The 111,802-nt window shown below is 62.3% G+C and carries 114 protein-coding genes and 2 tRNA genes (2 of these 116 cut by a window edge); 72 read left to right on the top strand and 44 right to left on the bottom strand.

The genetic code is table 11. The features are described from left to right. A protein-coding gene (locus AB4Y97_RS03495) for a 6-pyruvoyl trahydropterin synthase family protein (protein WP_441997612.1) crosses the window boundary here: on the bottom strand, positions 1-386 show its 5' portion. 118 nt of this gene lie to the left of the window's left edge; the window shows 386 of its 504 coding nt (coding positions 1-386); the start codon lies at positions 384-386; the stop codon falls past the left edge of the window. Positions 387-421: 35 nt separating this feature from the next. Then, on the bottom strand, positions 422-1,096 hold the full coding sequence (gene folE, locus AB4Y97_RS03490; RefSeq protein WP_441997611.1) for a GTP cyclohydrolase I: 675 nt from the start codon (positions 1,094-1,096) through the stop codon (positions 422-424). A 215-nt stretch (positions 1,097-1,311) separates the two neighbouring features. Here folE and AB4Y97_RS03485 point away from each other — a divergent pair, with 215 nt between their 5' ends. Beyond that, positions 1,312-1,821, top strand: a complete 510-nt coding sequence (locus AB4Y97_RS03485) for a molybdopterin-dependent oxidoreductase (protein WP_441997610.1) — start codon at positions 1,312-1,314, stop codon at positions 1,819-1,821. 21 nt (positions 1,822-1,842) lie between these two features. Continuing rightward, positions 1,843-4,302 (top strand): putative bifunctional diguanylate cyclase/phosphodiesterase, encoded by a 2,460-nt coding sequence (locus AB4Y97_RS03480; protein ID WP_441997609.1) that lies wholly within the window; start codon positions 1,843-1,845, stop codon positions 4,300-4,302. Between the two features lie 27 nt (positions 4,303-4,329). Here the strand turns inward: AB4Y97_RS03480 and AB4Y97_RS03475 are convergent, their stop codons facing one another. Next, positions 4,330-5,214, bottom strand: coding sequence for an NAD(P)-dependent oxidoreductase (locus AB4Y97_RS03475; RefSeq protein WP_441997608.1), 885 nt, complete (start codon positions 5,212-5,214; stop codon positions 4,330-4,332). Positions 5,215-5,401: 187 nt separating this feature from the next. Here AB4Y97_RS03475 and AB4Y97_RS03470 point away from each other — a divergent pair, with 187 nt between their 5' ends. Beyond that, the gene (locus tag AB4Y97_RS03470) at positions 5,402-6,499 is read left to right on the top strand and encodes an NADH:flavin oxidoreductase (protein WP_441997607.1); all 1,098 of its coding nucleotides are present in this window, start codon (positions 5,402-5,404) and stop codon (positions 6,497-6,499) included. A 59-nt stretch (positions 6,500-6,558) separates the two neighbouring features. Here the strand turns inward: AB4Y97_RS03470 and folK are convergent, their stop codons facing one another. Genes folK through folP form a run of 3 tightly spaced genes read right to left on the bottom strand, consistent with a single transcriptional unit; the run spans position 6,559 to position 8,202 of the window. Beyond that, positions 6,559-7,029: a 2-amino-4-hydroxy-6-hydroxymethyldihydropteridine diphosphokinase gene (gene folK, locus AB4Y97_RS03465; RefSeq protein WP_441997606.1), complete on the bottom strand. Its 471-nt coding sequence runs from the start codon at positions 7,027-7,029 to the stop codon at positions 6,559-6,561. Further along, positions 7,022-7,390 (bottom strand): dihydroneopterin aldolase, encoded by a 369-nt coding sequence (folB, locus tag AB4Y97_RS03460; RefSeq protein ID WP_441997605.1) that lies wholly within the window; start codon positions 7,388-7,390, stop codon positions 7,022-7,024. The genes folK and folB overlap by 8 nt, the downstream gene beginning before the upstream one ends. Further along, on the bottom strand, positions 7,387-8,202 hold the full coding sequence (gene folP, locus AB4Y97_RS03455) for a dihydropteroate synthase (RefSeq protein ID WP_441997604.1): 816 nt from the start codon (positions 8,200-8,202) through the stop codon (positions 7,387-7,389). The genes folB and folP overlap by 4 nt, the downstream gene beginning before the upstream one ends. Positions 8,203-8,486: 284 nt before the next feature. Between folP and AB4Y97_RS03450 the strand changes: the two genes are divergently transcribed. From AB4Y97_RS03450 to AB4Y97_RS03440, 3 genes are read left to right on the top strand one after another with little or no spacing between them, the layout of a single operon-like run. Further along, complete coding sequence (locus AB4Y97_RS03450; RefSeq protein WP_441997603.1) at positions 8,487-8,894, top strand: ArsR/SmtB family transcription factor; 408 nt, start codon at positions 8,487-8,489, stop codon at positions 8,892-8,894. A gap of 2 nt (positions 8,895-8,896) precedes the next feature. Continuing rightward, positions 8,897-9,604 (top strand): DUF899 domain-containing protein, encoded by a 708-nt coding sequence (locus AB4Y97_RS03445; protein ID WP_441997602.1) that lies wholly within the window; start codon positions 8,897-8,899, stop codon positions 9,602-9,604. An 18-nt stretch (positions 9,605-9,622) separates the two neighbouring features. After that, a complete protein-coding gene (locus tag AB4Y97_RS03440; RefSeq protein ID WP_441997601.1) occupies positions 9,623-10,195 on the top strand; it encodes a DUF899 family protein in 573 nt (190 codons plus the stop codon). Positions 10,196-10,303: 108 nt separating this feature from the next. Here the strand turns inward: AB4Y97_RS03440 and AB4Y97_RS03435 are convergent, their stop codons facing one another. Beyond that, positions 10,304-11,386 carry a lysine-2,3-aminomutase-like protein gene (locus tag AB4Y97_RS03435; protein ID WP_441997600.1) on the bottom strand — a complete coding sequence of 361 codons (1,083 nt, stop codon included), beginning with the start codon at positions 11,384-11,386 and terminating at the stop codon, positions 10,304-10,306. Continuing rightward, positions 11,383-12,435 (bottom strand): EF-P lysine aminoacylase EpmA, encoded by a 1,053-nt coding sequence (epmA, locus tag AB4Y97_RS03430; protein ID WP_441997599.1) that lies wholly within the window; start codon positions 12,433-12,435, stop codon positions 11,383-11,385. Before epmA ends, AB4Y97_RS03435 begins: the two co-directional genes overlap by 4 nt. 164 nt (positions 12,436-12,599) lie before the next feature. On the opposite strand from epmA, the gene efp reads away from it, so the two are divergent. The 6 genes from efp (at position 12,600) to AB4Y97_RS03400 (ending at position 18,158) form a co-directional block, all read left to right on the top strand. Beyond that, entirely contained in the window at positions 12,600-13,166 is a 567-nt protein-coding gene (gene efp, locus AB4Y97_RS03425; protein WP_441997598.1) for an elongation factor P, read from the top strand. Between the two features lie 127 nt (positions 13,167-13,293). Next, a complete protein-coding gene (locus AB4Y97_RS03420) occupies positions 13,294-14,478 on the top strand; it encodes an aminotransferase (RefSeq protein WP_441997597.1) in 1,185 nt (394 codons plus the stop codon). 108 nt (positions 14,479-14,586) lie between these two features. After that, positions 14,587-15,708: a Ppx/GppA phosphatase family protein gene (locus AB4Y97_RS03415; RefSeq protein WP_441997596.1), complete on the top strand. Its 1,122-nt coding sequence runs from the start codon at positions 14,587-14,589 to the stop codon at positions 15,706-15,708. Further along, a complete protein-coding gene (locus tag AB4Y97_RS03410) occupies positions 15,705-16,406 on the top strand; it encodes an RlmE family RNA methyltransferase (protein ID WP_441997595.1) in 702 nt (233 codons plus the stop codon). Before AB4Y97_RS03415 ends, AB4Y97_RS03410 begins: the two co-directional genes overlap by 4 nt. 42 nt (positions 16,407-16,448) lie before the next feature. Next, positions 16,449-17,387, top strand: a complete 939-nt coding sequence (locus AB4Y97_RS03405; RefSeq protein ID WP_441997594.1) for a Gfo/Idh/MocA family protein — start codon at positions 16,449-16,451, stop codon at positions 17,385-17,387. 273 nt (positions 17,388-17,660) lie between these two features. Continuing rightward, a complete protein-coding gene (locus tag AB4Y97_RS03400; RefSeq protein WP_441997593.1) occupies positions 17,661-18,158 on the top strand; it encodes a hypothetical protein in 498 nt (165 codons plus the stop codon). Positions 18,159-18,222: 64 nt separating this feature from the next. Here AB4Y97_RS03400 and AB4Y97_RS03395 read toward each other — a convergent pair whose 3' ends face one another. Together AB4Y97_RS03395 and AB4Y97_RS03390 are read right to left on the bottom strand one after the other, a co-directional pair. Beyond that, entirely contained in the window at positions 18,223-19,077 is an 855-nt protein-coding gene (locus AB4Y97_RS03395; protein WP_441997592.1) for a dienelactone hydrolase family protein, read from the bottom strand. Positions 19,078-19,118: 41 nt separating this feature from the next. Continuing rightward, a complete protein-coding gene (locus tag AB4Y97_RS03390; protein WP_441997591.1) occupies positions 19,119-20,555 on the bottom strand; it encodes a DHA2 family efflux MFS transporter permease subunit in 1,437 nt (478 codons plus the stop codon). A 289-nt stretch (positions 20,556-20,844) separates the two neighbouring features. Between AB4Y97_RS03390 and guaB the strand changes: the two genes are divergently transcribed. Then, a complete protein-coding gene (gene guaB / locus AB4Y97_RS03385; RefSeq protein ID WP_441997590.1) occupies positions 20,845-22,335 on the top strand; it encodes an IMP dehydrogenase in 1,491 nt (496 codons plus the stop codon). A 17-nt stretch (positions 22,336-22,352) separates the two neighbouring features. Next, entirely contained in the window at positions 22,353-22,784 is a 432-nt protein-coding gene (locus AB4Y97_RS03380; RefSeq protein WP_441997589.1) for an MAPEG family protein, read from the top strand. A gap of 64 nt (positions 22,785-22,848) precedes the next feature. On the opposite strand, the gene AB4Y97_RS03375 is transcribed toward AB4Y97_RS03380, so the two are convergent. Beyond that, complete coding sequence (locus tag AB4Y97_RS03375; RefSeq protein WP_441997588.1) at positions 22,849-23,001, bottom strand: hypothetical protein; 153 nt, start codon at positions 22,999-23,001, stop codon at positions 22,849-22,851. A 123-nt stretch (positions 23,002-23,124) separates the two neighbouring features. Here AB4Y97_RS03375 and AB4Y97_RS03370 point away from each other — a divergent pair, with 123 nt between their 5' ends. Next, positions 23,125-24,423 (top strand): RsmB/NOP family class I SAM-dependent RNA methyltransferase, encoded by a 1,299-nt coding sequence (locus tag AB4Y97_RS03370; RefSeq protein ID WP_441997587.1) that lies wholly within the window; start codon positions 23,125-23,127, stop codon positions 24,421-24,423. 54 nt (positions 24,424-24,477) lie between these two features. Then, a complete protein-coding gene (guaA, locus tag AB4Y97_RS03365) occupies positions 24,478-26,034 on the top strand; it encodes a glutamine-hydrolyzing GMP synthase (protein WP_441997586.1) in 1,557 nt (518 codons plus the stop codon). Between the two features lie 467 nt (positions 26,035-26,501). On the opposite strand, the gene AB4Y97_RS03360 is transcribed toward guaA, so the two are convergent. After that, positions 26,502-27,173, bottom strand: a complete 672-nt coding sequence (locus AB4Y97_RS03360) for a hypothetical protein (RefSeq protein ID WP_441997585.1) — start codon at positions 27,171-27,173, stop codon at positions 26,502-26,504. Positions 27,174-27,412: 239 nt separating this feature from the next. On the opposite strand from AB4Y97_RS03360, the gene AB4Y97_RS03355 reads away from it, so the two are divergent. Then, complete coding sequence (locus tag AB4Y97_RS03355; protein ID WP_441997584.1) at positions 27,413-27,772, top strand: ArsC family reductase; 360 nt, start codon at positions 27,413-27,415, stop codon at positions 27,770-27,772. 281 nt (positions 27,773-28,053) lie between these two features. Here the strand turns inward: AB4Y97_RS03355 and AB4Y97_RS03350 are convergent, their stop codons facing one another. Next, positions 28,054-29,937, bottom strand: a complete 1,884-nt coding sequence (locus tag AB4Y97_RS03350) for a TRAP transporter large permease (RefSeq protein WP_441997583.1) — start codon at positions 29,935-29,937, stop codon at positions 28,054-28,056. Positions 29,938-29,978: 41 nt separating this feature from the next. Then, entirely contained in the window at positions 29,979-30,599 is a 621-nt protein-coding gene (locus tag AB4Y97_RS03345; protein ID WP_441997582.1) for a TRAP transporter small permease subunit, read from the bottom strand. Between the two features lie 309 nt (positions 30,600-30,908). On the opposite strand from AB4Y97_RS03345, the gene AB4Y97_RS03340 reads away from it, so the two are divergent. The 3 genes from AB4Y97_RS03340 (at position 30,909) to der (ending at position 33,644) form a co-directional block, all read left to right on the top strand. Then, the gene (locus AB4Y97_RS03340) at positions 30,909-31,502 is read left to right on the top strand and encodes an NnrU family protein (protein WP_441997581.1); all 594 of its coding nucleotides are present in this window, start codon (positions 30,909-30,911) and stop codon (positions 31,500-31,502) included. A gap of 103 nt (positions 31,503-31,605) precedes the next feature. Beyond that, positions 31,606-32,277 (top strand): tetratricopeptide repeat protein, encoded by a 672-nt coding sequence (locus AB4Y97_RS03335; RefSeq protein WP_441997580.1) that lies wholly within the window; start codon positions 31,606-31,608, stop codon positions 32,275-32,277. 20 nt (positions 32,278-32,297) lie between these two features. Further along, positions 32,298-33,644, top strand: coding sequence for a ribosome biogenesis GTPase Der (der, locus tag AB4Y97_RS03330; RefSeq protein ID WP_441997579.1), 1,347 nt, complete (start codon positions 32,298-32,300; stop codon positions 33,642-33,644). A gap of 214 nt (positions 33,645-33,858) precedes the next feature. Here der and AB4Y97_RS03325 read toward each other — a convergent pair whose 3' ends face one another. The 11 genes from AB4Y97_RS03325 to rpsF form a co-directional block, all read right to left on the bottom strand. Further along, positions 33,859-34,602, bottom strand: coding sequence for an SDR family NAD(P)-dependent oxidoreductase (locus tag AB4Y97_RS03325; RefSeq protein WP_441997578.1), 744 nt, complete (start codon positions 34,600-34,602; stop codon positions 33,859-33,861). 6 nt (positions 34,603-34,608) lie between these two features. Then, positions 34,609-36,096, bottom strand: coding sequence for an amidophosphoribosyltransferase (gene purF / locus AB4Y97_RS03320; protein WP_441997757.1), 1,488 nt, complete (start codon positions 36,094-36,096; stop codon positions 34,609-34,611). Between the two features lie 115 nt (positions 36,097-36,211). After that, positions 36,212-36,835 carry a CvpA family protein gene (locus tag AB4Y97_RS03315; RefSeq protein WP_441997577.1) on the bottom strand — a complete coding sequence of 208 codons (624 nt, stop codon included), beginning with the start codon at positions 36,833-36,835 and terminating at the stop codon, positions 36,212-36,214. A gap of 266 nt (positions 36,836-37,101) precedes the next feature. Next, positions 37,102-38,289 (bottom strand): cadherin domain-containing protein, encoded by a 1,188-nt coding sequence (locus tag AB4Y97_RS03310; RefSeq protein WP_441997576.1) that lies wholly within the window; start codon positions 38,287-38,289, stop codon positions 37,102-37,104. Between the two features lie 162 nt (positions 38,290-38,451). Beyond that, positions 38,452-39,846 (bottom strand): DNA repair protein RadA, encoded by a 1,395-nt coding sequence (gene radA, locus AB4Y97_RS03305; RefSeq protein ID WP_441997575.1) that lies wholly within the window; start codon positions 39,844-39,846, stop codon positions 38,452-38,454. Further along, entirely contained in the window at positions 39,846-40,997 is a 1,152-nt protein-coding gene (alr, locus tag AB4Y97_RS03300) for an alanine racemase (protein WP_441997756.1), read from the bottom strand. Before alr ends, radA begins: the two co-directional genes overlap by 1 nt. Before the next feature lie 11 nt (positions 40,998-41,008). Beyond that, on the bottom strand, positions 41,009-42,502 hold the full coding sequence (locus tag AB4Y97_RS03295; RefSeq protein WP_441997574.1) for a replicative DNA helicase: 1,494 nt from the start codon (positions 42,500-42,502) through the stop codon (positions 41,009-41,011). 284 nt (positions 42,503-42,786) lie between these two features. Continuing rightward, entirely contained in the window at positions 42,787-43,350 is a 564-nt protein-coding gene (gene rplI, locus AB4Y97_RS03290) for a 50S ribosomal protein L9 (RefSeq protein ID WP_441997573.1), read from the bottom strand. Between the two features lie 12 nt (positions 43,351-43,362). Next, positions 43,363-44,352 (bottom strand): DUF2232 domain-containing protein, encoded by a 990-nt coding sequence (locus AB4Y97_RS03285; protein WP_441997572.1) that lies wholly within the window; start codon positions 44,350-44,352, stop codon positions 43,363-43,365. Positions 44,353-44,584: 232 nt separating this feature from the next. Beyond that, on the bottom strand, positions 44,585-44,845 hold the full coding sequence (rpsR, locus tag AB4Y97_RS03280) for a 30S ribosomal protein S18 (protein WP_441997571.1): 261 nt from the start codon (positions 44,843-44,845) through the stop codon (positions 44,585-44,587). Positions 44,846-44,847: 2 nt separating this feature from the next. Further along, positions 44,848-45,252 (bottom strand): 30S ribosomal protein S6, encoded by a 405-nt coding sequence (gene rpsF / locus AB4Y97_RS03275; RefSeq protein WP_441997570.1) that lies wholly within the window; start codon positions 45,250-45,252, stop codon positions 44,848-44,850. Between the two features lie 548 nt (positions 45,253-45,800). Between rpsF and AB4Y97_RS03270 the strand changes: the two genes are divergently transcribed. The 5 genes from AB4Y97_RS03270 to era all read left to right on the top strand — a co-directional run bounded on the left by AB4Y97_RS03270 (position 45,801) and on the right by era (position 49,480). Then, complete coding sequence (locus tag AB4Y97_RS03270; protein WP_441997569.1) at positions 45,801-46,556, top strand: pyridoxine 5'-phosphate synthase; 756 nt, start codon at positions 45,801-45,803, stop codon at positions 46,554-46,556. Between the two features lie 31 nt (positions 46,557-46,587). After that, a complete protein-coding gene (gene acpS / locus AB4Y97_RS03265; protein WP_441997568.1) occupies positions 46,588-46,989 on the top strand; it encodes a holo-ACP synthase in 402 nt (133 codons plus the stop codon). A gap of 122 nt (positions 46,990-47,111) precedes the next feature. After that, positions 47,112-47,864, top strand: a complete 753-nt coding sequence (gene lepB, locus AB4Y97_RS03260; RefSeq protein ID WP_441997755.1) for a signal peptidase I — start codon at positions 47,112-47,114, stop codon at positions 47,862-47,864. 4 nt (positions 47,865-47,868) lie between these two features. Continuing rightward, entirely contained in the window at positions 47,869-48,579 is a 711-nt protein-coding gene (gene rnc / locus AB4Y97_RS03255; protein ID WP_441997567.1) for a ribonuclease III, read from the top strand. Continuing rightward, on the top strand, positions 48,566-49,480 hold the full coding sequence (gene era, locus AB4Y97_RS03250; protein ID WP_441997566.1) for a GTPase Era: 915 nt from the start codon (positions 48,566-48,568) through the stop codon (positions 49,478-49,480). Before rnc ends, era begins: the two co-directional genes overlap by 14 nt. A gap of 190 nt (positions 49,481-49,670) precedes the next feature. Here era and AB4Y97_RS03245 read toward each other — a convergent pair whose 3' ends face one another. Beyond that, positions 49,671-50,669, bottom strand: a complete 999-nt coding sequence (locus AB4Y97_RS03245; protein WP_441997565.1) for an OmpA family protein — start codon at positions 50,667-50,669, stop codon at positions 49,671-49,673. Between the two features lie 1,067 nt (positions 50,670-51,736). Here AB4Y97_RS03245 and recO point away from each other — a divergent pair. After that, positions 51,737-52,468: a DNA repair protein RecO gene (gene recO, locus AB4Y97_RS03240; protein ID WP_441997564.1), complete on the top strand. Its 732-nt coding sequence runs from the start codon at positions 51,737-51,739 to the stop codon at positions 52,466-52,468. Between the two features lie 65 nt (positions 52,469-52,533). Continuing rightward, complete coding sequence (parC, locus tag AB4Y97_RS03235; RefSeq protein ID WP_441997563.1) at positions 52,534-54,777, top strand: DNA topoisomerase IV subunit A; 2,244 nt, start codon at positions 52,534-52,536, stop codon at positions 54,775-54,777. Between the two features lie 179 nt (positions 54,778-54,956). On the opposite strand, the gene AB4Y97_RS03230 is transcribed toward parC, so the two are convergent. The 6 genes from AB4Y97_RS03230 to hemB all read right to left on the bottom strand — a co-directional run bounded on the left by AB4Y97_RS03230 (position 54,957) and on the right by hemB (position 61,358). Further along, positions 54,957-56,198 carry an MFS transporter gene (locus tag AB4Y97_RS03230; protein WP_441997562.1) on the bottom strand — a complete coding sequence of 414 codons (1,242 nt, stop codon included), beginning with the start codon at positions 56,196-56,198 and terminating at the stop codon, positions 54,957-54,959. A gap of 117 nt (positions 56,199-56,315) precedes the next feature. Beyond that, the gene (locus AB4Y97_RS03225; RefSeq protein ID WP_441997561.1) at positions 56,316-57,062 is read right to left on the bottom strand and encodes an arginyltransferase; all 747 of its coding nucleotides are present in this window, start codon (positions 57,060-57,062) and stop codon (positions 56,316-56,318) included. Between the two features lie 119 nt (positions 57,063-57,181). After that, on the bottom strand, positions 57,182-57,664 hold the full coding sequence (locus tag AB4Y97_RS03220; protein WP_441997560.1) for an RDD family protein: 483 nt from the start codon (positions 57,662-57,664) through the stop codon (positions 57,182-57,184). 12 nt (positions 57,665-57,676) lie between these two features. After that, positions 57,677-58,918 (bottom strand): threonine ammonia-lyase, encoded by a 1,242-nt coding sequence (locus AB4Y97_RS03215; protein ID WP_441997559.1) that lies wholly within the window; start codon positions 58,916-58,918, stop codon positions 57,677-57,679. 27 nt (positions 58,919-58,945) lie between these two features. Then, positions 58,946-60,262: a branched-chain amino acid ABC transporter permease gene (locus AB4Y97_RS03210; RefSeq protein ID WP_441997558.1), complete on the bottom strand. Its 1,317-nt coding sequence runs from the start codon at positions 60,260-60,262 to the stop codon at positions 58,946-58,948. 52 nt (positions 60,263-60,314) lie between these two features. Next, positions 60,315-61,358 (bottom strand): porphobilinogen synthase, encoded by a 1,044-nt coding sequence (gene hemB / locus AB4Y97_RS03205; RefSeq protein ID WP_441997557.1) that lies wholly within the window; start codon positions 61,356-61,358, stop codon positions 60,315-60,317. 186 nt (positions 61,359-61,544) lie between these two features. Here hemB and AB4Y97_RS03200 point away from each other — a divergent pair, with 186 nt between their 5' ends. The 14 genes from AB4Y97_RS03200 to AB4Y97_RS03135 all read left to right on the top strand — a co-directional run bounded on the left by AB4Y97_RS03200 (position 61,545) and on the right by AB4Y97_RS03135 (position 75,808). Continuing rightward, positions 61,545-62,597 carry an enoyl-CoA hydratase/isomerase family protein gene (locus AB4Y97_RS03200; RefSeq protein WP_441997556.1) on the top strand — a complete coding sequence of 351 codons (1,053 nt, stop codon included), beginning with the start codon at positions 61,545-61,547 and terminating at the stop codon, positions 62,595-62,597. Continuing rightward, the gene (locus tag AB4Y97_RS03195) at positions 62,597-63,055 is read left to right on the top strand and encodes a hypothetical protein (protein ID WP_441997555.1); all 459 of its coding nucleotides are present in this window, start codon (positions 62,597-62,599) and stop codon (positions 63,053-63,055) included. Before AB4Y97_RS03200 ends, AB4Y97_RS03195 begins: the two co-directional genes overlap by 1 nt. Positions 63,056-63,377: 322 nt before the next feature. Further along, positions 63,378-64,643, top strand: coding sequence for a L,D-transpeptidase family protein (locus tag AB4Y97_RS03190; protein ID WP_441997554.1), 1,266 nt, complete (start codon positions 63,378-63,380; stop codon positions 64,641-64,643). 204 nt (positions 64,644-64,847) lie between these two features. Next, positions 64,848-66,152, top strand: coding sequence for a serine hydroxymethyltransferase (gene glyA / locus AB4Y97_RS03185; protein ID WP_441997553.1), 1,305 nt, complete (start codon positions 64,848-64,850; stop codon positions 66,150-66,152). 21 nt (positions 66,153-66,173) lie between these two features. Further along, positions 66,174-66,602 (top strand): hypothetical protein, encoded by a 429-nt coding sequence (locus AB4Y97_RS03180; RefSeq protein ID WP_441997552.1) that lies wholly within the window; start codon positions 66,174-66,176, stop codon positions 66,600-66,602. Then, positions 66,602-67,108, top strand: a complete 507-nt coding sequence (gene nrdR, locus AB4Y97_RS03175; RefSeq protein WP_441997551.1) for a transcriptional regulator NrdR — start codon at positions 66,602-66,604, stop codon at positions 67,106-67,108. The genes AB4Y97_RS03180 and nrdR overlap by 1 nt, the downstream gene beginning before the upstream one ends. Further along, entirely contained in the window at positions 67,108-68,250 is a 1,143-nt protein-coding gene (gene ribD / locus AB4Y97_RS03170; RefSeq protein ID WP_441997550.1) for a bifunctional diaminohydroxyphosphoribosylaminopyrimidine deaminase/5-amino-6-(5-phosphoribosylamino)uracil reductase RibD, read from the top strand. The genes nrdR and ribD overlap by 1 nt, the downstream gene beginning before the upstream one ends. Further along, positions 68,250-68,885, top strand: a complete 636-nt coding sequence (locus AB4Y97_RS03165; protein ID WP_441997549.1) for a riboflavin synthase — start codon at positions 68,250-68,252, stop codon at positions 68,883-68,885. The genes ribD and AB4Y97_RS03165 overlap by 1 nt, the downstream gene beginning before the upstream one ends. 116 nt (positions 68,886-69,001) lie before the next feature. Continuing rightward, complete coding sequence (gene ribH, locus AB4Y97_RS03160) at positions 69,002-69,493, top strand: 6,7-dimethyl-8-ribityllumazine synthase (protein WP_441997754.1); 492 nt, start codon at positions 69,002-69,004, stop codon at positions 69,491-69,493. Between the two features lie 2 nt (positions 69,494-69,495). Next, the gene (gene nusB / locus AB4Y97_RS03155) at positions 69,496-69,978 is read left to right on the top strand and encodes a transcription antitermination factor NusB (protein WP_441997548.1); all 483 of its coding nucleotides are present in this window, start codon (positions 69,496-69,498) and stop codon (positions 69,976-69,978) included. Positions 69,979-70,005: 27 nt separating this feature from the next. After that, positions 70,006-70,995 (top strand): thiamine-phosphate kinase, encoded by a 990-nt coding sequence (thiL, locus tag AB4Y97_RS03150; RefSeq protein WP_441997547.1) that lies wholly within the window; start codon positions 70,006-70,008, stop codon positions 70,993-70,995. Next, a complete protein-coding gene (locus tag AB4Y97_RS03145) occupies positions 70,970-72,202 on the top strand; it encodes an MFS transporter (protein ID WP_441997753.1) in 1,233 nt (410 codons plus the stop codon). The genes thiL and AB4Y97_RS03145 overlap by 26 nt, the downstream gene beginning before the upstream one ends. 149 nt (positions 72,203-72,351) lie before the next feature. Next, the gene (locus AB4Y97_RS03140; RefSeq protein WP_441997546.1) at positions 72,352-74,475 is read left to right on the top strand and encodes a sodium-translocating pyrophosphatase; all 2,124 of its coding nucleotides are present in this window, start codon (positions 72,352-72,354) and stop codon (positions 74,473-74,475) included. A gap of 772 nt (positions 74,476-75,247) precedes the next feature. Next, positions 75,248-75,808 (top strand): DUF2087 domain-containing protein, encoded by a 561-nt coding sequence (locus AB4Y97_RS03135; RefSeq protein ID WP_441997545.1) that lies wholly within the window; start codon positions 75,248-75,250, stop codon positions 75,806-75,808. Positions 75,809-75,902: 94 nt separating this feature from the next. Here AB4Y97_RS03135 and AB4Y97_RS03130 read toward each other — a convergent pair whose 3' ends face one another. Next, a complete protein-coding gene (locus AB4Y97_RS03130) occupies positions 75,903-76,358 on the bottom strand; it encodes an outer membrane protein assembly factor BamE (RefSeq protein WP_441997544.1) in 456 nt (151 codons plus the stop codon). Between the two features lie 103 nt (positions 76,359-76,461). Here AB4Y97_RS03130 and AB4Y97_RS03125 point away from each other — a divergent pair, with 103 nt between their 5' ends. The 7 genes from AB4Y97_RS03125 (at position 76,462) to AB4Y97_RS03095 (ending at position 80,780) form a co-directional block, all read left to right on the top strand. After that, complete coding sequence (locus tag AB4Y97_RS03125; protein ID WP_441997543.1) at positions 76,462-77,007, top strand: ubiquinol-cytochrome C chaperone family protein; 546 nt, start codon at positions 76,462-76,464, stop codon at positions 77,005-77,007. After that, a complete protein-coding gene (locus AB4Y97_RS03120; protein WP_441997542.1) occupies positions 77,004-77,519 on the top strand; it encodes a YceD family protein in 516 nt (171 codons plus the stop codon). The genes AB4Y97_RS03125 and AB4Y97_RS03120 overlap by 4 nt, the downstream gene beginning before the upstream one ends. A gap of 158 nt (positions 77,520-77,677) precedes the next feature. Further along, complete coding sequence (gene plsX, locus AB4Y97_RS03115) at positions 77,678-78,712, top strand: phosphate acyltransferase PlsX (RefSeq protein WP_441997541.1); 1,035 nt, start codon at positions 77,678-77,680, stop codon at positions 78,710-78,712. A 12-nt stretch (positions 78,713-78,724) separates the two neighbouring features. After that, positions 78,725-79,702 (top strand): beta-ketoacyl-ACP synthase III, encoded by a 978-nt coding sequence (locus AB4Y97_RS03110; protein WP_441997540.1) that lies wholly within the window; start codon positions 78,725-78,727, stop codon positions 79,700-79,702. 109 nt (positions 79,703-79,811) lie between these two features. Further along, the gene (locus AB4Y97_RS03105) at positions 79,812-80,123 is read left to right on the top strand and encodes an integration host factor subunit alpha (protein WP_441997539.1); all 312 of its coding nucleotides are present in this window, start codon (positions 79,812-79,814) and stop codon (positions 80,121-80,123) included. 23 nt (positions 80,124-80,146) lie between these two features. Next, positions 80,147-80,638 carry a MerR family transcriptional regulator gene (locus AB4Y97_RS03100; protein WP_441997752.1) on the top strand — a complete coding sequence of 164 codons (492 nt, stop codon included), beginning with the start codon at positions 80,147-80,149 and terminating at the stop codon, positions 80,636-80,638. A gap of 64 nt (positions 80,639-80,702) precedes the next feature. Next, positions 80,703-80,780 (top strand) — tRNA-Pro (locus AB4Y97_RS03095). A gap of 730 nt (positions 80,781-81,510) precedes the next feature. On the opposite strand, the gene rnk is transcribed toward AB4Y97_RS03095, so the two are convergent. Then, a complete protein-coding gene (rnk, locus tag AB4Y97_RS03090; RefSeq protein ID WP_441997538.1) occupies positions 81,511-81,939 on the bottom strand; it encodes a nucleoside diphosphate kinase regulator in 429 nt (142 codons plus the stop codon). A 333-nt stretch (positions 81,940-82,272) separates the two neighbouring features. Between rnk and AB4Y97_RS03085 the strand changes: the two genes are divergently transcribed. Further along, a complete protein-coding gene (locus AB4Y97_RS03085) occupies positions 82,273-82,581 on the top strand; it encodes a PsiF family protein (RefSeq protein WP_441997537.1) in 309 nt (102 codons plus the stop codon). A gap of 53 nt (positions 82,582-82,634) precedes the next feature. On the opposite strand, the gene AB4Y97_RS03080 is transcribed toward AB4Y97_RS03085, so the two are convergent. After that, positions 82,635-83,054, bottom strand: coding sequence for a BA14K family protein (locus AB4Y97_RS03080; RefSeq protein WP_441997536.1), 420 nt, complete (start codon positions 83,052-83,054; stop codon positions 82,635-82,637). A gap of 931 nt (positions 83,055-83,985) precedes the next feature. On the opposite strand from AB4Y97_RS03080, the gene AB4Y97_RS03075 reads away from it, so the two are divergent. The 6 genes from AB4Y97_RS03075 to AB4Y97_RS03050 all read left to right on the top strand — a co-directional run bounded on the left by AB4Y97_RS03075 (position 83,986) and on the right by AB4Y97_RS03050 (position 89,402). Beyond that, a complete protein-coding gene (locus AB4Y97_RS03075; RefSeq protein WP_441997535.1) occupies positions 83,986-84,474 on the top strand; it encodes a hypothetical protein in 489 nt (162 codons plus the stop codon). Between the two features lie 332 nt (positions 84,475-84,806). Then, complete coding sequence (locus tag AB4Y97_RS03070; protein WP_441997534.1) at positions 84,807-85,313, top strand: oxidoreductase; 507 nt, start codon at positions 84,807-84,809, stop codon at positions 85,311-85,313. A gap of 2 nt (positions 85,314-85,315) precedes the next feature. Next, the gene (locus AB4Y97_RS03065) at positions 85,316-87,460 is read left to right on the top strand and encodes a PAS domain-containing sensor histidine kinase (protein WP_441997533.1); all 2,145 of its coding nucleotides are present in this window, start codon (positions 85,316-85,318) and stop codon (positions 87,458-87,460) included. A gap of 16 nt (positions 87,461-87,476) precedes the next feature. Next, positions 87,477-88,520, top strand: coding sequence for a response regulator (locus AB4Y97_RS03060; protein WP_441997532.1), 1,044 nt, complete (start codon positions 87,477-87,479; stop codon positions 88,518-88,520). 170 nt (positions 88,521-88,690) lie between these two features. Beyond that, positions 88,691-89,044, top strand: coding sequence for a hypothetical protein (locus tag AB4Y97_RS03055; RefSeq protein ID WP_441997531.1), 354 nt, complete (start codon positions 88,691-88,693; stop codon positions 89,042-89,044). A 163-nt stretch (positions 89,045-89,207) separates the two neighbouring features. After that, positions 89,208-89,402, top strand: coding sequence for a hypothetical protein (locus AB4Y97_RS03050; protein ID WP_441997530.1), 195 nt, complete (start codon positions 89,208-89,210; stop codon positions 89,400-89,402). A gap of 9 nt (positions 89,403-89,411) precedes the next feature. On the opposite strand, the gene AB4Y97_RS03045 is transcribed toward AB4Y97_RS03050, so the two are convergent. Further along, positions 89,412-89,621: a DUF2842 domain-containing protein gene (locus tag AB4Y97_RS03045; RefSeq protein ID WP_441997529.1), complete on the bottom strand. Its 210-nt coding sequence runs from the start codon at positions 89,619-89,621 to the stop codon at positions 89,412-89,414. A 131-nt stretch (positions 89,622-89,752) separates the two neighbouring features. Here AB4Y97_RS03045 and AB4Y97_RS03040 point away from each other — a divergent pair, with 131 nt between their 5' ends. Next, positions 89,753-90,832, top strand: coding sequence for a COX15/CtaA family protein (locus tag AB4Y97_RS03040; RefSeq protein WP_441997528.1), 1,080 nt, complete (start codon positions 89,753-89,755; stop codon positions 90,830-90,832). A gap of 57 nt (positions 90,833-90,889) precedes the next feature. Here AB4Y97_RS03040 and AB4Y97_RS03035 read toward each other — a convergent pair whose 3' ends face one another. After that, complete coding sequence (locus AB4Y97_RS03035) at positions 90,890-91,306, bottom strand: DUF1236 domain-containing protein (protein WP_441997527.1); 417 nt, start codon at positions 91,304-91,306, stop codon at positions 90,890-90,892. Between the two features lie 307 nt (positions 91,307-91,613). Between AB4Y97_RS03035 and AB4Y97_RS03030 the strand changes: the two genes are divergently transcribed. Continuing rightward, entirely contained in the window at positions 91,614-92,291 is a 678-nt protein-coding gene (locus AB4Y97_RS03030; RefSeq protein ID WP_441997526.1) for an AAA family ATPase, read from the top strand. 168 nt (positions 92,292-92,459) lie between these two features. Here the strand turns inward: AB4Y97_RS03030 and AB4Y97_RS03025 are convergent, their stop codons facing one another. Beyond that, complete coding sequence (locus AB4Y97_RS03025; RefSeq protein ID WP_441997525.1) at positions 92,460-93,743, bottom strand: O-acetylhomoserine aminocarboxypropyltransferase; 1,284 nt, start codon at positions 93,741-93,743, stop codon at positions 92,460-92,462. A 160-nt stretch (positions 93,744-93,903) separates the two neighbouring features. Then, positions 93,904-94,431 (bottom strand): CoA-binding protein, encoded by a 528-nt coding sequence (locus tag AB4Y97_RS03020; RefSeq protein WP_441997524.1) that lies wholly within the window; start codon positions 94,429-94,431, stop codon positions 93,904-93,906. A gap of 51 nt (positions 94,432-94,482) precedes the next feature. On the opposite strand from AB4Y97_RS03020, the gene AB4Y97_RS03015 reads away from it, so the two are divergent. After that, a complete protein-coding gene (locus tag AB4Y97_RS03015) occupies positions 94,483-94,917 on the top strand; it encodes a PaaI family thioesterase (protein WP_441997523.1) in 435 nt (144 codons plus the stop codon). A gap of 51 nt (positions 94,918-94,968) precedes the next feature. On the opposite strand, the gene AB4Y97_RS03010 is transcribed toward AB4Y97_RS03015, so the two are convergent. Beyond that, the gene (locus AB4Y97_RS03010; protein ID WP_441997522.1) at positions 94,969-95,601 is read right to left on the bottom strand and encodes a glutathione S-transferase family protein; all 633 of its coding nucleotides are present in this window, start codon (positions 95,599-95,601) and stop codon (positions 94,969-94,971) included. Positions 95,602-95,884: 283 nt separating this feature from the next. On the opposite strand from AB4Y97_RS03010, the gene rplM reads away from it, so the two are divergent. The 3 genes from rplM (at position 95,885) to argC (ending at position 98,187) form a co-directional block, all read left to right on the top strand. Further along, positions 95,885-96,346: a 50S ribosomal protein L13 gene (gene rplM, locus AB4Y97_RS03005; protein WP_441997521.1), complete on the top strand. Its 462-nt coding sequence runs from the start codon at positions 95,885-95,887 to the stop codon at positions 96,344-96,346. A 3-nt stretch (positions 96,347-96,349) separates the two neighbouring features. Next, positions 96,350-96,826, top strand: coding sequence for a 30S ribosomal protein S9 (rpsI, locus tag AB4Y97_RS03000; RefSeq protein ID WP_441997520.1), 477 nt, complete (start codon positions 96,350-96,352; stop codon positions 96,824-96,826). A gap of 392 nt (positions 96,827-97,218) precedes the next feature. Continuing rightward, the gene (argC, locus tag AB4Y97_RS02995; protein WP_441997519.1) at positions 97,219-98,187 is read left to right on the top strand and encodes an N-acetyl-gamma-glutamyl-phosphate reductase; all 969 of its coding nucleotides are present in this window, start codon (positions 97,219-97,221) and stop codon (positions 98,185-98,187) included. A gap of 99 nt (positions 98,188-98,286) precedes the next feature. Here argC and AB4Y97_RS02990 read toward each other — a convergent pair whose 3' ends face one another. Next, a complete protein-coding gene (locus AB4Y97_RS02990) occupies positions 98,287-99,177 on the bottom strand; it encodes a fumarylacetoacetate hydrolase family protein (RefSeq protein WP_441997518.1) in 891 nt (296 codons plus the stop codon). 397 nt (positions 99,178-99,574) lie between these two features. Here AB4Y97_RS02990 and AB4Y97_RS02985 point away from each other — a divergent pair, with 397 nt between their 5' ends. Further along, positions 99,575-100,891, top strand: coding sequence for an OmpP1/FadL family transporter (locus AB4Y97_RS02985; protein WP_441997517.1), 1,317 nt, complete (start codon positions 99,575-99,577; stop codon positions 100,889-100,891). A gap of 71 nt (positions 100,892-100,962) precedes the next feature. Here the strand turns inward: AB4Y97_RS02985 and AB4Y97_RS02980 are convergent, their stop codons facing one another. Then, on the bottom strand, positions 100,963-102,768 hold the full coding sequence (locus AB4Y97_RS02980; RefSeq protein WP_441997516.1) for a PHA/PHB synthase family protein: 1,806 nt from the start codon (positions 102,766-102,768) through the stop codon (positions 100,963-100,965). 113 nt (positions 102,769-102,881) lie between these two features. Here AB4Y97_RS02980 and AB4Y97_RS02975 point away from each other — a divergent pair, with 113 nt between their 5' ends. From AB4Y97_RS02975 to AB4Y97_RS02940, 8 genes are all read left to right on the top strand, one after another. Next, positions 102,882-103,268, top strand: a complete 387-nt coding sequence (locus AB4Y97_RS02975; RefSeq protein WP_441997515.1) for a hypothetical protein — start codon at positions 102,882-102,884, stop codon at positions 103,266-103,268. 41 nt (positions 103,269-103,309) lie between these two features. Continuing rightward, positions 103,310-104,530 carry an LL-diaminopimelate aminotransferase gene (locus AB4Y97_RS02970; RefSeq protein ID WP_441997514.1) on the top strand — a complete coding sequence of 407 codons (1,221 nt, stop codon included), beginning with the start codon at positions 103,310-103,312 and terminating at the stop codon, positions 104,528-104,530. A gap of 114 nt (positions 104,531-104,644) precedes the next feature. Beyond that, entirely contained in the window at positions 104,645-105,967 is a 1,323-nt protein-coding gene (locus AB4Y97_RS02965) for a homoserine dehydrogenase (protein ID WP_441997513.1), read from the top strand. Positions 105,968-106,020: 53 nt separating this feature from the next. Further along, on the top strand, positions 106,021-107,019 hold the full coding sequence (gene glpX / locus AB4Y97_RS02960) for a class II fructose-bisphosphatase (protein WP_441997512.1): 999 nt from the start codon (positions 106,021-106,023) through the stop codon (positions 107,017-107,019). 77 nt (positions 107,020-107,096) lie between these two features. Beyond that, positions 107,097-107,558, top strand: coding sequence for a GNAT family N-acetyltransferase (locus tag AB4Y97_RS02955; RefSeq protein ID WP_441997511.1), 462 nt, complete (start codon positions 107,097-107,099; stop codon positions 107,556-107,558). 89 nt (positions 107,559-107,647) lie between these two features. After that, positions 107,648-109,459 (top strand): single-stranded-DNA-specific exonuclease RecJ, encoded by a 1,812-nt coding sequence (gene recJ / locus AB4Y97_RS02950; protein WP_441997510.1) that lies wholly within the window; start codon positions 107,648-107,650, stop codon positions 109,457-109,459. Between the two features lie 84 nt (positions 109,460-109,543). Next, positions 109,544-109,618 (top strand) — tRNA-Glu (locus tag AB4Y97_RS02945). A 117-nt stretch (positions 109,619-109,735) separates the two neighbouring features. Next, positions 109,736-109,966: a DUF6894 family protein gene (locus AB4Y97_RS02940; RefSeq protein ID WP_441997509.1), complete on the top strand. Its 231-nt coding sequence runs from the start codon at positions 109,736-109,738 to the stop codon at positions 109,964-109,966. Positions 109,967-109,981: 15 nt separating this feature from the next. On the opposite strand, the gene AB4Y97_RS02935 is transcribed toward AB4Y97_RS02940, so the two are convergent. Further along, positions 109,982-110,554: a helix-turn-helix transcriptional regulator gene (locus AB4Y97_RS02935; protein WP_441997508.1), complete on the bottom strand. Its 573-nt coding sequence runs from the start codon at positions 110,552-110,554 to the stop codon at positions 109,982-109,984. A 213-nt stretch (positions 110,555-110,767) separates the two neighbouring features. On the opposite strand from AB4Y97_RS02935, the gene AB4Y97_RS02930 reads away from it, so the two are divergent. Next, complete coding sequence (locus AB4Y97_RS02930) at positions 110,768-111,055, top strand: hypothetical protein (protein WP_441997507.1); 288 nt, start codon at positions 110,768-110,770, stop codon at positions 111,053-111,055. 10 nt (positions 111,056-111,065) lie between these two features. Further along, positions 111,066-111,314: a DUF6894 family protein gene (locus AB4Y97_RS02925; RefSeq protein ID WP_441997506.1), complete on the top strand. Its 249-nt coding sequence runs from the start codon at positions 111,066-111,068 to the stop codon at positions 111,312-111,314. Between the two features lie 79 nt (positions 111,315-111,393). Here the strand turns inward: AB4Y97_RS02925 and AB4Y97_RS02920 are convergent, their stop codons facing one another. Beyond that, a protein-coding gene (locus tag AB4Y97_RS02920; RefSeq protein ID WP_441997505.1) for an MBL fold metallo-hydrolase crosses the window boundary here: on the bottom strand, positions 111,394-111,802 show its end. The gene runs 587 nt beyond the window's last position; the window shows 409 of its 996 coding nt (coding positions 588-996); its start codon lies beyond the right edge, outside the window; it ends in the stop codon at positions 111,394-111,396.

Here is a 111,802-nt window from a genome sequence, read left to right as displayed (position 1 = left end):
GCGGTCGCTTCGCATCCCACCGATGGCAGCACGCGCAGATCGACCAGGCCGTCACGGTGCATGGTTTCGAACCGCGTCAGCTCGGGATCGTCCTCGGCCACGAGCATCGTGTGGTCGAACATATACTTCAGCCATTCCTTCACCGGCTTCAGCCCGCCGAAATCGAAGCACCAGTTGCGCTCGTCGAGCTCGTGCGTGGCGAACACGAATCTGAAGGCCAGGGCGTAGCCATGGATCAGGCGGCAATGGGAGTGAGTGGCGCGCCATTGCCGGAAGCAGCAGGACAGGCCCTCGTTGTGATCGTAGGTCTTTGTCGATCGATAAATTTCGCGAACCATAGGTTCAGCGCCAGGGTCGAGGGTGGTCATGGCAACGGGCATGTTCATTTGCGCTGATTCCTGGTTCTGTCCTGGCTCAGGGCCTATTCCGCATTTCCGCGATCAAGTGCGACGCACTCGTCCAGGAATTCGCGCTTCATCTCCGCATTTTCCGCCATGTCGCCCCAGTAATAGGTGTTGACCATGCGGCTGCGGCGGCTCGCGCGCACGCCCCTTTGCGTCTTGCACATATGCACGGCGCTGATCCGCACGGCGAGGCCACGCGGCTTGGTCATGTCGACGATGTACTGGCCGATCTGCTTGACCAGTTCCTCCTGGATCTGAAGGCGGGAGGCGAAATGCTCGACGATCCGGTCGTATTTCGACAGCCCGATGATCTTCCCGTCGGCGGCGGGGAGGATTCCGATATAGGCAGCGCCGTAGATCGGCATGAGATGATGCGCGCACATGGAGCGCAGCTCGATCGGCCCGGTTACGATCAGCTGGTCGTAGGCCTGGGCGTTATCGAATTCGGTGATGCGCGGCGGAGCCGTATAACGACCTTCGAGAATCTCCTCGACATACATCTTCGCGACGCGCATCGGCGTCTCGCGGGTGTTGTGATCGTTCTCATGGTCAATGCAAAGAATATCGAACAGCTCCTCCACCTTCTGGGCGGCGGCGGCAATCATGGCGGCCTTTTCGGCCTCATCGAGGGGTTCGCTCAGGGCTTCGTTGCAAAGCCGGGAAAGCTTCACCTCTCGCGTATGGAAGTTCATGATTTGCCTACTATTTTTGTTTTTCAGTTGCCGTCCTATCTCCTAACGTAGCATCAAATATTACGTAGTCGACACAAGACGCTTAGATCTGGATATAACCTGTTTTTGTTGATATTAAAATTAACATTGAACCATTGTTAGGATTTTTAAGTAAAATTATAGGGTCGCATATCTGGTTCCAAGACAGAAACGGAGAAAAAATGTCCATAAGAAGAATGAAACAAAATTTCGTGGGGGCTTTCGTCGTTCTGTTCGGCCTCGTGTCGGCAAGCGTTGCGCACGCCGATCCGCTTCCGGTTCCGACCGAGAAGCCGATTCTGACGATTTCGGGCAAGATCAGCACGACCAACAAGGACGGCGAGGCCCAGTTCGACCGCCCGATGCTGGAAGCGCTCGGGCTGGTGACCGTCGAAACCACCACGCCGTGGTATACCGGCCCGGTCAAGTTCGAGGGCGTCTTACTCGACAAGCTGATGAAACTGGTCGGTGCTTCGGGAGAGCGTGTGGGCGTCGTTGCGCTGAACGACTACAGCAGTGAGATTCCGATGGAGGATTTCGCAAAATACAACGTCATTCTCGCGCTCAAGCGCAATGGCGAGTACATGCCGGTGAAGGACAAGGGGCCGCTTTTCGTCATCTACCCCTTTGACAGCAATCCCACGTTGAAGAGTCAGACCTTCTATGGCCGTGCCGTCTGGCAGGTTGCCAAGATCGTCGTGAAGTAAAAAGGCGGGCGAGCACTACCGATGAGCTCCGACGGATCGTCATTGTCGCTGCGCATCCTCAAGTTGGCGCTCGCCGTCGTCATCGGCTGCTTCCTTCTTTCGGCTGCCTATATTTCAAGCCTCGTCGTCGAGCGTCAGGAGGCTTTGAAACTGGTCTCCCGCTACAATACCTCCTGGCTCGCGAGCCAGGCGGTATCCGAATTCACGCGGCTCGAACAGCGTTTGAGCGCATTCAGCGTGCCGAGAAGCGGTGTCGACAAGAATGAGGTCGAGCTGCGTTTCGATATTCTGCTCAGCCGGGTGAAGCTTCTGAACGACGGAGAATTTCAGGACTTCGTCAGGCGCGATCCTGAGCGCCAGAACACCGTTCGGCTCCTGACCGGGGTGCTGGCGGCGGCAGGGCCTCTGGTCCAGCAACTCGATCAACCGGGCAATGCCGAGAGAACGCTTGCGCTTCTCAAGCCGCTCGAAACCAAGATCACGGGGCTTGCCTCCGCCGCGAACCATTACGGGGCGGAGCGCGTCACGCAGGACCAGCATGAGTTGATCCGCCTGCATTGGCTCTTCTCGAGCGTGGCGGCCGGCCTCGTCATCTGCGGCTTCATCCTGCTCGGCCTTCTCGGCTGGCATAACCGCCTGCTCACCCGCGCGCATCACGAGCTGCGTTTCCTTGCCGAGAACCTGCAGCGGACCTCCGACGAGCTAAAGCATGCCAACAAGGCGCTCAACAATGCCTATGTAGAGCTTCAGCATCAGAACGAGGTGCTGCAGATCCAGGAACTCGAGCTCCGCACCCAGAACGAGCGGTTCGATACCGCCCTCAACAACATGTCCCATGGTCTGTGCATGGTGGATTCCGCCGGACGGATCATCGTGTTCAACGCGCGCTTCGCGCAACTCTTCGAGCTGGAGAGGACGGTTCAGCCGGGTGCCACGTTGGGCGAGCTCATCAGCCATGCGGATGCGCGAGGCCGGGAGGGCGCGGCTGCCTTGCGGCAGATCTGCGCCGAGCAGCAGGAGTTGATCCACAACCGACGCAGCGCCACGTTCATCCAGGGGCAACCCGGCGGGCGCACGATCGCCGTCTCGCATCAACCCATGAGCAGCGGCGGCTGGGTCGCTACCTACGAGGACATCACGGAGCGGCGCCAGGCGGAATCTCAGATCGCCTACATGGCCCATCACGATGCCCTGACGGATCTCGCCAACAGGGTGCTGTTTCGAGAGCAAATGGAGCGGGCCCTGGCCCATGCCCAACGCAGCGATGCCAGCCTTGCGGTACTCTGCCTCGATCTCGATCGTTTCAAGGATGTGAACGATACCCTGGGCCACGAGACCGGCGATTCGCTTCTGAAGGTTGTCGCCCAACGGCTTCGGGCCTGCGTGCGCGAGGGCGATGTGGTGGCGCGTCTTGGCGGGGATGAATTCGCGGTGCTGCAGGTGGCGGTCAGCGAGCCGCATGATTGTGCGGTGCTCGCCATGCGCATCGTCGAATCACTCGGGGCGCCTTACGAAATCGATGGGCAGGAGATCGTCATCGGCACCAGCGTCGGCATCGCGCTCGCACCGGAAGGCAGCATGACGCCGGACCAGCTCCTCAAGCATGCGGATCTGGCACTTTACCGGGCCAAAGCCGTCGGACGCGGCACGTTCCGATTCTTCGAGCCGGAAATGGATGCGGAGCTGCAGGCGAGGCGTGTTCTCGAAGTCGATTTGCGCAAGGCCCTCGTGAACCGCGAGTTCGAGCTTTTCTATCAGCCGCAGGTCGACATTCGCAAAGAGCAGATCAGCGGCTATGAGGCGCTTTTGCGCTGGCGTCATCCCGAGCGGGGTATCGTCTCTCCGGGGGAGTTCATCCCGGTGGCCGAGGATATCGGGCTGATCTCGCCGCTCGGCGAATGGGTGATCGAGGAGGCCTGCAGGGAGGCGGCGAAGTGGCCGGCTTCCGTCAAGGTCGCGGTCAATCTCTCGCCGGTGCAGTTCAGGAACAAGGGCCTCGTGCAATGCGTGAGACAGGCTCTCGCGCGCTCGGGCCTGTCTCCCATACGGTTGGAGCTGGAAATCACCGAGTCGGTTTTGCTCCAGGACAACGATACGACTCTGGCTACGCTTCATCAGCTGCGTCATCTCGGCGTGCGCATCGCCATGGACGATTTCGGCACGGGCTATTCTTCCCTGAGCTATCTGCGCAGCTTTCCGTTCGACAAGATCAAGATCGACCAGTCCTTCGTACAGGGATTGTCCTCGCGGGCAGATTGCCTTGCGATCGTTCAATCGATCACGAGCCTTGGCGCAAGCCTCGGAATGATCACCGTTGCCGAGGGCGTGGAAACGGAAGACCAGTTCCAGCAGCTCCGTGCTGCCGGCTGCAATGAAGTCCAGGGCTATTATTTCGGACGTCCCAAGCCGGCGAAGGAACTTGTTCACTCGCTCGACATCGCCGAGAAAACCACGGCCGAGAAGGCCAAAGTCGCCGTTTGAACCCGCTTCCCCGCGATGGGGTTGCGCTCAGGCGGGCTCGTCCTGTCTGGCGCGTCGGGCGGCGACGCGGGCGAGGGCAGCCAGATCCTTGTCGCCGTCGCCATATGCGAGAGCTTCGAGCAGGCTGTCATGCAGGACGCTCGCCGTCGGCAGCGGAACCCGCGCATCGTCTCCGGCCGCCAGGACAAGGCGAATATCCTTGGCCCCGAGCGCGAGCTTGAATCCTGGCGGCTCGTAACGGTTTTCGGAGATCAGGCCGCCATAGCCCTTGTAGACCGGTGAGGCGAACAATGTGTTGGTCAGGATGTTCAGCAGATCGGACGCCTCGACCCCATAGGCTCGGACCAGGGCCGAGGCTTCTCCCATGGCCTCGATGGCGGCGGCGAGCATGAAATTGCCCGCAAGTTTCACCGCATTCGCCTGATGCGGTTCCCGGCCCACCGGCCATATCCTTTGCCCCAGAACGTCGAGCAGCGGCCGGACCTGCGCGGTGGCAGCTTCCTCGCCCGCGCAGACGATCTGGAGCTGGCCCGCCGCAGCGACATCGGGACGTCCGAAGACGGGAGCGGATAGGAAGGCGATCCCGGCCCTGGCATGGGCCTCCGCCAGTTCCCGGGCGAAGGCGACAGAAATGGTCGCCATGCTGACATGAACCGCAGGCTTGACGCTTCTCGTCAGCAATCCCCCATCGGTCAGGACGGCGCGCAAGGCGGCATCGTCCGCAAGCATGGAGATGACCGCGTCGCCTTGGAACGCCTCGCCGGGGTCATTAGCCGCAACGGCTCCCTGTGCGACCAGGGCTTCGATCGGTGGGCGGGAGCGGTTCCAGACGCGCACCCGGTGTCCCGCTTTGACCAGGTTCGCCGCCATGGCCCGGCCCATATGGCCAAGCCCAAGAAAGCCGATATCCATGCCCGTTGTTCCCGATAAAGCACTACCAGCTATGGCGGGCTTCGCCTCTGCCAAGGGGCTCCACAAGAGCCAGGTGCCCTGCAACCTGATCCGCATCAGATCGTTTCCATCGCGGATGTATTAGTTTCCCTGGCGCTTCGAGAGCTTTCTCCGGCTTTATCCGCCACGCGATGAATGGACGAGACCCATGAATGTGGACATCCTTTTCCGCCCCTTCAGCCTGAAATCTCTGAATCTGAAGAACCGCATCGTCATGGCCCCCATGACGCGATCGTTCTCGCCGGGAGGCGTGCCGACACCCGAGGTTGCCGCCTATTACCGCCGTCGCGCGCGTCAGGTCGGCCTGATCGTCTCGGAAGGAACGGTCGTGGACCGGCCTGCCTCGTCGAATGATCCGAATGTCCCGCATTTCTACGGTGACAAGGCACTCGAGGGCTGGAAGAGGGTGATCGACGAGGTGCATGCGGATGGCGGAGCGATGGCGCCGCAGCTCTGGCATATGGGCGTCATGCACAAGCACGATTCCGGCTGGACGCCGCCGGCGCCTTTCGAGGGCCCGTCCGGTCTCGTCGTGCCGGGTGAGAAGGGCGGCGTGGAAATGACGGAGAGCGACATCGCCGACACGATCGCCGCCTTCGCGCGCGCGGCGGGCGATGCGAAACGCCTCGGCTTCGACGCGGTCGAGCTTCACGGGGCGCATGGCTACCTGATCGACCAGTTCTTCTGGGCAGGCACCAACAAGCGAACCGACAAGTTCGGCGGCGCAACCTTGCCCGAGCGCAGCCGCTTCGCCGCCGAGATCGTCAAGGCGGTGCGCGCCGCAATCGGTGGGGATTTCCCGATCATCCTGAGATTGTCGCAGTGGAAACAGCAGGATTTCGCCGTCAAGCTCGCCAAGACTCCCGAGGAGATGGAGGCTTGGCTGAAGCCGTTGGCCGAAGCTGGCGTGGATATTTTCCATTGCTCCCAGCGGCGCTTCTGGCAGCCGGAATTCGAAGGCTCGGACCTGAACTTCGCCGGCTGGGCGAAGAAGCTGACCGGCAAGGCGACCATCACCGTCGGCTCCGTCGGTCTGTCGGGGGAATTCATCGCCGCCTTCCAGGGCGAAAGCTCCCATCCGAGTTCCCTCGATGAATTGCTGCGTCGGATGGACCGCGGCGATTTCGATCTCGTCGCCGTGGGCCGTGCGGTCCTCTCTGATCCCGAATGGGCCACGAAGATTCGCCAGAACCGCCCCGAGCAACTGCGCGACTTCACGCGCGAGGCGCTAGCAACGCTCTACTAGGATCGAAGCCTGGCCTCTCTCATCGGGATCGTGCAACAGCCGGCCGTGGCTTCGCCTCGCTAAAGACGGGAGATACCTTCTTGGTTCAAGGCAGCGAGGGCCCGCGCAATCGGCTGTCCGCCCACGCTCAACCAGGGCGCGATCTCGGCCAGGGGCACAAGGACAAAAGCCCGCTCCAGCATATGAGGATGCGGGATCGTCAGCGGAGGGCCGTTCACCTCACAATCGCCGTAGGTCAGAATATCGATGTCGATGATCCGCGGTCCCCACCGGACCTCGCGCGTGCGCCCCAGTTCCCGTTCCACGTCCAGGCAGAGGGAAAGCAAGGCCTCCGGTGCGAGTTCGGTTTCCGCCAATACGCAGGCATTCACGAACCAATCCTGCGCAACCGGTCCCCACGGTTCGCTCCGGTAATCGGCCGAACGCGCGAGGATCATGACACCGCGTTCCGCAAGAATCGCGATGGCGCGCGCAAGATTGGCCTGCTTGTCGCCGACATTGCTGCCGAGGCTCAGGCTGACTTCAGGCATCCCGGAGCCGCGTGATCTCGACCGCCACGCCATCCATGATGAAGGGAACGGGCGCTTCTGGTTTCTCCACCCGCACGGTCACCGCCGTGACGAGCTTGAACTTTTCAAGCACGCCGGCAGCAATGGCCTCGGCCAGCCCCTCGATGATGCGAAAGCGCCTCGTCGTCGCGATCTCGTTCACCAGCTCGGCCAGGCTCCCGTAGCAGACCGACAGGCCGTAATCGTCGCTGAGCCCGGCCGGCCTGAGATCGAGCGAGCAATGCAGCGTCACGTAAAAACGCTGCCCCAGTCGTTCCTCTTCCGCATGCACGCCATGATGAGCGTAGACCGCCAGGCGGGAGATGATGATCGTATCTGTCATGGCATTCCTCGCACCAGGGCGTCCGCCACCCGGCATGCTTCCACATGAGCCTTGACATCGTGGACGCGGATGATGTCGGTGCCCTTGCCGATGGCAATGACATGCGCGGCAAGGGAACCGAACAATCGCTCGCGCGGGGGCACCGGCGGATCGTAGAAGCGGCCGAGAAACGATTTGCGGGATGCCCCGACGAGCACCGGAAAGCCGAGTGCCTTTACCTCTTCCAGACGGCGCAGAACATCCATGTTCTGCTCGGCCGTCTTGCCGAAGCCGATACCCGGATCGAGGATGACATGCCGATCCGGGACGCCCGCCTCTCGCGCCAGCGACAACGAGCGTTCGAAGAACCGTTGCATGTCCACGACGATATCGAGGTTGGGGTCGACCTGCGTGCGGTTGTGCATCACGACCACCGGAACGGAAAACTCGGCAACGACCGCGGCCATGTCGGGATCGTGCTGCAGGCCCCAGATGTCGTTTACGATGGCGGCCCCGGCCAGGATTGCGGCGCGCGCCGTCGCTGCCCGGTAGGTATCGATGGAGAGTGGGACGTCGACTTTGGACGCAACCTCGCGGATGATCGGGATGACCCGCCTCTGTTCTTCCTCGGGGCTTACCGGCGTGTAGCCGGGGCGCGTGGATTCGCCTCCGATATCGATGATGTCGGCTCCCGCCTGCACCATGTCGCAGGCATGCCGAACAGCCTCTTCCGGGTCGGCGAAGAGTCCTCCATCCGAGAAAGAGTCCGGCGTGACGTTCAGAACGCCCATGACGAGGGTGCGCGTGCCGAGGTCGATCAGAGGTCCAGTCATTCGCTTGGTCAGGGCTCCGGAAATTCCCCCTTCTTCAGCAATTCGGCGGCCGAGTCGACACAAAATGCGGAGGGAGAGCGCCTATCGGAAATCGCTCGTTTCCCCTTTTGCCACTTGGCGCACGACCGCGCACGCCGCCGATTGTCTCAGGCCGCTTGACCGATAGTCAACGATATGGTTGATTATCAACGAATCTGTTGAATGATGGTCGCATCCACATGGGTAATCCGTCGCAACTTCGTGTCGTCGGGCAAGCGTCATCCGCCGATGACGAAGAGCAGGCATTGGACTTGGTTTTTGCCGCGCTCTCGGACCCGGTGCGGCGCGAAATTCTCGACCGGCTCGATGGACACGATCTGCTCGTTTCGGAGGTTGCTGCGCATTTCGATATCTCGTTGCAGGCCGTCTCGCGCCACATCCAAGTTCTGGTCCGTGCCGGATTGGTCACTCAGGAGCGCACGGGCCGTATCAGCCGTTGCCGGCTCGATGCCGGGCCGATCTACAGCGCCGCCATCTGGCTCAATCGCTACAGCAAATACTGGCAAGCTCAGTTCGATCTGCTGGCGGTCACGCTGGAGGAAATCGAGCGGGAGAATTCCGCAAAGGCGGAGAAGGCAAGTCGCGGCAAGCGGGCAGGGACGTCGTCTGCCCGCGGAAGAAAGCAAACGGTCAAGCCACGATCGGAGAAATGAGCATGACCCATCATCAAGTCGTCACGCCCGAACAATGGATGGAGCAGCGCAGGCAGCTCCTCGCCAAGGAAAAGGAATTCACGAGGCTGCGGGACGAGCTCAGCCAGGCGCGCCGCGATCTGCCTTGGACACGCGTGACCAAGGACTACGTGTTCGACGGTTCCGCAGGGAAACAGACGCTTGCCGAGCTGTTCGAAGGGCGTTCCCAGCTCGTCGTCTACCATTTCATGTTCGCTCCCGAGTGGCAGGCGGGCTGCAAAAGCTGCTCGTTCTGGGCCGACAACTTCAACGGCATCGTGCCGCATCTCAACCAGCGCGACGTGACTCTCGTCGCCGTCTCGCGCGCGCCGGTATCGAAGCTTCAGGAGTTCGCAGGGCGTCAGGGGTGGAGCTTCAAATGGCTGTCGTCTTCCGGCAGCGATTTCAGCTACGACTACAATGCATCCTTCAGGCCGGAGGACCTCGCCAGCGGCAAGGCCATCGACAACTATGCGCAGAACAAGGCGAACATGTCGGACCTGCCGGGGATCAGCGTATTCTTCAAGGATACCGACGGGCAGGTCTTCCACACCTATTCCTGCTACCGGCGCGGCATCGACATGATGAACACCGCCTATCACTACCTCGATCTCGTGCCCAAGGGGCGCGACGAGGCGGATCTACCCTATCCGATGGCCTGGGTGGCCCTTCGCGACCAGTATGGCATTTGAACAAAGGCAGGATGAGCGATGAAGTACAGGGACGCCGCCGAGAAGCTGGCCGGGTATCGAAGCCAGATCGCCGATATTCGCGAGAAAATGCGGAACACTCAGGCTTCGATCGAGCCCGAGGAGGTCGAGGATTATGAATTCGCGACGGCACGGGGCAGGGCGCGAATGTCATCCTTGTTCGGCGACAAGGACACGCTGCTCGTCATCCACAACATGGGCACCGGTTGTGCAAGTTGCACGATGTGGGCTGACGGCTTCAACGGCGTGTACGAGCATTTGCGCGACCGTGCCGCCTTCGTGGTGTCGTCGCCGGATGCCCCCGAGCGTCAGCAGAGCTTCGCGGCCGGTCGTGGCTGGAAATTTCCCATGATCTCGAACCAGGGCACGACATTTGCCGAAGACATGGGATATCGCCCGAATGGCCGCGCGATGCCGGGCGTTTCGGTCTTCAGGCGCAAGGGTGGCAAGATTTTGCGGGTGGCCGATACGGGGTTTGCGCATGGGGACGATTTCTGCAGCGTCTGGCACCTCTTCGATCTCATTCCGGAAGGCAAGGCAGGGTGGCTGCCGAAATTCAGCTATGCGAGCTGAGCGAGAATTAAAGAGTGGCAACGGCACCGGCCGAGGTGCCGTTGCACGGAAGGGGAACGCACTCGTTCGAAAGGCCTGGCGTCCATCCTGTGCGGACGTTCGGAGGAATCAGGCTGTTGGGATTCCGGCTTCATCGGCCAAGCCTTCCGGCGGATAGATGTGATCCCGGCCCTTGAAATCGGAGATGGAATAGCTCCCTTTACCGTCACCCCTGATGGCGCTTGTCCCAATGACGGCTTTGCCGTGGCCTCCCGGGATGTCGAGGATATAGGTCGGCTGACACAGGCCGGAGATCCGCCCGCGCAGGCCTGCTACGAGCGCCTGACCTTCCTCGATCGACAGACGGAAATGGCTCGTGCCGGGGGCAAGGTCAGGGTGGTGGAGATAGTAAGGCTTGATCCGTGCCTCCACGAAGGCACGCATGAGCACCGCCAATGTTTCCGGGTCGTCGTTGATTCCCCGCAGAAGCACGGTCTGGCTGAGCATGACGATGCCCGCATCGACGAGACGGGCGCAGGCCGCGCGCGCCGCGTCGGTCAATTCGCGCGGATGGTTGGCGTGGAGCGCTACATAAGTGGTCTTGCCGCTCGCTTTCAGCGCCGCAATCAGCCACGCATCGATCCGGTCCGGCTCGACCACGGGAATGCGGGTGTGAAAGCGGACAATCTTTACGTGCTCGATCTTCGCCATCCGCTCCATGATCTCGGCGAGGCGGCGCGGGGAGAGGACCAGTGGATCGCCGCCGGTCAGGATCACCTCCCAGATTTCGGGATGGTCGGCGATATAGGCGAAAGCCTTGTCCATGGCCTCGGGCGAGAGAGTGCCGAGGCCCTGCGGCCCCACCATCTCGCGCCGGAAGCAGAAGCGGCAATAGACCGGGCAGACATGGACCGCCTTGAGCAGGACCCGGTCGGGATAGCGATGGACGATGCCCTCGACCGGGCTGTGCGCGAGATCGCCGATGGGATCGTCGCGTTCTTGCCGAGTCGTGACGAGTTCCGCCGCATCGGGCACAAACTGGCGGGCAATCGGATCGTTCGGGTCGTTCCGGTCGATCAATGCGGCCATGGCGGGGGTGATCGCGATGGCGTAGCGCTCCGCCACGCGGCCGATATCGCCAAGGTGCTCGGCCTCGACGAGACCGGCCTCGGCCAGATCCTTGGGGGTCTTGAGCACGCGGGCGGCTGTCATCGGGCCGCCTCCGGGACCGGAGCCCACAGGACCTGATCGATGCGGGAAGCACCCGTCGCCAGCATCACGAGGCGGTCGAAGCCGAGCGCAATGCCACTTGCCTCCGGCATGAGGGCGAGAGCCGCCAGGAAGTCTTCATCCACAGGATAGCTTTCGCCGTAAACCCGCATCTTCTCCGTCATTTCTCCCTCGAACCGACGGCGCTGCTCCACTGTGTCGGTCAATTCGCCGAAGGCATTGGCCAATTCGACGCCGCAGGCATAGAGCTCGAACCGTTCCGCCACGCGCGGATCGCGGGCCGTCGGGCGGGCGAGGGCCGCCTCCGCGACGGGGTATTCGTCCAGGATCGTGGCGCGTCCATGGCCGAGATGGGGCTCTACCCGCTCGACGATGACGCGGCTGAAGAGATCGGACCACGTATCGTCCTCGGCCACCCGCATGCCCGCCTGCTTCAAGGACGAGGCCAGATGCCCCCGATCCGTCGCACCCGTCCGGTCGATGGAGGCAAGGAGGTCGATGCCCGCGAAACGCTCGAACGCTTCCGCGACGCTCAGCCGTTCCGGCTCCTTGAAGGGATCGACCTCGCTGCCGCGGAAGGTGAGGGTGCCGGTTTCGGCTTTTTCCGCCGCAAGTCCAAGGATCTTGGCGGAATCCCGCATCAGGGCCTCATAGGATTCCCCGACGCGATACCATTCCAGCATCGTGAATTCCGGGTGGTGCAGGGGGCCGCGCTCGCGGTTGCGGTAGACATGGGCGAAGCAGGCAATACGCCTCTCGCCCGCCGCCAGGAGTTTCTTGCAGGCGAATTCCGGGGACGTGTGCAGGTAAAGCGGCGTCTTGTCGCCGCCCATCCCGACCGCTTCGGTGGCGAAGGCATGGAGATGCGCCTCGTTGCCGGGCGAGACCTGAAGCGTGGCGGTATCGACCTCGACGAAATCCCGTTCCGCGAAGAACTCCCGCAAGGATGCCTGGATTCGATTGCGGCTCAGGAGAAACGGGCGGCGGTCGGCATGGACATGCGGCGTCCACCAGGGGGAGGGGGCGGGCATGGCTGCTTTCCGTTCCAAAGGGTTAACCGGGGTTTTATGCGGTCAGGCTGGCGATTTGCGCGAAGATAGGCTAGTGCGGCATCGAAAACGTTTTTTGAGCGTCTCCGGGGGCTGGACGGCCCGACCCTCACGACGCGCCCTATTTGTCACAAGGAAAGCTTCCCGTGAAGGTCATCGCCTCTACGCTCCGCAAAGGCAATGTCGTCGATATGGACGGCCGGCTCTATGTGGTTCTCACCGCCCAGAACATCCACCCCGGCAAGGGTACGCCTGTCACCCAGCTCGACATGCGCCGTATTTCGGATGGCGTGAAGGTGTCCGAGCGCTACCGCACCACCGAGCAGGTCGAGCGCGCCTTCGTGGAGGACCGTGAGCACACCTTCCTCTACGAGGACGGCGAGGGCTTCCATTTCATGAACCCGGAAACCTACGATCAGGTGGCCGTGCCGCTGGATATCATCGGCGACCAGAAGCCCTATCTTCAGGAAGGCATGGCCGTGATGCTCTCGACCCATAACGGCGTGCCGATCGCCATCGAACTGCCCGCCCGCGTGACGCTCGAGATCACCGAGACCGAGCCGGTCGTGAAGGGCCAGACGGCCTCGTCCTCCTACAAGCCCGCGATGCTCTCGAACGGCGTACGCACCCTGGTGCCCCCGCATATCCAGGCCGGCACCCGCGTCGTCATCATGACGGAAGACGGTTCCTACGTGGAGCGTGCGAAGGACTAAGCAGTTCTTCGCTTCGAGTCTTGCATCCTGACGTTTTCGTCAGGGATTCGATCTTGAAGGATGGGACGTTTCGGTGAACCTTTGCCGGAACTCCCATCCTTCCTCTTTTTCAAGGCTGAACGATTCCATGGCGAGCGGCGTCCCGAACTCCATCAATCCCCTCGTCGCGGATGTCGGAAGCCCGCCTATTCCCGAAGCGCAGAGCTGGACGAAGCGTTACGATGGCGCCTTCGGCCCGCTCATCAACCTGTCTCAGGCCGTGCCGGGCAATGCGCCCCACGCCGGCATGCTCGAGCGGCTCGCCGCCACGGCCGGTTCGGCCTCCGGCGCGCAATATGGCCCGATCAATGGCGATGCGGGTCTGAGGCAGGCTTACGCCACCGAGCTGTCCCGCATCTACGAGGGCCGGATCGAGCCCGGGGATACGGCGGTCACCGCGGGCTGTAATCTCGCTTTCTTCGCCACGATGATGCTGCTCGCCCGCCATGGCGACGCGGTTCTTCTGCCGACGCCGTGGTATTTCAACCACCAGATGAGCCTCGACATGCTGGGCATCGAGCCGCGTCCTCTGCCCTGCCGTCCGGAGGCTGGATTCGTTCCGCGCATCGAGGATGCCGAGGCGCTGATCGATGAGAAAGTGAAGGCCATCGTTCTCGTCACGCCCAACAACCCGACCGGCGCGGTCTATCCGGCACACGTGATCGAAGGCTTTGCGGAACTCTGCCGCAGGCGTGGGATTCATCTCGTCATTGACGAGACTTATCGGGATTTCCTGCCAAAGGGCGTGAACCGGGCTCACGGTCTTTTCACGTCCGAGGAGTGGCGCGGGCCGGTGATCCAGCTCTATTCGTTCTCGAAATCCTATGCGATTCCCGGGCACCGCATGGGCGCGATCACGGCGGATGCCGGGCTGATCGAGCAGGTCGCCAAGATTCTCGACTGCATCCAGATCTGCGCACCCCGGACCGCGCAGGCGGTCCTGCCTTGGGCCATTGATTCCTTGCGCGACTGGCGCGAGGAAAACCGCGCCGAGATCAACCGGCGCGCTGAAGTGTTCCGGCAGGCACTTGCGCCTCTTCCGGAGTGGCGCATCGAATCCGTCGGCGCCTATTTCGCCTATCTCAGCCACCCATTCCCGGAAAAGTCCGCTCAGGCGGTTGCGGAGAGGCTCGCCACCGAGCGCGGCGTCCTGTGCCTGCCGGGAAGCTATTTCGGGCCGGGGCAGGAAGGACATCTGCGGGTGGCTTTCGCCAATGTGGGAGCCGATGTGCTGGCCGGCCTGACGGAGCGCCTGCGCGGTCTCTCGCTCTGAGCCCCCGGCGCTCACCCCAAAACTTCTCGCCCGCCCTTGGCAGAAGCATGGGGCGGTTGGTACTCTCGGTTCCAAACAGGCATCCATTCCGATGCCAGGGATATCGTTTTGACTGTTAAGTACGATGCGATTGCCGAAGCAGAGGAGGGCCGATCGATTCCGCTCGCGGGATCCGATGCGGGCTCGCCCTGTCGCGCGGATCGCTCCGATGAGGCAGCGAGGCGGCAAAGCGGGCGGCGCCGTTCGGCGCGCAGCTACGCGGCGCTCGATCTCGGCACCAATAATTGCCGCCTGCTGATCGCCGAGCCGGCGCATTTCGGCTTTCGCGTGATCGACGCCTTTTCCCGAATCGTGCGCTTGGGCGAGGGCCTCGGTTTCGGCAATCACCTGAGCGAGGACGCCATCGAGCGGACGATCGACGCCCTTCGCGTCTGCCGGGACAAGATGGCAGCCAAGGACGTCCTGCGCGCCCGCCTCGTCGCCACGGAGGCGTGCCGCCTTGCCGCCAACGGCCAAGCTTTCATCGAGCGCGTGCGCAGCGATCTTGAACTCGAACTCGAAGTCGTCGACCGCAAGACCGAGGCTTATCTCGCCGTTACCGGCTGCGCCTCCCTCGTCGACCCGCAGGCGCAATCCGTGATCGTGTTCGATATCGGGGGCGGCTCGACCGAGATTGCCTGGCTCGACGGTCTTGCGCCGCATATGTTCGCCGATCCCTGCAAGCGGATCCGGGCCTGGGATTCGCTCCCCGTCGGGGTCGTGACCCTGGCCGAGCGCCATGGCGGCGTCCATGTGGCCCGCGAGACCTTCGAGGGCATGGTCGAGGAAGTGTCGGAGCTTCTGCTCGATTTTTCCCTTGTCGCCGCCGAGGCCGGGCGGGCGCCGAGTTTCCATCTTCTGGGTACCTCCGGCACGGTCACGACCGTTGGGGGAATTCATCTAGGTCTGGCACGCTACGACCGCCGCCGGGTCGACGGGATGTGGATGCACGGCGAGGACATCTCCGCCGTGGTCGAGCGATTGTTGAACTCGGATTTCGACGAGCGTGCCGCCAACCCTTGCATCGGCAAGGAGCGCGCCGATCTGGTGCTGGCGGGCTGCGCGATCCTGGAAGCGATCCGTCGGGCGTTCCCCTCGGATCGCCTGCGCATCGCCGATCGCGGGCTCCGCGAAGGAATTTTGATGAACATGATGCGTGAAGACAGCGTGTGGCGAGGGGGGCATCGGTGAGCACCAGCAAATCCGGCTCCGGAACCCGCAACCTCAAGCAGCGGGTGAAGACGGCGCATAAGCGCACGCTCTCGTCCCAGAAATGGCTCGAGAGGCAGCTCAACGATCCCTATGTGGCGCGCGCCAAGCGTGAAGGCTATCGCTCGCGCGCGGCGTTCAAGCTGCTTGAGATCGACGAGAAGTTTCATGTGCTGAAATCCGGCCAGCGCGTGGTCGATCTCGGTGCTGCGCCCGGCGGCTGGTCGCAGATCGCGGCCCGCAAGGTCGGACCGAAGGGCAAGGTCGTCGGCATCGACCTTCTGCCGATCGATCCCCTGCCGGGAGTCGAGTTCATCCAGCTCGACTTCCTCGATGAAAGCGCTCCGGGCAAGCTCATCGAGATGCTGGGCGGGCCGGCGGATGTCGTCATGTCCGACATGGCCGCCAACACCACCGGTCACAAGAAGACCGATCACCTGCGCATCATGGGGCTCGCTGAGGCCGCCATCTATTTCGCCCGCGAGATCCTGGCGCCGGGCGGTGCCTTCATCGCGAAGGTTTTCCAGGGCGGCACCGAGAGCCAGCTCCTGGCCGACCTCAAACGTGACTTTTCGGTAGTACGCCACGTCAAACCGGCGGCAAGCCGGGCGGACTCGGCGGAACTCTATGTGATGGCAACCGGTTTTCGGGGTACGGCAGGCGAAGCGCCGTCATCCTGACATGCGCCGCCATGCCCTGGTGTCGCAAAGGGGGCAGGGCGCATGGCAGCGCACAGGATCGGGATCATCGGTTTCGGCAAGATCGCGCAGGACCAGCATTTTCCGGCCATCCGGGCCAATCCGAATTTCGAGCTGATTGCGGTTGCGAGTCAGCGCGGGCTGGCCCCCAACGGGATCAAGCACATCTTTCGCGATTACCGCGAGATGCTGACGAGCGTGCCGGATTTGCAAGCGGTTGCGATCTGCACGCCGCCCCAGGTGCGCCACGACATTGCCCGCGATGTGCTGATCGCCGGAAAAAGCGCCCTTCTGGAAAAACCGCCCGCCGCGACGTTGAGCGAGCTGGAGGATTTGCGGCAGATCGCGGCGGAAATGCGCAGAGTTCTCTTCACCACCTGGCATGCGCAATACAACCGGGGCGTCGAGATGGCCCGGAACACCCTTATAGGCCGGACCGTCAGGCGCATGCTGGTGACCTGGAAGGAGGATGTACGGCATTGGCATCCGGGCCAGCAATGGATCTGGCAGCCGGGCGGCTTCGGGGTCTTCGACCCCGGCATCAACGCGCTTTCGATCGTGACCCGGATCATGCCGGAGCCGGTCTTCATCCAGCAGTCCGAGCTGCAATTCCCCTCGAACCGAGACGCGCCAATCGCCGCCGACCTTCGCTTCACGAACGGAGAGGGGGGAGCCGATCTCAAGGCCGTCTTCGACTGGCGCCAGACGGGTCCGCAGACCTGGGATATCGAGGTGGAGCCCGAGGGCGGTCCTATCCTGAAGCTCTCCCAGGGCGGCTGCCGGCTCGAAATCGACGGTGAGATCGTCGTGGACGAGAAGCCCGATGAATATCCGGCGATCTACAGGCAGTTCGACACGTTGCTGACGGAAGGCCGCTCGGAGATCGACGAGGCCCCGTTCCGCCTCGTGGCCGATGCCTTCATGGTCGGGCGGCGAGTGCAGGTGGAGCCATTTGCGGATTAGAGCATTTTCCGACGAAGTGGATCCGGTTCGTCGTAGAAAATGCGGCAATAAAGCTGGAGCTGTTTCCACGTGCGAGTGGAGGCAACTCTAGGCAAAAGCACGCAGAGAGGGAACATTTCCCGCCGGTTTGGCATAGTTTACGCACTCGCTTGCTGCGAAGGAATCGAGAGTGCTGCGGCTATTCGCGGGCCTCCGACCCAATTGCCGCCGCCGTCCTTGCGGCGCAGCCTTCCGCCAGGATTTGACGAGTGCGAACTTGAGAGAGGTTCGACCATGCAACGGCATCTTGTCCTATCTGCCATTCTGACCTGCGCCACGGGATTGGCCGCCCTGACGCTTTCCTCCCCGGCATCCGCCCTGACGATGAAGGAATGCAGCGCCAAGTATAAGGCGGCCCAGACATCCGGAACGCTCGGCACGATGAAGTGGAACGATTTCCGTAAGGCGCAATGCGGATCGACGGCATCCGCCGCTCCTGCCGTGGCTCCCTCAGCCGCGCCGGCAACGACAGGATCGACAGCCGCGCCTCAAAAACTCCCCAATGCGGCAACGGCACAGCCCTCGGCTCCGATGGTGAGGGGCAATGCGACGTTCCCGTCAGCCGTTTCGTCGAAATACACGAGCGAATCCGCCGGAAAAGCCCGGATGCATACCTGCCTCGACCAATACAACGCCAATAAGCAAGCGGGCGGGACCGGCAATGGCGGCTTGAAATGGATCGAGAAGGGCGGCGGCTACTATTCGCAGTGCAACGCCCGTCTCAAGGGCTGATCGAAACGCCGTTCGGCCGTGCGGCGTGTCATGAGCCGCGCGGCCGAACGTTCGTGAACTTGCCTCAGGCCAAGTTTTTCTTGAGGAAGGCTACTGTGCGGCCCCAAGCGAGCGTGGCCGCGTCCTTGTCGTAGCGGGCTGCATTGGTGTCGTTGTTGAAGGCGTGGTTGGCACCGTCGTAGATATAGATTTCAAAGGTCTTACCGGATTTCTTCAGGGCCTCTTCATAGGCCGGGATGCCGGCGTTGATACGGTCGTCCAGGCCCGCATAATGGAGCAGCATGGCCGCGTGGATCTTCGGCACGTCCTCGGCTTTCGGCTGTCCGCCGTAATAGGCGACGCCCGCCGACAGGTTCGGCTCCGCGACCGCGAGGCTGTTCACCGCGCCGCCGCCCCAGCAGAAGCCGACCGCGCCGACCTTGCCGTTCCCGCCCGACAGACTCTTCAGATAAGCCACCGCCGCCTTTCCATAGGCGACCACGTCCGGCTGCTTCAGCTGGCCGATCATGTCGCGACCCTTATCCTCGTCGTCCGGGGTGCCGCCCATGGGAGAGAGGTAGTCGAGGCCGAGCGCAATGAAGCCCTCGGTGGCCATGCGGCGGGTCACGTCCTTGATATGCGGGTTGAGGCCCCGGTTCTCGTGAATGACGAGAACGGTCGGAAGCTTGTCGCCGGTCTTCGGCTTGGCAAGGTAGCCCTTGAGGCCGGGCACGCCCGGAATGTCGACCGTTTCCGTGGTGATGCGCGGATCGTTTTCCTGCACCGTCTGGGCCTGGGCGTAGTTGTTCTGAAGAACCGTCATCAGAGCCGTGGCGGCGGCCGTGCTGCCGGCCAAGGCCGCCAGACGGTCGATGAAGCTCCGGCGGCTCATACCGCCATGGGTGAAATCGTCATAGAGGTCGATAATGCGCTGATCCAAGGAGGCCTCCCGATTTTCGAGGGCCCAAACATAGCGCAATCTCAGGGCGCTTCCATCCCGTCGCCCATGCCGGTCGAGGGCGTCTGACGCTTCAAGGCACGGTGGCCGGACATTTCCGCCCCGGCATCGGGTGGCAGGCGCGTGAATGCGAAGGTGGAAAAAGCGGCGATCACGGCCACGATCCAGAAGGCCGGCCCGAAATCCTTCGCCGTGATTGTCGGCGAGCCGTGGAACTGGGACGCGGTTTCGAGCGCGAAGGCCCCGAGAGCCACGCCGACGCTCAGCGCGAGCTGCTGCGCCACGCTCGATAGGCTCGTGGCCGAGCTCATGTCGCGGTTCGAGACATCGGCATAGGCGATGGCGTTGAGGCTCGTGAACTGGAGCGAGCGGAAGCACCCGCCGATCAGAAGAATGATCATGATCAGCCAATGGGGTGTCGACGGCGTGAAGAACCCGTTCGCGGCGATGAAGGAGGCTCCGATGACCGCGTTGACCGTCAAAAGACGCCGGAAGCCGACAAGCTCGAGAATGCGCTTCGCCATGGTCTTCATGAAGAGCGCGCCGACCGCCGCGATGAAGGTGAGCGATCCCGAGGCGAGGGGAGATAGGCCGAATCCGATCTGGAACATCAGCGGTAGCAGGAAGGGAATGGCGCCCACGCCGATCCGGAAGAACGAGCCGCCGGTGACGCTGATGCGAAAGGTCGGGATTTTCAGGAGGCCGAGCTGCAGAACCGGATGCGGCGTCCGCCGGGCGTGCAGGATGAACAGGACCACGCTGATCGCGCCGATCACGACGCAGCCGACCGAGATTTCCGCCGGAATGAGATGGCGCCCGCCCGAGGCGAAGCCGAGCATCAGCAGGGCAAAGCCGGTACCCGCGAGCAGGAAGCCGACGAAATCGAAGGGCGGCGTATGCTCTTCCTTGATATTGGGGATGTAGATCGTAGCCAGAATGATCCCCAGAATTCCGATGGGGATATTGATGAAGAAGATCCAGCGCCAGTTGAAATAGGTGGTGATGAAGCCGCCCAAGGGAGGCCCCGCGATGGGGCCGATGAGGGCCGGGATCGTCAGGGTCGCCAGGGCCTGCACGACCTCGTGGCGGGGCACGCTCCGCAGGAGGACGAGGCGTCCCACCGGCACCATCATGGCGCCGCCCATGCCCTGGATGAAGCGGGCGAACACGAAGCCTTCGAGGGACCCCGCCGCCGCGCAGGCGAGCGACCCCACCATGAAAACGCCGATCGCCGCCCGGAAAATCGTCTTCGATCCGAACTTGTCCGCCATCCAGCCCGAGATCGGGATGAAGATGGCGAGGCCGACGAGATAGGAGGTCAGGGCCAGCTTGAGCGCGATGGGGTCCTCACCGATATCCTGCGCGATCATCGGCAGAGATGTCGCGATCACGGTGGAATCCGTGTTCTCCATGAAGAGGGCTGTCGCGATGATGAGAGGCAGAAGGCGGGATTGGCGCATGACTTTTGGGACTTAGCGCCAAGCCGCGGCCTTGCAAAGTGATTCTAGAGCCTCGGGCCCAAAAGTGGTCCCCACTTTTGGGATCAGTCCGATGCTCTCTCCTTGAATGAGCGCATCGTTGGGCGCGGAAAACCGCGTCCACTTTTCCGCACGATGCGCTATGGCACGGCAGATCTTCTTGCCGCACAGGGTTTTACCGCTTTGCGAAAGCACCGGCCCATGCTACGGACCCTCGCCAACTCAACGCCGCTGCAAAGCTCGGCCTCATCACATATTCAAGGAGTTGGCTATGGCTTCAATCGCCGATCGTCTCATCGAGGGCCTGACTTTCGACGACGTCTTGCTCAGGCCCGGCCGCTCCGAGGTCCTGCCGGGCGAAGTCGATGTCGGGACGCAGCTGACCCAATCCATCCGCCTCAATCTCCCGATCATCGCCTCGGCCATGGACACGGTGACGGAGGGGCGCATGGGCATCGCCATGGCCCAGGCCGGCGGCATCGGCGTTATCCACCGCAATCTCGAACCCGAGGCCCAGGCCGAGCAGGTCCGTCTCGTGAAGCGTTACGAATCGGGGATGGTGATGAACCCGATCACCATCCATCCGGACGAGACCTTGGCCGATGCCCTGGCCATGATGAAGCACCACGGCATCTCCGGCATTCCGGTGGTCGAGCGCGGACCTGGTGGGTCCAAGGGCAAGCTTGTCGGCATCCTCACCAACCGGGACGTGCGCTTCGCCAACAACCCGGCCCAGCCCGTTTCCGAGCTGATGACGAAGGACCGCCTGATCACCGTCCGTGAGGGCGTGAATCAGGACGAGGCGCGCCGTCTCCTCCACCAGTTCCGCATCGAGAAGCTTCTGGTGGTCGACGATCATTACCGCTGCATCGGCCTGATCACGGTGAAGGACATCGAGAAGCAGGTCGCCCATCCGCATGCGGCCAAGGACGAGCAGGGCCGCCTGCGCGTCGCCGCCGCCACGACGACGGGCGAGCAGGGATTCGAGCGCTCCGAGCGCCTGATCGATGCGGGCGTCGATGTGATCGTGGTCGATACGGCCCATGGCCATTCGGTGCGCGTGCTCGATAGCGTGAGCCGCGTGAAGAAACTCTCCAACGCCGTGCAGGTCATCGCGGGCAACGTGGCGACGCGGGAAGGGGCCCAGGCCCTCATCGATGCGGGCGCGGACGCGGTGAAGGTCGGCATCGGCCCCGGTTCCATCTGCACTACCCGCATCGTCGCAGGCGTCGGCGTGCCCCAGCTCACCGCCATCATGGAGGCTGTCGAAGCGGCATCCGCAGCCGGCATCCCGGTCATCGCCGATGGCGGCATCAAGGTCTCGGGCGATCTCGCCAAGGCCCTCGCGGCTGGCGCCTCCACCGCCATGGTCGGCTCGCTTCTCGCCGGTACGGACGAGACCCCCGGCGAGGTGTTTCTCTATCAGGGCCGCTCCTACAAGTCCTATCGCGGCATGGGCTCCGTCGGCGCCATGGCCCGCGGCTCGGCGGACCGCTATTTCCAGGCGGAAGTGCGCGACACGCTCAAGCTCGTGCCGGAAGGCGTCGAGGGGCAGGTCGCCTATAAGGGGCCCGTCTCGGCCGTGTTGCACCAGCTCGCGGGCGGCCTTCGCGCCTCCATGGGCTATGTGGGCGCCAGGACGCTGCCGGAATTCCGCGAGAAGGCCCAGTTCATCCGCATTACCAATGCGGGCCTGCGCGAGAGCCATGTCCATGACGTGACGATCACGCGGGAAAGCCCTAATTATCCGACCCGCAGCTGAGCCTTAAAGGGGCGTCCATGAGCATCACCGCCGTTCTTCTTCCGGTCTTCGTCCAGGTGGGCTTGACCTGCTTCCTGCTGTTCCTGATGGGGCGGTCGCGGATCGCGACCATTCGGAGCGGCGACGTGAAGATCAGGGATATCGCGCTGGGGGAGCGCAACTGGCCGGCGCGGGTGCAGCAGAACGCGAACGCCTACCACAACCAGTTCGAGCTGCCGGTGCTGTTTTATGCCATCGTGGCCCTGGCGCTCATCACGAAGAAGGCTGACCTGATCTTCGTCGTGATGTCCTGGCTCTTCGTGGTGGCCCGCCTCGTCCATGCGGGGATCTTCATCACGTCAAACCGGGTGTCGCAGCGTTTCACGGCGTTTCTAGTCGGCGCGCTGATCCTGATGCTGATGTGGATCATCTTCGCCTTGCGGATCTTCTCGTCTGAGGTCGGACTCTGATCCGGCCCGTGGGCGGCATAAATCATGTGGGCGGGATGGGCTTTGGTCCATCCCGCCATCGTTTTCAGTACTTTCGCCCGCTCTCAAGCTGCGTCTTGGCATCATAGGCCTTGCGCGGCGGCGGGGTGAGATCCGCGGCGGGCGGAGGCGTGGTGGCGCAGGCGGCGATGGCAAGGGTAAGACCGACGGCAAGGATGCGAGTCAGTTTGATCGACATAGACAAAAGCTCCAAGAAGGCAGTGTGCGACATGCACCCGCTCGTTTTCATTCGAGTCGGATTGCGGTCGAAGCTTAGCAATATTGTGGCAAATTTTCTTACTCCTTGGAGCGTTGTTTTCCTATGACACCAGCCGCCCGCATCTCGGCCGCAATCGAGGTTCTCAGCGATATCGAGGTGCGCCGACGCCCAGCGACCGACGCGCTCAAGGATTGGGGACTGTCCCACCGCTTTGCGGGTTCGAAGGACCGGGCGGCGATCGCAAGCCTCGTCTATGACGCCCTGCGCCGCAGGGCATCGGCGGGCTGGATCATGGGGGAAAGTACGCCCCGCGCCGTCATGCTCGGCATGCTGAAGCTTCAGCGCGGGCTCGATGCGGCTGCGATCGCGAACCTGTTCTCCGGCGAGCGTTTCGCGCCGCAGCCTCTGACGGATTCCGAGCGCGACAGGCTCAGCGCCGCAGCTCTCGACGGTGCTCCGGCTCCGGTCGCCGGTGATTTTCCGGACTGGATCGAGCCCCCCTTGCAGCGCCTCTTCGGCGATGACCTCGTAGCGGAAATGCAGGCGCTTACCTCCCGCGCGCCGCTCGATTTGCGGGTGAACACCCTGAAGGTCTCCTCCCGCGACGAGGCGCACGATGCCCTGCCGCATCTCGGAGCCGTCGAGACTCCACTCTCGCCCCTGGGGCTGCGCATCGCCCCCGGCGAGGATGGGCGCGGTCCCGCGGTTCAGTCGGAACCGGAATTCATCAAGGGCTGGATCGAGATACAGGACGAAGGTTCGCAGCTCGCGGCTCTGCTCTCGGGGGCGAAGCCGGGTGAGCAGGTGGTCGATCTCTGCGCGGGCGGTGGCGGCAAGACATTGGCGCTCGCCGCCATGATGGAAAACCACGGCCAGATCTACGCCACCGACGCGGATGCCCGACGCCTCGCGCCGATCCATGACCGCTTGACGAGGGCAGGGGCCCGCAATGTCCAGGTCCGCACCCCGCGCGGCGGCGCTGACGCGATACCCGATCTCGACGGCAAGGTCGATTGCGTTCTCGTGGACGCGCCCTGCACCGGAATCGGCACATGGCGGCGCAACCCGGATGCCAAATGGCGCTTGCGCCCTGGCAGCCTGGACGTGAGACGCAAGGAACAGGCGGCGGTGCTGGACCGGGCCGGGAAACTCGTGAAGCCCGGTGGCCGGATCGTCTACATCACCTGCTCGATCCTGCCGGAAGAGAACGATGATGCGGTCTCCGCCTTCCTCGAGCGCAGCCGTGGGTTTCAGCTGGTGCCGGTCACCAAGGTTCTCGAAAGCGCGGGTTTCGCAGCCCTTGAAAGCTCCCTGCGTCCGACCGCTCACGGACTTCAATTCACACCGCTCAGGACCGGAACGGACGGCTTCTACGTTGCCGTTCTCGCCCGGAATCCATAAGTGAGCGCCATGTTTCTTTTGCCGTCCCAGTCTCCAAGGCCATAAGACCTCCCCATGACCCAGACCCACGACAAGATCCTCATCGTCGATTTTGGCTCCCAGGTGACCCAGCTCATCGCGCGCAGGGTGCGCGAAGACGGGGTCTATTCGGAGGTCGTACCGTTCCAGAAGGCCGCCGAGGCTTTCCGGGAGATGAAGCCGAAGGGCGTGATCCTCTCGGGCGGGCCTGAATCGGTGACGACGGATGCCTCGCCCCGCGCCCCTCAGGAGCTCTTCGATTCCGGCGTTCCGGTCTTCGGCATCTGCTACGGCCAGCAGACCATGGCGGCGCAGCTCGGCGGCGAGGTCGAGGGCGGCCATCATTCGGAATTCGGCCGGGCCGAGATCGAGGTTCTGACGGAGAGCCCGCTCTATCAGGGTGTCTGGCAGGTCGGGAAAAAGTACCCGGTTTGGATGAGCCATGGCGACCGTGTCACGAAGCTGCCCGAAGGGTTCGAGCCTCTCGCGTCATCACCCAATGCGCCCTTTGCCATCACGGCCGACGAGGATCGCAAGTTTTACGCGGTGCAGTTCCATCCGGAGGTGGTCCATACGCCCCAGGGCGAACTCCTGATCCGCAACTTCGTGCGCGACATCGCCGGCTGCCAGGGCGACTGGACCATGAAGGCCTTCCGCGAGGAGGCGATCGAGCGCATCCGCGCCCAGGTCGGCACGGGCCGGGTGATCTGCGGCCTGTCGGGCGGCGTCGACTCGGCGGTGGCCGCTGTCCTGATTCACGAGGCCATCGGCGATCAGCTCACCTGCGTGTTCGTCGATCACGGCCTGCTGCGCGCGGGCGAGGCCGACTGGGTCGTCCGCCTGTTCCGCGATTCCTACAACATCCCGCTCGTTCACGTTCAGGCGCAGGACCTGTTCATCGGCGCGCTGGAGGGCGTGTCGGATCCGGAGGTCAAGCGCAAGACCATCGGCAAGCTCTTCATCGATGTGTTCGACGAGGAGGCCAAGAAGATCGGCGGAGCCGATTTCCTGGCGCAGGGAACGCTCTATCCGGACGTGATCGAGAGCGTGTCCTTCACCGGCGGGCCGTCCGTTACCATCAAGAGCCACCACAATGTGGGCGGCCTGCCTGAGCGCATGAAGATGAAGCTCGTCGAGCCCCTGCGCGAATTGTTCAAGGACGAGGTGAGGGTGCTCGGCCGCGAGCTCGGCCTGCCCGAGGCCTTCGTCGGCCGCCACCCCTTCCCAGGCCCCGGCCTCGCCATCCGCGTCCCCGGCACGATCACCCGCGAGAAGCTCGAAATCCTGCGCAAGGCCGATGCGATCTATCTCGACGAGATCCGCAAGGCCGGCCTCTACGATAAGATCTGGCAGGCCTTCGCCGTGTTGCTGCCGGTGAAGACGGTCGGCGTCATGGGTGACGGGCGCACCTACGATCATGTCTGCGCGCTGCGCGCCGTGACCTCGGTCGACGGCATGACGGCGGATTTCTACCCCTTCGAGATGTCCTTCCTCGGCAATGTCGCGACCCGCATCATCAACGAGGTCAAGGGCATCAACCGCGTCACCTACGACATCACCTCGAAGCCGCCCGGCACCATCGAGTGGGAATGAGGTTAATATTCCTAAAAATGCTTAGGAAGCCTCGTTATCGAAGCATGTATTAAGAGCTAAGCCCACGGTTTCGTTGGCTTTTTCTTGTCGAAGACGTTAGATTTATGATGGTGAAGCGTGAAACTAAAACCCAGTAAAACTCGAAGAAGCGCGAGTTTTTCTTGGTACTTCTGAGGGTACGGGACTCAGCTATTCATCAGGCATGCTCCGACACCATAGGCCATTAAAGTATTAACATCATGGTATCGCAGCAGAGCAATGTCTTTAGACTCAACAGGTTAAGCCGGTTTTTCGCGTCGTTTTTGTTCATGGTATCGAGGCGAATCTGTATTCCTGAGGAAAACTGGAATAGCCCAGGCCCTGTAGGTGCTTAGGACGATTTTTGAGCTTTGCTTACATTGATGATGTGGCCGCATCAGTAGGCGGAAGCTCGGCGCACGTCTCAAACGCACGATTAGACGTTGGCGCTATCCAGCGTATGCGAAGTAAACTTTCCCTCTGATAGGGTCTATGATTGTGACGCTTCCGCCTCGACCGTATGAATAGAACGAACCCTCCGATTGGATTGATTGGTCGGCGTCTGCGTCGCGCCCTTTTTCAATAGGTATCGCGAAGCCATATTTCTCAAGATACTCAGCAATCGTAGGGGGATGTTGCTCAGCTCGATTGGCTGACATCATCTGCGGGTCATGGTCATAGGGATGCCATTTGTAGTCGCCGGCGTTTCCAACAGGCGTCGGATGCCATTTAGATGCGCTGCCCGGGAGCATATCTCCGAGCCGGCTCCCCTGATTGCGCGCCCATTCTGCGCTTGCATCGCTGAGACGGTAGACGACAAAACCCGTCTCGTTGTCGCCGGGCATGAAACCTACACCCCACGATTCCTCGAGTTGATATTCCACAGAAGCGACTTCAAGCGGCGTGGGAACGCGGGCGAGCAGAAATTGATGTTCGTAATGTTGGACAAGAATATAAGGAACACCCACTAGAAGCAGGCTAACTATGGCGATGATCGTTCGCCTGACGGCTCTGCCCGGCTGAGGCTTTCGCCAAAGCCTGTAGGTGAAGCGTAGAAGGAATATAGCAAGCCAAACCAGCAGTAGGGCCAGTAGAGCAAGTACCGCAAGTATCGTCAGCAATGGCGGAGATTTCCCTGTGATACAGATTAAACGTTATTACACTGGAGATGGGCTTGCCGCCAAGCATCGAATTGTGATGATTAAAAAAGTTATTGATCTGCATTACGCCTGCCTGGAAGGCCTTAGAAGGCGTACTCATGCCATGGCATAACTCATGGTATCGTATCCACAGGCATCTTTAAGTGTTGCATAACTTGAGCTTTTTCTCGCAAGAAACAATTGAGTGGGAATGAGGGGAGATGACGTCCAAGCGGGCCGTTACGCTCTACGGCATCAAGAATTGCGACACGATGAAGAAGGCGCGCGCTTGGCTCGATGCCAATGGCGTCGGCTACACGTTCCACGACTACAAGGCCCAGGGTATCGATCAGGCACGGCTTGAAACATGGGCTCGTGCCGTTGGTTGGGAGGCGCTTCTCAACCGTGCCGGAACCACTTTCCGCAAGCTCGCGGAGGCCGACAAGGCCGGTCTCGACGAGCGAAAGGCTCTCGCGCTCATGCTCGACCAGCCTTCCATGATCAAGCGCCCGGTGCTCGACCTCGACGGCCGCCTCATCGTCGGCTTCAAGGCGGAGCAATACGAGGAGGCGGTTCCGTAGAATCTTCCCTTGCTGTTCACGTCATGCCCGGCCTTGCGCCGGGCATTTTCGTTTGCATCCCCAGTCTTCCCGAGGTGCGTCAGCGGAACCCGGGATCCATAGGCGCCGGCGGTGCAGAATGCGGCGCGTGGACCACAGCGTTTTTCTTCGTGTCGTGGTTGTGAAGCCCGCCTTCGCAGGGATGACAGCGGGAGCGTTACCGAAGAGAGAGCGGAGCTCCTTGACCCAAAAGAAAAGGCGGGCCGTTCAAGCCCGCCTTTTTCGTCTGTCGTGCCATTGCCTTACTGGATCTTCGGCGGCTCGTTGAAGTTCAGATCCGGCAGGCTGCCGCCTCCGGGGAGGCCGGGCACGAGCAGCTCGTCGAGCTTCTTCTGCACGGCGGCCGGATCGACTTTCGCACCGGTGCCTTTGTAGTGCATCACGATCTGCGGGAAGATCACGACGATCGCGACCATGATGAGCTGGATCACGACGAAGGGAATTGCGCCCCAATAGATTTGGCCCGTGGTGATCGGCTCCATCTTCTTGCCCGTGACGCGATCGATATAAGGCACCTTCGGGGCTACGGACCGGAGGAAGAAGAGCGAGAAGCCGAAGGGCGGGTGCATGAACGACGTCTGCATGTTCACGCCCAGCATGACGCCGAACCAAATCAGGTCGATACCGAGCTTCTCCGCCGCTGGTCCCAGGAGCGGGATGATGATGAAGGCCAGCTCGAAGAAGTCGAGAAAGAAGGCCAGCAGGAAGACCAGGATGTTGACGAAGACCAGGAAGCCGGCCTGACCGCCGGGCAACGATGTCAGCAGATGCTCGACCCAGATATGCCCGTTGACCCCATAGAAAGTGAGTGAGAACACACGCGCGCCGATCAGGATGAAGAGCACGAAGGCAGAAAGCTTCGCGGTTGCTTCCGTCGCCTGTCGGACGAGGGTGAGGTTGAAGCGGTTGGGGTTGTTATCGAGCCTGCGCTTGATCGCCGCCAGGATGAGCGAGCCGAGCGCACCCATCGCACCGCCTTCCGTCGGAGTAGCGAGGCCGATGAAGATGGTGCCGAGCACCAGGAATATCAGCAGGAGCGGAGGCACCATGACGAAGGTGACCTGTTCCGCCATACGCGACATAAGCCGGAATCCGGTGAAGCGTTCGACGATGCCGACGACAAGAGCGTAGATCGCTCCGGCGGCGACCATTTCCATTGCCAGCGCCCGGGCCCCGTCGCCATGCTGATGCAGATAGACATAGAGGCCGAGCAGAACAGCGGTCAGCACGGCGGAGATGACGACGCGCTTGGCGCCGAGCATCCTGTTCATAAAAGCGCAGATCAGAGCGACGACCGTCGCGATGCAAATCGTGAGGATCACGAAATCCGCGCCGGCCTTGGTGTTGGTCTGCGACAGGACGTAGTAGCCGACGAGCCCGGAGAACAACACGAGAATGCCGAGCTGCCAGACGCCGCGTCCGCCATTGGGTTCGCGGAAGCCGATCGCTTCCAGCGGGAGGCCCGGCGCAGCCTTCGGGTTGATGACCGAGATCAGGAGCACGTAGCTGGCATAAAGGCCCGACAGGATCAGGCCCGGAAGAAACGCGCCTTCATACATGTCGCCCACCGAGCGGCCGAGCTGGTCGGCCATGACGATGAGCACGAGGGAGGGAGGGATGATCTGCGCCAGCGTGCCGGATGCAGCGATGACGCCCGACGCCAGGCGCCGGTCGTAACCGTAGCGAAGCATGATGGGTAGCGAAATCAGGCCCATCGAGATCACTGAAGCGGCCACGACGCCTGTCGTAGCGGCGAGCAGCGCGCCGACGAAGATGACCGCATAGGCGAGGCCGCCGCGCACGGGTCCGAAGAGCTGCCCGATCGTGTCGAGCAGGTCTTCCGCCATCCCCGATCGTTCGAGGATCAGCCCCATGAAAGTGAAGAACGGGATGGCGAGCAGCACCTCGTTCGACATGGTGCCGTAGACGCGGTCCGGAAGTGCCTGGAGAAGAGGCCAGGACAGAGTGATGGTCTGGGGCGCGAGCGGAGCGAGCTCGACGGCGATGAAGAAGAACAGAAGGCCGTTGGCGGCCAGCGAGAAGGCGACGGGGTAGCCAAGGAGCAGAAAGATGACGAGCGCCGCGAACATGATCGGCGCGAGGTTCTGGGCAATCAACTCAGCCATGGACGAAAACTCCGGAAAATAAAGACAAGGCGCGGATCGGCTCAGCGAATGACGTCGCCGGGAGGTTCGCCGCCTGTCGTGGTGTTCGGGTCGCCCAATTCGGTCAGGAGGCGCTCCGCCTCAGCTTCCACGCTGTGGGTTGGGACAGCCTCATCCTCAAGATCGCCGCGGATGATGGCGATGCGCTTGATGATTTCGCTCAGCCATTGAAGGCCGAGGAAAATGAACCCGAGGAGGATGAGCCCCTTCGCCGGCCAGATCAGAAGGCCGCCGGCATTCGAGGATACTTCGCCCGAGAGGAAGGATTTCCAGAAATAGGGGATGCTCAGCCAGATCATGATGGCGACGAACGGCAACAGGAAGAAGAGGTGCCCGAAGACGTCGATCCGATCCCGCGTCCGCTTCGAGAGCATGTTCGAGATGATGTCGATCCGGATGTGCTCGTTCGCCTTCAGCGTCCAGGGGGAGCAGAGCATGAACACGCCACCGAAGAGATACCATTGCAGCTCGAGCCACGCATTCGAGGAGACCCCGAACACACGCCGGATGATGGCGTTGATCGCGGAGACCAGGATGGCCACCACGATTGCCCAGGCTACGGTCTTCCCGATGCGCTCGTTCAAGATATCGATCGCGCGGGACAGCTTGAGGAGTGCTGTCATCCGTTTCTTCCCCTGATCATCTCATCAGTTAGCTTTGTCAGGGTGTTAGCTATCGAAGTTGAAAGCGCTCCGCTAGAGCCCGGGCACCCTGACCATACTCGACTTAAGGTGAGTATCCGTTACGCATTCTTGTCACAAGGGTCCCCATTCTTGAAAGTTATGGGTTGTGAAAGGCATCCGCCGAGCAATGAAAGCATGGTCCGAGGGCGGGAAGTCATATGTTCGAGGACTTTATTCTGGTCTTCATCTCGCCGATAGTGACATGGCCCGCGGATTGCTATGATCTCGCGGGATTGAGGGAGCGAAATCGTGACTTTGCTGGTCCTGGGCCTGATCCTTTTCCTTGGTACGCATGCCTTCAGCATGGCGCGAAATCCGCGGGCCGCGATCATCATGAAGATCGGGGAGGGACCCTATAAGGGACTCTATTCTCTCCTGTCGCTTGCCGGCATCGTCCTGATCGCCATCGGTTTCGGCCGATACCGGCAGGCCGGGTACATCCCGGTCTGGGATCCGCCGACCTGGACGCGGCATCTGGCCCTTGTCCTGGTCTGGTTCGCCTTCGTCGCCGTCACAGCGGCCTATCTGCCGGGGCGGATCAAGCGGGGACTGAAGCATCCCATGCTGGCAGGCGTGAAGATCTGGGCCTTCGCCCATCTCATCGCCAATGGCGATCTCGGCTCCATTCTGCTTTTCGGGTCGTTCCTGGTCTGGGCGGTATTGGCCCGGATCAGTGCCAAGAACCGCGACGTGGCGGCCGAGCACGGTGCGCCGACGAACGCGCCGTCCGACTTCCGCAACGATGCCCTTGCTGTGGTGATCGGCACGGCGGCCTATCTCGTCTTCCTGATCTGGCTTCATCCCCTCCTGATCGGCGTTTCCGTTCTTCCGGGGCGGGTTTAAGCGGAGAAACGGCCTGCGACGTGATCAGCCTCTCGCCTTCATCGGGGGGGTGTGCTAGGCGACCAACTTCGATGAAGGAGGCGGCTTTCGCCGCAGAATGCTAATGGCTCCGAACGACGAGTTCATCCGCGAGGTCGACGAGGAATATCGCCGCGATCAGGTCGCCCAGATCTGGAAGCGCTATAACGGTGTCATCATTGGCGCCGTGATTCTCGTCGTGGCCGCCGTCGGCGGCTGGCGCTATTGGGAATATTCCCAGGAAACCCGCTCGCAGGCCGACGCCATTCGCTATGAAGATGCCTTGAAGCTCTCCCGCGAGGAGAAGAGCAAGGAATCCGAGGCGGCTCTGGAAGTCCTCGCCAAGGAAGGCGACAGTAGTTACGGCCTTCTCGCCCGTTTCCGCCTGGCCGCCGAATTGGGGCGCCAAAATTCTGAGAACGGCGCCTCGGCCTATGACGCCCTGGCGAAAGACGGCAATCTGAGTGCTCTCTGGCAGGATCTGGCGCGCCTTCGCGCCGCCTGGCTGCGGATCGACGCGGACGATCCGGCGAAGATTCGTCCGGATCTCGAGAAGCTGGCCGTTCCGGCCAATCCCTGGCGGCATTCCGCGCGGGAACTTCTGGGCCTCTCCGGCCTTAAGGCCGGCGATATGGATTATGCCGGCCGCTGGTTCGATCAGATCGCCGCCGATCGCGATACGCCGCCTGCCCTGAAACAGCGGCTTGCTGTGTATACTGCGCTCGTGGCGGGCGGTCCCGTCCCTGTGACCCAATAAAGAGGAAGGCGAGGCAAGACATGACGTCTACCGTCGCCATTGTCGGGCGGCCGAATGTCGGCAAATCGACCCTGTTCAACCGTCTCGTCGGCAAGAAGCTGGCGCTTGTGGATGATCGCCCCGGCGTGACCCGCGACCGGCGGGAGGGCGAGGCGCGCCTCGGCGATCTCGAATTCCGCATCGTCGATACGGCGGGTTTGGAAGAAGCCACGGAAGAATCGCTTCTCGGCCGCATGCGCGCCCAGACGGAGGCCGCCATCGGCGATGCCGACGTCATCCTGTTCGTGATCGATGCCCGCGTCGGCATTCTTCCCGCCGACCGGCCTTTCGCCGAGATGGTCCGCCGCTCCGGCAAACCCGTGATCCTCATCGCCAACAAGGCGGAAGGCGGCGCGGGCATGGCGGGCGCCTACGAGGCCTTCTCGCTCGGCCTTGGCGACCCGGTGCCCCTCTCCGCCGAGCACGGGGAGGGCATGGCCGACCTCTTCGAGGCCCTGATGCCTCACTTCCCGGATCCGAACGCGGAACCGGAGGAAGAGGAGGATCCTAACAAGCCACTTCAGGTCGCCATCGTCGGGCGGCCGAATGCGGGCAAATCGACCCTCATCAACCGGATGGTGGGCGAGGATCGTCTGCTCACCGGGCCCGAGGCTGGCATCACACGTGATTCCATCTCGCTCGATTGGGAATGGCGTGGTCGCCCGATCAAGCTGTTCGACACGGCGGGTCTGCGCAAGCGCGCCCGGGTCGAGGACAAGCTCGAAAAGCTCTCGGTTGCCGACGCCCTGCGCGCAGTGCGCTTCGCGGAGGTGGTGGTCGTGCTCCTCGATGCCACGATCCCATTCGAGAAGCAGGACCTGTCCATCGTCGATCTGGTGGAACAGGAAGGCCGCGCCCTCGTGATCGGCCTCAACAAATGGGACCTCGTCGCCGATCAGCAGGGACTCCTGAAGGAACTCAAGGAGAAGGCCACCCGCCTTTTGCCGCAGGTGCGGGGCGCGCCGATCGTGCCGCTGTCGGGCCTTGCAGGAAGCGGCATCGATCCGCTGATGAAGGCGATCTTCCAGGTCTACGAAACCTGGAACCGCCGCATCTCGACCGCGAAGTTGAACCAGTGGCTCGCCGAAGCGCTCGAAGCCAATCCGCCGCCGGCTGTGTCGGGCCGGCGCATCAAGATCCGCTACATGACGCAGATCAAAGCCCGCCCGCCGCATTTCGCAGTGTTCGGCAACCAGCTCGACGCCCTACCGAAGAGCTATTCGCGCTACCTGGTCAACGGACTGCGTGAGGCTTTCGAACTGCCGGGCGTGCCGATCCGCGTGTCGCTGCGCATGGGGCAGAACCCGTTCGACAAGGGGCGGAAATAAAATCACGCTGCTGTAACTTCACCTCTCACGGGAGAGGGAAGAGCGCGCGCCTGTCATTCCCTGCCGGAGCGCAGCGGAGGGGAAGGGAATCCACAGCGCCACGCTGGAAATGGATCCCCCTCCCGCGCCTGCGGCGCGCCGGGGATAACCGGCCCTTCAAACGAAAATGGCCGGGACAAACCCGGCCATCATCTCATGCAAACATGCGCGCCGATCAAACCGGCATCTGCGGCGTCAGCACTTTCCCATCCTGCGTGAAATCGTAGATCTTGCCGGTTTCGGTCCAGGCGGGCAGGGCGAGCTTCACGATGTGAGGGGCCAGTTCCTCCGGCGTCTTCAGGGTCATCTGGTCTTCGCCCGGCATGGCGGTGCGGCGCATGGCCGTGCGTAGGGGGCCAGGATTGAGGAGCATCGCCTTGACCGGCGTCGTCACCGTCTCGGCCGCATAGGTCCGCACCAGCGCGTCGAGGGCGGCCTTGGAGACCGAATAGACGCCCCAATAGGCCGTGCATTTCTGGGCTGCGCCCGATGTCACGAAAATCGCGCGGCCGGCGTCGGAGGCGCGCAGCAGCGGATCGAGGGAGCGGATCAGGCGGTAATTGGCGGTGACATTGATTGCCATCACCTCGTCCCAGACCGGCTGGTCGATATGGGTGATGGGAGCGATTTCGCCGAGGATTCCCGCATTGCCGAGGAGAATGTCGAGCTTGCCCCAGCGCTCGTAGATCGCGGCGCCGAGCCGGTCGAGAGCGTCGAAATCCTTCAGGTTCACCGGAACGAGGGTGGCGGAGGAGCCCTTTGCGCGGATCTCGTCATCGAGGGATTCGAGCGCGCCCTGCGTGCGGGCGACCGCGATAATGTGCGCGCCGGCTTCCGCAAGGGCGAGCGCCGCGGCGCGGCCGATGCCGCGCGACGCGCCGGTGACGACCGCGACGCGGTTTAGGAGAGGCTTGTCCATGGATCCTCAGTCAGCTTCGGCGAGAAGGGAGAGGCGGCGCGGGGTCGCCACCGTCAGGTCGGTCAGCGGCGTCGGGTAGTCGCCGGTGAAGCAATGGTCGGTGAATTGCGGCTGCGCGGAGTTGCGGCCCTTCTCGCCCATGGCCCGGTAGATGCCCTCGATGGAGAGGAAGGCGAGCGAATCCGCGCCGATATACTCCCGCATCTGTTCGAGGCTGTGGGTGGCGGCGAGCAGCTTTTCCTTCTCCGGCGTATCGATGCCGTAGAAATCGGGATGGGTGATCGGCGGGCTGGCGATACGGAAGTGAACTTCCTTCGCACCGGCCTCGCGCATCATGCGCACGATCTTCACCGAGGTGGTGCCGCGCACCAGGCTGTCGTCCACCAGCACGATCCGCTTGCCTTCGATGGCGGAGCGGTTGGCCGAATGCTTCATGCGCACGCCGAGTTCGCGCACCGATTGGGTCGGCTGGATGAAGGTGCGGCCCACGTAATGGTTGCGGATGATGCCGAGCTCATAAGGCAGGCCGCAGCTCTGGGCGAAGCCCAGGGCCGCCGGAACGCCGGAATCCGGCACGGGGATCACCACATCCGCATTGGCGGGCGCTTCCCGGGCGAGTTCCCGGCCCATGCCCTTGCGGACTTCATAGACGCTGCGGCCGTTCACGATGGAATCGGGGCGCGCGAAATAGATGTATTCGAAGATGCAGGGACGGGCAGGCTGCTCGGGCGCGAAGCGGAAGGATTCGATGCCTTCCTCCGAAATGACGACCACTTCGCCGTTCTCGATGTCGCGCACGAAGCGGGCGCCGATGATGTCTAGGGCACAGGTCTCGGAGGTGAGGATGTAGCGGCCATCGAGTTCGCCGAGCACCAGCGGGCGAATCCCAAAGGGGTCGCGCGCGCCGATCAGCTTCTTGTTGGTCAGGGCGACGAGCGAATAGGCGCCCTCGATCTGCTTGATCGCTTCGAGGAACCGATCGATGACCCGGCCGTGGCGGCTGCGGGCGACGAGGTGGACGATCACCTCCGTATCCGTCGTGGACTGGCAGATCGCGCCGTCGCGGATGAGATTGCGGCGCAGGGTCAGGCCGTTGGTCAGGTTGCCGTTATGCGCTACCGCAAGGCCGCCGCCGTCGAGTTCGGCGAAAAGCGGCTGCACGTTGCGCAGGATCGTTTCGCCGGTCGTCGAATAGCGGACATGGCCGATGGCGGAGAGACCCTCCAGGCGCTCGATCACCGAACGGTCGGAGAAACCGTCCCCGACGAGGCCGAGCTTGCGTTCCAGGTGAAAGACATGGCCGTCGAAGGAGACGATGCCGGCTGCCTCCTGTCCGCGATGCTGCAGGGCGTGGAGACCAAGCGCGGTGATGGCGGCGGAATCCGGGTGTCCGTAAATGCCGAAAACGCCGCATTCCTCTCGCAACGTATCGCCGTCGAGGTCTAGATCCACCACTTTGGGCTGGACCTGCCACGTCTCAGACAGGGAAGACATCATCTTTTCCTTGGGGTGGGCACCGTACGGACGGCGCTAGAGCTCTATTTAATAAGCCGCGCGCCAATCGCCAATGCCTATTCCTGTCGCTGCCCGATGGCGCGAGCGGCACGAGCTAGCCGCGCGGCTGGGCCGGACGGGCCACAGGGGCTGCCGGCGCGGCGGGGGCCGCTCCGTTGCGCTGCGGATCGGGCTCGGCCGGCTCGGAGGGCTCGCTCTCCGGCGATGTTCCCTTTTCGCGCAGCCGCTGGATCAGTGCCTCGGCGTTGTCGGGCAGCATTGCGATGATGCTGTCGCGGGTGTTTTCCATGGCGGGGCGCGTGCGCGAGGTCGCCGCCCATTCGGGGTTCTTGCCCTGGAGCAGCCAGCCCAGGAAGGCCCAGCCGATCACGCAGATCAGGAAGCCGCGCAGGGCGCCGAAGAACAGGCCGAGCGTCCGGTCGAGCGCGCCGATGCGCGAATCGAGGATCAGATCGGAGATCTGGACCGTGATGATCGACACGATGATCAGCGTGACGACGAAGATACCGCCGATGGCCGCAACAAGCGCAACCGTGTGATTGTGAATATATTGCTGGGCGAGGGGCAGGACGGCCGGGTGGAGATACCAGGCCACGGCGGCCGCGGCGACCCAGGCCACGATCGCGAGCACCTCGCGCGTGAAGCCGCGCACCGCAGCCAAGAGACCCGAAATCAGCACGATGCCGATCACGACGAGATCCAGAATTGAAAAAGGCATGGGCCAAGCCTAACGCAGAAACGGGGTGAGAGAGCCTCAATCGCGGGTAAGGCGACGGGTGTATAACCGCAAGAAACGCATCCGTCACCCTTGGAATGGATCGGGGGCGCCGCGAGTTCAGACGCACATATAAGCCCTATTGCCCAGCCGGCAATAAATCCTCAGGTGGTAGGAACCGGATGGGACCAATTATTCCTGCCATGAACACGAAAAGAAAAACCCCGGCAGGGAGGTGCCGGGGCCAATCCTGAGCGTTGATCGGGTGCTCAGACGAAGTGAAAATCGTCCGCAGTCAGCTTGAGGTGGGGTTTCAGCTTGAAGATTGCTATCCCCTTGTTGTGGCCTGAGCCGTCGCTGTCGAAATAAACGAAACCGTTCTTCGGGTTGTAATAGATGTAGTCGTTCTGGTCTTTGGCATGGTCGCCGACCGTGAAGAACTTCTTCTTCAGGTGGCCGTTCTTGTCTAGCCCGGCGCCGATCCCGTGCTTGCCGTTACCGTGGCTGTTCCCGTGGCCGCCATGGGACCCTTTCCCCTTTACGCTCAGGGCCTGCACGGACGAGAGGCTGAACTCGAGCGTGTCGTCCACGGATTTGAAGTCCATGACCATGTCGAACTGCCCCTTCTTGGGCAGCGTGTCGAAGCGGAAGGTGTCCTTGCCGGCGCCACCGTAGAGGATGTCCTTGCCGGCTCCGCCGTTGAGGGTGTCGTCGCCACCCAGGCCGTAGAGCTTGTCGTTACCGGCACCGCCGTTGAGCACATCATTCCCGCTCGTGCCGATGAGCTTGTCGTTGCGCTTCGTGCCGGTGATGGTATCGACCGTGTCGGTCACACCGATGGTCAGAACCTTATCGAAGGTCAGGCCGCCCGCGTCCGTGACTTGTACCTTGATCTGGTAGGAGGCGCCCTTCTCATACTGGATCCTGGAACCGTCCGCGACAAGGAGCTTTTGCCCGGTCGAGTCGACCATGAAGCGGCCGCCTGCACTGTCGAGCAGGGAGAACTTGAAGGTGTCGCCCGCATCCGGATCGAGAGCCGCAAAGGCGCCGATCTCGGTGCCATTGGCGGCACGTTCCATGACAGTCGGTGCCGACAATGTAAGAAGCGTAAGGTCGGTGGGCTTCTCGTTCACATTCGTCACATCGATCGTGAAGTCGGTGGCGGCGACCGTCGTTCCCTTGTCGCCCGTCGCGGTCACGGAAATCGCGAAGTCGTTGAGATCCTTGTTCTCGAAGTCGAACAGGCTGAGGCCGTCGTGCACGCCGTTCTTCACGACTAGATCGTAGCCGCCGCCTTTATTGGCGACGATCCCGAAGCGGTCGCCGATGCTGTCGGCAAGCGTATAGGTGAATGCTTCGCCGCTGGCGCCTCCTGAAACGGTAAGAGAGCCGATGACAGTTCCGATTTCGGGATTCTCGACGACGGTCGTAGCCGAAAGAAGGAGAGTTGCAGCCATGTTATTCCTTTGTTGCTCTAAGAGAAACTTAGGCCATTTGTCGTCCCGAACCCATCTCTGCCGGAAGGTAAGACAAGGGCATGAACAACGTCATGTTAAATGATACAACATAACGAAAAACCGTCAATTCAAACAAATGGCCTAAGACCGTAGCGAGGCGGACTACGACGCCTTCCGCTTCCGGGCGGCGATTCCTGCCACGAGATCCGTGATATGGCCGATGGAGGAGGCGGCCAGGGGCAGCTTTTCCTTTTTCTCCGTACGGGAGACAGGCGAGACGGCGTTGGAAAATCCGAGTTTCGCCGCTTCCTTCAGCCGCGCCGGCGCCTGGGCCACCGGCCGGATGGCACCGGACAGGCCCATTTCGCCGAAATAGACCGTATCGGGCGGCAGTGGCGAACCCGAGAGGGACGATACCAGCGCCGCGGCGGCGGCAAGGTCGGCGGCGGGCTCGGTGATGCGCAGGCCACCTGCGACGTTCAAGTAAACGTCGTGCATGCCAAGCCGAAGCCCGCCATGGGCTTCCAGCACGGCGAGCACCATGGAGAGGCGATTCTGATCCCAGCCGACCACGGCGCGGCGGGGATTGCCGAGCGATGTGGGCGCGACAAGCGCCTGGATTTCCACGAGAAGCGGACGCGTACCCTCCATGCCGGCGAACACCGCCGTTCCCGGAGTCGCGAGATCGCGCCCTGCCAGGAAAAGCTCGGACGGGTTCGGAACCTCCCGCAAGCCCTGATCCGACATCTCGAACACGCCGATCTCGTCGGTGGGGCCGAAGCGGTTCTTCACGGCGCGCAGGATCCGGAAATGGTGACCGGTATCGCCCTCGAAGGAGACGACTGCATCGACCATGTGCTCGACCACCCGGGGGCCTGCGATCTGCCCATCCTTCGTCACGTGGCCGACGAGGATCACTGCCGTGCCCGTTGTCTTCGCGAAGCGGATGAGGGCCTGGGCGCTGCCGCGCACCTGGGTCACTGTGCCGGGCGCCGATTCCACGGTTTCGGTCCACATGGTCTGGATCGAGTCGATGATGGCGAGCGCCGGCGGACGCCCTTGCGTCAGGGTCGCGACGATATCCTCCACATTGGTCTCGGAGGCGAGTTCCACCGGGGCCTGTCCGAGGCCGAGCCGCTCGGCCCGCAGGCGCACTTGCGCCACCGCCTCCTCGCCCGAGATATAGGCGACGCGATGGCCTTGCTTCGCCAAGGCGGCGGAAGCCTGCATCAGAAGTGTGGACTTGCCGATGCCGGGATCGCCGCCGAGCAGGATGACGGAGCCGTGCACGAAACCGCCGCCCGTCACCCGGTCGAACTCGTCGATGCCGGAGGGTGTGCGCGGCGCTTCCTTGGCCTCGCCCGAAAGCCCTTCGAGCGGAAAGATCCGCCCCTTGGCGCGCGAGGGGCGCGTGGCGACGGGGCCGACCATCGGGTTGGCGGAGCCGGTTTCCTCGACGATGGTGTTCCAGCCGCCGCAGGCCTCGCACTTGCCCTTCCAGCGGTTATAGACCGCGCCGCAGCTCTGGCATGCGAAGGAGGGTTGGCGTTTCGCCATCAGCTCTTGGCCTCCCGATAGGTGCGCAGGTAGCGCGAGTCCAGATTGGTCAGGATTTCGTAGCCGATGGTGCCCGCGCGGCGGCCGACCTCGTCCACATTCAACGCGCCGCCGATCAGTGTCACCGTATCTCCGCGCGCGATCTCACCTTCCGGCACCTCGGTGACGTCGATGGCGATCAGATCCATTGAGACATTGCCGGCGAAGGGGCAAAGGCGGCCCGCCACAATCGCCATGCCTGAAAGGGGCGTCTCGCCGCTTGGGCCACGGGCGCTGGCCGCACGCGGATAGCCATCCGCATAGCCGACCGAAATCGTGGCGACCCGCCGCCTGTTCTGCGCCGTCCAGCGGCCATTATAGCCAACGGTCTCGCCGGGTTCGATCCAGCGCAGCTGGACGATGCGGCCCTCCAGCTCGACCACCGGGCGCATGGGGTTCGCATCATCCGGCGTGGGATTACCGCCATAGAGGGCGTAGCCCGGCCGGACGAGGTCGAAATGCGGCTTCTCCTTCAGGAAGATGCCGGAGGAATTCGCCAGCGATGCGGGAATGCCGGGCAGGGTGTTCCGCACAGCCTTGAAGGCTTCGATCTGCTGGACGTTGAGCGGATCGTCCTTCTCTTCGGCGCTGACGAAATGGCTCATCAGGAGAGCAGGCTCGAAATCCTCGAGCGTTGCGCTCTCCTTGAGCATGAGGCCTTCGCTCACCGTCAGGCCGAGGCGGTTCATGCCCGTATCCACATGGATCGCCGCCTTGAAGCGCCGCCCTTGAGCCCGGCAGAACGCCGCCCATTCCTCGATCTCCGAGAGAGAGCCGAGAACGGGCCGGACGTCATGATCGGCGAAGAAGGCGCAGGATCCCGGCAGCAGGCCGTTCAGCACGTAGATCGTGGCATCCGGCGCGACGGCGCGGGCGCGGACCGCTTCGCTGGCATGGGCGACGAAGAAAGTGCGGCAGCCGGCCTTGAGAAGGGCGGGGACCGCCTTCTCGATGCCCGTGCCGTAGGCATTCGCCTTGACGACAGCGGCGGCTTCCGCACCGCCCGCGTGATCGCGCAGGCTGCGCCAGTTCGAGGCCAGAGCGTCGAGATCGATGTGAAGAAGCCCGCCAGCCGCGCTCTCGGGGATGCGGTTCTGTGCGGAGCTTTGCATGGAGATCTTGTTCAATCGCCCATCCGTTCAGGAAGTTTGTCTTCGTCCGCGAGGTTGGTGAAGCGGGTGATGTCGGCCTGGAAGGCGAGCTGCACCGTGCCCGTGGGGCCGTGACGCTGCTTGCCGATGATGACTTCCGCCTTGCCGTGGACCTGATCCATCTCCGCCTGCCACTTGAAGTATTCCTCGGTGCCGGGTTTCGGCTCCTTGTTCTTCAGATAATACTCTTCGCGATAAACGAACATCACCACGTCGGCGTCCTGCTCGATCGAGCCCGATTCACGCAGGTCGGAGAGTTGGGGCCGCTTGTCGTCGCGCGATTCCACCTGACGGGAGAGCTGGGAGAGGGCGATGAGCGGAACCGAGAGTTCCTTGGCCAGCGCCTTCAGGCCGGTGGTGATTTCGGTCAGCTCCTGCACGCGGTTTTCGCCCTTCTTGGATGAACCGGAGAGAAGCTGAAGGTAGTCGACGACGAGCACGTCGAGGCCACGCTGCCGCTTGAGGCGGCGCGCGCGCGCCGCGAGCTGGGCAATCGAGATGCCGCCGGTCTGGTCGATGTAGAACGGAATCGACTGCATTTCCCGGGCGGCTTCGGTGATCTTGTAGAAATCGTCCTCCCGCATGTCGCCGCGGCGAATCTTGTAGGATGCGACACCCGATTGTTCGGCGATGATACGGGTGGCGAGCTGTTCGGACGACATTTCGAGCGAGAAGAACCCGACGATGCCGCCATTGACCGTCTTCATGCTGCCGTCGGGCTGCTTCTCGGCCTGATAGGCCTTGGCGATGTTGAACGCGATGTTCGTCACCAGCGAGGTCTTACCCATCGCCGGACGTCCCGCGAGGATCACGAGGTCGGAAGGCTGAAGCCCGCCGAGCGTGCGATCCATGTCGATGAGGCCGGTCGAGATGCCCGATAGCTTGCCCTCGCGCTTATAGGCGGCGGCGGCCATGTCGATGGCCTGGGTCAGGGCGTCCGAGAAGCGCTGGAAGCCACCATCGTAGCGGCCAGTTTCCGCAAGCTCGTAGAGACGCCGCTCCGATTCCTCGATCTGGTCGCGGGGCGAGGTTTCGACCGGCGCGTCATAGGCGACGTTCACCATGTCCTCGCCGATGGTGATCAGGTTTCGGCGGATCGCGAGATCGTAGATCGTGCGGCCGTAATCCTCGGCATTGATCACGGTCGTCGCCTCGGCGGCAAGGCGGGCGAGATACTGGGAGACGGTGATGCCGCCGAGATCCTGGTCCCCCAGGAAGGTCTTCATGGTGATGGGCGTCGCGACCTTGCCCGCCTTGATCAGGCTCGTCGCCACCTCGTAGACGCGCCGGTGCAGGTCCTCGAAGAAATGTGACGCCTCCAGAAAGTCCGAGACCCGGTAATACGCATCGTTGTTGACGAGAATCGCGCCCAGAAGCGCCTGCTCGGCGTCGAGATTGCTCGGCGCGGCGCGATATTGCGGCTCGGCGGCCTCAATGCGGGCGATCAGGGCATTGGCGGTGGCCATCTGGCGCTCCGAAAACGAGGGAAGGGATCACCCGACCCATAAACCAGAATCGGCCGCCAAAGGTGGCCGCACGGACACAGATTGAGACTCCATCCGCAATGGTGCGGATTGTCCTCGTTGTCCTCGATTCCCACATCGCGCCCTTCGTTGAAAGGCGGCTCCGCTTGACTCGCGGTCAGACTCGTCCCGCCAACGAAAAAGCGCTTCCCGTCGAATCGACGGAAAGCGCTATTTTGGAACAAAAAGTGAACAAGAGCAAGCGCTCTCGCTTAGAGCCCTACCGCTTAGAGCTCCACGTCGCCGGCTTCGGCGAGCGCAGCGCCGACCTCGAGGCCGAGATCGTCGAGGTTCGTCTCTTCACGGGTCGAGACCGACTCGCCGCGAGCCTGACGCTCGGCTTCCTCGGGGCTGCGGGCGACGTTGATCGTCACCTCGGCCTCGACCTCCGGGTGGAGGGCAACCGGCACCGCGTGCAGGCCGAGGGTCTTGATCGGGGCGTTGAGGACGATCTGGTTGCGGTCGACCGTGAAGCCGCCTTCCGTCATCTTCTCGGCGAGGTCGCGGGTCGAGACCGAACCGTAGAGCACGCCCGTCTCGCCAGCCTGACGGATGATGGTGAAGCTCTGGCCGTTCAGCTTCTCGCCGACGGTCTCAGCTTCCTTGCGGCGCTCGAGGTTGCGGGCCTCAAGCTGGGCGCGCTGGTTCTCGAAATGCTCCTTGTTGGCCTTGGTGGCGCGCAGCGCCTTGCCGCGGGCCAGGAGGTAGTTGCGCGCATAGCCGTCGCGCACCTTCACGGTTTCGCCCATCTGGCCGAGCTTGGCGACGCGCTCGAGAAGGATCACTTCCATTGGTTTTCTCCTTTAAGGTTTGTGATCGGGTGGAAAGGGTCGGGAATTGTTCGGCCGCAGGCTGCGAGCCCTGAGGCGGCGGCGAAGATCGAAGGCCGAGTCGGCGATGCCGAAAAGCGACAGGGCGATCATCAGGATGCCCTGCGTGATCACAGCCACGACATAGACGGTCGTAAGGATGAGGCCGCGAATGGCGTTGCCGCGTGTGCGGTCATGAATGGCGGCAAGTCCCTGAAGGGCGAATGCCATGAACAGGGCACCCGCCAGGGCGGCGGCGAACACGCCGACGAAATTGTCCAGGCCAAGGAATGCAACGGCCGTAGAGGCGCTCAGGAGCAGGACGACCGCGCGCGGCATCATGAGCCCGGGGACATCCGGCCAAGGTCGCGGCAGGCGCTTCGACATTGCTACGATCTTGGCCGCAGCCCAGAGGTAGAGCGCAAGAACCACGGTGAAGCCCTGGGCCGAGAGGAAGGGCGTGGCCCGGGCGAAGAGGTCGATCAGCTCGTTGCGCGTTTCCGCATCGATGCCGTTCTGCTGCGTCGGCGGGAATTGCATGGTCACGAACGCTTCGGCGATCTCCCGGGCATTCGAATGGAACGCATCGTAATTTCCGCCGGTCGAGATGACCCCCGCGGCCACGATGGTCAGCGCCGCCGTTCCGGCGACCCAGGCCAGCAGGCGGCCCACCGGATACCATTCGATGGCGCCGTTCTCGGCCGGGCGGCCGAGCAGGGCCAGATAGGCCAGCCACCAGGCCGGCAGGGCGGTGACGATGGCAAAGCCGAGCCCGCTCAGGGGCGAAATGAACAGGGCGATCGCAAGGCCGCCGACGACCGCGGCGACGAGACCGGAACGGTGATTCCAGCCCAATGAGACGATGAGAACGGGAATGGGAGACAGGAGATACAGCACGGCCGCAAGCGCCGTCGCCTTGACGACGACCGCCGTGAGAAGGGCCGAAACGAGGCCCGCACCTATGCCTGTCAGAATAAAGTTCATGGGTCTCGCTGTCCCGCTGCTCTTCGCAGGGTTAGGGGCCTTTGCCCCAACTGACCCGGCGGATTTTCACCGCCGGGCGACTTGGCTTGAAAACGGGCCGCGAGAAGCGGCCCGGTCGATCTTAGCGCATCGTGCGCAAAAGGGACTCGGTTTTGCAGCCGCGCGATGCTCTCACCAGAAGAGAAAGCATCGGATGATCCTAAAAGTGGAAGCCACTTTTAGGTCCGAGGCTTTAGCGGATCACGTAGGGCAGCAGGCCCATGAAGCGGGCGCGCTTGATCGCCTGGGCGAGTTCACGCTGCTTCTTGGCCGACACGGCCGTGATGCGCGAAGGCACGATCTTGCCGCGCTCGGAAATGTAGCGCGAAAGAAGCTTCGTGTCCTTGTAATCGATCTTCGGAGCGTTGGGGCCCGAGAAGGGGCAGGTCTTGCGCCGACGGAAGAAAGGACGACGGCCACCACCGCCACCGCCACCAGTAGCACCAAATGCCATGATTAAGCCTCCTCGCCTTCGTTAGACCCGAAACCGCCATCGCCGTCGCGCTCGCGGCGTTCGCGATCCTTGCGCTCATCGCGGTCGCGCTTCTGCATCATCACGGAAGGCTCGGTCTCGAGTTCTTCCACGCGGATGGTCATGAAGCGGAGGATGTCTTCGCTGATGCGCATCTGACGCTCCATCTCGGCGACCGCCGGGGCGGGAGCGTCGAGGTTGAACATCGTGAAATGCGCCTTGCGGTTCTTCTTGATACGGTAGGCGAGGGACTTCACGCCCCACATTTCGGTCTTCTCGACCTTGCCGCCGTTCTGCTCGATGACGGACTTGTAGGTCTCGACCATCGCTTCGACCTGCTGGGACGTGACGTCCTGGCGAGCCAAAAAGATATGCTCGTAGAGAGGCATAGTGGGCCTTTCTCAGGTTTGAGTTCAAGCCTTGGCACTGTTTTGAGTGTCTTGGCCGGTTCGCGCGTCCGATCGGCGCCAAGCCCTTCGAGCCTGCAAGGCCCGAGCGGTTGTCGAAGGCGGAGACACGGGACGACGGGACTTTTAAAAGACCCTACATGGAAACCATGCCGTCCGTTCAGCCCCCGGCCGGAGCGAACGCGAAGCGGGGTGCATAATCGGTTTGGGACGGAAAGGCAAGTTCGCTTCAGACTTGTCATTCCGGGGCCGCGCCAGCGGAGCCCAGAACCCATAAACGCTGGTAGTTACGAATAAGATGCGGCGGCAATCGCATCCCTTAGTTCTTCAATCTTAGCGGCTATGGGTTTCCCCGCCTCGCGTGGCCCTTCGGGTCGGGCTCTCGCTACGCTCGCCCCGGAATGACAAGGTGGGTATCATCCTCGTCACCGAGTGCCAAAGAGAAGTGAGCCGCCCTTTAGCAGTTGATAGAGATTCAAGGCTCGCCATGCGGCTCTAGCCAAAAATCGGCTCTAGGCTAAAACAGGCTCATGAAAGCTCCTCCTCTTCGCCTTGGCGTCAATATCGACCACGTTGCAACCGTCCGTAATGCCCGCGGCGGGCATCATCCTGATCCGATCCGGGCGGCGCATCTGGCCGTTCTGGCGGGGGCGGATGGGATTACGGCCCATCTGCGGGAGGACAGGCGGCATATCCGCGATCAGGATATGGAGCGCCTGAAGCGCCAGCTTTTCGTGCCGTTGAATTTCGAGATGGCGGCGACGTCGGAGATGATCGGTCTCGCAACCCAATTGCGCCCGCATGCCTCCTGCCTCGTGCCCGAAAAGCGCGAGGAGCGCACGACGGAGGGCGGGCTCGACATCATCGGCGGGCAAGCCCATCTGCGCCCGGCAATCCAGGAACTCAAGGGGGCCGGAATACGGGTCTCCCTATTCGTCGAGCCCGAGATCGAGGTCATGGAGGCCGCCTGTGAGCTTGGAGCGCCGGTGGTCGAGCTCCATACGGGAACCTATTGCGAGGCCGTCGACGACGGCGACGAAGCCCGGATCGGGCATGAACTCGAGCGCCTTCGCCGTGCTGCCGAGCATGGGACCGGAATAGGCCTCGAAATCCATGCCGGACATGGCCTTGCTCTCAATTCCGTTCGTCCGGTGGCCGCGATTCCGCAGATCGTCGAGCTGAATATCGGCCATTTTCTCATCGGCGAGGCCATCTTCCTGGGGTTGGACGAAGCGGTTCGCGCCATGCGGGCCGCCATGGACGAGGGACGGGCGCAGGTTCGCTGAACCTCGGGCCCGTACCGGACAAGGACATGTCATGATCGTCGGAATCGGTTCCGATCTCTGCGATATCCGCCGCATCGAGGGTTCCCTCGAGCGTTTCGGAGACCGCTTCACGCACCGCATCTTCACCGAAGGCGAGAGGGCGAAGAGCGACCGGCGGGCCGCACGCGCGCCGTCCTATGCGCGCCGGTTCGCCGCCAAGGAAGCCTGCGCCAAGGCGTTGGGGACGGGCATGAACCATGGCGTCTTCTGGCGGGACATGGAGGTGGTCAACCTGCCCGGGGGAAAGCCGACGCTTCGCCTCACCGGCGGGGCGCTGGAGCGGCTTAAAATGCTGCTCCCGGAGGGACATGAGGCGGTGGTTCACGTCTCTCTCACGGACGATCCGCCGCTGGCCCAGGCCTTCGTTATCATCGAGGCAATCCCCATAAAGTAAATCAGCCGCGTTGCGACAAGACGCGCCTTGAGCTAGACCCCCGCGACGACTTGAGACCGCCAAAGGCCGCCGCACTCCTCAAGCATGGATCGACAGACGTGAGCGAAAACGCCAAGAAATACATGGGCGACACCGTCAAGAAGGACGAAAGCGGCCTCTGGGAGACCGTCAAGGTCATCATTCAGGCGCTGCTGATCGCCGTGGTTGTCCGCACTGTCCTGTTTCAGCCGTTCAACATTCCATCCGGGTCTCTCATCCCGACGCTGCTGATCGGCGATTACCTGTTCGTCTCGAAATACGCCTACGGCTATTCGCGCTACTCGATTCCCTTCGGTCCGCCGCTCTTCTCTGGCCGTATCTTCGGTTCCGAACCGAAGCGCGGGGATATCGCGGTGTTCAAGCTGCCCAAGGATAATTCGACCGATTACATCAAGCGCGTGGTCGGGTTGCCGGGCGACAAGATCCAGGTGATCGGCGGCGTGCTGCATATCAACGGCAAGCCTGTCCAGCGCGAGCGGGTCGAGGATTACAAGACCAGCGATCTCTACGGCCGCACCGTGTCGGTGCCCCAGTACAAGGAGACCTTTCCGGAGGGCACGTCCCATTACGTGATCGAGCGGGACGGCGACCGGGGCTATTGGGACAACACGGAAGTCTACACCGTACTGCCGGGTCATTATTTCATGATGGGCGACAACCGGGACAACTCGACCGACTCGCGCGACGAAGCCAACGTGGGCGAGGTGCCGGCCGAAAATCTCGTGGGCCGCGCAGAAATCATCTTCTTCTCGATCGATGAGGGCGCGTCCCTGTGGCGTCCCTGGGAGTGGCCGAGCCACATCCGCTGGAACCGCATGTTCGAGCGGATCCGCTAAGACAGTGGCCCGCCGCACGTCGCATCCGGAAAAGTTGCAGGACAAGCTCGGCTATAGCTTCGAGCGTTCAGAGTTGTTGGTGGAGGCATTGACCCATGTCAGCGCTCCCGGCGCCGGCGGACAAAGCTATCAGAGGCTCGAATTTCTCGGCGACCGGGTGCTGGGGCTTGTCATCGCCGAAATGCTCTATGCCGTTTTTCCCCGCGCACCCGAGGGCGAACTGTCCCGGCGGCTGGCGGAACTCGTGCGCCGCGAAAGCTGCGCCGAGGTCGCCATCTCCTGGGATGTCGGCCCCTATCTCAAGCTCGGTTCGGGCGAGGCGCAGTCGGGCGAGCGCCGGAACGAGGCCATCCTGGCGGATGTCTGCGAGGCGATCATCGGCGCGGTTTTCCTCGATGGCGGTTACGAGCCGGCGAAGGCCCTGATCGAGCGTTCCTTCAAGGAATTGCTGAACGCTCCCCGACGTCCGCTGCGCGATCCGAAGAGCGCCCTGCAGGAATGGGCGCAGGGACGGGGGCTGTCGCCTCCGACCTATACGGTGGTCGAGCAGACCGGTCCCGATCACGCGCCCAAATTCCGGGTGATGGTGAAGGTGAAGGGCACGGAAAGCGAATTCGGACTTGGCGCATCGAAGCGCGTCGCGGAACAGGCGGCGGCGCGAAGCCTTCTTCTTCGTGAGGGCGTATGGACACAGGAAGAGCATGGCAATGTCTGAGCAGACTCAAACGAAAGCGGGCTTTGTCGCTCTCATCGGCGCACCGAATGCGGGCAAATCGACCCTTTTGAACTCCCTCGTCGGGTCCAAGGTTTCCATCGTCTCGCGCAAGGTGCAGACGACCCGGGCCCTGGTGCGCGGCATCGCCATCGAGGGCGAGGCGCAGATCGTGTTCGTCGACACGCCCGGCATCTTCAAGCCGAAGCGCCGTCTCGATCGCGCCATGGTGACGTCGGCCTGGGGCGGGGCTGCCGATGCGGACGCGGTGGCCCTCCTGATCGATGCCAGGAAGGGTATCGACGAGGAGGCCGAGGCCATTCTCGAGAAGCTGCCCGAGCTGAAGAGGCCCAAGATCCTGATCCTCAACAAGATCGACCTGATCGAGCGCTCAAGGCTCTTGGAGCTTGCCGCGAGGCTGAACGAGAAGGTGCCGTTCGCCCATACCTTCATGATCTCGGCCCTGAAGGGCGACGGCATCGAGACCTTGAAGCGCCAACTCGCAAGCTTGATGCCGGAGGGGCCCTGGCTCTACCCGGAAGACCAGATCTCGGACGCGCCGCTGCGCATGCTCGCCGCCGAGATCACCCGCGAGAAAATCTACGAGCGCCTGCACGAGGAGCTGCCCTATCAATCCACGGTCGAGACCGACCAGTGGCAGCAGCGGCCGGACGGCTCGATCCGCATCGAGCAGACGGTTTTCGTCGAGCGCGACAGCCAGCGCAAGATCGTGCTCGGCAAGGGCGGGCAGACCATCAAGGCCATCGGCCAGGCTGCGCGCAAGGAAATCGCCGAGATAGCCGAGGCGCCGGTTCATCTCTTCATCTTCGTGAAGGTGCGTGAGAATTGGAGCGACGATCCGGAACGCTACCGCGAAATGGGACTGGAATTCCCGCGTGGGTGAGTAAGTGTCATTCCGGGGCGAGCGAATGCGAGAGCCCGACTCGAAGGGCCACGCGAGGCGGGGAAACCCAGAGCCGCTGAGTTCTCAAGAAAATTTGCTGCGTCGACCGCTGCATTCTTATCCTGAAACCATTGCGATTATGGATTCCGGGCGCCGCTGTGCGGCCCCGGAATGACATGAAGCGCTAGTATTACCGCCGTTCACCCTGCAGGAGCGGCGTGATCCTCCGGATCGTCACGCGGCGGTTCCGGCGTTCGGGACCTTGCGTGTTCACCTTGAGATATTGCTCGCCGTAGCCCTGCGTGGTGAGGTTTTCCGCGGGGATGTTGAAGCGTTGGGTCAGGATGGTGGCCACCGTTTCCGCGCGCCGGTCCGACAGGGTGAGATTGTCCTCGTCCGAGCCGACGGCATCGGTGTAGCCCTCAACGAGGAAAATCTCGTTCGGGTTCTGCGTCAGAACGCGCTGTATCGCGGTTCCGATCCCGGTCAGTGCGCCCCATTGCTCGGGCGAGAGCGCCCAGGAGCCTGTATCGAACGTCACCGTATCCACGTCGACGCGCCGGACGCGCTCGCGCAGCATCTGGCTCTGGCGGATCTCGTCAAGCGTGTAGGCGCGTGTGATCGGCATCACGGGCGGCGCGGAGAATGCCTCGTACAGATCGTCCTGCGATGCGCTTTCGACGTCGACGATATAGCGCTCGCGCGGAATGGCGATGACCGGGGGCGGCAGATCCATCACGTCCCGAGGCAGGTAGCCATAGGGGAAACGGGGGCGGCCCGGCATTTCGTTCTGGATCAGGATCACCTCATGGCCGGAGGGGTCGCGGCGGATGCGGCGGACGAGATTTCCGTTCGCATCCCGCTCGGTCACGATTTCCTCGCCGTTCGGCTGGCGGATGATGGTGACCTGATTGGCACCGCGCTGCTGCACGCGGATATCCGCGCCGCCGTAACTGCGGCGGAAACGATCGGTCTCGTCGTGACGGATGATGACCCGATTGCCCTCGCGGATGATGGTGCGGTCGCCCGGCTCCTCGATGATGACCCTTCGCCCGCCTTCTTCCGTCCGTTCACGGCGCTGGTTGCGCAGGTCGTCGATGCGGCCCTGCTGGAAAGCATCGAAGTTCTGGAAGTTCCGGTCGGGCGCGCGGCGGGCTTCGCCCAGGCCACCCGGGATCGGAGCCTGCACGGCAGGCTGTCCCTGCGGCCCAGGGAGCGGTACCGGAGGCTGCGGCCGGGCGCTCGGCTGCACCGGTATGGGGGACGTAGCGGGACGCGGCGGTGCGGCCTCGCTCGGACGCGGCGGCTGCGGTGCTGCTGCGGGAGGCGTCGGGGCAGGGGCCGTCCGAGGGGGCGGAGCAGACTCCACTGCGGGCGCAGACGGCGCCGGGGAAGCGGGACGCGAAGCAGGCGGTTGAGCGGGGCTCGGCGGCGCGGTCCGTGGAGCCGGAGGCGTTCCCTCCTGCGACGGCTGACGGCGCGGCTCGACGGAGGGGGGCGCTTCGCGAGCGCGATCCGGCCGGGACGGCTGCTGCGCTTGAGGGCGCTCCTGAGGCCTCTCTGGGGGCCTCTCTTGGGGCCGCTGCGGTGCGGCGCGCTCGGGAGCGGGCCTTTCCTCAAAGTTTCCTTGGGGTTTTCCTTGAGGACGTTCCTGGGGTTGGCGTTCCTGGGGCTGGACGGGGCGTCCCGGCTGCGGGGCGGGCCTTTCCATGGAAGGGTTGGCTTCCCGGGGGGGACGCGGCGCTTGGGGCACTTCACCCGGAGGAGCGGCGCGCGACGGACCATGGCCCTCACGCTCCTGCGGCGGCCGTTGCCGCTCCTCGCCGCGAGGGCCGGGACCCCGCTCATGCCCAGGGGGGCCGCGGCGCTGGGGGCCGGCTTCCTCGGAATCGGATTGACCCTGTCCCGAACGGGCACGGGGAGGAAGTTCGGCCGGGGCGGCTTGGGCCACAACGAAAGGTGACGCGGACGGTTGCTGAAGGGGCGAGGCGGTCGATGAAAAAGCGATGAATGGAAGCGCTGTGCCGGCAAGAAGCAAAGAAGAAAGTTTCATGATCCCGTTTCGTCATTTGTTATGGGAAAAGTGATTATCCAAAAGATCAAGCTAGGCGATTGGTTCCATTTTATGGCGAAGCCGAGCTTTCGCGAAACTTGGGAAAATAGGTCTTGATGTCATTGAAAAACGTGGCAAATCGGCTCGTGCGTTATTACATTAGAACTCGTAGGATTCCCGGCTTTCAGAAGTAGTTTCAGCCCATGCAATGGACCGATCAGGGCATCGTGCTCGGCGTCCGCAAACACGGTGAATCGAGCGTCATCCTCGAATTGATGACGCATGAGCACGGCCGCCATCTCGGCCTTGTTCACGGCGGGCGATCCAGATCCATGCAGCCGGTCCTGCAACCAGGAAACGGGGTGCAGGCGACTTGGCGCGCGCGCCTCGACGAGCATCTCGGAATCTATCACGTCGAGGCGCTGGAGATGCGGGCGGCCCATTTCATCGGCTCGCCGCTGGCGCTCTATGGTCTGGCGACCCTGGCCAACCTGCTGCGATACCTGCCCGAGCGCGATCCTCATCCCGCGCTTTACGAGACCCTGACCGTCCTCGTCGACCATCTGGACGATCCGGATCTCGCGCCCGCGCTTTTCGTCCGCTTCGAGCTGGCGATGTTGGCCGAACTCGGCTTCGGCCTGGATCTCGGCTCCTGCGCCGCAACCGGGACCCGCGAAAATCTCGCCTTTGTCTCGCCGAAAAGCGGCCGGGCGGTGAGCGCTGCGGCGGGCGAGGCCTATAAGAACCGGCTGCTCAAGCTGCCCGGATTCCTGATCGGCCAGACCAGGGCCAACAGGCCGCGCAGCGCCGAGGTCCGGGAAGGATTTGCACTCACCGATTTCTTCCTGCATCAGAACGTCTTCGATCCCCGGGGTCAGGCGGCACCGGAGGAGAGGGCGCGTTTCGTCGCATTGGCGACAGCGGAAGAAGACTAGGTTTGTTTCTGTTATGTTCTCGTCTACAACCATAAGAACCGATTCGCTTTTGGGGATTTTCAGCCATGGGTAAGCCTGTCACCCCGCCTTCAGGCGGCGAGATTGAAGATATCAATCTCAAGGACGCGCTGGAGGAACGCTATCTCGCCTATGCGCTCTCCACCATCATGCACCGGGCTCTGCCGGATGCTCGGGACGGGTTGAAGCCTGTCCACCGCCGCATCCTCCATGCCATGCGCCTTTTGCGCCTCGATCCGAAATCGGCGCCGAAGAAATGCGCCCGCATCGTCGGCGACGTGATGGGCCAGTATCACCCGCATGGCGACCAATCGATCTACGATGCCCTCGTGCGCATGGCGCAGGATTTCGCGCAGCGCTACCCGCTTGCGGAAGGCCAGGGCAATTTCGGCAATATCGACGGCGATAACGCCGCCGCCATGCGCTACACCGAGGCCCGCCTGACGGAAGTGGCGCGGCTTCTGCTCGAAGGCATCGACGAGGACGCCGTCGATTTCCGTGAGACCTACGATCAGGCGAACGAGGAGCCGGTCGTGCTCCCGGCCGCCTTCCCGAACCTGTTGGCCAACGGCTCCCAGGGCATCGCGGTCGGCATGGCGACCTCGATTCCGCCGCACAACGCGGCGGAATTGTGCGATGCGGCGCTCCATCTCATCGGTCATCCCAAGGCGGCATCCGAAGATCTGCTTGCCTTCGTGCAAGGCCCGGATCTGCCGACCGGCGGCATCATCGTCGATACGCCATCCTCCATGGCCGAGACCTATCGGACCGGCCGCGGTTCGTTCCGCGTGCGCGCCCGCTGGCACAAGGAGGATGCGGGCCGGGGATTGTGGAACATCGTCGTCACCGAGATTCCCTATTCGGTGCCGAAGTCGCGCCTGATCGAGAAGATCGCCGAGCTGCTGCAGGAGAAAAAGCTGCCGCTTCTTGCCGATGTCCGCGACGAGTCGGCGGAGGACATCCGCGTCGTGCTGGAACCGCGCGCCAAGACGGTCGACCCGATCATCCTCATGGAATCTCTCTTCAAGCTGACCGAGCTTGAAAGCCGCGTTCCGATGAACGTGAACGTTCTCGCCGGCGGCAAGGTACCGAAAGTGCTCGGCCTCGCCGAATGCCTGCGCGAATGGGTCGACCATCGCCGCGAGGTCCTGATCCGTCGCTCGGGCTTCCGTCTCGCCGCCATCGACAAGCGCCTTGAGATTTTGGGCGGCCTGCTCATCGTCTATCTCGATCTCGACCGGGTGATCAAAATCATCCGTGAAGATGACGAGCCGAGGCAGGAGCTGATGCGCGTCTTCAAGCTTTCCGAGATTCAGGCCAATGCCATCCTCGACACGCGCCTGCGCTCCTTGCGCAAGCTCGAAGAGATGGAGCTCAAGCGCGAGCAGAAGAGCCTGCAGGAGGAGAAGGCGAAGATCGAGAACCTCCTCGGCTCCGAGAAAGTGCAGTGGAAAACGGTCACCTCCGAGATCCGCGAGGTCCGCAAGACCTTCGGACCGGAGACGGAACTAGGCAAACGCCGCACCACCTTCGCGGAAGCGCCGGACACCTCCGACATCGATTTCGCGGAGGCCATGGTCGAGCGCGAGCCGATCACGGTCATCGTGTCCGAGAAGGGCTGGATCCGCGCCATGAAGGGTCATCAGGCGGATCTGTCCGGCGTGCAGTTCAAGGGCGACGACAGCCTCAAGACGGCTTTCTTCGCGGAGACTACGTCGAAGATCATCGTCGTGGCGACGAACGGGCGCTTCTTCACGCTCGAAGCCTCCAAGCTTCCGGGCGGACGCGGCTTCGGCGATCCGATCCGGCTCATGGTCGACCTAGAGGAGGGGGCCGATTTCATCGCCGCTTTCCCCTACAAGCCCGGCTCGAAGCTTCTGCTCGTCGGATCCGACGGCCGCGGCTTCGTGGCGCCTGCGGACGACGTCACGGCCAATACCCGCAAGGGCAAGCAGATCCTCAATCTCGACGCGCCTGCGCAGGCGGTGGTGTGCACGGAGGCCGAGGGCGATCACATCGCCATCGTCGGCGAGAACCGCAAGCTCCTGATCTTCCCGATCAAGCAGGTTCCGGAAATGACCCGCGGCAAGGGTGTGCGTCTTCAGCGCTACAAGGACGGCGGCGTCTCCGACGCCAAGACCTTCAAGCTGAAGGAAGGCCTGACCTGGAAGGATACCGCGGGCCGCACCTGGACCGTGGCGAAGGAGGATCTGCGGGACTGGGTCGCCAACCGCGCCGAAGCAGGCCGCCTGCCGCCGAAGGGTTTCCCGAAGAGCAACCGGTTCGGATAGAGCATGATCCGGACAAGTGGGAACGGTTGTCCGTCAAGATCATGCAAAGACAAGGAAACTGGAGTCTGAGCATGTTTCAAACCGACATGATCAGACTCTAGAGCATCGTGCGCAAAAGTGGACCCGGTTTTGCGCTTAGAACGATGCTCTCATCCGATGCTTTAGAGCCGGTTGCCGGTTCAGGGCTTTGCGGGTTCGGGAGTGCCAGCGCCGAAGTGAACGCCCTTCGCTTCGAACCCGAACCCCGCCAGCAGGACGACGAGGATCGCGACAATTCCTGCCACGAGCGCGAGCGCGAAGGCGAAATCGCCGCCATAGAGCGAAGCGATATAGGCCTGGATCGTGGCATTCGCTGAGGCGAGCAGGTTGCCTATCTGGTAGACGAAGCCGGGGAAGGTGCCGCGCACCTCATTCGGCGACAGCTCGTTCAGATGGACGGGAACCACGCCCCATGCGCCCTGAACGAAGAATTGCATCAGGAACGCGCCGACCGCGAGGGTAACGGCGCTTGTGCCATAGGCCCAGAACCAGATCATCGGCAGCGAGAGCAGGGCCGCGATGACGATGGCCTGCTTGCGGCCGATGCGCTCCGACAGCGTGCCGAAAGTGATGCCGCCGATGATCGCGCCGATATTGTAGGTAATGGCGATCAGTCCAACCTCGTGGGTCGAGAGCTTGCGCTGGACCTCGAGAAAGGTCGGGTAAAGGTCCTGGGTGCCGTGGCTGAAGAAATTGAACGCGGTCATGAGCAGCACGGACCAGACGAACATGCCCGCATTGCTCCGGACCACCTGCCAGATATTCGGCTGCTTCTCCAGCTTCTGGCGTGCCACGAAAACGGGCGATTCCTCCACATGCCGCCGGATGTAGAGGACCAGAAGGGCCGGGGCGGCACCGACGAAGAACATTCCGCGCCATCCGATGGTCGAATAGAGCAGGAAGAACACGAGCGAGGAGAGCAGGTATCCGGTCGGATACCCGGCTTGCAGGAGACCCGAGACGACACCGCGCGCCCTCGGCGGAATCGATTCCATGGTCAGCGACGCGCCGACGCCCCATTCGCCGCCCATCGCGATGCCATAGATCGCGCGCAGGATGATCAGAACCGCGAGATTGGGCGCAAGGCCCGAGGCGAACTCGACGATGGAATAGAGGAGCACGTCCGCCATCAGTGTGGGCCGTCGCCCCCATCGATCCGCCGCCAAGCCGAAGATGAGCGCTCCGATCGGCCGCATGGCGAGCGTGACGAGGATGGCAACCGTGACCGTCGTGATGCTGGCCGAGAATTCCTGCGCGATATCCTTAATGACGAAGACCAGGATGAAGAAATCGAACGCATCCAGGGTCCAGCCCAGGAAAGCGGCGGTGACGACCTTGCGTTGCGATGGGGTAAGTTCTTCGAGAACGCGCAGAAAGGACATGGTTTTCTCCATCGAAAACCTGAACTGCTCCCCGCTCGTCTTTTGTCGAAATAACCGAGGCTAACAGCCTCGGCAGGCTCTGTGTTCCTGAATCACGCAAACATGATGGCCGATAGCTCAGTCGACCCGCACCCATCCCGGTGCCAGAAGCCGCTCCTGCGGCTTGAAGCGCGCCTTGTAGCCCATCTTCTTCGACCCTTCGACCCAATAGCCGAGATAGAGGTAGGGCAGGCCCATCGCCTTGGCCCTGGCGATATGGTCGAGAATGACGAAGGTGCCGAGGCTGCGATCCCGCATCTCCGGGTCGTAGAAGGAATAGACCATCGACAGGCCGTCGCTCATCTCGTCCATCAGGCAGACGGCGATGAGATCCCCGGTGCCCTTGCCGGTAATGCCGCTGTCGATGCCGCGGCGGCGATATTCGATCACCCGCGTTTCTACGTGGCTGTCCTCGATCATCATCGAATAGTCGAGCACGGTCATGTCAGCCATGCCGCCATCGGCGTGGCGCGCGTCGAGATAGCGCCGGAACAGGGAATATTGCTCGGAGGAGGGGCGGTTTGGCAGAAGGTTGCCGATCAGGTCGCCATTGGCCTTGATGATGCGCTTCAGGTTTCCGGACGGCTTGAATTCGTCCACGATGACGCGGACCGACACGCAGGCGCGACAGGTATCGCAGGCCGGACGGTAGGCGATGGTCTGCGAGCGGCGGAAGCCCCCCTGGGTCAGGATCTCGTTCAGCTCCCGTCCGCGCCGCCCGACGATATGCGTGAATACTTTCCGCTCCTCCTTGCCGGGCAGATAGGGGCACGCGGAGGGCGAGGTGAGATAGAATTGCGGTGCGTCGCGGGGGTGGCTCGTCACGCTGGAAGCCTCATCAAAGAACCTTGAGCGCAGACTCAACACTCAAGCATAACATTGGTGCCTGGAGCGTCCATCAAAAGTCGGCCGTTCGGAATGGACCGCAATGCCGCACTATCCGCTTACGGAGAGCGCACGACCATGATCTCCGTCAGGAGGTCGCGCAGGAAGCGGCGATCGTCGCGCACGAAACCGAACAAGACGTCGCAGGCCCATAGCAGGAAAGTGGAGATCGCCACGTAGAAGAGCAGGGCGTGCACGGCCGCCGCAAGCATCGAAACCGGGCCTCCCGTATCCGGATTGACGACCCGAAGACCCATGGCGCGCATGCCGACCGTGGCCTGAGACACTCCGCCGATGGTCACGGCATTGTAGATGATGAAGGTCATGGCAGTGAGGGGGAGGAGAAAGAACAATCCCCATCCGAGCCCGAGGGTCATCAGCCCGAACACAAAGATGCCGACGGAGACCAGCACGATCCAGAACGCGATGACGATCAGGTCGATCAGATAGGCCCAGAAACGCCGGCTGATGACGCCTTCGGTCACATACTGCTCGACCGCATAGGCGCTCCGATTCACCATCGGCATAGGCTGAATGGCCATCGGCAACTCCTCTCAGTAGGCGGATTCAGACAGACAATGTGAATCGATCCGTTTCGGAGCGAGTCCGTCCGCCGCCAGGGCTTCGAATACCTCCAATGTATGTTTCCTGTCGCGGGTTTCGATAGTGATGTCGATGGAAACGCCCTTGGCCGGGACGTCGAGGAAGAGACGGCCGTGGGAAACCTCGAGAATATTCGCGCCGAGCTCGCCGAGACGGCTGGCCACGCGACCGAGGAGACCCGGCCTGTCGTTCGATGTGATGCGGAAGGAGGCGATGCGGTCATCCCGTTCGAGTTCGCGCACCATGACCGAGGCCAGGATCCGCGCGTCGATATTGCCGCCGCAGAGCACGAGCCCGACGCGCTTGCCGCGGAACCGCTCCGGCTGGGAGAGCATGGCGGCAAGGCCGGCTGCGCCCGCACCTTCGGCCATCGTCCGTTGCAAGGTGGCATAGGCATTGACCGCGCGCTCGATCAGCGGCTCCTCGACCAGGATGATGTCGGAGACGAGTTCCTTGACGATGGGCAGCGGGAGCTGTCCCACGGCCTTCACCGCGATGCCTTCCGCCAGGGTCGCCCCGCCGATGGGACGATCCTCGTGCCTGATGACATTCTGGAACGACGGATAAAGCGCCGCTTCCACGCCGATGATCTCGATCGAAGGCTTCAAGGCCTTGGCCGCAACCGCGATGCCGGAAATCAGGCCGCCGCCGCCGATGGGGACAATGATCTGGTCGAGTTCCGGCGCATCCTCCAGCATCTCGACGGCGATGGTGCCTTGACCGGACATGACCTTCGGGTCGTCGTAGGGATGGACGAAGACGAGGCCTTCCTCCGCCGCGATCTGGCGGGCACGGTCAGCAGATTCGTAGAGCGTTTCGCCATGGAGGATCACGCGGGCGCCATAGGCGCGGGTGTTTTCAGCCTTCACCAGGGGCGCGCTTTCCGGCATCACGATGGTCGCCGGAATGCCGAGGCGTCGCGCGTGATAGGCCACGGCCTGGGCATGGTTGCCCGCCGACATGGCGATGACGCCGCGCTTGCGCTCATCGGGCGTCAGGCTTTCGAGCTTCACGACCGCCCCGCGCTCCTTGAACGAGCCGGTCGGCTGCATATTCTCGTGCTTGACGCAGACGGTGGCGCCCGTGAGCTGCGACAGGCGCGGCGAGGGGACGAGGGGCGTGCGCAGAACCTGGCCCCGGATTATCGCTGCGGCACGATTCACGTCGTCGATGGTGATGGCAAAATCTGCCAAGGCTTCCTCCGGTTTTATGGTTATCCGTCAGACGGAGCGGGGGGTTATATCCTTAATGCCAAGGAACCCGCCCGGACGAAAGATCAGAAATACGACCAGGGCGACGTAGAGCGCCATGTCGCGGCCCTCGATGGGTAGATAAGCCGACCAGGCCGTCTCGAACAATCCTACCGCAACGCCACCCAGCATCGCTCCCGGGATCGAGCCGATCCCGCCGATGACGGCGGCGATCAGGGCCTTCAATCCGTATTGAAAGCCGCCCGCAAAGCCCAGGCCACCATATTGCGCCACGATCAGCATGCCTGAGAGCGCAGCCATGGCTCCCGCGAGCGCCAGGGTCTGGATCAGGAGGCGTCCACCATCGACACCGAACAGCGCCGCAGCGCGCTGATCGTCCGCATAGGCCCGCCAGGACAGGCCGAATCCCGTGGCCTTCATGAGCCAGAGCAGGGTCAAGGCCGCCACGAGGCCGATGCCCGACGTGATGAGGGAAATGGGTGTCAGCGCCACCAGAAAGTTCCCGGCGCGGGCGACGGGCCATTGCTCGGACCAGATAGGCGGCAGCCAGACGGTGACCGGGCTTTGCACGAGCCGTAGGTATTCCATCAGGAAAAGCGAAAGCCCCACCGTCGCGATGAGGCTCGGCTGGTTGCTGACGGTTCGTATGCGCCCGATAGTGAAATACCCGCCGACGGCGCTGTGGATCGCGCCGGCGAACAGCGCGGCGAGCAGGCCTGCCGCCAGCCCGAGGACGGGAGAACTCACTCCGGATGCGATGGCGATGGAGGCGCCCGCGATGGTTGCCGCCGAGCCGATTGCCGCCAGCTCTCCGAAGGCGAGGTTGATGCGGCCGCTCAGGCCGAAGACCAGGGCATAGGCGACGGCAAGGAGCGCGTAGATGGCCGTGCGCGGCAGGCTGGTTGCGAATTGCTGCAGAAAATAGGCGAGCGAATCGGGAACCTCGGCGACCTCCGTGCTCGCCGGGCTGCCCGGATCTCCTGCGATCCCCTCCGGGGAATCGATGTAGTAATGCTTGAGAAGATAGAGGCTGGCGCCTGAAATCGGGCCTTCCTCCGTCGCAAGGCCCGTCAGTTCCGCCTTGTTGGGGGAAAGCCCTTCGGCGGCGAACTGGCAGATGGCGAACCGGTCGAGGAGCGGCCGGCCAGGATATTCTGCCGAATAGAGGATGCGCAGGCTTTGCGGCGTCGCGCCCTTCTCGACCCGCTGAACGGTGATCCGCGCCCCCGGATTGAGGGCGGGCAGGGTGATCCGGCAAACTCGCGTCTGTTCCGCGTCGGTGGAAAAGGAGCATCCGGCCAGGAGGCCCAGGCCCAAGGCAAGCACGGCGAACCGCCATGCCCTGGTCAAGCCTGCACGCATCACGGGGGCCCGGACGTCAGGCTTGCGCCTTCAGCTTCTCGGCAACCCGTGGGGCGAAATAGGTAAGAATGCCGTCGGCCCCGGCGCGCTTGAAGGCGAGCAGGCTTTCCATCATCGCCTTTTCGCCGTCGATCCAGCCGTTGCGGGCGGCGGCCTCGATCATCGCGTATTCGCCGGAGACCTGATAGGCGAAGGTCGGGACCGCGAAGGTTTCCTTCACCCGATGGACGACATCGAGATAGGGCAGGCCCGGCTTGACCATGATCATGTCCGCGCCCTCATCGAGATCGAGGGCGACCTCGCGCAGGGCTTCGTCGGTATTGGCCGGATCCATCTGATAGGTCCGCTTGTCGCCGACGAGGGTGGCGTTGGTGCCGATGGCGTCGCGGAACGGGCCGTAGAAAGCGGAGGCGTATTTCGCCGCATAGGCCATGATCTGCACATCCTGAAAGCCCGCCTCGTCGAGGGCCTGACGGATGGCGCCAACGCGCCCATCCATCATGTCCGACGGAGCAATGATGTCGGCGCCGGCCTCGGCCTGGAGCAAGGCCTGGCGGGCCAGCAGCGCCACGGTCTCGTCGTTGAGAATGCGGTCGTCCTGCATCACGCCGTCATGGCCGTGGCTCGTATAGGGATCGAGCGCCGCATCGGTGATGACGCCGATCTCCGGCACTGCGCGTTTGATCTCGCGCACGGCGCGACAGACGAGGTTGCGGCTGTTCAGCGCCTCCGACCCGGTCGGGTCGCGCAAGGACGGATCGGTGTTGGGGAACAGCGCGATAGCCGGAATGCGAAGCTCTGCCGCCCGCTCGGCCTCGCGCACGGCCTCGGCAACCGTCAGGCGCTCGACGCCGGGCATGGAGGACACCGCATGGCGCCCGCTCGCTCCTTCGATGAGGAAGACCGGCCAGATCAGATCGTCCGCCGTCAGCACGTTCTCGCGCACCAGCCGTCGCGACCACTCGGCCTTGCGGTTGCGTCGCGGGCGGTGGGCCAGAGACAGGGACGACGCGGAGGCTTCTTGTGCGGCTGGGCGGGGAAAGGAAGACAGCTTCGACATGGATCCTGATCCGGGGCCGGCCTCGATCCGCCGGCTGATGTCAAAGGGTTAGCACATTTTAAGAACTCTAAAAAAGGGTCCGGCGTCGCATGAGAGGGTTGCAGTGGAGAAAGCTGCCGGCCAGGCTTGCATTGACCTTCGCCGCCCCCCTTGATTAAGCCGCGATGAGCAATGAAGGAGGCCCGCATGGACGAGAATGCCGAAATCCTCTGCGAGAAGCGGGGACAGGCGGGCCTGATCACGCTCAACCGACCGCGCGCGCTCAACGCGCTCACCTTGGGCATGGTGCGCGAGATGCGCCGGGCACTCGACGCCTGGGCCACCGATCCGGCAGTGACACGGATCGTCGTGACGGGCGCGGGCGAAAAAGCCTTCTGCGCCGGTGGTGACATTCGCCGCCTCAGCGAGTTCGGCCGTGTGGGCGAGAAGGAGGAGGCTTTGGCCTTCTGGCGCGAGGAGTATCAGCTCAACGCGCTGATCAAGCGCTACCCGAAGCCTTACATCTCCCTGATCGATGGCATCGTCATGGGAGGCGGCGTCGGAATTTCACTTCACGGCTCCTATCGGGTGGCAGGCGAACGCTATCTCTTCGCCATGCCCGAGGTCGGGATCGGGTTCTTCCCCGATGTCGGCGCGACCTATGCCCTGCCACGGCTTCCAGGGCGGATGGGCATGTATATCGCCCTGACCGGCGATCGTATCCGCCGTGCCGATGCGATGATGCTCGGATTGGCGACCCATGCGGTGGAGAGCGGCCAGATCGACGCTCTGCGCGAGGCGCTGATCGCCGGCGAGCCTGTCGATGCGGCCTTGTCGAAGGCCTCCGTCGATCCGGGACCTGCGCCCTTGTCGGTCCATGAAAGTCTGATCGATTCCTGTTTTTCCGCCGAGAGCGTTCCTGCCATTCTCCAGCGTCTCGACAAGGCAGCCGCGGAGGGCTCGGAATTCGCTGCCGGGCTCGCCGCAACCATGCGGACCAAATCGCCGACGAGCCTCTCCATCGCCTTCGAGCAGGTGCGCCGGGGAGGGGCTCTCGATTTCGAGGGGGCCATGAAGACGGAGTTTCGAATCGTGTCCCGGATCGCCGAGGGGCACGACTTCTATGAGGGCGTGCGGGCGACCCTGGTCGACAAGGACGGAAAGCCGCACTGGCAGCCGGCCACTCTGGACGCGGTCGATAAAGCCGCTATCGAAGGGTACTTCGCCAGCCTTGGCGTCCATGAACTGGAGATTTCCTGATGGCCCGCGCGACCAGCCAGAAGAGCACCCTCGACCTGGCCAAGGACTACGCCTCCGACCGCATCGAGGAGCGCCCGACGCCACCCGGTGTCATGCGCTGGAGCTTCATTCTCACCTGGTTCATGCGTGTCCTGGCCATTCTCTGGATCATGAAGGGGCTCAGCGCCTGGGCGGTGATCCTCGGGATCTGGACGCCCATCGGCCATTTCGAGGGGCGCACGACCGGCTATCAGGCCACCGTCATCTATTTCGCCCTGATCGACCTCATCGCCGCCGTAGGCCTGTGGATGGGGAGCACCTGGGGGGGAATCATGTGGCTGCTGGCTGTCATGAGCCATCTGATTCTGGCGGCGTTCTTCCCGAATGTCGTTTCGAGCGGCCTCATGACGATTGCCTTCTTCCTGACCCTTGTCGTGGTCTATCTCGGAATTTCGTGGCTCGGGGCGCAGGAGAAATAAGGCCTGAATATATTTGGAAATAATGATTTGCCGGGGTTTCTTCAGGTTTGGCGCGAGGAAAAAAGTCGTCTTTTCCGACGGCGATCACGGAATAGTGTATCCATAATCACACACTCACGAATTAGACACATCCTCAGGCGGTATTGAACGGGTAAGGGCCTCCGGCGGTCGAATTTTGCCATAAAACGGCCCCGATGTTCCTTGTTTTCGATACCGTTCCTTAATCCAATCCCGGCATTTTTTGCTGGAATTGAGAGTGGTTATGGAATTGGTTCCTCTGCTTTCGCCTTGTCCCTCTAAACAACCGGAAAAGCCTGCGCTCATGTTGTCTCGCCGTAACCTTCTGACAGGATCGCTCGCCCTCGTCTTCACTCCGGCTGCGGCTCTGGCTCAGCAATTCGCCCAGAATCAGGCCGAGTGGTCGCAAAACTACGAGGCGGTTTCCCGGACCCGCGTGGCGCGGACCTCGACTCCCATTCTGTCGCCCGACGCCCTGGCCGCGACGGAGCAGATGATCGAACAATATCGGAGCATCTCGGCCCGCGGCGGCTGGCAGCCGGTTCGCGGCGCCGACGGATTGCGCGTCGGCGTGAAGAGCCCGGCCGTGATGGCCTTGCGCCAGCGCCTGATCATTACCGGTGATCTCGACCCCGCCGCCGGCGAGTCACCGATCTACGATTCCTATGTCGAGGCAGGCGTTCGCCGCTTCCAGGCCCGCCATGGCCTCAGCTCGACGGGCACCATGACCGCCGCGACCGTCGCGGCCATGAATGTCCCGGTCGACATCCGCACCCGCCAGCTCGAGATCAACCTCGTCCGCCTGCGGAGCTTTTCCGGCAACCTGGGCAACCGCTATGTGGTCGCGAACATCCCCGCCGCTCTTGTCGAGACGGTGGAAAACGGCGCCGTCCACACGCGCCACGCGGCGGGCGTCGGCAAGATCGACCGTCAGTCGCCGCTGCTCAACTCCAAGGTCGTCGAGATCAATTTCAACCCCTTCTGGACCGTCCCGGCATCGATCATCCGCAAGGATCTGATCCCCAAGATGCAGAAGGAGCCGAACTACCTCACGGACAACAAGATTCGTATCTTCAACGGCGCGGGGCAGGAGCTGAGCCCGAGCCAGGTCAACTGGTTTTCGGACGAGGCGACACGCTACCGTTTCCGCCAGGATTCGGGTGGCGAGCTCAACTCCATGGGATTCGTGCGCATCAACATCCCGAACGCTCATGGCGTGTACATGCACGACACGCCCTCGAAGGGCATTTTCGGTGACGATTTCCGCTTCGTGTCGTCGGGTTGCATCCGCGTGCAGAACGTGCGCGACTACATCGAGTGGCTGTTGAAGGATACTCCCGGCTGGAGCCGAGAGCAGATCGACGCGACCTTCAAATCCGGTTCTCGTACCGATACGCGCCTTGCGGTGCCGGTCAACATCTACTGGGTTTACATCACCGCCTGGGCGACTCCGGACGGTCTCGTGCAGTTCCGCGACGACATCTACAACAAGGACGGTCTCGGCAGCGCGATCCCGGTTGCGAGCCGCGTCCCGAACGAACCCGACGAAGAAATGTTCCTACAGAACTGATTTTTCTCCTGAAATAAGCTTTCGACAACAGCTCGCCCCAAAGGCGGGCTGTTGCTTTTGGAAAGCCGCCGCATGCGGCTTGGCGTGGTTCCACCGGCCATGGTAAAGGCCAGAGACAATTTCAGGTCGGATCGTCGTGGGAGCTGGATTAGAAGACCGAAAATCCCCACATTCGAACGGCAATCGCAGCAGGCGAGGGTTATCATGAGCGCGAGTGAAGCGACACGCAGCCATCTGTCCAACAGCTTTTTCTCGGCGAGCCTTGCCGACAGCGATCCCGAGATCGCGCGCGCCATCGGGCTCGAGCTCGGCCGCCAGCGGGAGGAGATCGAGCTGATCGCCTCCGAGAACATCGTCTCTCGCGCCGTCCTGGAGGCCCAGGGCTCGGTGATGACGAACAAGTATGCGGAAGGCTATCCGGGTCGCCGCTATTATGGCGGGTGCCAGTTCGTCGATATGGCGGAGGAACTCGCCATCGAGCGAGCGAAGCGTCTCTTCGATTGCAAGTTCGCCAACGTCCAGCCGAATTCCGGCAGCCAGGCCAACCAGGCCGTGTTCATGGCGCTGATGAAGCCGGGCGACACCTTCATGGGCCTGGATCTGGCCTGCGGTGGGCATCTCACCCACGGTTCGCCGGTCAACATGTCCGGCAAGTGGTTCAACGTGGTGAGCTACAAGGTGCGCGAGAGCGACCAGATCATCGACATGGACGAGGTGGCGCGCCTTGCCCGCGAGCATAAGCCGAAGGTGATCGTCGCCGGCGGCTCGGCCTATTCGCGCTTCTGGGATTTCGCCCGCTTCCGCGAGATCGCGGACGAGGTCGGCGCCTTCTTCATGGTCGATATCGCGCATTTCGCCGGTCTCGTGGCCGGCGGCGCCCATCCGTCGCCGTTCCCGCACGCTCATGTGGTCACCACCACGACCCACAAGACCCTGCGCGGCCCGCGCGGCGGCATGATCCTCACCAACGAGGAGGACATCGCCAAGAAGGTCAACTCGGCGATCTTCCCCGGCCTCCAGGGCGGCCCGCTCATGCACGTCATCGCGGCCAAGGCCGTGGCTTTCGGCGAAGCCCTGCGGCCGGAATTCAAGCTCTATGCCCGCTCCGTCGTCGAGAACGCCAAGGCGCTGGCCGACACCATGCTCTCGAACGGTTATGCCATCGTCGCCGGCGGCACGGACAATCACCTCATGCTGGTGGATCTGCGTCCGAAGAAGCTGACCGGCAAGGCAGCCGAGGCTGCGCTCGGCCGCGCCCACATCACTTGCAACAAGAACGGCGTGCCTTTCGATCCCGAGAAGCCGATGGTGACCTCCGGCATCCGCCTCGGCACCCCCGCCGCCACCTCGCGCGGCTTCGGCGTCGCGGAGTTCCGCAGGGTCGGCGAACTGATCGTCGAGGCTCTGGACGGGCTCGCCAAGCATGGCGAGGAAGCCAATGCGGCCGTCGAGGCCTCGGTCAAGAACCGGGTGCACGAACTGACCCGTCGCTTCCCGATCTACGGCTGATTGGAGGGTGAAACCTAGGTCATGAGGCCTTCCCAATCATACCTTCCGGCGATCCGCGCTGCCGCAGGGTTTGCGTTGGCTCCGATGGTTGGTGTTGCAGGGTTTGGCCTTATTTCAGAAGGCTATCGCTTCATCGAGGATCTCCTGATTGGGCGTTCCACCATTGTGAGCATCATTGTCATTGTCGCTTACGTGCAGGCGGCGCTCCTAGGTCTGCCTGCATATTTTCTGCTCAAAGACAGAGTAAGACCGACGATTCTGAATGCTGCTCTAGCGGGGATCATCGTTGCGTCTTTGCCTTGGGTAACGTTGAGCGTCGGTTCCTTCCAGTTAACAGCAAGTATTCAAGTGATCACTCATACGGCTCTGGCTGGATTGCTTGCCGGCATAGCATTCTGGATCTGTGCTGCTTGGCGGAACAGTAACTTTGATTTTCAGGTAGAAGACTGATGCGCTGTCCCTATTGCGGGAGTCTCGACACCCAAGTGAAGGACTCTCGGCCGATAGACGATTCCTCCTCCATTCGCCGCCGCCGTATCTGCCCGGATTGCGGTGGCCGCTTCACGACCTTCGAGCGTGTGCAGTTGCGCGAACTCACGGTGGTGAAGCGTTCGGGCCGTCGCGTGCCGTTCGACCGCGACAAGCTTCAGCAATCGGTGGAAGTGGCGCTCCGCAAGCGTCCGGTCGATCCGGAACGCGTGGAGCGGATGCTCAACGGCATCGTGCGGCAGCTCGAGAGCATGGGCGATGCCGAGGTGCCGAGCGAAACCGTCGGCGAACTCGTCATGGAAGGCTTGAAAGGCCTCGACGACGTGGCCTATGTGCGCTTCGCCTCGGTCTACAAGAACTTCCGCGAGGCCAAGGATTTCGAAGAGATTCTCGGCCATCTCGCCAACGAGGAAATGGACGGGGACCAACCGATTTCGCCCAAGCGCAATCCGGTCCAATCCGACTGATGGCCCCATCCACACCCGCAGGGGACCCTTCGGCTGAAAAAGCAGAGCGGGACCGGCGCTTCATGCGCCTGGCCATTGCCCTGGGCGAACGGAATCTCGGTCTCACCTGGCCCAATCCCTCCGTTGGCGCTGTCGTCGTGGACGACAGGGACGGTGCGCCGCTGATCCTGGCCCAAGGCGCAACCCAGGCCGGCGGGCGGCCCCATGCGGAGCGTGTCGCCCTGGCCGCCGCCGGTGAGCGGGCAAGAGGCGCGACGCTCTATGTCTCGCTCGAGCCCTGTTCGCATCACGGCAAGAGCCCGCCCTGCATCGACGCCGTGATCGAGGCGGGCATCGCCCGCGTGGTTTCAGCAGTAGAGGATCCTGACGACCGGGTCGCGGGGCTGGGACATGCCCGTCTGCGCGAGGCCGGAATAACCGTCGATGTCGGCTGTCGGACCGAGGAAGCTCTCCGCTCCCATCGCGGCCACTTCACCAGGGTGACGAATGGCCGGCCCGCAATCACCGTGAAGCTGGCGCGTACCACGGAGGGTTTCGCGGGGAGCAGTAGCGGCCCGCGCCTGATCATCACCGATGAGCGGGCCAATGCCCGCGTCCATCTCATGCGCGCCCACGCGGACGCGATCATGGTGGGCGTCGGCACGATCCTTGCCGACGATCCTCTCCTCAACGTGCGTCTGCCGGGACTGGAGCAACGCTCGCCCATCCGCATCGTCATGGATAGCCATCTGCGTATTCCCGTGACGTCGCAGATCGTCGCCACTGCACGGGAGATCCCGACCTGGGTCATGACGACGGTCGGGGCTCCCATCGAGGCCGAGCGCGCCCTGATGAAGCGGGGCGTCGAGGTCCTGCGCGTCGGGCCGGACGATGCGGGACGCATCTCATTGCCCGAGGCGTTGAAACTGCTCGGCACGCGAGGGCTGACCCGGATCTTCTGCGAAGGCGGACCCGATCTGGCGAATGCCCTGGCGCGGGCCGATCTCGTCGACGAGCTTGTGCTCATTACCGGCCGTTCCGCGCGGGGCGAAGGCGATGTGCCGGCGCTCGGCTTCGCGCTTCAGGAAAAAATGGACGAGCTGCGCCTGAGCGGCGATGAGCAGCTCGGCTCCGACCTTTTCATGTTTTGGGAGAAACCCTGATGTTCACGGGTATCGTCACCGATGTCGGTGAGGTTGTCGCAGAGGAAGGTGCTCAGGGCACCTTGAAGCGCCTGCGGATCAATGCGGCCTACGATGCCGAGACGATCGCGCTCGGCGCCTCCATCGCCTGCGGCGGTCCATGCCTGACGGTGGTGGCGGTCGGCGCGCGCGAGGGTGGCTGCTGGTTCGATGTGGATGCCGCCGCCGAAACGCTGGAGCGCACCACGGTGCCGGACTGGACGGTGGGGACGCGCATCAATCTGGAGCGCTCCCTCAAGATCGGCGACGAGCTTGGCGGGCACATCGTCACAGGCCATGTGGACGGCGTCGCCACTATCGTGGCGCGGGAGGCCATTACGGCAGGGGATGATCCCTGGGGGCCGACGGCCCGGTTCTACGTCAAGGCTCCGGCCGCGCTCGCCCCGTTCATCGCGGAAAAGGGATCGGTCTGCCTCGACGGCACCTCGCTGACTGTCAACACGGTGAAGGACGATGTCTTCTCCGTGCTTATCATTCCCCACACCCTTGCGGTCACCACCTGGGGTGAGCGCCAGGTCGGCGACCGGCTCAATCTCGAGGTCGATCTGATGGCGCGATACGCCGCACGACTTGCAGAGGCGCGCGGGGCGGGGTAGGGACCCTCAACACGTTCTCCGTTTGGAGCACATAGCCCTTATCCTTCGACACGAGCCTCGCGGCTCTCCTCAGGATGAGGATGACATGCCCTGTTCAAGTCCGAAATTGGTTCCCGATGGTCGCCCATACGCCCGCTACTGCCAAATCCCGCCCGCCCGTTCCCGGCGCCCGCATCCTGATCGTGGAAGCCCGCTTCTACGACGATATCGCCGATGAATTGCTGGTCGGGGCCCGCAACGCCGCGGACGCGGCGCAGGCGAAGACGGACGTGCTGACGGTGGACGGCGCGCTCGAAATCCCGGCGACCATAGCCATCGCCCTCGATGCGGCAGAAAAGGCGGGCAGGCCCTATCATGCGGTCGTGGCGCTGGGTTGTGTCATCCGCGGCGAGACCGGGCATTACGACATCGTGGCGGGCGAAAGCGCCCGTGCGCTGATGGACCTGTCCGTCGAGCGGCGCATTCCGCTCGCCAACGGCATTCTTACCGTCGAGAATGACGAACAGGCCTGGACCCGCGCGCGGATCAATGAATTGAATAAGGGCGGGGGCGCGGTGGAAGCGGCTCTCGCCGTTCTGCGCATTCAACGAAACGTTCAGGAGGCCTGATCATGGCAAAGCCCGCAGAACGTTCGGCCGCTCGCCTTGCAGCCGTCCAGGCCCTCTATCAGATGGATGTTTCGGGCAAGGGCGTCATCGACGCCCTCGCAGAATTCGAGACATTCTGGATTGGCCGCGAGGTCGAAGGCATCGAGTTCCAACCTTCCGACAACGATTTCTTCCGCAACATTCTCTCCGGCGTGGTCGACAACCAGCGCGCCATCGATATGAAGATCGACAAGGCTCTCGCCGACGGCTGGCCCCTGAAGCGGGTCGAAGCCGTGCTTCGGGCCATCCTGCGCGCGGGCGCTTACGAGCTGATGTTCCGCAAGGACGTCCCGGTCCGCGTCGTCATCACCGAATATGTGGACGTGACTCACAGCTTCTACCATGAGGACGAGCCGGGGCTGGTGAATGCCGTGCTCGACACGCTTGCCCGCGATGTTCGGGCCGGCGAACTGGAAAAGAAGGCCGCGGGACAGGCAAAGCGATAGGCCCGGCATGAAGGGGCCCGTCCGCGTATGAACTCTCCGGCACGCCCCTCCGAGGACGGTCTCATCGCCCGATTCTTCGCGCCCCTCGCGGGCGAGGGCGGGCTTGGGCTTAAGGACGACGCCGCCTGCTTTTCGCCGCGCCCGGAACACGACCTCGTCCTGACGACGGACGCGCTCGTCGAGACGGTGCATTTCTTGCCAGGCGATCCGCCTGCTTCCGTCGCCCGGAAGGCCCTGGGCGTGAATGTATCCGACCTTGCCGCGAAGGGCGCGGATCCGGCGGGCTTCCTCCTCAGTCTCGCCCTGCCGGAGGATTGGACGGAGGCTTGGCTTTCCGGTTTCGCAGAAGGTCTCGGAGAAGCTGCCCGCGATTTCGGCTGTCCGCTTCTCGGAGGCGATACGGTGAAGGCGAGGGGAGCCTTGACCCTGTCCGTGACCGCCATTGGCGAAGTTCCTGTCGGGCGCATGGTGCTCCGCACGACGGCGCAGGTTGGCGATATCGTCTGCGTGACGGGCACCATCGGGGATAGCGCCCTGGGCCTCGACCTTCGGAAAGGTCCGGCCTGGGCCGCCAATCTTACGGCCGCCGACTGGGCCTTCCTCGCCGACCGCTATCTGCACCCGCAGCCCCGCCATCGCCTCGCTACCGCGTTGCGGATTCATGCCAACGCCGCCATGGACGTCTCCGACGGGCTTGCCGGCGATCTCGCCAAGATGATGCGCGCGAGCGGCATATCGGCCGTGATCGATCTGGAGCGGGTTCCGCTCTCCGTTGCCACCCGCAAGGCCGTCGAGGCGAAGCCCGAACTCATCGATCGGGTTGCGACCGGCGGCGATGATTATGAGATTCTCTGCACCGTTTCGGAGAAAAATCTCGACAGCTTCAAGGCGGAGGCCGATAGGGTCGGGGTTAAGCTATCCGCCATAGGTCGAGTCGTTTCGGGACATGACACGCCGGTCTTTCGGATGGGGGTTCTCGAAAGACGGTATGATGTCGGCTCATTCTCCCACTTCTGACAAGGCTTTCGCTTCCGAAGGAGACGGCCTCGCCAGGCACAACGCCCTCGTGCTCGCCTGCGCCCAGGCGCTTGGCGGCGCCAATCCGGCCATCGTGGTGTCGCTCGGCGGCCTCGTCGGGCAGGTCCTGGCGGAGGACAAGGCGCTCGCCACCCTTCCCGTGAGCCTGACGAATCTCGGATTGGCGTTGGGCACGATTCCGGCCGCCATCCTGATGCGGCGGGCGGGGCGGCGCACCGGCTATCTGTTTGGAGCCGGCATCTGCGTCTTCGCGGGGTGCCTTGCCGCGTTCGGAATCGCCTCCGCGAGCTTCCTGCTGTTCTGCCTCGGCACCTTTATCTCCGGCTTTTACGGCTCCTTCGTCCAAAGCTACCGCTTTGCCGCGACGGATGCAGCGTCCAACGCCTTCAAGCCGCGCGCCATCTCATGGGTGATGACGGGCGGCCTGGCAGCGGGGATCATCGGCCCGCAGACAGTCATCTGGACCCGCGACCTGATTGCGACCGCGCCCTTCGCCGGCGGGTTTCTCGGTCAGGCGGGGCTGGCGCTTCTGTCCATCATCGTCGTCTCGTTCCTGAGACCTATGCCCGTGAGCGCCGCACCGCAGGCGGGCGAGGACGGCGGCAGGCCCCTTCGCGAGATCATGGCCCAGCCGCGCTTCATCGTTGCTGTCGTGGCCGGTCTCGTCTCCTACGGCCTCATGAGCTTCATCATGACGGCGGCTCCGCTCGCCATGATCGGCTGCGGCCATCCGGTGGGCACGGCGGCGCTCGGCATCCAGTGGCACATCCTCGCCATGTTCGGCCCAAGCTTCTTCACGGGCCGACTCATCGGGAGATTCGGAAAGGGCCGCGTGACGGCTGCGGGCCTCGTCCTGATCGCACTTGCCGCTGCGATAGGCCTTTCGGGCATCAGCGTCGCCCATTTCTGGGCCACACTCATCCTCCTGGGCATCGGGTGGAATTTCGGCTTCATCGGCGCAACGTCCCTCGTGACCGATTGCTACCGACCGGAGGAGCGCACGAAAGTGCAGGCGGCTAACGATTTCCTGGTTTTCGGCTCGGTTGCCGTTGCGTCCTTCTCGTCAGGCAAACTGCTCAATATGGGCGGATGGGACAGCGTGAACTGGCTCGTCTTCCCACCCGTCATCGTCGCCCTGGTTCTCCTGGCCGTGCAGAAAAGGATAAAAATCCCTGTCCCGGCATGAAGTCTTTGTTGTGAGTCATGCGGAAGTCGCGTTGCGGGCTTCATAGTTTTTTGGCAGCGTCTGCAGACTTCGCAGGGGGTAAGGGCCGGTCAAGGCCGAAAAACAGGCTTTGAGCGCGGCATTCTGCTTCCCATAACAAGGACGGCACAATGGCACTTACCCTGATTATCTTGGGCGGCCTTCTTTCGATAGCGTATGGCCTCTGGGCCATTAACGACGTGATGAAGCGCGACGCTGGCTCGCAACGCATGCAGGAAATCGCAGCCGCGATTGCCGAGGGCGCCAAGGCATATCTCCGCAGGCAATATACCACCATCGCCATCGTGGGCGCGGTGCTGTTTGTCATCATCGCCTACCTGCTCGGCATCCGCGTCGCGGTCGGCTTCGCCGTCGGCGCCATCCTTTCCGGTGCAGCGGGCTTCATCGGCATGAACGTCTCCGTCCGCGCCAATGTGCGCACGGCGCAGGCGGCGACTCAGTCGCTCGGCGGCGGTCTCGACGTGGCGTTCAAGTCGGGCGCGGTGACGGGGCTTCTCGTGGCCGGTCTCGCGCTTCTCGGCGTTGCGCTCTATTTCGGCTACCTGACCAAGATCGTGGGTCTGCCGTCTTCGAGCCGTGAGGTGATCGATAGCCTCGTGGCCCTTGGCTTCGGCGCCTCGCTCATTTCCATCTTCGCCCGTCTCGGCGGCGGCATCTTCACCAAGGGCGCTGACGTGGGCGGCGACCTCGTCGGCAAAGTCGAAGCCGGTATTCCGGAAGACGACCCGCGCAATCCGGCGACCATCGCCGACAACGTGGGCGACAATGTCGGCGATTGCGCCGGCATGGCGGCCGACCTGTTCGAGACCTACGCGGTGACCGTGGTCGCCACCATGGTTCTCGCGGCCATCTTCTTCGCCGGACAGCCCATTCTCGAATCGATGCTGCTCTATCCGCTCGGCATTGGCGCGGCCTGTATCGTGACCTCGATCATCGGCACGTTCTTCGTGAAGCTCGGGCAGAACGAGTCGATCATGGGCGCCCTCTACAAGGGGCTCATCGTGACGGGACTTCTCTCCATTGTCGCCATCGGACTGGTCACATACTTCACCATCGGGCTCGGGCCGATCGCGGGCACAACCTTTACGGGCTTGTCCCTGTTCTGGTGCTCCTTGGTCGGCCTCGCGGTGACGGCGCTCATTGTCGTCATCACCGAATACTATACCGGCGTCGGCTTCCGTCCGGTCCGGTCCATCGCCCAGGCCTCGGTGACAGGGCATGGCACGAACGTGATCCAGGGCCTTGCGGTCTCCCTCGAATCCACGGCCCTTCCGGCGCTCGTCATCATGGCGGGCATCATCGTCTCGTATACGCTCGCCGGCCTGTTCGGCATCGCGATCGCGGTGACGGCGATGCTGGCGCTGGCGGGCATGATCGTGGCGCTCGATGCCTTCGGTCCGGTGACGGATAATGCGGGCGGCATCGCGGAGATGGCCGGACTGCCGAAGGAAGTCCGCAAGTCCACGGACGCCCTCGACGCCGTCGGCAACACCACGAAGGCGGTGACCAAGGGCTATGCCATCGGCTCGGCGGGCCTCGGCGCCCTCGTGCTGTTCGCGGCCTACACGTCGGACCTCAACTACTTCACGCAGAATGCGGCCCAGTATCCGTACTTCCAGGGCGTGAAGCCGGACTTCTCGCTGGCCAATCCCTATGTGGTGGTCGGCCTGCTGTTCGGCGGTCTCATCCCGTTCCTGTTCAGCGGCATCGCCATGACGGCGGTGGGTCGTGCGGCCGGCGCGGTGGTCGAGGAGGTGCGTCGGCAGTTCCGCGAGAAGCCGGGTATCATGGAAGGAAAGGATCGTCCCGATTACGGCCGCGCGGTGGACATGCTCACCCGCGCCGCGATCAAGGAGATGATCATCCCGTCGCTCCTGCCGGTGCTGGCGCCGATCGTGACCTACTTCGTGGTCTATGCGATTGCCGGCAAGAGCCAGGCCTTCTCGGCGGTCGGTGCGATGCTGCTCGGCGTCATCGTCACCGGGCTCTTCGTTGCCATCTCGATGACGTCGGGCGGCGGCGCCTGGGACAACGCGAAGAAATCCTTCGAGGACGGCTTCACGGATCTCTCGGGCAACACCCACCACAAGGGCTCCGAGGCCCACAAGGCCTCCGTCACCGGCGATACCGTCGGCGACCCCTACAAGGACACGGCGGGTCCCGCCGTCAATCCGGCGATCAAGATCACCAACATTATCGCGTTGTTGCTCCTGGCGATCCTCGCGCATTCGTAAAGCGCACCGGAATCGAAGACACGAAACCCCGCGACTCCGGTCGCGGGGTTTTTCATTGCCGATTCAAAAAGGCAAGACCGTGGGAAAGCCTAAAGCCTCGGACCTAAAAGTGGCTTCCACTTTTAGGGGCATCCGATGCTTTCTCCTTGGATGAGAGCATCGTGTGGCCGCAAAACCGGGGCCACTTTTGCGCACGATGCTCTAAGATGCCAAGGCCTTCCGCCTGCCATAATGCGGCCCAACTGCGAAGATTCATTCCGCAACGTAAAATGCGTTTTCAAACGTTGCAGTGAAAGTAGAGCGGTTTTGCCGATGAAGATGGAACATAATAACTTGTCGTCGTCTCAAAATACAGAAATTGCAATAAGCCAACTTGAACGGACAATGCAGGCCTCCATTGCTCTGATGAAGCGCCTTAGGCGGGAGAGAAAACGCTTTGGCGGCTCTGGCGCCGAAAAAGGGAACGAGCAGCGAATTTCAGAAGCTGAACGAACATTTTATTTTCCCAGTTGAGCCAAAGGCCGTTCTCCGCCGGCGAAATAGCCTGGTAGTGAATGAGGGGCGGACGGCCGTTTCGCCGATGTTGCTTGATCGTGCTGCGAGACCGTATTATCCAGGCTCTACGGTCCGCAGTTCACCGAGGCATCGCCGCCCTGAGGGGCACGCTAAACCTGCAGAATATCATCACGACGGACATCACTCACCCGTGCCGCGTCGGAAGGGCGATCACCGGTCATCCCATGTTGGATAGGCACGACATCGAGGGTAAGTCATGTCTAGGACAAGCTTTCCGTTTCACGCCGAAGATATATCCGCCGTCGCGCGGTCCTTGCGTCTCCAACTGGCCGAGAGGGACGACAAGCCGGGGCATGTCGAATTGTTGAATATGCTGGCCCGCTCCATCGGGCACCGCAATTTCCAGCAGCTCCGCGCTCAGGCTTCAGCCCATCAAAGGTTGAGCAATCCGCCCCCCGAAGCCGAGCCTGTCGATTTCCGGAAAATCGAGCGGCTAGCACGCTGTTACGATGCCGATGCGCGGCTTCAGCGATGGCCCGGCAAGCACAGCGAGCGATTGATCGCCCTTTGGGTTCTGTGGTCGCGCCTGCCGGCGAAGCAGCAGTTCTCTGAAGGAGAAGTCAACGAGCGGCTCCAGGCCATGCATGGTTTTGGCGATCATGCCCTTTTGCGCCGCGAGCTTTGCGATCTGGGTCTCATGGAGCGGACCCGCGATGGGAGCGTCTACCGGCGCGTGGAGCGGCCCATGCCCGCCGAGGCGGTTGCGATGTTGCGATACCTGAAGCAGCGAAGCGGAGCTTCGGCGCTCATCGCCTGAATGCGGCAGGGCGCGCAATGATCGCGTGCTCGCCTCCGCGCAAACGAAAAGGCCGGGCGTGTGCCCGGCCTTGCATCGTTCTGGGTGGGAAAGATCAGACCCCGAAAGGATTGAGGTTGTTCGTTCCACGGAAGAGCTGGGTGAGGAAGCTCGATTCCTGGCCGCCGGCTGGAGTGGTGCGGCTGATGAAATCGAAGACCTGGCCGTCTTGCAAGCCGTAGAGCGCGATACGCTCGACCTTGAGGTTCTTGTCGAAATACACCGCCGTGACCTGCTGGTCCACGACCTGCTCGCCCAGGAACTGGAAGGTCCGGCGCGATTTCTGGCTGATGTAATACCAGTTCTTGTTGCCGACGGTGGATACGGTCGAGGGGGTACCGAGAGTCGTGAGCACCTGCTCCGCGCTCATACCCTTCTTGACCTCACTGACTGCGCGCTCATCCACGAGATAACCGCGATGGAATTCTTCACCGCCCATGCAGCCGGCCAGAGAGGAAGCCAGGAATGTCGCTGCTGCCAAGCGTACGAAGAGAGTATGATATCGACGCATCGTATGGTTCTTCCAGGATTATGGCGCGGATAAGCTTGCGCCTTTGGACGCTGATGGCGTAACCCGGTGTTAAGTTTTTGACAAGGCAGGAAGGTACAAGGCGGTGATCTTCAGTCTCTTCCGCAAGGATCCGAGGCGCATCCTGATCGCGACGCTCTACGAGCGGGTCGCGACGGCTTCGCGCGCGCCGGGGCTCTATGCGGCGCTCGGCATCCCCGACACCCTGGAGGGGCGTTTCGAAGCCCTTTCACTGCATATGGTCCTTATCCTGCGTGCCCTGCGTGGGCTTCCGGCCCCGGCCGGCGACGTGGCCAAGGATCTGACCGACGCCTTCTTTCAGGATCTCGACGCATCCTTGCGGGAAATGGGGATCGGCGACACCACCGTGCCCAAGCGCATGAAGAAGTTGGCCTCGTCCTTCTACGGCCGGGCCCATTCCTACGACGCCCCTCTCGATGGGGCGGACGAGGCCGGACTTGCGGTGGCTCTCGGGCGAAATGCCTGCGGGAGCGATGCACCCGCCGCAGCCCTGGCGCGTTATGTCCTGGCGGCCGACCAGGGCCTCAGGTCAACGGATCTCGCCGCGTTTCTGGACCGGGGACCTGCTTTCCCGAAACCGGAAGCCTTTGCAGAGGGAGGAGCACAATGACGCCCGAAACAGTGGGTCCGCTGACCCGGATCGTCGATGTCGTGAATATCCCGCCCGCAGGCAAGCATGTCCACGTGGAAGCCAGCGACGAGGAATGCAGGGCGCTTGCCCAGGATTTCGGGCTGCCCGGAATCCAGTCCCTTTCGGGCGATTTCAATCTCACCAGTACGGCCAAGGGCGTCCATGTCACCGGGATGGTCAAGGCGACGATCACCCAGATCTGCGTCGTCAGTCTCGACCCGTTCGATTCGACGGTCGAGGAGGAGGTCGAGGTCGATTTCGCGGAATCCTCGGGGATGCCGCCAGAGCCCCCGACCGAGATGCACGAATACGAGCCCCCGGACGAGATCATCAACGGCCAGATCGATCTGGGCGCGCTGACTGCGGAATTCCTGGCCCTGGGACTCGATCCCTATCCGCGCAAGCCCGGCATCGATTTCGATTACCGGGACCCCAAGGACCGCAAGGATTCTCCGTTCGCAGCCCTGGATAGGCTCAAGGGGAAAGAATAAATATCGGTCAGATTAAGTCTGGCTGAAGGCTCGCTTCACCCCTTGGTTGTGGGTTGGGGCTGAGTGTTTCGCCATGGAACAGAATTCGGTTGCGGTGACCCCGCAAACCGGTATTTTCCGCCCCCTAACGAACGAATTTCAGAAAGAAACACCCGCTCATGCCAAAGCCAGTCCGGATCTCGCTTGATGCGATGGGCGGCGATCATGGTCCGTCCGTCGTCATTCCAGGCGCGGCATTGGCGCTCGAGCGCCATCCCGACCTCCGTTTCCTGATGTTCGGGAACGAGGCGGTTCTTTCTCCGATTCTCAACGGCTATCCGAAGCTGAAGGAAGTAACCGAGATCCACCACACGGACATCGCCATCGGCATGGACGAGAAGCCGAGCCAGGCCATCCGCATGGGCCGGGGCCGCTCCTCCATGTGGAAGACGGTGCTGGCGGTGCGGGACGGGGAGGCGGATGCCGCCGTCTCGGCCGGAAACACCGGCGCGCTGATGGCGACCGCGAAGATCTGCCTCAAGACCATGGCTCATATCGAGCGCCCGGCCATCGCCTGCATGTGGCCAACCCTGCGCGGCGAAAGCATCGTGCTCGATGTCGGCGCGACGATCGGCGCGGATGCGGGGCATCTGGTCGACATGGCGATCATGGGCGCGGCCATGGCGCGTATCGTGTTCGATCTGGACCGCCCGACGGTGGGCCTCCTCAATGTCGGCACCGAGGAGATCAAGGGCATCGAGACCGTCAAGGAAGCAGGCCGGATCCTGAAGGAATCCAACCTGCCGCATCTCGATTATCGCGGCTTCGTGGAAGGCGACGATCTCGGCAAGGGCACGGTCGATGTGGTTGTCACCGAGGGCTTCACGGGCAATATCGCCCTGAAGACGGCAGAAGGCACAGCCAAGCAGATCGGCGAATATCTCCGCTCCGCCATGAGCCGGACCTTGATGGCGAAGATCGGCTATCTGTTCGCGAAACAGGCTTTTAACGCTCTCAAGGACAAGATGGACCCGCGCAAGGTCAATGGCGGCGTCTTCCTGGGTCTGGAAGGCGTCGTGGTGAAAAGCCATGGCGGGACTGACGCGCTGGGTTTCGCCAGCGCCATCGATGTCGCCTACGACATGGCGCATTTTGAATTGATGAAGACGATCCGGGGCATGCTTGAGCATGATCCGATCGAGCAACAGGCCTGAGGAAGGCACATCTTGAAACGCACCCGTTCCATCGTGCGCGGCGTCGGCTCCTATCTGCCGAAGCGCATTGTCACGAACCAGGATCTCGAGAAACTGGTCGAAACCTCTCACGAATGGATCGTGCAGCGCACGGGCATCGAGGCGCGCCACATCGCGGGGGATGACGAGACGACCTCCGTTCTCGGCATCAAGGCCGCTGAGGCGGCGCTCGCCGATGCGGGCCTGACGCCCGCCGACATCGACCTGATCATCTGCGCCACCTCGACGCCGGACCTCACGTTCCCGTCCACGGCGACGATGATCCAGGCGGGTCTCGGCATGAGCCACGGCGCGGCCTTCGATCTGCAGGCGGTATGCACCGGCTTCGTCTACGGTGTCGCGACCGCGGACAAGTTTCTGATCTCCGGTTCGCACAAGCGCGCCCTCGTGATCGGCGCGGAAACCTTCTCGCGCATTCTCGATTGGGAAGATCGCACCACCTGCGTGCTCTTTGGCGATGGCGCCGGCGCCATCGTGCTCGAGGCGCGGGAAGGCGAGGGGACATCCGCCGACCGCGGCGTGCTGACCTCGCATCTGCGCTCCGACGGGCGCTACCGCGACAAGCTCTATGTCAATGGCGGGCCGGGCTCGACCAAGACCACGGGCGTGCTCAAGATGGAAGGCAAGGAAGTCTTCCGCTTCGCCGTCGGATCGGTGACGGACGTCATTCAGGATGCCTTCAACGCCACCGGCACGACGGCGCAGGACCTGAACTGGTTCGTCCCGCACCAAGCCAACAAGCGCATCATCACGGCAAGCGCCGACAAGCTCGGGATTGCCCAGGACAAGGTCGTCATTACGGTCAGCCGGCACGGCAACACCTCTGCCGCCTCGATTCCCCTGGCGCTCGATGTCGCCCGCAAGGACGGACGCATCAAGGAGGGCGACCTCGTCATGATCGAAGCCATCGGCGGCGGCTTCACATGGGGTAGTGCCCTCATCCGTTGGTGACAGCGGAGCCGTTTCCGAGCCCATCAAAGGTTGACCATACTGTCCCATCTGCATAGCGTCTGCGGGGAATCGAACCGCAGATATCGCATCTGCGTGCTGGGGGAGTGCGATGGCAGGCAAAACCGTAACGAGAGCGGATCTGAGCGAGGCCGTTTATCAGAAAGTCGGTCTTTCGCGGACGGAATCGGCTGAACTGGTCGAGAGAGTGCTGGCGGAAATCTGCGACAGCCTCGCGGCGGGCGAGACGGTCAAGCTTTCTTCCTTCGGGTCGTTCGTCGTGCGCAGCAAAGGCGAGCGGATCGGCCGCAACCCGAAGACCGGCATCGAGGTGCCCATCGATCCGCGCCGCGTGATGGTCTTCAAGCCCTCGAACGTCCTCAAGGCCCATATCAACGGCGAAACCGCCGACGGCGAGGACTGAGCTCGGCAATGGCTGGCGGCGCCATGGACAAGAGCCCCGACGCTTTCCGCACCATCAGCGAGGTCGCGGAGGATCTCGACCTGCCGCAGCATGTCCTGCGTTTCTGGGAAACCCGTTTCGCGCACATCAAGCCGCTCAAGCGTGGCGGCGGGCGGCGCTATTACCGCCCGGACGACGTCGATCTGCTGAAGGGAATCCGCCATCTCCTTTACGGCGAAGGTTACACGATCAAGGGCGTGCAGCGGATCCTGAAGGAAGAGGGCGTTCGATTTGTCCAGGCCGTCGGCCGCGGCGAGCAGGTTGTCGCGGCATCGCGTCCCGATACGCAGGAATTCGCCGAATCTGGAGACGACAATGCCGGGAATCGTCTTGGCGAGAATGCCGCGCAGGGCTTGGAGATGCAGGCCTTCGACGCGGATTGGGACAACCTTCATGCCGTATTGGAAGAATTGTTGGAATGCGACCGTGTCCTGAGCACGCTACGTGCGACTTCGGAGCCCAGCATCAACGAATAAGATGCGCACTTTCGCGCATCAGAGATTGCGTCCTGCCGAATGTCGGCTTATATGGCGGCTCAGTCGGAGCGTAGCGCAGCCCGGTTAGCGCACTAGTCTGGGGGACTAGGGGTCGGAGGTTCAAATCCTCTCGCTCCGACCATTGATTGCCAAGGCTTTTCCCCTTCAAGAGCCAAGCTTCTCACCCGGCGTTTTGTAGCCCGTTTTGCTGTTTCTGGGGCTAAGGGTGCAAATAGGGTTCAATCTGCGTCCAGTAAGGCTGGGGAAATCGACAGGTCTCGAATCGAACTAGGTGTCCGCAACCGACCGGTTCGACCAACCGCCTTGTAAACGGCGGGTCGAGTAAGCTCAGAAATCGGGAGTTTACCCGCCGGCACGAAGCCGGAGCGTCTTACGGTCTCTGCAAGGGCATGATCCGGTTCCGGTCATCGTGAAGACACTTGGCCTTCATAAGCTGGCCGCGATCATCTGATCAAAGAGGCCCATCTTCCCAACGATGATCACCGAAGAATCCGCTGAGCGGGAGGCAAGAAACGCCATGAGAAAAATCCCGCGGAAGAGCACGTCTGCCGAAAGGCAAGTGCCGCGCCTACCACGTCACGTCGAGGAATTTCTCGGGCAGTCCTTGCGCAATCGCTATCAAGAGACCGTCCTCAGCTCCATTCCTGACGAGATGCAAAAGTTGATCGAGGAAATGCGCCGGAGGAAAAAACCCGGGACACAAGCCAGTCCAATCCATAAGGCTTCTGCCTAAAGGCCAGTCAAAACGGAAACGGCTCGCCACCGCATCGGGTGCAGCGGAGCCGCCCGGCCGCATTGTCGCGGCCAGTACCCAGGGGGCGGATCCCGGCGAGCCAGGATCCCTTCGGCTTCTATTCCGCCTCTTCCACTGCAATGACATGTAGGCGATGCTCTTTGCCGGTTCGCGTGGGCCAAGTGATCGACTGCCCCTCGCTCAGGCCGATGAGGGCCGCGCCGATGGGGGTGAGAATGGAAATGCGCTTCTGGTCGATGTTCGCCTGATCGGGGAAAACGAGCGTCACGCGCTCCGTTCGGCCCGTCTGCTCGTCGCGAAACGTGACGGTCGATCCCATGGAGACGAGAGACGGGGTTTTCGATGCCGCCGGAATGATGCGGGCGCGCTCGAGTTCGGTGAGGAGGTAGTCCGAGACCTCCGGCATTCGGGCGGCGGCGACCTCGGCAAGCTTCAGCAGGCGCTCGTGATCCTGCGCGTTGATCTTGATGGGCGGTCTTTTCGGTTGAGCGCGGCTTTTCGCGGGAAACGTCGCGTGGATGGACATGGTGGGGCTCCACAAGGTCTTCGGCCGCCACTTGGATGACTTGGCAAGCGGGGCGGATTGGCGTGTCTGGGATCGGATATGAACCGCTCCGGGGAAGGTCGCGACGACGTCGCTCCTCGGCTCCCGGGCTTAGGAATGTGCGATCAGCAATCCTGCGGAAAACAGGTCTCGCGGCTTGATGTCTTGGCGGTTCATGAACGGTATCGTAGCCGCCGGGCATGACTTGTCAAATCCCGTCAAAACAAGCTCGACGGCTCCCTCGCGGCTGGAGGAACCTTTCCTGTTCCGGGCGCCGTACCTAAATGAGAGACAGGGGGCATTATGGAGGAAACCATGAGAACCCTGGTTTCGATCGCATCTGCTCTTCTTCTCGTCTCGACGATCGGGGCAAGCGCCCAGCATATGACGCCGCAGCAGGAACGGATGAGATCCTGTAATACAGAAGCATCGTCGAAGCACATGGCCGGGAACGCCCGCAAGACATTCATGTCGGACTGCCTGACGGGGAAAGTCAGCACGACCGGCTCGACGACGATGACGCCTCAGCAGGAAAAAATGAAGTCGTGTAATACGCAGGCATCCGCCAAACATATGGCGGGGGATGCGCGCAAGACATTCATGAACTCTTGCCTGAAAGGCTAGCTCCGGAATGGATAACCGGCGCGACGAAAAAGCCGCGCCGGTGCTGCCTTGGATTACGGATAGGTGCAGACGTAGCGCATGCCGTTATTGGCCAGGAAGGTGCCTGTAGCCGGATCGTAGGAGCGATACTTCCTGGCGCAATAGGCCGCTACCGATGGGCTGACTGTGCCGGGAGGCGGCGGGGCTGCCGGTTGGGCCTGGGCCGAATTGGCGATGGCGCCGGCGATCAAGGCTCCGGCCGCAACGCCTGCGACGCCCGCTGCGACGGCCGCGCCGTTGTCCCGGCGATAATAGGGACGCCCGTAATAAGGACGGCCATAATAGCCGCGCCGATAATAATATTGCGAATAGCTCTCGGAGGGATAAGCCTTCTGCACGTCGGGCATCGGCCCATGGGGCAGAGTCTCCGCGCTGGCGGGCAGAGACGAAGCCAGCGTTGCAGCGCCAAGCAGAGCCGCAATGAACTTGCGCATTTCTAACTCCTCGATTGCATCACGGCGGGAGCCCCAGCCGATTTGAATTGAAGCTTCACTATAGCCCAGGGACGCGAGCCAGTACAATCAATGCCAGAACACTCGGGAAGAATCCTTGGAGGGGCAATAAAGGTATGGAGCGACCAAAGTGTTTATGCCCAGGCGCACATGAACGGTAGCGTAACAACGCGAAGGGTGTTTCTGTATCTAAGGTGAAATGGCACAGGCTGCACAATATCATCCTAGTCGGTTACTGTATCTCATATATACGTATGATAGGCATATAATCTCAACGCGAAAATTTCAGATCAAGTTGTCGAGTAAGCATCACGAAAATTTGATCGAAGCTTCGCGCGTTCAAATTCAGTATTCAGGTGAGTATTCCTATTCGTAAAAATTCCACGAAAAAACCGAGGCTCCCACAGCCAATAGATGGTTCAACTCATTAAATTTGAATAGGAAAATCAATTTTCGTTTTTGCCTTGGCTGTTTAGTATGTTTCATCAGAGTATTATTCCGTAATTATTCGTTATAAAATTATATAAAATAAAATCCGTATCCTCGTGTTCATCTGAAAGTGGAACAAGCCACAGATGAAATCCGTCCTAACCAAGCCGTATCAAATAAAACGGCAAGGTCTCAAGTGTATATGAGGTTAGGGCAATGACGAATATCAAAGTGCTATTTCTGGCGGCGGCTGCATTCGCTGGCTTCACGGCAAACGCATCGGCGCAGAAGACTTGGGTCGATTGCACCCGCGGGGCAAATGCGCAGCTTGGAAGCTGTGCCTCCCGCGGAATCGGGACGGCCAGAAGCGGAAGCATCGGCGCATCTGCTCCCCAAAATCCAAGTAAATCCAAGTGAAGTCGGGAGCGGGCCGACATCCCTCGTTCCGGGCGCCGGCGGTGTCGACGGAGGTCTTGCTGGCAACATGCCAAGAAATGGGGCTCCCGGTAACCCGACAGGTCCGGACAATACAGGATCGATCCTCCCGAGCCTGGGGCTCGGTGCAATCATTGGCGCCGATGGAGGCACCTCGGTTGCTGGCGGAGGCGGGCCCGATGTCGGTGTGACCGGGGCGATCGGCTCAAGCGGCAGTGCCGGCTCGGCCGGAAGCTCGGGCGCTGGTCTCGGCATCGATGCAAATGCGAGCCTTAGCGGGTCAGGCTCGAGAGGCTCCGGAAGCACGACGAGTGCGGTCGATGCTTTGGTCGGCGCGGATGTCGGCTCCCGCGGCGTCGGTGCCAGTGGCTCGGTCGATGCAAATGTGGGCTCCGTCGCCGATGTGAAAGCGGATGCAGGCCTTGGTGCCGCGCTGGGTGGCGGAGGCCTTGGCGCTGCTCTCGGCGCTGATGTCAGTGCGAATGTCGGAGGCATCAGCGCCGATGCGAGCGGCAATGTGACCGGTAACGATCGCTAAAGCATGAGTGGCAGAACGTGGAGAAGCGAACCCTCCCCACAAGCTGGGGAGGGCTCTTATTTGTCATGCGGCCAATTCTCAGCGGGCGACATAAGCGCTTATCGTTAAGCTGAACGCGGTTGGCCATGCCTAAACCGATTTCCAGTGATCTGATCCAAATTGGAAGTAGGGTTGCCGTTTTGGCGTCTCGGCAGAAACGCACATTGATCGCGGAAAATATGCCAACTGATCGAGGATCTTTACGGAAACCACTAGATTTTAGGAGAAATTCTCTTCAAAAAGCATTCGTGTTATGTTGTTATTTTCCAAGCGGGCATCCAAGCGGGACATCGATGCACAAGATTGCATGGCTTCTATCTCTCGTCGCCACGCTAGCCTTTGGCGTGCCCGCATGGGCGGCCGAGCCTTTGCCGGCGCCGAAAGGTCCGGTCCTGCTGACGATTTCAGGGGCTATTGAAGCGACCAATGCTCCCGGTCTGGCGCGGTTCGACCGGGAGATGCTTGAAGCGCTCGGCAAGGCGTCCATCAAGACCGGTTCCGTGTGGGCCGATCATCCTCAGGTTTTTGAGGGAATTCCATTGAACGCCGTTCTCGAAAGGGTGGGCGCCAAGGGGGCTAATCTGAAAGCTTCGGCCTTGAACGATTACCAGGTCGATATCCCGTTCGAGGATCTGAAATATTCCCCGCTCCTCGCCATGAGTGTCGACGGTAAAGTTCTGTCGATCCGTGATAAGGGGCCCTTATGGATCGTCTATCCACGGGACGAATACACGGTCCTTAATGACTACAGGTACGATTCCCGATGGGTCTGGCAACTGAACCGGTTGCACGTCGAGTAAAGATGGGCATCGCTCTCCAGAGTTATAGGACAGCTCTCGTTACGCTTATTGCGATTGCGAGCCTGATCGCTTGTCTGGTGTTCACGGTGTCACGACTGCTCGATGTCGAGACGGACCTTCGCAGCGAAGACACCCATACCAATCTCTGGCAGATCACCCAGACCCAGTTCGAGGCCACGCTCCTTGCCGAAAGCCTCGCCCGCGAGGCGGCCCATGAAACATTCACCGACCCGGAGCAGGAGCCCAATTTCCGCTTTGCAATTCTCCTTAGCCGGCTCGCTGTGCTCCTTGAGGGTCCGCAAGGCCACCTCATCGAACAGCTCGGCCGGATGGGCGATCTCAAAGAGGCCTATCTTCAACTGACGCTGGCCGAGCCTCTGTTCCAGGGCAGGTTCGATCCGGCAACGGCCCAGCAGCTCAGGTCCCAATCGCGGGATCTGGCCTACGAACTCCGGGACCTGGCCAACAAGGTCATGCTTCTCAACCGCGAGCAGGGGGCCTTGAAACGCTCCATGTATTTGCGCGTGGTCTTCGAGAGCCTGGCCTTCATCATCGGCATCGTCATCAGCGCGGCCTTCCTCCTCCTGCGGCTGTTCAAGGGGGTGCACGACAACAAGCAGGCGAGGCGCCTTCTTCGGCAGGAGCAGGAACTGTCCGACCTCGTCATCAACAATATCAGCAATCAGGGAATCATCATCTTTGATGAAAAGCTCAGCTGCTTGTTGTGGAACCCGGGCATGGAGTCTTTGCTCGGGGTCAATTCCGACAGCGCGGTGGGCCGGCAGCTTCAGCAATTGGACCCGATCTTTTCGAAGCCGGATATGGTCCTGTCCCTCACGCAGGCCATCCAGGATACGAGCGCAGTCTTCGAGGACGAGGGTATTTCGCCGCTGGGCCGGGAACGGTGTCTCGAGATCAACTGTTTCCCCCTCCATATGGCAGAGCGCAGCCTGGGCATTGCCTTCATTCGCGACATGACGGAGCAATGGCTCGCGCGCAAGCAGGCCGAGCGCCAGAATTTCGACCTGGAAATCAAGATTCAGCAACGCACCGCAGCCCTGCGCCAGGCTGAGCGCCGGTTGATCGCCGCCATCGAGACAGCTCCGGATGGTTTTGCCGCCTTCGATTGGACGGGGAAGCTCTTGTTCGCCAACGAGCAGATCCGAGCAGCCGAGCCGGTGGCCGTTTGGTGTGCCGAGGAGATGACCCTGGCCACCTTCCTGCGTTGTTTCGCCATGTGCGAGGGCGCGGATGCCCGGCTGAACGCGAACGAGGGCGCTTTCGAGGGGCTCGAGCTCGAACTCATGATAAAGAAGGATGTGTGGGCCCAACTGTCGGTGTCCCAGGTCGATGGCGGCACTATTTTCGTCCGCCTGACCGATATCTCGGGCTACAAGCGGGCAGCACAGGCGCTGCAATCGGCGCTCGACCGTGAGCGCGAGATGACGGGTGCCTATCGCAGCTTCGTTTCCATGGTGTCGCATCAGTTTCGTACCCCGCTCGCCATTCTCGATTCGAGTGCTCAGCGCATTCTCCGCCGTGGGCCGAATGTCACGCAGGATGAGCTGAACACCCGGGTCCAGAAAATCAGGAACGCAACCAGCAGGCTGACACGCCTTGTGGAAAGCGTTCTGAATGCCGCGAAACTCGATGCGGGGCGGATTGAATTAAATCCCGCATCCTGCAATCTGGTCGATCTGGTTGGGGACATCTGCGACAGACAGCGTGAGTTGAGCTCGTATGCCGACATTCGCTTCGATGGGCCGAAAGTGCCGGTTCAGGTCTATTGCGACAGCATGCTGATCGAACAGGTCGTCATCAACCTTTTGTCGAACGCGGTCAAATACTCGGGCGAGACCCCAGCCGTGGAAATCAAGATCTGGATGGACGGCTCCCGCGCCTATTGTTCGGTTCGAGATTGGGGCATCGGAATTCCTGCGGATGAACTGTCGAAGATTTTCGATCGGTTCTATCGTGCACGGACTGCCGCGGGTATCGCAGGGACAGGCATAGGCTTGAACTTTGCCCAGCAAATCATGCACTTGCATGGTGGGGAGATTCAGGTGGAAAGTTTCGAAGCTGAGGGATCGCGGTTCACGTTCGATCTGCCGATTTCGAACGTCGACCAATCGCAGCAGGCTGCATGAGGGGGGCTTAACAACAATGAATGCCCAGCAGACGATTTTGTGTATCGAAGACGAAGAAGATCTGCGGGTCGATATCGCGGAGGAGTTGGAGGCCGCCAACTACAAGGTGCTTCAGGCCGCGAATGGGAGCGAGGCTCTCGCGCTTCTCGAGAAGCATCGTCCCGACCTCGTTCTGTGCGATATCACCATGCCGGGTCTGGGCGGCTACGATGTGCTCAGGGCCATGCGCGAAAAGGGGGGGCTCGCCGATGTACCCTTCATTTTCCTCACAGCCCTCGCAGGTCGAAACGATGTGCTTGTCGGCAAGCAGGCGGGAGCCGACGATTATCTCGTAAAGCCGATCGATTATGAGATCCTGCTGGCCACCATTGCCGCACGCCTGAACCAGGTCGCACGCGTCCAGCAGAGCGCGGTTCAGCGGGCTGAGGAGGCATGGCAGGAGATTCTCAATTCCTCCCGCGGACGCACGGTCGAGGCCCTTTACAAGGCGACCTTCGCCTTCGACAGATTCCTGGTCGGCGTCCTCGTCGTTGACGAAAAGGGCGGCGTCCGACTGATGAACAAGGAAGCCGAGCGGATTCTCGGCGAAGACGATGGCCTGAACGTCTCGCAGGGAATCCTGAAAGGGGCGGCGCCCAAGCAGAACAGCAAGCTGCATGAGAGCATCGCCAAGGCATTCCACGAGGAGTTCCTGGACGAGATCGTTTCGTTCCCACGTCTTTCCGGCGGGCGTCCGTATCTTGTCCTGATTCCCGGTCAGCGCTTCTCCGCGGACGAGAAACCGGAGGCGGTCGTACTGCTTCTGATCGACACCGAGCAGCGGAGCAAGGTATCAGGCGACACGCTGGTGCGGCTTTACAACCTGACGCCATCGGAGACCCGCGTGGCACTCATGCTGATCGATGGCAAGCGCCTCGATCAGATCGCCGAAGAGCTCGATGTGGCGCAGACGACGGTCGTCTTCCATCTGAAAAACCTTTTCAGGAAGACGGAAACCAACCGCCAGGCCGACCTGATCCGCGTGCTTTTGTCGGTGCCGCTGCGAACGACGGGGGATTGAGCCGATTTGGATGAGGCCACGCGTTTACGCTTGAGTGACCATGAATACAGTTACCAAGCTTGGCCTTATCTCTGCCACGGTTCGTTCAGATTCCAGAGAGGTTTGGGGCGCTATACGGGTTGCAAGGGAGGCGAGGTCCTGAACCTCCTCCGCCACGTAAGGTGACGCCTATGAAGATTTCTCGTTTGATTTCCGGCACCGCGCTTGCTCTGGCCCTCGTGACGGGCGCGGCCGCCATCCAGCCCGCCGCGGCGAGCGATCGCCTGTCGCCGGGCGCAGCTGCGGCCATTGGCGTGCTGGGCGGCCTTGCGGTCGGCGGCGCGATTGCCGCCTCCCAGAGCCCGGTCTATGCCGCTCCGGTCTACGCGCCGCCTCCGCCCCCTCCGCCGGTTTATGCCGAGCCGGCGCCTGTCTATTATGCCCCGCCGCCTCCGGTTTACGAGGAACGTTGCTTTACGGAACGCTTCAGCGAGTGGGTGCCCGGTTGGGGCTGGCAGCCTCGCCGGCGTACGGTTTGCCGCTAGAGCATGATCCGGCAAAGTGGAATCCGGTTTGCCGATAAGATCATGCAGTATCAAACTCTGGAAATATCGGGCCCGCTTCGAGCGGGCCTTTTCTTATGGCGATGAGCGCAACTCGGATTCCCCGCCTGCGTTGAAAGGAACAGCATCAGCGCGAGCACAAGCCATGCCCAAACGTCCAGAAAAACGGGCCGTTCCCGGTCAGCCGAAGCTCAACCCGGGCGATCAGGCGCCGCCCAGAACTCCCGGCATCGGCGAGAATATCTGCCGCGAATGCCAGGGAAGCGGCCGAATCGGCACCAAGCCGTGTCCCAATTGCGGCGGCACGGGCGTCGTCCTGGAAGAAATTGGTGGGGCCTGATCTGCCGCCTCAGACCTTATCGGGTTTGCCCATCCAGCGGATCAGGGGCAGCATCGGCACGACCCAGATCAGGCCGAGAATGATATAGGCCACGGTCTGCACGAGCTTGGGCGCCTCGGTAATCCGGCCCTCGGCGGCCGCCATGGCGAACAGCACGTAGAAGCCGATGAAGATCAGCATCACAACCGTGCCGATCAGCTTGCGCGTGCGAATGCCCATATGCGGATCCTTCGTAAAAAGCTCTGGCGCCGGTCTGGTGCGTCACCGGCATTGATTGCCTCTAAATGCTCCAGCCTCTATGTGACAGGCAATATCCCGGGTTCAAGCCCTAATCGATCATGAGAGTGAGTATGGCTGTCGCAGCCTCTACCCAAGGCGTGCCGCTTTCGGGACTTCCGGCGACGCGCAACCTGTCCGCCGTCCGAGCCTGGCTTTACATCCTCGCGGCCCTGGTCATCGCCATGATCGCCATCGGCGGCGCCACGCGGCTTACGGGTTCCGGTCTGTCCATCACGGAGTGGAAGCCGGTCACCGGGGCCATTCCGCCGCTGAGCGAACAGGGCTGGATGGCCGAGTTCGAGAAATATCGCCAAATTCCGCAATACGAACTCGTCAACAAGGGCATGACCCTCTCAGAGTTCAAGTTCATCTACGCCTGGGAATGGGGACACCGCCAGCTCGGCCGTCTGATCGGCCTCGTGTTCTTCCTGCCGCTGATCTTTTTCTGGCTGCGCGGCACGATCAAGGGCCGATTTGCGCTCACTCTCCTTGGTATCGGCGCGCTCGGCGGCCTGCAGGGTGCCGTGGGCTGGATCATGGTGGCGTCGGGGCTTGAGCCCGGCATGACCGCCGTGGCGCCCATCAAGCTTGCGCTGCATCTGACGATCGCCAGCATCATTCTTGCCTGTCTCGTCTGGGTGGCGGCGGGATTGAAAGACCGATCGGAGACCGTGCTTCAGGAGCCGCGAAACGGCGCCGCCCCCAAAATCCTGGTTGCTCTGGTACTCTTGCAGATAGCCCTGGGCGGCCTCGTTGCCGGTTCGAAAGCGGGTTTGACCTATAACACTTGGCCGCTCATGGACGGCGACCTCGTGCCGCCGGCCTCGATATTGTTCAGCGTAAAGCCCTTCATCGAGAACTTCGTCGATAATCTTGCCCTGGTGCAGTTCAATCATCGCATGGTGGCCTATGCCATCGTGGCGTTCGCGCTTTGGCACGCCTGGGACATGCGCAGCAAAGCGCCGTCCTCGAAAGCGGCCCGCCGCGCAACGGCGCTCGCGGGCCTTGGGCTTGCCCAGATGGCGCTCGGCATCGCGACATTGCTTTTCGTCGTGCCGCTTTGGGCGGGGCTGGCGCACCAGATCTTTGCCATGATCGTGCTGGCAATGGCCGTCGTGCATGCACGCGTCAGCGGCTGGGTGAAGACATGATATGAAAAAGGGCAGCCCATAGGGACTGCCCTTTTTCTTGAATCCTTGCGCTAGGAATTAGCGAACGATCTGGACGACACGGCGCGTACCCGGTTCGACAAGCACCGGAGTGTTGTTCACGACCGTATAACGATAACCACGGACACCGTATTCAGCCGGAACCTCATAATAGGTCACGCCGGATTCGGGGAGGACGGTGCCAACCCGCAGTTCCTGCTGATAGGTGTAGGATGGCACGCCCTGAGTGACGACGTATTGATGGAACTTCGGCTGCTGATCGCCGACGATGCCACCGACGATCGCGCCCGTCACGCCGCCGACAGCCGCGCCGACCGGACCGCCAACGACCGCGCCGCCGACTGCACCCGTCGCTGCACCTGCAGCCGCGCCGCCAGCGGCATTCGACTGCGCGAAAGCTCCGACTGGAGCCAGGATGGCAAGAACAGCGCCGGCGAGAAGAAGTTTATTCGACATCAGATGCACTCCTTAGCAGTGAAAGTCGGACTTCTAACGGCCGAGCATAACGCTGGTTCCCACCGTTCATTTGGGGTTCACTGAAAACTTCAGGCGGCAATTCCATCGTTGACAGGGCGATATTCGCTAATTCGAAGATTCGAGCCGCTGGCCAAGTCGCTGTGGAAAGAGCCGTGTGGGTTTTTCCAGAGGTAAAATAATCGTTTCAATTGGGGACTTGGTGTTTATCCTGTTAAATAGATACAGTGTTAGAGGAACCCTGCCATCTTCGGCTGGGTCCGCGAACGGAATTTATCGGGAGTAAGGCATGAACGTGCTGGTTTTTGCGTCACGCAAGGGTGGCTCCGGAAAGAGCACGCTTGCTGCTCATCTCGCCACCTATATTGCGACGCCGGAGCGCAAGACACTCCTGATCGACGCGGATCCGCAAGGATCCCTGTCGTTCTGGCACAGGATCCGGGGCACGGAAAATCCTGCCCTCAAACATGGCTCACGCTCTCTCGCCGATGCGCTCAAGGAAGCGAAGCGGGAAGGTTTCGACTGGGTGCTGATCGATACGCCGCCGAACAAGTCGCAGGTTGTCGTCGAGGCCATCAAGCATGCGACCCTCGTGATCATTCCGACGAGGCCGAGCCTTTTCGATATCGCCGCCGTGCAGGATACGATCGCGATCGCGCGGGAATTGCGCAAGCCCTATGCCGCCGTGCTCAATGGCGCGCCTGCCAAGCGTCACGACGCGGAGGCGCCCATCGTCTCCGATGCCCGGGGCGCGCTGAATGCCCTCAAGGTTCCGGTTTGGGCGGGCCAGGTCACGCACCGCGCCGATTTCTCGATGGCGCTGGCGGAAGGCGAGGGCGCCGAGGAGTTCGATCCGGAATCGTCGGCCGCCGATGAAATCGGCCGGCTCTGGACCGCCATCGACCGGTCCATCAAGGCTGTGCAAGGCGCATACAGAAACGCCCGGGCCGCACGCAGCGCCGCCTGAAGCACGATCCGGCAAAGTGGGGGATCGGTTTGCCGGATCATACTCGAACAAACCGTAGTGCGGGCGCGATGCCAGCAGTAATAGCGATCGCGCGCTAAGAAAAATGCGGCCTTCATCAGGCCGCATCGCTTATTGCTCAGCTTTTCGTGACAGGCGAACGCGGCCCGATCAGGCCGCGTCGAGTGCCTGATTGAGATCGTCGATCAGGTCGTTCTTGTCTTCCAGACCAATCGACAAGCGCACGACTTCCGGGCCTGCGCCGGCCTGGGTCTTCTGATCGTCGGTCAACTGGCGGTGTGTCGTCGAGGCCGGGTGAATGACCAGCGAGCGGGTATCGCCGATATTCGCCAAGTGCGAGAACAGCTTGAGGTTCGAGACCAGCTTCACGCCCGCCTCGTAACCGTCCTTCAGGCCGAAAGTGAACACCGCGCCTGCGCCCTTCGGGCAATATTGCTTGGCGAGGTTATGATAGCGGTCGGAGCGCAGGCCGGGATAGCTCACCCAGGAGATCTTGTCGTGCGTGGACAGGTGCTCTGCAACCGCCAGCGCATTGTCCGAATGGCGCTGCATGCGAAGCGGCAGGGTCTCGATGCCGTTCAGGATCAGGAAGGCGTTAAAGGGTGAGAGCGCCGGGCCGAGATCGCGCAGGCCGAGAACGCGGCAGGCGATGGCGAAGCCGAAATTGCCGAAGGTCTCGCCGAGCACCATCCCGCCATATTCCGGCCGGGGCTTGGAGAGCATCGGATAACGGTCATCGCCCGCAAAGTTGAACGAGCCGCCGTCCACGATCAGGCCGCCGATGGAATTGCCGTGGCCGCCCAGAAACTTGGTGGCCGAATGCACGATGATGTCGGCGCCATACTCGAAGGGACGGATCAAGTAGGGCGAGGCCATCGTGTTATCGACGATGAGCGGGATCCGGTGCTTCTTGGCGATGGCCGAAATAGCCTGAAGGTCCACGATTACGCCGCCCGGATTGGCAATGGATTCGACGAAGATCGCCTTGGTCTTCGGGGTAATCGCGGCCTCGAAGGTGGAAGGATCGTCGGAATCGGCCCAGATCACGTTCCAGCCGAAATTCTTGTAGGAATGATTGAACTGGTTGATCGAGCCGCCATAGAGCTTCTTGGCCGCCACGAATTCATCGCCGGGCTGAAGCAGGGTATGGAAGACAAGGAATTGCGCCGCATGGCCCGAGGCCACCGCCAGGGCCGCCGTGCCGCCTTCCAGAGCAGCGACCCGCTCCTCCAGCACCGCGCAGGTCGGATTGCCGATGCGCGAATAGATATTGCCGAAGGCCTGCAGGCCGAACAGAGAGGCCGCATGGTCCACGTCATCGAAGACGAAGGAGGTGGTCTGGTAGATCGGGGTCGCCCTGGCGCCTGTCGCCGCGTCCGGCGCGGCCCCTGCATGAATGGCGAGAGTGTCGAAACCGGGCAAACGGTCAGTCATCGCAGAAGCCTCTTTTTCAGGAATGGCGTCAATTTCGTTCTATTTAAAGAACGAAATGTTCGGCCGTCAAGGGCGCTTCCTAGAGTATCGTGCGCAAAAGTGGCCCCGGTTTTGCGGCCACATGATGCTCTCACCAAAAGAGAAAGCATCAGATTGAAGGCTATCTGGGCCGATTGAGGCTGAGCTTCTGAAAACCCTTGCCGGCGAGCACGGGCTTCTTGGCGCTGATCATGCGCGAGTTCACGCCCTGCCACGAAATCTCGCCGGACAACCTGCCGAACTCGATCTTGGGGCAGCGGTCCATGACGACCTTGATTCCACGCGCCTCCGCCCGCGCAGCCGCCTCGTCGTTGCGGACGGAAAGCTGCATCCAGATCACCTTCGGCAGCGGATCGAGGCTCAAGGCTTCGTCCGTGATCGGCCCGGCGGCCTCCGAATTGCGGAAGATCTCGACCATGTCGATAGGGTGGGGCACCTCCGACAGGTTCTTGTAGACCGTCTTGCCGAGAAGCTCGCCTCCGACGAGGCCGGGATTGATCGGGATGACGTCATATCCGCGCTCGAGAAGGTATTTCATGACGATCCAGCTCGGGCGCGCGGGATTCTGCGAAGCGCCGACGAGCGCGATGGTCTTCACGCTCTGCAGGATGTCGCGGATGTAGTCGTTCGGGTAATTGTCGTGGTCCATGCCCGGACCGTATGAGATTGGGCAAGGCAATTCAATGAGCATGGATCGTCGATGATGTCCCTCAAGCCGATCATGACTCTCGACGAACTGAGAGACTTTCTCGACCGGGAGTTCTCGCAGCTTCACATCGGGGGGCGGACCTACCATGTCGAGGCGATCGGCCCGCTCTCTGCCCGCATGCGGATGGATTATCACGACCGACATTTGCGGCCCGGCGGCACGATTTCCGGCCCATCCATGATGGGGCTCGCCGACCTCGCGCTTTACGCGGCGATCCTGGCCCATATCGGCCCGGTGGCGCTTGCCGTAACCACCAGCCTGAACTTCAATTTCCTGAGAAAGCCCGAGAAGCGGGCGCTCATCGCAGAATGCCGCCTGCTGAAGCTTGGCAAGCGTCTCGCAGTCGGGGAAGTCTCAATTTACTCCGAAGGTAGCGAGGATGTCGTCTGCCATGCCACGGGGACGTACTCGATCCCGGATCGCTAGAGCATTTTCAGACAAACAGGCAAAGTGGAGCCGGCTCTAATGTGACCTGAGCTAGGCGCCTTTCCGGTCCGGAGGGAGCAGCGCATCGTCGATCTCCCGCGCCCGCACGGCTGCGGGGCGGACACTGATCCGTTTCCAATAGTTCTCAAAGGCTGGCCGCTTCTCCAGCGTTCCGAACATCATGCCCCAACCGATCTGCGAACCGGCATAGACATCGGCCGCCGTGAACTGATCGCCGGCAATGTATTCCGACTGGGAGACAGCGTATTCCAGGGCATTCACCACGTCCTCGACGCTGCCGTAGCCGATCATGCCCCGCCGCTCGTTCGGCACTTCGAAACCAAACGCCTTGTTGCTCAACGCAGCCTCGACGGGTCCGGCCGCGAAAAACATCCAGCGGTAATAGGCGCCCCGGCGGCGATCCCCGGGCGGGGCCAAACCGGTCTCGGGGAAGACATCCGCGAGATAGGCGCAGATCGCGGCCGCTTCCGTCACCACCGTGTCGCCATGCCGGATCGCCGGCACTTTTCCCATGGGATTGATCGCGAGATAGGCTGGGCCCTTCATCGAGGAACCAAAGTCCAACAGCTCCGTCCGATAGGGCCGACCAACCTCCTCGAGCATCCAGCGCACGATGCGCCCGCGCGACATGGGGTTGGTATAGAAGACGAGTTCATCGGTCATGACGGCTCCTGCCCATAGACTCCACGGGATGTTACGGGGCGGACGTCGAGGCCGCAACGTCGATGATTGGAATGTGGTAATAAGTTACCACATATGCGGTATTTAGATACCATATACCTTGAATGCCTTGATCTGCAAGGGTTTCCTTGCTTGTCTTCGGTCGCTTTTGGTCGTTGACTTGCGCGTTCAAACCCTCTAATCAGCCCTTACTCGCCGCCGCAACTCGCGGCGGTTTGTCGTTTTCAGAACCTGAGCCATTACGGCTCCAACGGGAAACAGCGCGATGAAGACTACTTCGCTGAAGCCCGCCGAGGTCGAGAAGAAGTGGGTAATTATCGATGCGAAGGGCCTCGTCGTCGGCCGTCTCGCTTCGGTTGTGGCGATGCGCCTTCGTGGCAAGCACAAGGCCAGCTACACCCCTCACGTCGACTGCGGCGATAACGTTATCGTCATCAACGCCGATAAGGTGGTGTTCACCGGCCGCAAGCGCGAGCAGAAGGTGTACTATCATCACACCGGTTATCCGGGTGGCATCAAGGAGCGCACAGCGCGCTTCATTCTCGAAGGCCGCTTCCCCGAGCGCGTTGTCGAGAAGGCTGTGGAGCGCATGCTCCCCCGCGGCCCGCTTTTCCGCCAGATCCTGAGCAACCTGCGCGTCTACAAGGGTGCTGAGCATCCGCACACGGCTCAACAGCCGGAAGTGCTGGACGTCGGCGCTCTCAACCGCAAGAACGTGGGAGTCTAAGACATGGCGACCCTTCAGTCTCTCGCCGATCTGGGCCAGAACGCCCAGGCCGCCGCTCCGGAAGCCCCGAAGCACGTCCAGAAGCTCGATGCACAGGGCCGCGCTTATGCCACCGGCAAGCGCAAGGACGCCGTCGCTCGCGTGTGGATCAAGCCGGGTTCCGGCAATATCGTGGTCAATGGTCGCGCGGTCGAGGTCTACTTCGCCCGTCCCGTGCTCCGAATGATCCTGAAGCAGCCGCTCCAGATCGTGAACCGCGACGGCCAGTACGACATCGTCGTGAACGTCAATGGCGGTGGTCTCTCCGGCCAGGCCGGCGCGGTTCGCCACGGTCTTTCCAAGGCACTGACCTACTATGAGCCGGAGCTTCGCGGCCCGCTCAAGAAGGAAGGCTTCCTGACCCGCGACTCCCGCGTCGTCGAGCGTAAGAAGTACGGCAAGGCCAAGGCTCGCCGCAGCTTCCAGTTCTCGAAGCGCTAAGCGTCGAACATATCTTTGCGAAAGGGCGGTCCTCGGGGCCGCCCTTTTTGCATCTGCGTTCCACAGCATCGGACCCAAAAGTGACCTCCACTTTTGGGATCAACCCGATGCTCATTCTTAAAGCGGCGCATCGTTGTATGCGGAAAACCGGGTCCACTTTTCCGCACGATGCGCTAGGACCATGCTTGTTGACAGCTAAGGCGTTCGGCGGCATGAAACGGGCATGACCAACAGGCTGAACATCCGCCGACGTCGATTGAACGTTCCCGCCGCGCGAGCGCGATGACGGCTGCCCCAGCCTGTTCGCAAGCCGCGCCCCGTGCGCGGCTTTTTTGTTTTCTCTGAAGCCATATGCCTTATATCAGCGGCCTGACAGGTAGATCGGATCGGCTATGACGACCATGACCACGAACACAGCAGAACTCGGCCAGCGGGCGAAGACGGTCTTCATCGATGGCGAGGCGGGAACGACCGGCCTCGGCATTCGCGACCGCCTCAAGGACATTCCGGGCATCGCCATCAAGAGTATCGCGCAGGAACTGCGCAAGGATCCCGCCGCCAAGCGCGAGATCCTGGGCGAGGTCGATCTCGTCGTGCTCTGCCTGCATGACGATGCGGCCCGCGAGACGGTAGCCCTCGTCGATGCCATGGGCGGCAAGGGCCCGCGCGTGCTCGATGCCAGCACGGCGCATCGGGTGAGCCCCGGCTGGGTCTATGGCTTCGCCGAGCTTGCGCCCTCGCAGCGGAGCGCCATCGAGAAGGCCGAAAGGGTCGCCAATCCCGGCTGCTATCCCACAGGCGCCATCGCGCTCATCCGCCCGCTGGTCGATGCGGGGCTGATCCCGGCCGATTATCCGGTCAGCGTGAACGCTGTCAGCGGCTATAGCGGCGGCGGGCGATCGATGATCGAGGCCTATGAAGCCGGAACGGCTCCGGCCTTCGAGCTTTACGGCCTCGGATTCGAGCACAAGCATGTGCCGGAATTGCAGCGTTACACGGGCCTGACCCGCAGGCCGATCTTCATTCCCTCGGTCGGCAATTTCCGCCAGGGCATGCTGGTCAGCGTGCCGCTTCATCTCGACATGTTGCCCGGCAAGCCGGGGGCCGGGGAGATCGAGGCGGTCCTGACGAAGTGGTACGAGGGCAGCAAACTCGTCACCGTGGTGCCGACCGCCAAGGACGACAAGCGGATCGAGCGGATCGAGCCCGAAGCGCTGAACGATACGGATCGGATGGAGCTGCGCGTCTTCCGGAACGACAGCTACGGTCACGCGGTTCTGGTGGCGCGCCTCGACAATCTCGGCAAAGGTGCGTCGGGCGCTGCCGTCCAGAACATCCAGCTCATGCTGGGCCTGATCTGACGCTTGAGGATGCGCTCGGCGAAAGGGGGGGCACCTTTCGCCGACAGGTCATGCGGCCTTCCGATGGGTCGGAAGGCTGCTTCGGTACGAGCGCTCGTATCAGGCGTGGCGTCCGTGCCCGGGGCGGCTGGTGTCGATGGGATGCTCCTCGAACGCCACCACACGCTGGCGCTGGACGCCAAGTCCGTCAATTCCGAGATCGATCACGTCGCCGGACTTGAGATAGCGCGGGGGCTTCATGCCCATGCCGACGCCCGGGGGGGTCCCCGTGGTGATGACGTCCCCCGGCTCCAGGATCATGAAATGTGAGACGTAGGACACGATCTGCGAGAGATTGAAGATCATCGTCTTCGTTGAGCCGGTCTGCATGCGCGTACCGTTCACGTCGAGCCACATGCCCAGATCGTGCGGATCGGAGATCTCATCCTTCGTCACGAGCCAAGGGCCGAGGGGGCCGAAGGTCGGGCAGCCCTTGCCCTTCGTCCAGGTTCCGCCGCGCTCGAGCTGATATTCCCGCTCGGACACGTCGTTGCAGATGCAATAGCCCGCCACGAAATCCATCGCCTCGTTGGCGCCCACATAGGAGGCACGCTCGCCGATGACGATGGCAAGCTCGACCTCCCAATCGGTCTTCTGAGACCCGCGCGGGATGATCACGTCGTCATGCGCCCCGACGATGCAGGACGGCGCCTTGTTGAACACGATAGGCTCGGCGGGAATCGGCGCGCCGGTCTCGGCTGCATGGTCCGCATAGTTCAGGCCGATTGCGACGAAATTGCCGACCCGGCCGACACAGGAGCCGATACGCTGCCCTGACGGAGCGAGGGGCAGGGTGGCAGGATCGATCCGGCTCAGACGCTCCAGGCTTTGCGCGCCGAGCGCCTCCCCGGCAATGTCGGCGACCATGGACGACAGGTCGCGGATGTCGCCGTTATCGTCGACAAGCCCCGGCTTCTCACGGCCGATCTCTCCAAATCTTACCAGCTTCATCGGCATTCCCCTTCGTGATGGTGTGCATCATATGGAGCAATTTCCCCTAACGGTACAATGCACTTTCTCGGCGTAGAAATGTTGCCGTTTTGCCACGAAGGCAGGCAAACTGCACAATTCCTGGACGATTTGAACGGGGCGCTGCACCTTGTCATGCGCCTTTCAATACATTTGTTTACATATAAACAATGTGATTGTATTTCAGTTTCTCAAGTAAATTAAGTACAACATAAGAATTAATAGATTCAAATACAATAAATTAAAATCATGCCCCTGGAGCGATAGGTTCTCATTAACCGATTGCGGCAAAAATGAAGCATTGGCAGACTATGCTTCAAGGCGCGGGATTCTCCCGCAAAAGCCAACAATAGAAGTCCACGAGGGCAGGAATCTCCCGATGAGTTTCAATCGTTCATTGACCCTGGCTGCCGTCTCGCTGACGGCTCTCATTTCAGCTCAGGGAGGGGCCCAGGCGGGCGCTTTCGCCCTTCGCGAACAGAGCGCGACCGGCCTCGGTATGGCCTTTGCCGGCGTCGCGGACGGTTCTGCGGGCGTGTCCTCGATGTACTGGAACCCGGCTACCATCACCATGCGGCCCGGCTGGCAGTTCGAAGGACATGTCAGTGGCATCATTCCGCGTTCTGACGTCAACCCGACCTTGACCGTTCCGGCAAGCCTGCTGGCTCTCGGCGGCGCTGGCGATGTCGGCCGGGATGGCGTTGTCCCAGCTTCCTATGCCAGCTTCCAGATCAATGATCGCCTCTGGCTCGGCCTTAATGTCAGCGCGCCGTTCGGCCTGACGACGAAGCCGCACACGTTCTGGGCCGGCCAGCTCTATTCCCGGACCACGTCGGTGCTCTCCGCTGAGGTCGGGCCGACCATTGGCTACAAGGTCAATGACTGGATGTCGGTCGGTGCGGGCGTCCGCGCGCAGTACTTCAAGGTTCGCTTTTTCTCGGCGATTGGACCGACCCCGGCCGCGCCGTCGCCGTTCGCTGCAAGCGCCGGTCTGGAAGGCGACAGCTGGGGCGTCGGCTACTCGCTTGGCGCGAACTTCACGCCATTCGCAGGAACCGCGATTGGTGTCGGCTTCCGCTCTGCGGTCCAGCAGGACGTCAGCGGCAGCTTCCAGTATTTCGGCATTCCGATTAAAGCCAACCTTATTCTGCCGGAATCCGTTTCGGTCGGTGTGAGCCAGCGCATTACCGACGCGTTCACTCTCCACGCCACGGCGGAATGGACGAACTGGAGCCGTCTGGGCTTCCCGCGCGTCACCAACGGCCTGACCGGCACGCTCCTGGCCCAGTCGCCCTACATACCGCTCGACTATAAGGATGGCTGGTTCTTCTCTGTCGGTGGTGAATACACCATCAATCCGGCTTGGACGGTTCGCGCCGGTCTCGCCTACGAAATCTCGCCGATCGACGAGCATACGCGCACCCCGCGTCTTCCCGACTCCGACCGCATCTGGCTATCGCTGGGCACGACCTACAACTGGAGCGATCAGCTCTCATTCGATCTGGCCTATTCGCATATCTTCACGGTCGGAAATACGGACATCAACATCTCGCCCGGTAACCCGACTTTCCCGACCCGCGGCGTGGTGCTTCAGGCGAAGGTGGATGCGGGGGTCGACATCATTTCGGCTTCGATCAAGTATCGCTGGGACAACCCGGCAAAGGCGATTCCGGCTCCGATTGTGCGGAAGAACTGAGCGCTCAAAAGTTCACGATAAAGAAGGCCGGCATCACGCCGGCCTTTTTCGTTAGAGGAGTGTAGGCGCTCTCAGGATTTCGCCAGGACATAAGTGCCCGGCGCATTGCAGAGCGGCACGAATTTGCCGCCACCCGGCTCGCGTGCCGGCACTCGGCGCGGATCCTGCTTCTCGATCCAGGAGAACCAATGGGGCCACCACGTGCCTTCGGTTTCCATGGCCTTTCCCAGCCAATCCTCGAGTTCGCCTTCGACGGGACCGCCGGTCCAGAACTGGTATTTGGGTTTGTTGACCGGATTGACGACGCCGGCGATGTGGCCGGAGCCCGCAAGCACGAAATCCACGGGTCCGCCGAAGATCTTCGACCCCAGAAACACCGAGCGAGCAGGGGCGATGTGGTCCTCTTTGGTCGCCAGATTGAAGACCGGAATCTTGATCTTCTTCAGGCTGAGTTTGACGCCGCCGATTTCCATCTCGCCCTTGGCGAGTTTGTTGTCGAGATAGCAGTTGCGCAGATAGAAGGCGTGGTTCGCTGCGGGCATGCGCGTCGAATCGGAATTCCAGTAGAGCAGGTCGAACGGGAAGGGCGCGTGGCCCTTCAGGTAGACATTGACCACGTAGGGCCAGATCAGATCGTTCGGGCGCAGCATGTTGAAGGCGTTCGCCATGTGCGAGCCTTCCAGATAGCCGCGCCGCTTCATGCTGGCCTCGAGCGCGCTGACCCGGTCCTTGTCGACGAAGACCTTCAGGTCGCCCGCATAGGTGAAATCCACCTGTGCCGTGAAGAAGGTGGCGCTGTCGATCCGCTTGTCGCGCTTGGCCGCCATGTAGGCCAGCGCCGTGGCGAGCAATGTTCCGCCGACGCAATAGCCGATGGCCGTGACCTTCTTTTCGCCCGTGACCTCCTTGATGACGTCGAGCGCCGCGAAGATGCCCTCGTCCATGTAATGCTCGAAACTCTTGTCCGCGTGCTCCGCATCGGGATTGACCCATGAGATGCAGAACACGGTGAGGCCTTGCGAGACCGCCCAGCGGATGAAGCTCTTCTCCGGGTTGAGGTCGAGGATATAAAACTTGTTGATCCAGGGCGGCACAATCAGGAGCGGCCGCTTCAGGACCTCGTCCGTCGATGGAGAATACTGGATCAACTCCATGAGGTCGTTGCGAAAAATGACCTTTCCAGGCGTGGTGGCGATGTTGACGCCAACCTTGAACTGGGTCGGATCGGATTGGCGAATCCGCAATTCGCCGCCCCCGGCCTCGATATCCTCCGCCAGCATGTGCATGCCGCGCACGAGGTTGGCGCCGCTTTTCTGAACCGTCTCCCGCAGGAGTTCGGGATTGGTCAGGAGGAAGTTGGAGGGCGAAAACGCGCTGGAGAGTTGCTTGAGATAGAACTGCGCCTTGCGCCGCGTGTGATCGTCGAGGCCCTCCGCGTCGTCGATCAGCCCCTCCGCCCAGCGCGAGGTGATGAGATAGGCCTGCTTGAGGAAGTCGAAGACCGGATTCTCCGACCATTCCGGATCCTGAAACCGGGAATCCTTGATTTCCGGCTTGGCGATGGGTTCGGTCGTCTCACCCTGGGCGCGTCTTAAGGTCGAGGCCCACAGGTCGAGAAACTGGGAGCCGAGACGGGTCTGCGCTTCGAGGCTCTTGTGCGGATCCGTCATCCAGGCTTCCGCGACATGGCCCAGGGACCTGACGGCCTCAGCCGCCTCCTCGGCGAAACCGGATCGATGCCGGCCTTCGCTCAACGGTTTGAGATATGCGGCTGTCGCCTTGCCGGCTCCTTCGAGGAAAAGCGAGAGATTGCGTGACAGTTCGTCGAAATCCGGAGTCGAGGGGTTTACCTTCTCGTCACCAGGCGGCTTGTCCATAAGGCGATCTCCCTAAGGGCCTCACTGCCATTGCTCATACGCCGTATTTCCGACATTTTAGCGAATGAGCCATCATACATGCTAGAGCGAGTGCCCTGCTCTTGGAATTAAGAATGAATTTTGCATTTGCCATCTCCGGCCGTGCCGTTTTTACGCTTTGTGCCATCCTTGCCGCTTCCGCCGTCGCGGGATGCTCCAGCGGGAACCCCACCGGCGATTTGCTGGCATCGTCGGGGCTCGCCCCCAAGACGGCGCCCCGGCCGGATTTCATCGCGAGCACGAGACCGCAAGCGCTGGATTATATCCCCATCGGCACCCCGCAGGAGGGCCGACCGACCGCCGCCAAGACGGTGGATGAAGTGAAGGCCGCCGAGGCGGAACTCGATGCCCTAAGGGCGCAGAATCAGAGCAAGGGTGAGGCCGCCGCTCAATTGGGAGGAACGCCGGCTCCGCAGCCCGTCATGCTTCCGGCCGCAAAACCAAAGCCCAAGTCGCCGTAAGCCCGATCGCCTTTTTTTGATTTCTGCTCGAGGATTGAACCATGTCGGATTTCTACCGCATCAAGCGCCTTCCCCCTTATGTGTTCGAGCAGGTCAACCGCATCAAAGCCGCCGCCCGTGCCAACGGGGCCGACATCATCGATCTCGGCATGGGCAATCCCGATCTGCCCGCGCCCCAGCATGTCATCGACAAGCTGGTCGAGACCGTCGGCAAGCCGCGAACCGACCGTTATTCCGCGTCCAAGGGGATCGGCGGTCTGCGCCGCGCGCAGGCCGGGTATTACGAGCGCCGCTTCGGGGTGAAGCTCAATCCGGATACCCAGGTGGTGGCGACGCTGGGATCCAAGGAGGGATTCGCCAACATGGCCCAGGCGATCACCGAGCCGGGCGATGTGGTTCTCGTTCCCAATCCGAGCTATCCGATCCACGCCTTCGGCTTCCTGATGGCGGGCGGCGTCATCCGCTCCGTGCCCGCCGAGCCGACGCCGGATTTCTTTCCCGCCGCCGAGCGGGCCGTGATGCATTCGATCCCGAAGCCCGTGGCGCTGGTCGTCTGCTATCCGTCCAACCCGACCGCCTACGTGGCCTCCCTCGATTTTTATCGCGATCTCGTGGCCTTCGCGAAGAAGCACGAGCTGATCCTGCTCTCGGACCTCGCCTATTCGGAGGTCTATTTCGACGAGGCCCATCCGCCGCCCTCCATCCTACAGGTGCCGGGCGCCATCGATGTGGCGGTCGAATTCACTTCCATGTCGAAGACTTTTTCGATGGCCGGCTGGCGCATCGGCTTCGCGGTCGGCAACGAGCGTCTCCTGGCGGCCCTCGCGCGGGTGAAATCCTATCTCGATTACGGCGCCTTCACGCCGGTTCAGGTCGCGGCGACCGCGGCCCTGAACGGACCCGACGCTTGCATCCGCGAGATGCGGGCGACGTACAAGCGCCGCCGGGACGTGATGGTCGATTCCTTCGAGAAGGCCGGCTGGCCGGTCCCGACCCCGACCGCGTCCATGTTTGCCTGGGTCCAGATCCCGGAACAGTTCCGCTCTCTCGGCAGCCTCGAATTCTCCAAGCTTCTGGTTGAGAAGGCCGATGTGGCGGTCGCGCCCGGCATCGGCTTCGGCGAGCACGGGGACGATTATGTCCGCATCGCACTGGTGGAAAACGAGCAGCGCATCCGTCAGGCGGCCCGCAACATCCGCAAGTTCTTCGATACGGCCGATACCACGTTGCACAACGTCGTGCCCCTGAATCGGGCAAGCTGAGGCACGCGAGAACCAGGCGCGGGCAGGGCGCCCGCACCTGTCATCAAGCGTGCATGGACATGCAACCGTAGCAGTCGTAAAGAGCAACGCGACTTTCATAGGGAGCTGTTGTTCGTGGCACGTCCTTTTCGGGTCGGTATCGCCGGCCTCGGCACGGTTGGCGCATCGGTCATCCAGATTCTTGCCCGTCAGAACGAGGTTTTGGCTCAGCGCAGCGGACGCCCGGTGCAGGTGACCGCCGTTTCCGCTCGCGACAAGGGCAAGGATCGCGGCATCGACCTGTCGGCCTATACCTGGTTCGACGACCCGCTCGAGCTTGCCCGGTCGGCTGAGGTCGATTGCGTCGTCGAGCTTGTGGGCGGAGCCGAGGGCACGGCCCGGGAACTCGTGGAAGCCGCTCTCGCCGCCGGCAAGCACGTGGTTACGGCCAACAAGGCGCTCCTCGCCAAGCACGGGGTTTCACTCGCCAAGACAGCGGAAGATAAAGGCGTTTCCCTGGCCTTCGAGGCCTCGGTCGCGGGCGGCATCCCCGTCATCAAGACCCTTCGGGAGGCCCTGCCGGGCAATCGAGTCTCGCGCCTTTACGGCATTCTGAACGGCACCTGCAACTATATCCTCTCCCGCATGGAGCTGGAGGGGCTCACCTTCGCGGAATGCCTGAAGGACGCCCAGCGCCTCGGCTATGCGGAAGCGGACCCGACCTTCGACGTCGAAGGTTTCGACACAGCTCACAAGCTTGCCATTCTCACGAGCCTCGCCTTCGGCACCGAGATCGATGCGGATGCCATCTATGTGGAAGGCATTTCCTCGATCACGCCGCTCGACCTGACGATGGCGAACGAGCTTGGCTTCCGCATCAAGCTCCTGGGCGTCGCCGAGCGCACGAAGACCGGCATCGAGCAGCGGGTCCACCCGACCATGGTGCCCAAGTCCTCTCCCATCGCACAGGTCATGGGCGTCACGAACGCCGTGACCATCGATGCGGATGCGGTCAAGGAACTCACCCTGGTCGGCCCGGGCGCCGGCGGGGATGCGACCGCTTCTGCCGTCGTGGCTGATATCGCCGATGTGGCCCTGGGCAAGGCCGAGGCTCCGTTCGGGCAGTCGAGCAGCCGGCTCGAAAAGGCGCAGCGGGCTCCGATGCAGCGCCACGAGGGCGGCTATTACATCCGCCTGACGGTTCATGACCGCCCCGGCGTCGCTGCTGGCGTGGCCACCCGCATGGCGGAGGCCGATATCTCTCTGGAGAGCATTCTCCAGAAACGATCCGAGACCGCTGCGAGCAAGGATCCGCATGGCCGTTCGGGCGCGCCGGTTTCGCTGGTTCTCATCACCTACGCGGCAACGGAGGCCGCTATCCGGTCCGCCGTTGAAAAAATTTCCAGGGATGGTCTTATCGCAGAGCCACCCCAGGTGATCCGCATCGAACGCGAATAGGTTTTCGGCGAACTGACAATTCGCCATTCCAGTCAAAGGGAGACGACACGTCCATGTCGCAAGGCATTACCGTCCAACCGGGCCAACTCATCGAACGCATCCTGACCCTGGAGCTCGTCCGCGTGACCGAGCGCGCCGCCGTCGCCTCGGCCCGCCTTCGCGGGCGCGGCAACGAAAAGGCCGCGGATCAGGCGGCGGTGGACGCCATGCGCCGTGAGCTGAACCGCCTTCCCATCGACGGAACCGTCGTGATCGGCGAGGGCGAGCGCGACGAGGCGCCCATGCTCTTCATCGGCGAGCGGGTCGGCAACAAGAACGGCCCGAAGGTCGACATCGCCGTCGATCCGCTCGAAGGCACCACCCTTTGCGCCAAGGACATGCCGGGCTCCATCGCCGTGATGGCGATGGCCGAATCCGGGACCCTGCTGGCCGCGCCCGACGTCTACATGCACAAGATCGCCGTGGGCCCGGGCTATCCGACCGGCGTGGTCGATCTGGATGCGCCGCCGGAAGAGAACATCCACAACCTCGCCAAGGCGAAGGGCGTGAAGCCGAACGAGCTGACCGCCCTCGTGCTCGACCGCCCGCGCCACGCTGACCTCATCGCCGCGATCCGCAAGACCGGCGCGGGCATCCGCCTGATCTCGGATGGCGACGTGGCGGGAGTGATCTTCACGACGAAGCCTGAGGAAACCGGCATCGACATCTATCTCGGCATCGGCGCGGCCCCGGAAGGCGTGCTGGCAGCGGGCGCGTTGCGCTGCATCGGCGGCCAGATGCAGGCCCGCCTCATTCTCGACACGGAGGAGAAGCGCTCGCGCGCCCTGCAGATGGGCGTGACCGATCCGAACCGGAAATACGACATGACCGATCTCGCCCGCGGCGACGTGATCGTGGCGGCGACCGGCGTGACCGACGGCGCTCTCCTCAAGGGCGTGAATTTCGGCAGGGATGTCATCACGACCGAGACGGTGGTGTACCGTTCGGCTACCGGCACCGTGCGCCGCATCTACGGCGAGCACCGCGAATTGTCGAAGTTCCATCTCGATTAAACAATGAAGAGGCTCCCCGGCCATGCACGGCGGGGGAGCCTTTCCGTTCTCCGAAATCTGATGTGAAGGAAAAGGCCGTGGCGGATCAGCAGAAAGACACTCTCCTCATCCGCCCGTTCGCGCAAAGTGACCGGGAAGAGTGGAGCCCGCTCTGGCAAGGCTACCTGACCTTCTACAAATCCACGCTCGCGCCGGACGTCACGGACCTCACTTGGAAGCGGCTGCTCGACCCCGCCGAACCCATGCACGGACTTGCCGCCGTCATCGACGGGGAAATCATCGGCATCGTGCATTATCTCTATCATCGCTCGACCTGGAGCACCGGCAATTACTGCTATCTCCAGGACCTGTTCACCTCCGAAAAAGCCCGTAACCAGGGTGTCGGCCGGGCGCTGATCGAGGCGGTTTATGAGAAGGCGCAGGCGGATGGGGCAAGCCGGGTCTACTGGCTGACCCAGGAGACCAACACGACCGCCCAGGCTCTCTATGAGAAAGTCGCGGCCCGGAGCGGATTCATTCAGTACCGGAAGGTTTTTTGACGGGGGCGAAATTGCTCGTCTTCCTCCCGCCGCTGTCGTGCCTTCAATACCGCAGGTGTTTTGACGGCATTTCGCGTTAAGCTCCCGCCGTGACCGAATCAGCTGTATTGTCTTCAAACCGTCCGTTTCTCGGCATTGCCCGTTCCGCCCTGGGCCGGACTTGGGTCGAGCGATGCGATGCCTCCCAGGGTACCACCGCGCTCGCCATCGCCCAGACCCATGGCCTGCCCGATGTGCTCGCCCGCGTTCTCGCCGGGCGCGGCGTTGCCGTTCATGAGACCGAAGGTTTTCTGAACCCACGGCTCCGGGACCTGATGCCCGATCCCCATGTCCTCACCGACATGGAGAAGGCGGCGGCCCGTCTGGCCGATGCGGTCGTACGCCGGGAGAAGGTCGCAATCTTCGGCGATTACGATGTGGACGGCGCCTGCAGCGCCTCCCTGCTCGCCGAGTATCTTCGCGCCTGCGACGTGCCCTATCTCATCCATATCCCCGACCGGATCACGGAAGGCTACGGCCCGAATGTGGATGCGATCCGGTCCCTGAAGGAGCAAGGGGCCGAGCTTCTCGTCACGGTGGATTGCGGCACAGCGAGCCACGAGCCCCTGGCGGAAGCCAAGCGCCTCGGCCTCGATGCCATCGTCCTCGACCATCACCAGGCGCCCGAGCGGCTGCCGGAGGCCCTGGCCGTGGTCAATCCGAACCGGCAGGATGACCTCTCAGGACTTGGCCATCTCTGTGCCGCCGGCGTGGTCTTCCTCTCTCTCGTCGCCCTTAACCGGGCCCTACGCAGCCGCGGCTTCTTCCACCATCGGGCCGAGCCGGACCTAATGGCCAGTCTCGATCTCGTCGCTCTCGCGACGGTGGCCGATGTGGTGCCCCTGATCGGGCTCAACCGCGCCTTCGTGCGACAGGGCCTCGCCATCATGCGCAACCGCCGCCGGGTCGGCTTGGCGGCCCTCCTGGATACGGCGGGGCTCTCAGGCGCGCCGGAGAGCTGGCATCTCGGCTATCTCGTAGGGCCGCGCATCAATGCGGGCGGCCGCATCGGCGATGCCGCTCTGGGCTCGAAGCTGCTTCTCTCGGAGGATCCATTCCTGGCCGGGCAACTGGCGACGGAGCTCGACCGTTTGAACCGGGACCGCCAGGCCATCGAGATGACCGCCGTCGCAGAGGCGGAGGCGCAGGCCCTTTTCGCCCTCGACCGTCAGCCGGATCTTCCCGTCATCGTCACCGCTTCGGCGGAATGGCATCCCGGCGTAGTGGGGCTGGTCGCGGCGCGGACGAAGGAGCGGTTCCGCCGACCCGCCTTCGCCTTCACCCTCAATCCCGATGGAACCGCCACCGGTTCAGGCCGGTCCGTGCCCGGAGTCGATCTCGGTTCCGTGGTGCGGGCCGCGGTCGATGCGGGCCTCGCCGTCAAGGGAGGCGGTCATACCATGGCGGCGGGCGTCACCATTGCGGCCACCGATATGGAGCGTTTCCAGGCCTTCGTCATCGAGAGGCTGGCGGAGTCTGTCGGCAACTCTCGACTCAACGATCACTTCGCCATCGACGCCACGCTCACGGCCGGAGGCGCGCAGACGAGCATCGTCGCGGCCCTGGAGCGGGCAGGGCCCTTCGGTTCGGGCCAGCCGGAGCCTGTCTTCGTCTTCCCCCACCACCGAATCGTGGAGGCGCGGGAAGTGGGAAGCGGCGGCCATGTGCGCGTGAAACTCCGTAGTGGCGATGGGGCTTTTATCGGGGGAGTCGCCTTCCGGGCTGCGGGCCAGCCTTTGGGATTGGCCCTTTCCCAGGCCATCGGAAGCCCTCTGCACGTGGCCGGAACCTTGTCGATCGACCGCTGGGGCGGGGGTGAAAAGGTCGAGCTGCGCATTATGGATGCCGCAAAACCCGAATAAGTCATTCTTGGTCATTCTTGCGCTTGCCGAGCCCAAAGAACCCATCTATATGTCCGCCCACTTCGGCGGCACTGCCCCGATCAAGCGGCCTTCGTCTATCGGTTAGGACACCAGCCTTTCACGCTGGGAAGAGGGGTTCGATTCCCCTAGGCCGCGCCATTGAAATTCTCCAAAGTAATAAAGTTTTGTCATGGGGTCGTATCAGGATCTGCGATAGGATCTACCTCCATAGGATGACTTGTGCCTTCAACATCCCTCATTCGAGGTAGGACTCCGATGCCCCGTTTCTTCTTCAACATTCGAGATGGTTATGACCTCGATGAGGACGAGGAGGGGATCGAACTGCCGGACCTCGAATCGGCCCGCGCCGAAGCCCTCGCCACCGTTGAGGAGCTTCGCGACCAATTGGCCGATGCGGGCAATATCGAACTGGAAATCACCGACGAGACAGGGCAGCGTCTCCTCACCGTGCCCTTCTTTCGCGGAACACACGGCAGGCGGCGTTGAAGGCATAGCCGGCACCTAATCCATTTGTGCCGAGACGACCGCCAGACGAGTCAGGAGGCCGACCAGTTCGGCCTGTCGCTTCGTCTCGGTCTTGGCGAGGATCGCCTTCGTCTGAGTGCGGATGGTTCCCAGGCCAATTCCGGTATTCTGCGCGATTTCCTGGAGGGTGTTGCCGCACATCAGCTGGATCGCCACCTGGGTTTCCTTTTTCGTCAACCCAAAGACTTGCGGAAGAAGTTCCGGCATGGGCTCGGGGCAGTATTCCGGATCAACCACGATCGCGATGAGCCTTGCTCCTCCCAGGGCCGATCGAATGTTTTCGCCCAGGGATAGAATGCGTAGGATCAAAGGCCTCAACTCGGCGCGATGCAGACCCAAAGCTCCTCGCGGCTTTTCAATCCCATCGAAATGGGCTGCGAGAACGCCTTGCAGGATACGGTCGGATTTTGCATCGGTCGCAGAAAGATAGCCTGATTGGACTGTTAGCCCGGCACCAAAATGTTGTTGGATGTGCCGGTTGAAATTGAGAACCCTCCGCCCATCTCCGAGCAGGATGCTTCCGAAGCCGAGAGCATCGAAGATGCTCATGAGGCTGTTCACGACCGACGCTTCATCTGGATTGGCCCGGAAGTGTTTCATCGCACAGACCAAGTGAGCGAAAGGGGCTCTATTAAACGCTCAACGCGCGAACTCCTCTTTTTATCCCAACTGGTAGATGAAAAGAGAGGTAGGTTCTGCAGACTTTGAAAGGACGAGTTCGAATCACACCGCCTCAATCCCTAATTCTTTTTGGAGGACGGAATGCAGTCGGCAGCGACCATCGTCATGGACCGTGCTCCGATCCCAGTTCGGCGTAAGCCTGAGATCGACTTTCGGGTCGTGCGCAACGATGACGCTTTCTGGACGATCCAGGCTTTAACGGATCGCGCAAAACTTGCAGCGTCTCAATATTTCCGTTCACGCGGCCAATCCTTTTACGGCAACAGCATTGTCAGTGATCACATGACTTCGAATGATTTATTATATCGCTTGCGCCAGGAGGGTTTCTCGATCCTCTATATTGGACCGGCCGGGCCCATCGAGATCTAGAGTCGACTTTGTGCCGCGATATTATTTCAACCTTCGACGTGCGCATCTTCACCTCCTCGACAAAAGCGGCGAGGAGTGCTCGAATCTTGGAGAAGCGATCGAGTATGCCATCGTTGCGGTGCTCAACCTGATTTCGGAGGAGGGGCGCTTCCGCAATTGGACGTCGTGGGCGGTCGAGATTCAGGATGAAGCCCGGTATCACGTGGCGACCCTTCCGTTCACGATGGTCCTGGAGGCGGACCTGCGTCGTAAGGAATAGGATCTTCCGCGCTTCCGGATGCTTGCAACGTTTGGAGCGGTCTGGAAAGGGACATCCCTTGCCTGCGTCGGGGCGGGCCTCAAGGGGATAGGGATCCTTCGAAGGCCCGGAACGCTTCCGCGCGGAGGGCATCCGGTTCGTTCTCGTAGCGGGCAGAATGGTGAAAGACCGTGAGGCGCCTAGCCCTGGCCGCGCGGGCCAGACGCCCTGCCTCCCATGCCGTCAGATGCAGCGCCGCCTCGGCAAGAGCACGATCGCGTTCGGGGAAGACGGCTTCGATGAAGAGCTGATCGACGTCATGGGCAAGGGCCAGGATCTTCTCGGCATTGGCCTTGGTCGGGGCCGTGTCCGTCACATAGGCCACGGCCTGCCCGGGGCCGGCGATGAATATCCTGTCCTTCAGATCTTTCAAGAAAACCCGCCCGACGCCTGGAACCTCGAGTTCTGCATCCTCCGCGCCCGAGCGCATGATCTTCTTGGCTTCGGTC

The sequence above is a fragment of the Microvirga sp. 2TAF3 genome, from assembly GCF_052114965.1.
In the GTDB taxonomy this organism is placed as follows: domain Bacteria; phylum Pseudomonadota; class Alphaproteobacteria; order Rhizobiales; family Beijerinckiaceae; genus Microvirga.
This window is presented reverse-complemented; position numbering and strand designations above follow the sequence as displayed.

Bases quoted from the DNA above. Each gene is read 5' to 3' on its own strand.
- folE (WP_441997611.1), bottom strand. From the start codon at position 1,096: ATGAACTTCCATACGCGAGAGGTGAAGCTTTCCCGGCTTTGCAACGAA.
- AB4Y97_RS03485 (WP_441997610.1), top strand. From the start codon at position 1,312: ATGAAACAAAATTTCGTGGGGGCTTTCGTCGTTCTGTTCGGCCTCGTG.
- AB4Y97_RS03480 (WP_441997609.1), top strand. From the start codon at position 1,843: ATGAGCTCCGACGGATCGTCATTGTCGCTGCGCATCCTCAAGTTGGCG.
- AB4Y97_RS03475 (WP_441997608.1), bottom strand. From the start codon at position 5,214: ATGGATATCGGCTTTCTTGGGCTTGGCCATATGGGCCGGGCCATGGCG.
- AB4Y97_RS03470 (WP_441997607.1), top strand. From the start codon at position 5,402: ATGAATGTGGACATCCTTTTCCGCCCCTTCAGCCTGAAATCTCTGAAT.
- folK (WP_441997606.1), bottom strand. From the start codon at position 7,029: ATGCCTGAAGTCAGCCTGAGCCTCGGCAGCAATGTCGGCGACAAGCAG.
- folB (WP_441997605.1), bottom strand. From the start codon at position 7,390: ATGACAGATACGATCATCATCTCCCGCCTGGCGGTCTACGCTCATCAT.
- folP (WP_441997604.1), bottom strand. From the start codon at position 8,202: ATGACTGGACCTCTGATCGACCTCGGCACGCGCACCCTCGTCATGGGC.
- AB4Y97_RS03445 (WP_441997602.1), top strand. From the start codon at position 8,897: ATGACCCATCATCAAGTCGTCACGCCCGAACAATGGATGGAGCAGCGC.
- AB4Y97_RS03440 (WP_441997601.1), top strand. From the start codon at position 9,623: ATGAAGTACAGGGACGCCGCCGAGAAGCTGGCCGGGTATCGAAGCCAG.
- AB4Y97_RS03435 (WP_441997600.1), bottom strand. From the start codon at position 11,386: ATGACAGCCGCCCGCGTGCTCAAGACCCCCAAGGATCTGGCCGAGGCC.
- epmA (WP_441997599.1), bottom strand. From the start codon at position 12,435: ATGCCCGCCCCCTCCCCCTGGTGGACGCCGCATGTCCATGCCGACCGC.
- AB4Y97_RS03420 (WP_441997597.1), top strand. From the start codon at position 13,294: ATGGCGAGCGGCGTCCCGAACTCCATCAATCCCCTCGTCGCGGATGTC.
- AB4Y97_RS03405 (WP_441997594.1), top strand. From the start codon at position 16,449: ATGGCAGCGCACAGGATCGGGATCATCGGTTTCGGCAAGATCGCGCAG.
- AB4Y97_RS03400 (WP_441997593.1), top strand. From the start codon at position 17,661: ATGCAACGGCATCTTGTCCTATCTGCCATTCTGACCTGCGCCACGGGA.
- AB4Y97_RS03390 (WP_441997591.1), bottom strand. From the start codon at position 20,555: ATGCGCCAATCCCGCCTTCTGCCTCTCATCATCGCGACAGCCCTCTTC.
- guaB (WP_441997590.1), top strand. From the start codon at position 20,845: ATGGCTTCAATCGCCGATCGTCTCATCGAGGGCCTGACTTTCGACGAC.
- AB4Y97_RS03380 (WP_441997589.1), top strand. From the start codon at position 22,353: ATGAGCATCACCGCCGTTCTTCTTCCGGTCTTCGTCCAGGTGGGCTTG.
- AB4Y97_RS03375 (WP_441997588.1), bottom strand. From the start codon at position 23,001: ATGTCGATCAAACTGACTCGCATCCTTGCCGTCGGTCTTACCCTTGCC.
- AB4Y97_RS03370 (WP_441997587.1), top strand. From the start codon at position 23,125: ATGACACCAGCCGCCCGCATCTCGGCCGCAATCGAGGTTCTCAGCGAT.
- guaA (WP_441997586.1), top strand. From the start codon at position 24,478: ATGACCCAGACCCACGACAAGATCCTCATCGTCGATTTTGGCTCCCAG.
- AB4Y97_RS03355 (WP_441997584.1), top strand. From the start codon at position 27,413: ATGACGTCCAAGCGGGCCGTTACGCTCTACGGCATCAAGAATTGCGAC.
- AB4Y97_RS03350 (WP_441997583.1), bottom strand. From the start codon at position 29,937: ATGGCTGAGTTGATTGCCCAGAACCTCGCGCCGATCATGTTCGCGGCG.
- AB4Y97_RS03345 (WP_441997582.1), bottom strand. From the start codon at position 30,599: ATGACAGCACTCCTCAAGCTGTCCCGCGCGATCGATATCTTGAACGAG.
- AB4Y97_RS03335 (WP_441997580.1), top strand. From the start codon at position 31,606: ATGGCTCCGAACGACGAGTTCATCCGCGAGGTCGACGAGGAATATCGC.
- der (WP_441997579.1), top strand. From the start codon at position 32,298: ATGACGTCTACCGTCGCCATTGTCGGGCGGCCGAATGTCGGCAAATCG.
- AB4Y97_RS03325 (WP_441997578.1), bottom strand. From the start codon at position 34,602: ATGGACAAGCCTCTCCTAAACCGCGTCGCGGTCGTCACCGGCGCGTCG.
- purF (WP_441997757.1), bottom strand. From the start codon at position 36,096: ATGTCTTCCCTGTCTGAGACGTGGCAGGTCCAGCCCAAAGTGGTGGAT.
- AB4Y97_RS03315 (WP_441997577.1), bottom strand. From the start codon at position 36,835: ATGCCTTTTTCAATTCTGGATCTCGTCGTGATCGGCATCGTGCTGATT.
- AB4Y97_RS03310 (WP_441997576.1), bottom strand. From the start codon at position 38,289: ATGGCTGCAACTCTCCTTCTTTCGGCTACGACCGTCGTCGAGAATCCC.
- radA (WP_441997575.1), bottom strand. From the start codon at position 39,846: ATGGCGAAACGCCAACCCTCCTTCGCATGCCAGAGCTGCGGCGCGGTC.
- alr (WP_441997756.1), bottom strand. From the start codon at position 40,997: ATGCAAAGCTCCGCACAGAACCGCATCCCCGAGAGCGCGGCTGGCGGG.
- AB4Y97_RS03295 (WP_441997574.1), bottom strand. From the start codon at position 42,502: ATGGCCACCGCCAATGCCCTGATCGCCCGCATTGAGGCCGCCGAGCCG.
- rplI (WP_441997573.1), bottom strand. From the start codon at position 43,350: ATGGAAGTGATCCTTCTCGAGCGCGTCGCCAAGCTCGGCCAGATGGGC.
- AB4Y97_RS03285 (WP_441997572.1), bottom strand. From the start codon at position 44,352: ATGAACTTTATTCTGACAGGCATAGGTGCGGGCCTCGTTTCGGCCCTT.
- rpsR (WP_441997571.1), bottom strand. From the start codon at position 44,845: ATGGCATTTGGTGCTACTGGTGGCGGTGGCGGTGGTGGCCGTCGTCCT.
- rpsF (WP_441997570.1), bottom strand. From the start codon at position 45,252: ATGCCTCTCTACGAGCATATCTTTTTGGCTCGCCAGGACGTCACGTCC.
- AB4Y97_RS03270 (WP_441997569.1), top strand. From the start codon at position 45,801: ATGAAAGCTCCTCCTCTTCGCCTTGGCGTCAATATCGACCACGTTGCA.
- acpS (WP_441997568.1), top strand. From the start codon at position 46,588: ATGATCGTCGGAATCGGTTCCGATCTCTGCGATATCCGCCGCATCGAG.
- lepB (WP_441997755.1), top strand. From the start codon at position 47,112: ATGGGCGACACCGTCAAGAAGGACGAAAGCGGCCTCTGGGAGACCGTC.
- era (WP_441997566.1), top strand. From the start codon at position 48,566: ATGGCAATGTCTGAGCAGACTCAAACGAAAGCGGGCTTTGTCGCTCTC.
- recO (WP_441997564.1), top strand. From the start codon at position 51,737: ATGCAATGGACCGATCAGGGCATCGTGCTCGGCGTCCGCAAACACGGT.
- parC (WP_441997563.1), top strand. From the start codon at position 52,534: ATGGGTAAGCCTGTCACCCCGCCTTCAGGCGGCGAGATTGAAGATATC.
- AB4Y97_RS03230 (WP_441997562.1), bottom strand. From the start codon at position 56,198: ATGTCCTTTCTGCGCGTTCTCGAAGAACTTACCCCATCGCAACGCAAG.
- AB4Y97_RS03220 (WP_441997560.1), bottom strand. From the start codon at position 57,664: ATGGCCATTCAGCCTATGCCGATGGTGAATCGGAGCGCCTATGCGGTC.
- hemB (WP_441997557.1), bottom strand. From the start codon at position 61,358: ATGTCGAAGCTGTCTTCCTTTCCCCGCCCAGCCGCACAAGAAGCCTCC.
- AB4Y97_RS03200 (WP_441997556.1), top strand. From the start codon at position 61,545: ATGGACGAGAATGCCGAAATCCTCTGCGAGAAGCGGGGACAGGCGGGC.
- AB4Y97_RS03195 (WP_441997555.1), top strand. From the start codon at position 62,597: ATGGCCCGCGCGACCAGCCAGAAGAGCACCCTCGACCTGGCCAAGGAC.
- AB4Y97_RS03190 (WP_441997554.1), top strand. From the start codon at position 63,378: ATGTTGTCTCGCCGTAACCTTCTGACAGGATCGCTCGCCCTCGTCTTC.
- glyA (WP_441997553.1), top strand. From the start codon at position 64,848: ATGAGCGCGAGTGAAGCGACACGCAGCCATCTGTCCAACAGCTTTTTC.
- AB4Y97_RS03180 (WP_441997552.1), top strand. From the start codon at position 66,174: ATGAGGCCTTCCCAATCATACCTTCCGGCGATCCGCGCTGCCGCAGGG.
- nrdR (WP_441997551.1), top strand. From the start codon at position 66,602: ATGCGCTGTCCCTATTGCGGGAGTCTCGACACCCAAGTGAAGGACTCT.
- ribD (WP_441997550.1), top strand. From the start codon at position 67,108: ATGGCCCCATCCACACCCGCAGGGGACCCTTCGGCTGAAAAAGCAGAG.
- AB4Y97_RS03165 (WP_441997549.1), top strand. From the start codon at position 68,250: ATGTTCACGGGTATCGTCACCGATGTCGGTGAGGTTGTCGCAGAGGAA.
- ribH (WP_441997754.1), top strand. From the start codon at position 69,002: ATGGTCGCCCATACGCCCGCTACTGCCAAATCCCGCCCGCCCGTTCCC.
- nusB (WP_441997548.1), top strand. From the start codon at position 69,496: ATGGCAAAGCCCGCAGAACGTTCGGCCGCTCGCCTTGCAGCCGTCCAG.
- thiL (WP_441997547.1), top strand. From the start codon at position 70,006: ATGAACTCTCCGGCACGCCCCTCCGAGGACGGTCTCATCGCCCGATTC.
- AB4Y97_RS03145 (WP_441997753.1), top strand. From the start codon at position 70,970: ATGTCGGCTCATTCTCCCACTTCTGACAAGGCTTTCGCTTCCGAAGGA.
- AB4Y97_RS03140 (WP_441997546.1), top strand. From the start codon at position 72,352: ATGGCACTTACCCTGATTATCTTGGGCGGCCTTCTTTCGATAGCGTAT.
- AB4Y97_RS03135 (WP_441997545.1), top strand. From the start codon at position 75,248: ATGTCTAGGACAAGCTTTCCGTTTCACGCCGAAGATATATCCGCCGTC.
- AB4Y97_RS03130 (WP_441997544.1), bottom strand. From the start codon at position 76,358: ATGCGTCGATATCATACTCTCTTCGTACGCTTGGCAGCAGCGACATTC.
- AB4Y97_RS03120 (WP_441997542.1), top strand. From the start codon at position 77,004: ATGACGCCCGAAACAGTGGGTCCGCTGACCCGGATCGTCGATGTCGTG.
- plsX (WP_441997541.1), top strand. From the start codon at position 77,678: ATGCCAAAGCCAGTCCGGATCTCGCTTGATGCGATGGGCGGCGATCAT.
- AB4Y97_RS03105 (WP_441997539.1), top strand. From the start codon at position 79,812: ATGGCAGGCAAAACCGTAACGAGAGCGGATCTGAGCGAGGCCGTTTAT.
- AB4Y97_RS03100 (WP_441997752.1), top strand. From the start codon at position 80,147: ATGGACAAGAGCCCCGACGCTTTCCGCACCATCAGCGAGGTCGCGGAG.
- rnk (WP_441997538.1), bottom strand. From the start codon at position 81,939: ATGTCCATCCACGCGACGTTTCCCGCGAAAAGCCGCGCTCAACCGAAA.
- AB4Y97_RS03085 (WP_441997537.1), top strand. From the start codon at position 82,273: ATGAGAACCCTGGTTTCGATCGCATCTGCTCTTCTTCTCGTCTCGACG.
- AB4Y97_RS03080 (WP_441997536.1), bottom strand. From the start codon at position 83,054: ATGCGCAAGTTCATTGCGGCTCTGCTTGGCGCTGCAACGCTGGCTTCG.
- AB4Y97_RS03075 (WP_441997535.1), top strand. From the start codon at position 83,986: ATGCCAAGAAATGGGGCTCCCGGTAACCCGACAGGTCCGGACAATACA.
- AB4Y97_RS03070 (WP_441997534.1), top strand. From the start codon at position 84,807: ATGCACAAGATTGCATGGCTTCTATCTCTCGTCGCCACGCTAGCCTTT.
- AB4Y97_RS03065 (WP_441997533.1), top strand. From the start codon at position 85,316: ATGGGCATCGCTCTCCAGAGTTATAGGACAGCTCTCGTTACGCTTATT.
- AB4Y97_RS03060 (WP_441997532.1), top strand. From the start codon at position 87,477: ATGAATGCCCAGCAGACGATTTTGTGTATCGAAGACGAAGAAGATCTG.
- AB4Y97_RS03055 (WP_441997531.1), top strand. From the start codon at position 88,691: ATGAAGATTTCTCGTTTGATTTCCGGCACCGCGCTTGCTCTGGCCCTC.
- AB4Y97_RS03050 (WP_441997530.1), top strand. From the start codon at position 89,208: ATGCCCAAACGTCCAGAAAAACGGGCCGTTCCCGGTCAGCCGAAGCTC.
- AB4Y97_RS03045 (WP_441997529.1), bottom strand. From the start codon at position 89,621: ATGGGCATTCGCACGCGCAAGCTGATCGGCACGGTTGTGATGCTGATC.
- AB4Y97_RS03040 (WP_441997528.1), top strand. From the start codon at position 89,753: ATGGCTGTCGCAGCCTCTACCCAAGGCGTGCCGCTTTCGGGACTTCCG.
- AB4Y97_RS03035 (WP_441997527.1), bottom strand. From the start codon at position 91,306: ATGTCGAATAAACTTCTTCTCGCCGGCGCTGTTCTTGCCATCCTGGCT.
- AB4Y97_RS03030 (WP_441997526.1), top strand. From the start codon at position 91,614: ATGAACGTGCTGGTTTTTGCGTCACGCAAGGGTGGCTCCGGAAAGAGC.
- AB4Y97_RS03025 (WP_441997525.1), bottom strand. From the start codon at position 93,743: ATGACTGACCGTTTGCCCGGTTTCGACACTCTCGCCATTCATGCAGGG.
- AB4Y97_RS03020 (WP_441997524.1), bottom strand. From the start codon at position 94,431: ATGGACCACGACAATTACCCGAACGACTACATCCGCGACATCCTGCAG.
- AB4Y97_RS03015 (WP_441997523.1), top strand. From the start codon at position 94,483: ATGATGTCCCTCAAGCCGATCATGACTCTCGACGAACTGAGAGACTTT.
- AB4Y97_RS03010 (WP_441997522.1), bottom strand. From the start codon at position 95,601: ATGACCGATGAACTCGTCTTCTATACCAACCCCATGTCGCGCGGGCGC.
- rplM (WP_441997521.1), top strand. From the start codon at position 95,885: ATGAAGACTACTTCGCTGAAGCCCGCCGAGGTCGAGAAGAAGTGGGTA.
- rpsI (WP_441997520.1), top strand. From the start codon at position 96,350: ATGGCGACCCTTCAGTCTCTCGCCGATCTGGGCCAGAACGCCCAGGCC.
- argC (WP_441997519.1), top strand. From the start codon at position 97,219: ATGACGACCATGACCACGAACACAGCAGAACTCGGCCAGCGGGCGAAG.
- AB4Y97_RS02990 (WP_441997518.1), bottom strand. From the start codon at position 99,177: ATGAAGCTGGTAAGATTTGGAGAGATCGGCCGTGAGAAGCCGGGGCTT.
- AB4Y97_RS02985 (WP_441997517.1), top strand. From the start codon at position 99,575: ATGAGTTTCAATCGTTCATTGACCCTGGCTGCCGTCTCGCTGACGGCT.
- AB4Y97_RS02980 (WP_441997516.1), bottom strand. From the start codon at position 102,768: ATGGACAAGCCGCCTGGTGACGAGAAGGTAAACCCCTCGACTCCGGAT.
- AB4Y97_RS02975 (WP_441997515.1), top strand. From the start codon at position 102,882: ATGAATTTTGCATTTGCCATCTCCGGCCGTGCCGTTTTTACGCTTTGT.
- AB4Y97_RS02970 (WP_441997514.1), top strand. From the start codon at position 103,310: ATGTCGGATTTCTACCGCATCAAGCGCCTTCCCCCTTATGTGTTCGAG.
- glpX (WP_441997512.1), top strand. From the start codon at position 106,021: ATGTCGCAAGGCATTACCGTCCAACCGGGCCAACTCATCGAACGCATC.
- AB4Y97_RS02940 (WP_441997509.1), top strand. From the start codon at position 109,736: ATGCCCCGTTTCTTCTTCAACATTCGAGATGGTTATGACCTCGATGAG.
- AB4Y97_RS02935 (WP_441997508.1), bottom strand. From the start codon at position 110,554: ATGAGCATCTTCGATGCTCTCGGCTTCGGAAGCATCCTGCTCGGAGAT.
- AB4Y97_RS02930 (WP_441997507.1), top strand. From the start codon at position 110,768: ATGCAGTCGGCAGCGACCATCGTCATGGACCGTGCTCCGATCCCAGTT.